Source organism: Pseudomonas sp. 2hn (assembly GCF_019646095.1).
Lineage (GTDB): Bacteria > Pseudomonadota > Gammaproteobacteria > Pseudomonadales > Pseudomonadaceae > Aquipseudomonas > Aquipseudomonas peradeniyensis.
In genome coordinates this window covers 5,102,501-5,192,500 of the sequence record NZ_CP081016.1, presented here as the reverse complement: position 1 = coordinate 5,192,500, position 90,000 = coordinate 5,102,501, and the positions used below count along the sequence as shown (strand labels likewise).

The window sequence follows — 90,000 nt, the reverse complement described above, 5'->3', positions numbered from 1 at the left end:
TCCGGGGATAACAGGCTGATACCGCCCAAGAGTTCATATCGACGGCGGTGTTTGGCACCTCGATGTCGGCTCATCACATCCTGGGGCTGAAGCCGGTCCCAAGGGTATGGCTGTTCGCCATTTAAAGTGGTACGCGAGCTGGGTTTAGAACGTCGTGAGACAGTTCGGTCCCTATCTGCCGTGGACGTTTGAGATTTGAGAGGGGCTGCTCCTAGTACGAGAGGACCGGAGTGGACGAACCTCTGGTGTTCCGGTTGTCACGCCAGTGGCATTGCCGGGTAGCTATGTTCGGAAGAGATAACCGCTGAAAGCATCTAAGCGGGAAACTTGCCTCAAGATGAGATCTCACTGGAGCCTTGAGCTCCCTGAAGGGCCGTCGAAGACTACGACGTTGATAGGTTGGGTGTGTAAGCGCTGTGAGGCGTTGAGCTAACCAATACTAATTGCCCGTGAGGCTTGACCATATAACACCCAAGCAATTTGCGCCGAGGCCAAATTGTGGTGGTGAAGACGAAAGAACCGAAAGTTCGCAGCTTCACAAATTCACATATCCGAATTCGCTGGAGTATCCATCTGGATGTTCTGGCAACAGAATTTCTTGACGACCATAGAGCATTGGAACCACCTGATCCCATCCCGAACTCAGCAGTGAAACGATGCATCGCCGATGGTAGTGTGGGGTTTCCCCATGTGAGAGTAGGTCATCGTCAAGATTCATTTCGCAAAACCCCTATCTGCGTGAGCAGGTAGGGGTTTTGTCTTTTCCGCGTCCGCCAAATCAACACCGCCCCCCTGTAGGAGCGGCCTCGTGCCGCGAAAGGGCCGCAACGCGGCCCCGGCGATATCAGCGTGATGCACAAATCCTGGGTCTGCTCCGCAGCCCATTCGCGGCACAAGGCCGCTCCTACAGGGATCGCGTCGGCGGCAAGCCTGGCATCTGCGTGAGCAGGTAGGGGTTTTGTCTTTTCCGCGTCCACCAAATCAACACCGCCCCCCTGTAGGAGCGGCCTCGTGCCGCGAAAGGGCCGCAAAGCGGCCCCGGCGATATCAGCGTGATGCACAAATCCTGGGTCTGCTACGCAGCCCTTTCGCGGCACAAGGCCGCTCCTACAGGGATCGCGTCGGCAGCAAGCCTGGCGGTACATCGCGGGGCAAGCCCGCTCCCACGGAGGTTCTCTACAGAGACCACGCACCAATACTGATTCTGTGGGGCTTTAGCCGCGAACACCGGTATGGCCGGTGCCAGGCACTGCGGCGCCTGTTTCGCGGCTAAAACCGCGCACAGGGGGGCGCTGGCGGCGCAATCATAGTTTCCTGCGCGACAGCGCAGCCAAAAGGGCTGGGCCATCTCCAACAGGATGCCCTTTTCTATCAACGCATTGCCGGAAAGGGAAAAACCAGGAGAGAACCCCAGCTCGCAGTCATGCGCAAGCTGACCGCCTGGAATCAATGAAGGAAAGTTGAAGCGTTACAGCGATGCGCACGTCCCGCCAGGGAAATGAGTCGTGAACACAACCGTTAGAGGATCTGCGTGGTGTCATCGGACACCACCTGCCGCTGCCCCGCCCAGAACTGGATCAGCTCGCGCAATTGCGACAGCTCCACCGGCTTGGCCATATGGCCGTCCATGCCGGCCAGGCGTGCGCGTTCCTTGTGTTCATTGAGGATGTGCGCGGTCAGCGCCACAACCGGCGTGCGCGGACGTCGGTTGGCGGTTTCCCAGGCGCGCAGCTGCTGGGTGGCGGAGAACCCATCGAGCACCGGCATCTCGCAGTCCATCAGCACCAGGTCATAGTGCCTGGTCTTCATCGCCTGCAGCGCTTCCTCGCCGTTGCTGGCAGTGTCCGGCTCGAGGTTGAGCTTGCCGAGCATGCCGCGGATGACCTTGGTCGAGATGCTGTTGTCCTCGGCCACCAGGATGCGGAAGTCGCCGGGCAGGTCCAGCGGCACCGGGGTGCCGACCGGCAGCGGCGGAGGGGTCTGATCGCGGCCGCGCAGGGCGAGTTCCTCGGCGAGGGTGGTCTTGAGCGTGTAGCCGGCCACCGGCTTGGCGAGGATGCGCTTGACCCCGGCGTTGCGGGCGATGATCTTGCTCGGCGCGTTGCTGATGCCGGTGAGCATGACCACCAGGATGTCGTGGTTCAGGCTCGGGTCTTCCTTGATCTTGGCTGCCAGTTGCATGCCGGTCATGCCGGGCATGTTCTGGTCCAGCAGCACCGCGTCGAAGTAGTCGCGCAGGTGCGCCTTGGTGCGCAGCAGCGCCAGCGCCTCCTTGCCCGACGGCACCGCGCTGACGTTCATGCCCCAGGCGCTGCATTGCTGCACCAGCACCTTGCGGCAGGTATCGTTGTCGTCCACCACCAGCACCCGCGCATCGCGCAACGGACCGTCGAGGTCGGTGGCCGGCTGCTCCAGGCGCTGGGGATCCAGCGGCAGGGTCAGCCATAGGGTGTTGCCCATGCTGGTGCTGGTCTTGATGCCGAATTCACCCTGCATCAGGCCGATCAGCTGTTTGGCGATCACCAGACCCAGATGGCCGCCGAGCTTGTTGCTGGAGAGAAAGTGCCGGCTGTGCAGTTCGGCCTGCAGCAGGGCGTCGCGCTCGGCGGGCGGCATCGGCTCGCCGCTGTCCTGCACGGCGATGCGCAGGCGCGGGCTGTCGCCACGCTGGTCGAGGGCCACCACCAGCAGGATCTCGCCCTGGGTGGTGTTCTTCAGAGCGTTGTCCAGCAGGCTCGACAGGGCTTGGCGCAGGCGCGTCGGGTCGCCACTGACGACCCTGGGCACCTGGGGCTGGGTGAAGCTGATCAGCTCGATGTTCTGCTGCTCGGCCTTGGCCCGGAAGATGTTCAGGCAGTCCTCGATCAGGGCGTTGAGGTCGAATTGCACATCGTCCAGTTCGATCTGCCGCGACTCGAGCTTGGAGATGTCGAGGATCTCGTTGATCAGGGTGAGCAGTTCGTTGCCGGCGCTGTGGATGGTCTGCACGTAGTCGCGCTGCTTGACCGACAGCGGCGTGCCCAGCAGCAGCTCGGTCATGCCCAGCACGCCGTTCATGGGGGTGCGGATCTCGTGGCTGATCTTGGCCAGGAACTCGGCCTTGGCGTTGATCTCGGCATCGCTGGCGGCCAGGGCGCGGCTGGCGCGGAAGCGTTCCTCGCTGATCCGGCGCAGGCGCTCGCTGACCGCGAGGTTGAGCAACAGGCCGCTGACCACGGTCAGCGCCATGAGGATGCACAGCAGCCAGGGCGTGGCGGTGCGGGTCAGGCCCAGCAGGGCCGGTAGCAGCACCAGGCCGCCGAGGTTGAACACCAGCATCGCCACGCTGAACAGCCGCGCCGGGCCGTAGCCCTTGTACCAGTGGTAGCTGCTGATCAGCAGCATGCTCACGCTGCCCAGGGCGAGCAGGGCGTAGGTCATCAGGTTCAGCGGCAGCGTGTCGACGAACAGCAGCACCAGGCCGCTGACCGCGGCCACCACCATTTCCATGTGCAGCAGGCGATTGAGCCGTGCCGAACTGCAGGGGGAGAAGAAATGCAGGGTGAAGTACAGTCCGGCCAGGCCCGCCAGTACCAGGGTAAGGTAGGCCGCCGGGGTCTGCGCGCTGTGCCACAGCTGCCCCCACGGGCCAGTGAGATTGAGCAGGATCAGCGCGCTGAGCAGCATCAGGCTGTGGTACAGCGCCAGGACTAGCGTGGTGCTGGAGCGTGAATAGGCGAAGCGGATCAGGTTGTGCAGGATCAGCATTACCAGCCCGCCGAACAGCAGACCGAACAGCAGCGACTGGCGCTGGTCGGCGGCGGCGTGGGCGGTGGACTCGACGCTGATGGCTGGGCGCAACTGGTGTTCGGAGACCAGCCGCAGGTAGATGTCCAGGGGCTGGCTGCTGTGCGGCAGCGGCAGCACATGGTCCCGGCCGCGCTGGGTCGGGCTCAGGCCATCGCCCTGGCGGCCATGGTGCAGCTGGCGCAGCAGCTTGCCGCCTTCGAGGGCGTAGAGGTCCAGGCGCGACAGATCGGGGGCGAAGATGCGGACCAGTTGCTCCTGGTCGTGCGGTTCCAGGCGGTAGTGCAGCCAGAGCGCCTGGTCGGGGAGGGCGGCATCCAGTTCGTCGAGGGCCAGGGGGCTGAACTGGTTGCGGTAACGCTCGGAGCGTACATCGGACAATTGCAGGTTGGCCTGTTCATCGAGCAGCGCCGACCAGCCTCCGGCCTGTTCGGCGTGTGCCGGGAGCAGGCAGAGCAGGGTCAGCAGGCTGACGATCAGGGCTATGGCAATCCGAAGCCGACGCACGACGAAATCCCTTCTTAGCTAATGTGCCGGATAACAACTATGCGCGGCGCGCCAAGGCGAAGGCAAGGCCCCGGCGGGGCCTTGACGACGAGCCGAAGGCCGCGCGCGGAGCGCCACGGCCGTTCGGTGCATTTTTACTGCTGGTGCTCACCGCGCTCGCGGGCAATGGCCCGGTAGCCGATGTCGGTGCGGTAGAAGCTGGCGTCCCACTTGACCTGCTCGGCCAGGCGGTAGGCCTGCTGCTGGGCGGCCTCGACGGTGTCGCCCATGGCGGTGGCGCAGAGCACTCGGCCCCCGGCGCTGACCACTTGGCCGTCCTTCAGCGCGGTACCGGCGTGGAACACCTTGCCTTCAAGCTTGGCGGCGGCATCCAGGCCGCTGATAGCGGCGCCCTTGGCGTAGTCGCCCGGATAGCCACCGGCGGCCAGCACCACGCCCAGGCTCGGTCGCGGGTCCCACTGGGCTTCGACCTTGTCCAGGGCCTTGGCGAAGGCGGCCTCGACCAGCAGTACCAGGCTCGACTCCAGGCGCAGCATGACTGGCTGGGTTTCCGGGTCGCCGAAGCGGCAGTTGAACTCGATGACCTTGGGGTTGCCCGCCTTGTCGATCATCAGGCCAGCGTAGAGGAAGCCGGTGTAGACGTTGCCTTCCTCGGCCATGCCGCGCACGGTCGGCCAGATCACCTGGTCCATCACGCGCTGGTGCACGTCGGCGGTGACTACCGGGGCAGGGGAGTAGGCGCCCATGCCGCCGGTGTTCGGGCCGGTGTCCTTGTCGCCGACGCGCTTGTGGTCCTGGCTGGTGGCCATGGGCAGCACGTTGTGGCCGTCGACCATGACGATGAAGCTGGCTTCCTCGCCGTCGAGGAACTCTTCGATTACCACCCGCGAACCGGCTTCGCCGAAGGCATTGCCGGCGAGCATGTCGCGCACGGCGTCTTCGGCTTCCTGCAGGGTCATGGCAACGATCACGCCCTTGCCGGCCGCCAGGCCGTCGGCCTTGATCACGATCGGCGCGCCTTTCTCACGCAGGTAGGCTAGGGCTGGCTCGATCTCGGTGAAGTTCTGGTAGTCGGCGGTCGGGATCTTGTGACGGGCCAGGAAGTCCTTGGTGAAGGCCTTGGAGCCTTCCAGCTGTGCCGCGCCCTTGGTCGGACCGAAGCAGTCCAGGTTGCGGCTGCGGAACAGGTCGACCACGCCGAGCACCAGCGGCGCTTCCGGGCCGACGATGGTCAGGTCGACGTTCTTCTCGGCGAAGTCGGCCAGTTGCTCCAGGGCGGTGACGTCGATGGCGACGTTCTCGCATTTGGCTTCGGTGGCGGTGCCGGCGTTGCCCGGGGCAACGAAGACTTTCTCGACGCGTGGGTCCTGGGCGACTTTCCAGGCCAGGGCGTGTTCACGACCGCCGCTGCCGATGATCAAAACTTTCATGTCAAAACCTCGAAATCTGTGTTGGCCCGTGGGAGCGGGCTTGCCCCGCGATTGCGTCAGGCCAGGCTGCGATGTTGCTCCTGCTGACGCCATCGCGGGGCAAGCCCGCTCCCACGGGACCGTGGATCAGTGGCGGAAGTGGCGCATACCGGTGAACACCATCGCGATGCCGGCTTCGTCGGCAGCGGCGATGACTTCGGCATCACGCATCGAACCACCCGGCTGGATCACGGCGCTGATACCCACTTTAGCCGCGTTGTCGATGCCATCACGGAACGGGAAGAACGCGTCCGAGGCCATCACCGCGCCCTGTACCTGCAGACCGGCGTGCTCGGCCTTGATGGCGGCGATGCGCGCGGAGTTGACGCGGCTCATCTGGCCGGCGCCGACGCCGATGGTCTGGCGGTTCTTGGCGTAGACAATGGCGTTGGACTTGACGAACTTGGCCACTTTCCAGGCGAACACCAGGTCGTGGATTTCCTGCTCGGTCGGCGCGCGTTTGGTGACGATCTTCAGGTCGTCGGCGCTGATCATGCCGATATCGCGGCTCTGCACCAGCAGGCCACCGTTGACGCGCTTGAAGTCCCAACCGGCGGCGCGCTCGGCTGGCCACTCGCCGCACTCCAGCAGACGCACGTTCTGCTTGGCAGCCACGACTTCGCGGGCGGCCTGGGAGATTTTCGGGGCGATGATCACTTCGACGAACTGACGCTCGACGATGGCTTTGGCGGTCTCGCCATCCAGCTCGCGGTTGAAGGCGATGATGCCGCCGAACGCCGATTCGGTATCGGTGGCGTAGGCCAGGTCGTAGGCCTTGCGGATGCCGCCTTCGTCTTCAGGCACCACGGCCACGCCGCATGGGTTGGCGTGCTTGACGATGACGCAGGCCGGCTTGACGAAGCTCTTCACGCACTCCAGCGCGGCGTCGGTGTCGGCCACGTTGTTGAACGACAGCTCCTTGCCTTGAAGCTGGATGGCGGTGGAGATGCTGGCCTCGCCCTTCTTCGCCTCGACGTAGAACGCCGCGCTCTGGTGCGGGTTCTCGCCGTAGCGCATTTCCTGGGCCTTGACGAACTGGCTGTTGAAGGTGCGCGGGAACTCGCTGCGGTCTTCGGTCGACAGGGTCTGCTTGGCCTGGTCGATGGTGCCCATGTAGTTGGCGATCATGCCGTCGTAGGCGGCGGTGTGCTCGAAGGCCTTGAGCATCAGGTCGAAGCGCTGGGCGTAGGTCAGGCCGCCGGCCTTGAGGCCCTCGACGATACCGGCGTAGTCGCTGGCGTTGACCACGATGGCGACGTCCTTGTGGTTCTTCGCCGCCGAACGGACCATGGTCGGGCCGCCGATGTCGATGTTCTCGATGGCGGTCGGCAGGTCGCAGCCCGGCTTGCTGATGGTGGCTTCGAACGGGTACAGGTTGACCGCGACCAAGTCGATCGGCTTGATGCCGTGCTCGTTCATGATGGCGTCGTCGGTGCCGCGACGGCCGAGGATGCCGCCGTGGATCTTCGGATGCAGGGTCTTGACCCGGCCGTCCATCATTTCGGCGAAGCCGGTGTAGTCGGCCACTTCCACCGCGTTCACGCCATTGTCCTTGAGCAGCTTGTAGGTGCCGCCGGTGGACAGGATCTCGACACCGAGCTGCTGCAGCTCACGGGCGAATTCGAGGATACCGGTCTTGTCGGAGACGCTGATCAGGGCGCGGCGGATCGGCAGGCGGGTAGTCTGGTCGGTCATTTCAGATTCCATAACGCGGTGGAGTCAGCAAAAAAGGCGCCTTTTTGCATGAGCGCCTTTTCTGGTTGGGGTTCTGGCCTTACAACAGATCGTACTGCTTGAGCTTCTTGCGCAGCGTGCCTCGGTTGAGTCCGAGCATCTCGCTGGCCTTGGTCTGGTTGCCCTTGACGTAGTTCATCACGCATTCGAGCAAGGGCGCCTCGACTTCCGAGAGCACCAGGTTGTACACGTCCGTGACGGTAGCGCCTTCCAGGTGGGCGAAGTAGTTGTGCAGCGCCTTCTCGACGCTGTCGCGCAGGGTCTGGCCCTCCTCGCTCGGCGTGTTCAGGTGCTGCTTGAGGTTGGCGTTGTCGCTCACGGGCGTTGTTCCACTCACTAATGTCTCGGTCATCATCGTCATGCGGCCACCCCTTGTTCGTCCTCTGTCCCAAGGCTCTGTCGACGTTCGGCGAAAAATGCCTGAACGTTGGCGCACTGCGCTTGTGTGTCTTCCAAAGCGTTGAACCGGCTGCGGAACTCCTTGCCGCCGGGTCGGGTCGCCAGGTACCAGCCCACGTGCTTGCGGGCGATACGCACGCCCATCACATCGCCGTAGAAGGCGTGCAGCGCAGCCAGGTGCTCCAGCAGAATGCGTTCCACTTCGTCCAGCGCCGGTGCGGGCAAATGCTCGCCCGTGCGCAGGAAATGCTCGATCTCGCGGAAAATCCACGGCCGCCCCTGGGCGGCACGGCCGATCAGCAGGCCGTCGGCACCGGTGGCGTGCAGCACCGCCCGGGCCTTTTCCGGCGAGGTGATGTCGCCGTTGGCGAAAACCGGGATCGACACCGCCTGCTTGATCGCGGCGATGGTGTCGTACTCGGCGTCACCGGTGTACAGGTCGGCGCGTGTGCGGCCATGTACCGCCAGCGCCTGGATGCCGGCCTGTTCGGCGATCTTCGCCACATTCAGGCCGTTCTTGTTCGCCCGGTCCCAGCCGGTGCGAATCTTCAGCGTCACCGGGACGTCCACGGCGCCGACGACGGCGTGGAGGATTTCGGTGACCAAGGCTTCATCTCTCAATAAAGCAGAGCCTGCGGCCTTGTTGCAGACTTTTTTCGCCGGGCAGCCCATGTTGATGTCGATGATCTGGGCGCCGGCCTCGACGTTGGCCCGGGCCGCCTCGGCCATCATCTGCGCGTCGCCGCCGGCGATCTGCACCGAGCGCGGCTCGGGATCGCCTTCATGGATGCGGCGCAGGCTCGACTTGCGGCTGTTCCACAGGCGCATGTCGCTGGAGACCATCTCCGAGACCACCATGCCCGCCCCCAGGCGTTTGCACAGGGTTCGGAAAGGCTGGTCCGTGACGCCGGCCATGGGGGCCAGGATCAGGTTGTTCTGCAGTGTGTAAGGGCCGATGCGTACCGCCGACATAGGTGTTCCCTGTTGTGGGGCCGAATCATTGGAGTTCGAAAAAGGGATGGCATGATACCCGCTCTCGATGACCGGATAAAGATGAATCTGGATAAAATCTGAACAGTTGCGGCGTTATGACCGATGCCGCGAGTCTCGGAAATTCAACCGTTCAGTTGAACCTGGGGCCGCTTTGCGGTCTGTTCGCGACACCGGCAAGCCCGTAGGGCGCGCTTGCCGCTGGTCGTTTATTCCGGCGAGCGGAAGCTCAGGCTGTAGTTCACTGCCTTCGGCCCCGGGTCGAGGATGTCCAGGGCGATGTGGATCGGTGTCTGGCTGGGCATCTCGCCGCGGCCGGCCAACTCGCCCGACAGGTACTCGCTGGGCTTGAAGCGCCGGCTGGCGATCAGCTGGCCGTTGAGGTCGGCGAAGCGCAGCTCCAGCAAGGGGAAGGGTTGGGCGAAGGGGGCGCGGTTGTAGATGATCGCGTCGACGATCAGCGCGCCCTTGAAGTCCGGATGGCTGCGTACCACCAGGTTGCTGCTCTTGATCCGCGAGATGTCCACGCGGGTCGGCACCTGGCAGCCGAACACCGGGCACAGTTGCTGGAACCAGGGGCGGTACTGGTCCTGGCGGGCCATTTCGTCGAAGTGGAACCAGACGTACTGGAACGCCAGCAGGGTGGCGGCCAGCAGGGTCAGGAAGCCCCATAGCAGGCGCTTGCCCCAGTTCGGCGCGGGCTTTTCCCAGTCCAGCTGCAACGGGTCGTCGACCACGTCGACCAGCGGCTCCTTGCGCGTGCGCTCGGGCTTGATCGCCAGGCTGGGCTCCAGGCGTTGCCCGGGCTGTTCGTCGGGTTCCTCGTCGCGGGCTGAAAGCGGTTCGCTGCGGACCTCGTCATCCAGCGCCGACAGGCCTTTTTCCGGAACTGGCTCGTCGTGGACGGACAACCGCTCCAGCGGCTCGTCGAGGTCGTCGGTCGCTGTCTGGTGGCGCACCGGCGGTTCGTCGTCCAGGTCGAGGTCGGCGCTGCCGAGGGTCGGCTCGGTGCGGTCGTCGGCCGCGGGCTCCAGGTCCAGCGGCTCCTGCTCGATCAGTACCGGCGCTTCCTCGCGCACCTGTACGGGCGTCAGGTCGTCATCAGTGGCCGTGCCGAACAGCTCGTCGCCGTGTCCATCACCGGCCTGCTCGTCGCGACGGGCCTGCAACACGCTCTGCGCCGCGCCGCGCCGGTCGCCCGGGCTACGCCGTTCGAGACGCGCCAGTTCCTGGTCGAGGTCGAGGGCGTCCAGTTCCTCGGCCGTGACGCTCCAGTTGTCTTCGTCCGGTGCCGGGGTTTCGGCCACCGGCTCGGCTGCCGGGGCCACCGGTGCGACCGGCTGCGCCACCGCGGGCGGTGCCTCGGCGCTGCTTTCACCAGTGGCAGCGCGGTTCTGCTCCAGCAACTGTTTCGCCGCGTTGAACACCTGCAGGCATTGGCCGCAGCGCACCACGCCGCGGGCCACGCTCAACTGGTGATGGGTGACGCGAAAGCTGGTCTGGCAATGCGGGCACTGGGTGACGAAACTGTCGGTCATGCGGCTGTCCGGGGAGCTGTGCAGGAAATGAGTCTAGGCGCGCTTAGCGGCGGCGACCACTGATACGTACCCAGCCGTCGCGCACGACGATCGGGTCCAGGTCGAAGTCGGCCGTATACGCGGCGGCCACTTCCTCGCCTTGTTCGGCAAGGATGCCCGACAGCGCCAGCAGGCCACCGGGGCGAACCAGGCCGGACAGCTGCGGCGCCAGCGAGACCAGCGGGCCGGCCAGGATATTGGCCACCAGCACGTCGGCCTGCATGGCCGGCATCTGTTCGGGCAGGTACAGGTCGAACTTGTCGTCGGCGATGCCGTTGCGCTGGGCGTTGTCACGGGAGGCCTCGATAGCCTGCACGTCGATGTCGGTGCCGACCGCGTGGCGGGCGCCGAGCAGCAGCGCGGCGATGGCGAGGATGCCCGAGCCGCAGCCGAAGTCCAGCACCTGGGTGCCTTGCAGCTGTTGGCCGTCGAGCCACTCCAGGCACAGCGCGGTGGTCGGGTGGGTGCCGGTGCCGAACGCCAGGCCCGGGTCGAGCAGCAGGTTGACCGCGTCCTTCTCCGGGGCTTCGTGCCAGCTCGGCACAATCCACAGGCGCTGGCCGAAGCGCATGGGCTGGAAGTTGTCCATCCAGCTGCGCTCCCAGTCCTGGTCCTCGATCACTTCGGCCTGGTGCTCGGGCAGCGCGGCACCGGTCAGCAATTGCAGGTGGGCGAACACCGCTTCAGGCTCGGCATCGGCCTCGAACAGCGCCAGCAGGTGCGTGTGCGACCACAGCGGGGTGGTGTTGAGGTCCGGTTCGAAGATCGGCTGGTCTTCGGCGTCCATGAAGGTCACCGAGACGGCGCCTACTTCGAGCAGGGCGTCTTCGTAGGTTTCGGCTTGTTCCGGGCTGATGGCCAGGCGTACTTGCAGCCAGGGCATGGCGGGCACCTTTGGTAAATCGACAGGGGCAGCCCGAGGCTGCGCGAAAAGGCCGCCAGTTTACTTGAGTGCGCAGGGTTTGTGCAGGACACAGTTGTGGCGCAGCGCTTGTCGACGCCATCGCAGGGCAGCCCCACTCCCTCCGAAGAGGGAGCGGGGGCTGCCCTGGCGGATCAGAGGCTGCGCGCGCGGGTGACCCGGTCGACCAGGTACACCAGGCCGTGATAGTCGATGCCGCTGTGGCTCGACAGGCCGATCTCGCAGGTACGGCTGGTGGAGATCCCTTCGCTGCAATACTGCACGGCGTCCTTCAGGGTGCGCAGCGAATGGGCGTTGAGCTCCGGGGTGGTGAAGCCCTTGTCGCCGGCGAAGCCGCAGCAATGGATGCCCTCGGGGATCACCACCTGCTTGCTGCAGCGCCGCGCCAGGTCGATCAGCGCCTGGCTCTCGCCCAGGTGCTGGGTGCTACACGTCACGTGCACCGCCACTGGCTCGTCCTGGGGGGTGAACTCCAGCCTGTCGACCAGGTGGGTGCGGATGAAGCGCACCGGGTCGTACAGGTCCAGCCGTGAATCGCCCAGGTCCTGCACCAGGCGCAGGGTGCAGGGGCTGGTGTCGCAGTAGATCGGGTCGAGGCCGCCGCGGCTGGCGTGCAGCAGGGCGGTGATCAGCTCCTGGCGCTTGTGCTCGGCCTGCTCGGGGTAGCCCTTGGAGGCGAACGGCTGGCCGCAGCACAGGCTGTCGGCGTTGTCCGGGAACACCACCTGGTAGCCGGCCTTTTCCAGCAGGGCGCGGGTCTTGTCCAGCAGCGAGTTCTGTTCGCGGTCGGCGTAGGCCGGGCCCATCACCCGCGACACGCAGGCGGCCAGGTAGACGACCCGTGGGCGGGCATCGTGGCTTGGCGCGGGGAAATCGATGGCGCGCAGCGGCTGCGGCATGGCGGGTGTCCATTGCGGCAGGCGGCCCTTGCTGGCCCTGCTGAGGCTGGCGCTGAGGCGGCTCATGCGTGGGGCGCCGAGCAGCCTGCGCGCGCCATTGGCGGCGGCCAGGGTGAAGCGGGCGCCGCGCAGGGTGGTGTGGAAGTGCTCGGCCAGCCAGTCGGCGGCCTTGCCGTGCTCGGCCGCCTGGCCGCGCAGTTTCTTCACCAGCTCGCCGGTATTGATGCCTACCGGGCAGCGCTGGGCACAGAGGCCCGTGGCGGCGCAGGTATCGATGCCATGGTACTGGTAGGTGCGCAGCAGTTCGCGGATGTCGACGCCGGCACGCTTCTTCGCCTGGATATCGCGCCACATGACGATGCGCTGGCGTGGGCTGAGGGTCAGCCCTTTCGACGGGCACACCGGCTCGCAGAACCCGCACTCGATGCACTTGTCGACGATTTCGTCGGCGGCCGGCAGCGGCTTGAGGTACTTCAGGTGGATATCCGGATCCTCGCTCAGCACCACATCGGGGTTGAGGATGCCGTTGGGGTCGAGCAGGCGCTTGAGCTGCCACATCAACTGATAGGCGTCCTTGCCCCACTCCAGCTCGACGAACGGCGCCATGTTGCGCCCGGTGCCGTGCTCGGCCTTGAGCGAGCCGCCGAACTCCACCGCCACCAGTTGTGCCACGTCATCCATGAACGCCTGGTAGCGCGCTACTTCCTCGGCACTGTTGAAGCCCTGGGTGAAGACGAAGTGCAGGTTGCCTTCCAGGGCGTGGCCGAAAATGATCGCCTCGTCGTAACGGTGCTTGTCGAACAGCTGGATCAGGCGGTTGACGCCTTCGGCCAGTTGCTCGATGGGGAAGGTGACGTCCTCGATGATCACCGTGGTGCCGGTCTGGCGCACGGCGCCGACGGCGGGGAAGGTGTCCTTGCGGATCTTCCACAGTTGGTTGTACACCGTCGGGTCTTCGCTGAAGGCGACCTTCTGCTCCAGCGGGAACTCGGCGATGGCCGCCATAACCTGGTCGAGCTGTTCGTGCAGCAGGCTCCGGCTGGCGGCGCGGGACTCGATCAGCAGGGCGCAGGCATTGCCGGACAGGCCTTTTACCCAGGCCGGCATACCGGGCATATCCTGCACCGAACGCAGGCTGCGGCGGTCGAGCAGCTCCACGGCGGACACCGGTTGCGGCTTGAGCAGGGTCACCGCCCGGCAGCAGCTTTCCACGCTCGGGAACACCAGCAGCGCGCTGGCCTTGTGCGGGTGGTCGGGCACGGTGTCGTAGGTGACGGCGCTGATGAAACCGAGGGTGCCTTCGGAACCGACCAGCAGGTGCTGCAGGATGTCGAGTGGCTGGTCGTAGTCCACCAGCGCGTTGAGCGACAGGCCCGTGGTGTTCTTCAGTCGGTACTTGTGGCGGATACGGTCGGCCAATGCGAGGTTGGCGCGGGTCTCGCGACCAAGGCGAGCCAGTTCGTCCAGCAGGCCGGCGTGGCTTTGCTCGAACGCGGCGACACTGGCCGGGTCCTCGCTGTCCAGGCGGGTGCCGTCGGCCAGCACCAGGCGCAGGCCGGCAAGGGTGTGGTAGGTGTTCTGCGCGGTGCCGCAGCACATGCCGCTGGCGTTGTTGGCGACGATACCGCCGATCTTGCAGGCATTGATCGAGGCCGGGTCCGGGCCGATCTTGCGCCCGTAGGGGGCGAGCCAGGCATTGGCCTGGGCGCCGATCACCCCGGGCTGCAGGCGGATCTGCGTGCCTTGGCCGCGAATCTCCCGGCCATTCCAGTTGTCGCCGAGCACGATCAGCACCGAGTCGCTGATGGCCTGGCCCGACAGGCTGGTACCGGCGGCGCGGAAGGTCACGGGTACCCGGTCACGCTGGGCCAGTTGCAGCAGCGCGACCACTTCGTCCTCGGATTCCACGCGCACCACCAGCTTGGGAATCAGCCGGTAGAAGCTGGCGTCGGTGCCGAAGGCCAGTGTCGAGGTCGGGTCGTCGAAGCGGCGTTCGGCGGGGATCAGGCGCTCGGCATCACGCAGGAACGCGGCGGGCAGGCTCATGCAGTCTCCTCGCGGGGCCGCGGCGTCTTGTGCGCGGCGTGCCCCGGGCAATCAGGCGTTGGCGGGCGCGTTCAGGCGCCCAGTTCGCGGACCAGCGAGTCGCGGGTGATCTCGCTGATGGACTTGGCGCCGGTCAGTACCATGGCCACGCGCATTTCTTTCTCGAACAGCTCCAGCAGGTTTTTCACGCCCGCTTCGCCATGGGTGGCCAGGGCATAAAGGAAGGCGCGGCCGATCAGCACGGTGTCGGCGCCCAGGGCGACCATGCGCACTACGTCCAGGCCGCTGCGGATACCTGAGTCGGCGAGGATCTTGATATCGCCCTTCACCGCGTCGGCGATCGCCGGCAGGGCGCGGGCGCTGGACAGCACGCCGTCGAGCTGGCGGCCGCCGTGGTTGGAGACGACGATGCCGTCGGCGCCGAACTTGACCGCGTCGCGGGCGTCGTCGGCGTCGAGGATGCCCTTGATGATCATCGGGCCGTCCCAGAATTCGCGGATCCATTCCAGGTCTTTCCAGGAGATGGACGGGTCGAAATTGTTGCCCAGCCAGCCGATGTAGTCGGCAAGGCCGGTCGGGTTGCCACGGTATTTCGAGATGTTGCCCAGGTCATGGGGGCGGCCGAGCAGGCCGACATCCAGCGCCCACTGCGGGTGGGTCATGGCCTGCCACACGCGACGCAGCGGAGCGTTCGGGCCGCTCATGCCGGAGTGGGCGTCGCGGTAGCGGGCGCCGGGCACGGGCATGTCGACGGTGAACACCAGGGTCTTCACGCCGGCCGCCTTGGCGCGTTCCAGGGCGTTGCGCATGAAACCACGGTCTTTCAGGACATACAGCTGGAACCACATCGGCCGGTCGATGGCCGGAGCCACTTCCTCGATCGGGCATACCGACACGGTCGACATCGTGAACGGAATGCCATGGGCCGCCGCCGCGCGCGCCGCCTGCACTTCGCCGCGGCGGGCGTACATGCCGGTGAGGCCGACCGGGGCCAGGGCCACGGGCATGCTCAGGGTTTCGTCGAACAGCCGGGTCTCAAGGCTCAGGTCCGACATGTTCTTCAGCACGCGCTGACGCAGGGCGATGCTGGCCAGGTCCGAGACGTTGTGGCGCAGGGTGTGCTCGGCGTAGGCACCGCCGTCGGCGTAGTGGAAGAGGAAGGGGGGCAGCTTGCGTTGGGCCGCGGCGCGATAGTCGGTGGAGGCGGAAATGATCATGGATTCTCGCAGCGTGGGTTGAAGGTGATGCCGGGCGCTCGCTGGCGCCCGGGCCCTTTCACTTTAGTGATGAACCAGCATGCCGGTCAGCCAATAGGCCTGGATCAGGGTGATCAGGCCGACGATGGTGGCGAAGAACAGGCTGTGCTTGACGGTGAAGCGGAACAGGTCGGATTCCTTGCCCACCAGGCCGGTGGCGGCGCAGGCCACGGCGATCGACTGCGGCGAGATCATCTTGCCAGTCACGCCGCCGCTGGTGTTGGCCGCCACCAGCAGGGTGTCGTTGACCCCGATCTGGTGCGCGGTGGTGGCCTGCAGCGAGCTGAACAGGGCGTTGGACGAGGTGTCGGAACCGGTCAGGAACACGCCCAGCCAGCCCAGGAACGGCGAGAAGAACGGGAATGCGGCGCCTGTGCCGGCCAGCACCAGGGCCATGGTCGAGGACATGCCCGAGTAGTTGGTGACGAAGGCGAAGGCCAGCACCATGCCGATCGACAGGATTGGCCAGCGCAGTTCCCAGAAGGTCTCCTTGAAAGTGGTCAGACCAGTTTTGAAGTTGATCTTCAATACCCACATCGAGATCAGCGCCGAGAGGAAGATCGCGGTACCGGTGGCGGAGATCGGGTCGAGCTTGAACACCGCCGGCATGGCGGTCGGCGCGGTGACGATCGGTGCGGTCTTGATCACCAGCTGGTCGAGGTGCGGGATGGCGAAGTTGAACACGAAGTTGTACATCGCGCCGCCCGGGGCAAAGGCTGCCTTGAACGGCTTCAGGGTCCAGATCGTGACCAGCACGGTCAGGATCAGGAACGGCGACCAGGCCTTGAAGATCTCGCCGAAGCTGTACGGCGAAGGCTGGCTGCCACCCGATTGCACCACGGCGGCGCCGACGCTGCCCTTGGCTTCGGCGAACGAGCGCTTGGGCTGCCAGACTTTCAGGAACAGGGTCAGGGCGATCAGGCTGGCCAGGGCCGAGGTGATGTCCGGCAGCTCCGGGCCGATGAAGTTGGAGGTGAAGTACTGGGTGACGGCGAAGCTCAGGCCGGCCACCAGGGCGGCGGGCCAGGTCTCTTTCACGCCGCGCACGCCGTCCATCATGAACACCAGCCAGAACGGCACGAACAGCGACAGCAGCGGCAGCTGGCGGCCGGTCATGGCGCCGATGTGGAAGGCGTCGATGCCGGTCACTTGCCCGGCGACGATGATCGGGATGCCCAGGGCGCCGAAGGCCACCGGCGCGGTGTTGGCGATCAGGCACAGGCCGGCGGCGTACAGCGGGTTGAAGCCCAGGCCCACCAGCAGCGCGGCGGTGATGGCCACCGGCGCGCCGAAGCCGGCCGCGCCTTCGAGGAAGGCACCGAAGCAGAACCCGATCAGCAGCACTTGCAGGCGCTGGTCGTCGGTGATCGACAGCACCGAGCTGCGGATCACCTCGAACTGGCCGCTCTTGACCGTGAGTTTGTAGAGGAACACCGCAGCGACGATGATCCAGGCAATCGGCCACAGGCCGTAGAGGAAGCCATAGCCCGCGGCGGCCAGGGCCATGTCGACCGGCATCTGGAAGGCGAAGATCGCCACCAGGATCGACAGCGCGAGGGTGATGCTGCCGGCGACATGGCCCTTGAGGCGGAACACGGCGAGGGCGAGGAAGAAGAACACGATGGGGATGACCGCCGCCAGCGCGGACAGGCCAAGGCTACCAAGCGGGGTATAGAGTTGTTGCCAGGTTTGCATATGGGGTGGCCCCTAATTGTTGTTGGTCAAGGCACTGGCATTGGATAATTGGTAAGACCAATTTACAATGGCTGGGCGCTAGGTTAAGAGCGCCGCGCAGGGTGTGTCAATTTGTCCTGTGGAAAACTTTGGTCGGATGCCGATGAGCGGGCATCTGAGCGGCAGGGAAAATCGCCGCCTGATGGGTGTCGGCGCAGGCTGGATAGGCGCAGAATAGGCGCCCCCGGATTCGCATCCCCGGGGTTCGTGGAGAGCAAGCAATGGTTTTTGATCAGGTCCGCCAGCGGCGCCTGTCCGACGACATCGTCGACCGGTTGGAAGGGATGATTCTCGAGGGTACGTTGACTTCGGGGCAGCGCCTGCCCGCCGAACGCGTCCTGGCCGAGCAGTTCGGCGTATCCCGTCCGTCGCTGCGCGAGGCGATCCAGAAGCTCGTGGCCAAGGGGCTGCTGGTCAGCCGCCAGGGTGGCGGCAACTATGTGGCCGAAGCCTTGGGCTCAACGTTCAGCGACCCGCTGTTGCAGTTGCTGGAGCGTAATCCGGAGGCCCAGCGCGATTTGCTGGAGTTTCGTCATACATTGGAGGCGTCGTGCGCCTACTACGCGGCCCAGCGCGCTACCGAACCTGATCGCGAGCGGCTGAAGACGGCATTCGACGCGCTGCAGGATTGCTACAACCGTGTCGGCGAGGTGGATCGGGCGCAGGAGGGGGCGGCCGATGCGCGCTTCCACCTGGCCATTGCCGAAGCCAGCCACAACGCCGTGCTGCTGCATACCATCCGCGGCTTGTTCGACCTGCTCAAGCGCAACGTGGTGACCAACATCGGCGGCATGTACCAGCAGCGCACGGAGACCCGCGACATGCTGATCAGCCAGCATCGCGAGCTGTACCTGGCGATTGTCGAGGGTCGGGCGGACGATGCGCGGGAGGTGTCGAGCCGGCACATCCTGTATGTGCAGGAGGTGCTGCAAGAGGCGCAGCAGGAGGCCCAGCGAGTGGCGCGGGCAGAGCGGCGCAGCGGGCGGTAGGCCAGTGTGGTGGCATTCGCGGGTAAACCCGCTCCCACAGGTATGGCGCCGAATCTGAATTCAGCGACATACCTGTGGGAGCGGGTTTACCCGCGAAGCAGGCGCCGCAATGCGAAAGGCGGCTTACTCTTCCTTGCCCTTGTTGCGCATCGTGCGCTGCAGCTCGCGGTTGGAGTCGCGCTCGCGCACGGTGTCGCGCTTGTCGAACTCCTTCTTGCCCTTGCCGAGCGCGATCTCGCACTTGATCAGGTGCTTGCTCCAGTACAGCGACATCGCCACGCAGGTATAGCCCTTCTGCGCCACGGCCGCTTCCAGGCGCTCCAGCTCACGCTTGTTCAGCAGCAGCTTGCGGGTGCGGATCGGGTCGGCGATGACGTGGGTGCTGGCGGTGGTCAGCGGGGTGATGTGGCTGCCGAACAGCCAGGCTTCGCCATCCTTGAGCAGCACGTAGCTGTCGGTCAGGTGCGCCTTGCCGGCCCGCAGGCTCTTTACTTCCCAACCGGACAGGACCAGCCCGGCCTCGAACTTGTGTTCGATGAAGTAATCGTGTCGCGCCTTCTTGTTCTGCGCGATGGTCCCGGTCGGATGTTTCTTTTGCTTAGCCATAGGGGCGGCATTATAGGGAGAGTCCGCGTCCTCGGCTACGGGGTTTAGGTGTGCTTGAGCCAGTTGTGTGAATCCCGGACAATACATGCCTCGTTCTGCCGTGCAGAACCGTATTCGAGGCGCTGCGACGCGCCGCCCAGATTGGAAGTGACGCCTGGATGACTACCCATATTCAACGCTCCGCCCTGCTGCCGTTCCCTGCCCAGGCGCTCTACGACCTGGTCAACGATGTGGCCAGCTACCCGGAGTTCCTGCCCTGGTGCTCGGCTTCCACCGTGCTCGAGGCCAGCGACACGCACATGCGCGCCAAGCTGGAAGTGGCCAAGGGCGGCATGAGCCAGCAGTTCACCACGCGCAATGTGCTGGTGCCGGGGCAGTCGATCGAAATGAACCTGGAAGATGGGCCGTTCACCCAGCTGCATGGCCTGTGGGTGTTCAAGCCGCTGGGCGAGAAGGCCTGCAAGATCAGCCTCGACCTGTCGTTCGACTACGCCGGCGCCCTGGTGCGGGCGACCCTGGGGCCGCTGTTCAACCAGGCGGCTAATACCATGGTCGATGCGTTTTGCCAGCGTGCCAAGCAGATCAATGGCTGAGTAGTGATGGCGTTGGCCTGATCCAAAGGCTATTCGGCAACGCAATAAAAAGCCCGGACTGGATCCGGGCTTTTTAGTGTCGGCGCAATTACTGCGGCGAGGTTTCCAGCGGGGCCGGCGTCGGGACCGGAGTGGTCTCGATGTTGTCGATTTCTTTCTGCAGCGTGTCTTCCAGCGAGCCTGGCTTGGCCGGCTTCTCGGGCTGGCTTGGCTGCTTGTCCGGGCTGACCGTGGTGTCGCCGCTGCCGCCGAGGATTTCCTGGTCGCGGCTGACACCCGGCATGAAGTCGCCGGAGAGGCTGACCAGTTGGTCGCTCTCGTTGAAGAAGATGCTCATGCGCTCCTGCTGGCGCTGGCCACCGCCGGGCTGCAGGCTGTACAGGTAGTCCCAGCGATTGGTGTGGAAGGTGTCCTGCAGCAGGGGGTTGCCCATGATAAACCTTACTTGCCGGCGGGTCATTCCCGGGCGCAATTGGTCTATCATGTCTTGCGTGACGACATTGCCCTGCTGGATGTCGATTTTGTAAACCCCGGGAAACGAGCAACCGGCGAGTGCGAGCAGTCCCACTAGGGTGAGGCTGGTTAGCAAGAGCTTGGTGTTTTGCATCGGTGGGCGACTTCCACTATCTTGGCTGGACAACGTAAACCCCGATCATACCCGTATTAAGAGAAGCTGCGAAGCAGCATCGGCGAGAAAGCTGACCATGGTTGAAAATAGCGAATTGCGCAAAGCGGGCCTCAAGGTAACCCTGCCTCGAGTCAAGATTCTTCAGATGCTCGACTCCGCCGAGCAGCGTCACATGAGTGCCGAGGATGTCTACAAGGCGCTGATGGAAGCTGGCGAGGATGTCGGTCTGGCGACCGTGTACCGCGTGCTGACCCAATTCGAAGCGGCGGGCCTGGTGGAGCGCCACAACTTTGATGGCGGCCACGCGGTGTTCGAGCTGGCGGATGGCAAGCACCACGATCACATGGTCAACGTGGACAGCGGTGAAGTCATTGAATTCTTCGATGCCGAAATCGAGAAGCGCCAGAAAGAGATCGTTGCCGAGCATGGTTTCGAGCTGGTGGACCACAATCTGGTTCTGTATGTGCGTAAAAAGAAGTAACGATTTAGATCGATATTGATGACAAAGGCGACCCTAGGGTCGCCTTTGTGCTTTCTGGGCCAGCGTACAAATCCCCTTGTAGGAGCGGCCTTGCCGAGGCGTCGGACCGGCCGGAAAGGGCTGCTAGCGGCCCCCTGCAATTTTGAGTCATGCAGAGATCCCGAGGCCGCTACGCGCCCTTTTCGCGGCGCAAGGCCGCTCCTACAGGTATCGCGCAGGCTCAGGCCTTGCTGCTCACCACCATCTTGCGCGCATGGGCCAGCGATTCCTTGGTCAGGTCGATCCCGCCCAGCATCCGCGCCACTTCCTCGACCCGTTCGCGCTTGCCCAGGCTGGCCACGGCGGTGTGCGTGGTGTCGCTGTTGCGCACCTTGTGCACGAACAGGTGGTGATGGCCCTGCGCTGCCACCTGGGGCAGGTGGGTCACGGTCAGGACCTGGCCGCGCTCGCCGAGGCGGCGAAGCAACTGGCCGACGATCTCTGCCGTCGGCCCGCCGATCCCCACGTCCACTTCGTCGAACACCAGGGTCGGAATGCGCGAGGTCTGCGCGGTGATCACCTGGATCGCCAGGCTGATACGCGACAGCTCACCGCCCGAGGCGACCTTGGCCAGGCCCTTGAGTGGCTGGCCGGGGTTGGCGCTGACCAGCAGTTCGACCTGCTCCAGGCCATGGGGCGAGAGGTCGCTGTTGTCGAAGGGCGTGAGCTCGATGCAGAACCGCCCGCCGGGCATGCCCAGGCGCTGGATCTCCTGCTCGACGGCGGTGGCCAGCTGCTTGGCGGCCTGCTGGCGCAGCGCGCTCAGCTCGCCAGCCTTCTCTTTATAGTGCTGGGCGTAGGCGGCCAGTTCCTCGCCGAGGCGCTCGATCGACTCGTCGCTGGCATTCAACCCTTCCAGTTCTTCCATCAGGCGCTGCTGCAGGTGCGGCAATTCGGTGGGGTGCACGCGGTGCTTGCGGGCGAGGGTATAGATAGTATCCAGGCGTTCTTCGAGGGCCTGTAGTCGCATCGGGTCGGCGTCGAAGTTGTCGAGGAAACGGTTGAGCTCGCCGACGGCTTCCTCCACCTGGATCTGCGCGCTGGCGATCAGGTTGACGGCCTCGCCCAGTGCCTTGGGGCCGTTGACGACCGCGGTGAGCCGGTTGAGGCTGACGGTCAGGGCGCTCAGCACGTTGCCCGAGTCGCTTTCGCTGCACTGGTCGATGACCTGGCGGCAGATGCCGAACAGCGCCTCGGCGTTGGTCAGGTTCTTGTGTTCCTGCTCCAGCTGTTCCAGCTCGTTTTCGCCGAGGCCGAGGTTCTCCAGTTCTTCCAGCTGGTAGCTGAGCAGCTGGTGGCGTGCCCGTTGCTCATCGCCGGAATTGCTCAGGCGCTCCAGTTCCTGGCGCGTCTGGTTCCAGCGCTTGGCGGCCAGCTGGACCTGGCGGGCCAGGTCGCTGGCGCCGGCGTACTCGTCCACCAGGCGGCGGTGGGTGTCGGTCTTCAGCAGCGACTGGTGCTCATGCTGGCTGTGGATGTCGATCAGCAGCTCGCCCAGGGCCTTGAGGTCGCCCAATGGGCAGGGGGTGCCGTTGATGTAGCCACGGCTGCGGCCCTCGGCGGTGATCACCCGGCGCAGGATGCACGGGCCGTCGCTTTCCAGGTCGCGCTCGGTGAGCCAGGCGTGCGCCTCGGGGATGTCGACCAGGTCGAAGGTGGCGAGAATGTCGGCCTTGTCGGTGCCCGGGCGCACCACGCCGCTGTCGGCGCGGTCGCCCAGGGCCAGGCCGAGGGCGTCGAGCATGATCGACTTGCCGGCCCCGGTCTCGCCGGTGATGACGGACATGCCACGGGCGATCTCGAGGTCGAGGTGTTCGACGATGGCGTAGTTGTGAATGGACAGGTGCACCAGCATGGGGCGGCTCCCGAAGGGTCGTGTCTGGATATTTATACAGTGCTTTTTGCGAGTCTGCCAATAGCCGGTCGACGAATGTGGAAAAGCACCTCCCCCCTTGAACCTGGTTTTTCCGACCCCATATAGCCGGCAAGACATGGCGAGCCTGGCTCGCACGACAGAAATCGTGGAGGAGAAACCCAATGGCTGACGAACAGCTGGATGAGAAGAACCTGAATTCCGAAGAAGCAGGCGCCGCGAATGCCGATGCCCGTGTCCTGGAGCTCGAGGAGCAGCTGGCCGCCGCCAAGGACCAGTCCCTGCGCGCCGCCGCCGACCTGCAGAACATCCGCCGCCGTGCCGAGCAGGATGTCGAGAAGGCCCACAAGTTCGCCCTGGAGAAGTTCGCTGGCGACCTGCTGCCGATCATCGACAGCCTGGAGCGTGGCCTGGAACTGTCCAGCGCTGATGACGAGACCATCAAGCCGATGCGCGAAGGTATCGAGCTGACCCTGAAGATGTTCCAGGACACCCTCAAGCGCTACAACCTGGAGACCATCGAGCCGCACGGCCAGCCATTCAACGCCGAGCACCACCAGGCGATGGCCATGCAGGAAAGCGCCGATGTCGAGCCGAACAGCGTGCTGAACGTGTTCCAGAAGGGCTACCTGCTCAACGGCCGCCTGCTACGCCCCGCCATGGTGGTGGTCAGCAAGGCGCCCAGCGCCCCGCAGCCTTCGATCAACGAAAAGGCTTGAAATCCTTCCGGGCACCCCCATCTAGGTGTCAAGCCTTCAAGTATTAGTGCAGTTGGCCAAAGCAGTCGCTGCTACCAAATTCAAGTTTCGGGAGAATCAACATGGGTAAAATCATCGGTATCGACCTGGGGACCACCAACTCCTGCGTCTCCGTGCTGGAAAACGGCACCGCCAAGGTCATCGAGAACGCCGAAGGCGCGCGTACCACGCCTTCGATCATCGCCTACGCCAACGACGGCGAGATCCTGGTTGGCCAGTCGGCCAAGCGCCAGGCGGTCACCAACCCGCACAACACCCTGTTCGCGGTGAAGCGCCTGATCGGCCGCCGTTTCGAAGAAGATGTCGTGCAGAAAGACATCAAACTGGTGCCTTACAAGATCGTCAAGGCCAACAACGGTGACGCCTGGGTCGAGGCCGCCGACAAGCAGATGGCTCCGCCGCAGATCAGCGCCGAAGTCCTGAAAAAAATGAAGAAGACCGCCGAAGACTACCTCGGCGAGCCGGTCACCGAAGCGGTCATCACCGTTCCGGCCTACTTCAACGACAGCCAGCGCCAGGCGACCAAGGACGCCGGCCGCATCGCTGGCCTGGACGTGAAGCGTATCATCAACGAGCCGACCGCCGCCGCGCTGGCTTACGGCATGGACAAGGGCAAGGGCGACCACACCGTCATCGTCTATGACCTGGGTGGTGGTACCTTCGACGTATCGGTCATCGAAATCGCCGAAGTCGACGGTGAGCACCAGTTCGAAGTACTGGCCACCAACGGCGACACCTTCCTGGGTGGCGAAGACTTCGACATGCGCCTGATCGACTACCTCGTCGACGAGTTCAAGAAAGAGTCCGGCATGGACCTGAAGAACGATCCCCTGGCCCTGCAGCGCCTGAAAGAAGCCGCTGAAAAAGCCAAGATCGAGCTGTCCTCCGCTCAGTCGACCGACGTCAACCTGCCGTACATCACTGCAGATGCGACCGGTCCGAAGCACCTGAACGTGAAGATCTCCCGCGCCAAGCTGGAGTCGCTGGTCGAAGACCTGGTCAACCGTACCATCGAGCCATGCCGCATCGCCCTAAAGGATGCCGGCATCGACGCCAGCAAGATCGACGACGTGATCCTGGTCGGTGGCCAGACCCGTATGCCGATGGTGCAGAAAGCCGTTGCCGACTTCTTCGGTAAAGAAGCACGCAAAGACGTCAACCCGGACGAAGCCGTTGCCATGGGTGCCGCCATCCAGGGCGCCGTTCTGGCTGGTGACGTGAAGGACGTGCTGCTGCTGGACGTCAGCCCGCTGACCCTGGGTATCGAAACCATGGGCGGCGTGATGACCGCGCTGATCGAGAAGAACACCACCATTCCGACCAAGAAGTCGCAGGTGTTCTCGACCGCCGACGACAACCAGGGCGCCGTGACCATCCACGTGCTGCAGGGCGAGCGCAAGCAAGCTTCGCAGAACAAGTCGCTGGGCAAGTTCGACCTGGCCGACATCCCGCCGGCTCCGCGCGGCGTGCCGCAGATCGAAGTGACCTTCGACATCGACGCCAACGGCATCCTGCACGTCGGCGCGAAGGACAAGGCTACCGGCAAGGCGCAGTCGATCGTGATCAAGGCCAACTCCGGCCTGTCCGACGAAGAAATCGAGAAAATGGTGCGTGACGCCGAGGCCAACGCCGAGGAAGACCGCAAGTTCGAAGAGCTGGCCGCCGCCCGTAACCAGGGTGACGCGCTGGTCCACTCGACCCGCAAGATGATCACTGAAGCCGGTGACAAGGTCACCGCTGAAGAGAAGACCGCCATCGAGGCTGCCGTGGTCGCCCTGGAAGCCGCCGTCAAAGGCGACGACAAGGCCGCCATCGACGCCAAGGTCGAGGAGCTGTCCAAGGTCTCGGCGCCAGTCGCTCAGAAGATGTACGCAGAGCAGCAGGCCGAGCAACCGCAGGGCGGCGCCCAGCAGGCCGAGCCGGAAGCCAAGCACGATGACGTGGTTGACGCCGAGTTCGAAGAAGTGAAAGACAACAACAAGCAGTAATTCCTGCATGTTGTCGGCCGGTTCATCGTCGTTTGCTGGTGAACTGGTAGGATGTCGCCGCGCGGGAGCTTGCTCCCGCGTTGGCGTGTCTGGAACACGAGAATTATTTACGGCATCTGTCACGGCGTATTCGCCTATGACGACAGGTGCTGGTGGCATGGCGCACGATGCGCCGAGGTATGCCGAACGCCCCCAAGAGTGCATATGACCTATGGCAAAGCGTGATTTTTATGAGGTCCTGGGTGTCGAGCGTGGCGCCAGTGAAGGTGATCTCAAGAAAGCCTACCGCCGTCTGGCGATGAAGTACCACCCGGACCGCAATCCGGGCGACAAGGAATCGGAAGACCTGTTCAAGGAGGCCAACGAGGCCTACGAAGTGCTGTCCGATGCCAGCAAGCGCGCGGCATACGACCAGTATGGCCACGCCGGCGTCGACCCGAGCATGGGTGGCGGCGGTGCCGGTTTCGGTGGCGCCAACTTCTCCGATATCTTCGGCGATGTCTTCAGCGACTTCTTCGGCGGCGGCCGCGGTGGCGGTCGTGGGGGTGTCCAGCGCGGCAGTGACCTGCGCTACACCCTCGAGCTCAACCTCGAAGAGGCGGTGCGCGGCACCACGGTCAACATTCGCGTGCCCACGCTGGTCAACTGCAAGCCGTGCGACGGCTCCGGCGCCAAGAAGGGTTCGACGCCGTCGACCTGCCCGACCTGCGGCGGCATCGGCCAGGTGCGCATGCAGCAGGGCTTCTTCGCCGTGCAGCAGACCTGCCCGCGCTGCCATGGCCAGGGCAAGATCATCACCGACCCTTGCGGTTCGTGCCACGGCGAAGGTCGTGTCGAGGAATACAAGACGCTGTCGGTCAAGGTGCCGGCCGGTGTCGATACCGGTGATCGCATTCGCTTGTCCGGCGAAGGCGAGGCGGGCGCCCATGGCGGCCCTGCCGGTGACCTCTATGTGGTCGTCAATGTGCGCGAGCACCCGATTTTCCAGCGCGACGGCAAGCACCTCTACTGCGAAGTGCCGATCAGCTACACCGATGCCGCCCTGGGTGGCGAGCTGGAAGTGCCGACCCTCGACGGTCGCGTGAAGCTGAAGATCCCCGAAGGTACCCAGACCGGCAAGCAGTTCCGTCTGCGCGGCAAGGGCGTGGCGCCGGTGCGCGGTGGCGCGGCGGGCGACCTGCTGTGCCGTGTGGCGGTGGAGACGCCGGTCAACCTCAGCCGCCGTCAGCGCGAGCTGCTCGAGGAGCTGCGTGATTCCCTCGAGGGCGACAGCTCCCATTCGCCCAAGGCCAGTGGCTGGTTCGAGGGCGTGAAGCGCTTCTTCGGCGATCTCTGAGAAGGAACAGGCTATGCGACGTATTGCAGTGATGGGCGCCGCCGGGCGCATGGGCAAGGTGCTGATCGAGGCCGTGCAGCAGCAGGCGCCGAAGGCCGGCCTGACCGCGGCCATCCATCGTCCGGACAGCTCCCTGGTCGGTGCCGACGCGGGTGAGCTGGCGGGGCTGGGGCGCATCGGCGTGACCATCTCTGACGACCTGGCCAAGGTCGTCGATGAGTTCGATGTGCTGATCGACTTCACCCATCCGTCGGTGACCCTGAAGAACCTGGCGTTCTGCCGCAAGGCGGGCAAGGCCATGGTTATCGGCACCACCGGCTTCAGTGCCGAGGAGAAGGCGTTGCTGGTCGAGGCGGGCAAGGAGATCCCGATCGTCTTCGCCGCCAACTTCAGCGTGGGCGTCAACCTCAGCCTCAAGCTGCTGGACATGGCGGCGCGGGTGCTGGGTGACGACGTGGATATCGAGATCATCGAGGCCCACCATCGGCACAAGGTCGATGCGCCGTCGGGTACCGCGCTGCGCATGGGTGAAGTGGTCGCCAATGCACTGGGGCGCGACCTGCGCGAGGTGGCGGTGTATGGCCGTGAAGGCCAGACCGGCGCCCGTGATCGCCAGACCATCGGTTTCGCCACCGTGCGTGCGGGTGACGTGGTCGGTGACCACACCGTGCTGTTCGCCGCTGAAGGCGAGCGTCTGGAGATCACCCACAAGGCCTCGAGCCGCATGACCTTCGCCAAGGGCGCGGTGCGTGCCGCGCTGTGGCTGGACGGGCGCGAGCCTGCGCTGTACGACATGCAGGATGTGCTCGAGCTGCATTGACACCGTCCTCTGTAGGAGCGGCCTTGTGCCGCGAAAGGGCCGCGCAGCGGCCCTAGGATCTCTGAACCATTCAGAATTGCCGGGGCCGCTGCGCGGCCCTTTCGCGGCACAAGGCCGCTCCTACACAGCAGGGGTCGCTGCAATGTCCCCTCTGTCGCAATCCTGCGTTTTGGAGACACATTCCCGGTAGACCCAAAACGCATTTTTCTGTAAGCTACAGCTTTAGTGTGTCCACTAAAAGCGCGCAGACTAATTCAGCATAAAAGCGGGGTGACGTGTCCATACGTCATTCCGCTTTTTTGCAACCTGCGATCGCCCTTTCAGGCTTGATTTACGGGAGGTCTTCTTGACTAAGCCAGCCATACTCGCCCTTGCCGATGGCAGCATTTTTCGCGGTGAAGCCATTGGAGCCGACGGTCAGACCGTTGGTGAGGTCGTGTTCAATACTGCAATGACCGGCTACCAGGAAATCCTCACAGACCCTTCCTACGCCCAGCAAATCGTTACCCTGACTTACCCGCACATCGGCAACACCGGCACCACCGCCGAAGACGCCGAATCGAATCGCGTCTGGTCCGCGGGCCTGGTGATTCGCGATCTGCCGCTGCTGGCCAGCAACTGGCGCAACACCCAGTCCCTGCCCGAATACCTGAAAGCCAACAACGTCGTCGCCATCGCTGGCATCGATACCCGTCGCCTGACCCGCATCCTGCGTGAGAAAGGCGCCCAGAACGGCTGCATCCTGGCCGGCGACAACATCAGCGAAGAGGCCGCCATCGCCGCTGCCCGCGCCTTCCCGGGCCTGAAGGGCATGGACCTGGCCAAGGTGGTCTCGACCAAGGAGCGCTACGAGTGGCGTTCCAGCGTCTGGGAGCTGAAGACCGACAGCCACCCGACCATCGATGCCGCCGACCTGCCGTACCATGTCGTCGCCTTCGACTACGGCGTCAAGCTGAACATCCTGCGCATGCTGGTCGCCCGTGGCTGCCGCGTCACCGTGGTGCCCGCCCAGACCCCGGCCAGCGAAGTCCTGGCGCTCAATCCTGATGGCGTGTTCCTGTCCAACGGCCCTGGCGATCCCGAGCCGTGCGACTACGCGATCCAGGCGATCAAAGAGATCCTCGACACCGAGATTCCGGTGTTCGGTATCTGCCTCGGCCACCAGCTGCTGGCCCTGGCCTCCGGCGCCAAGACCGTGAAGATGGGCCACGGCCACCACGGTGCCAACCACCCGGTCCAGGACCTGGACACCGGCGTGGTCATGATCACCAGCCAGAACCACGGTTTCGCCGTCGACGAAGCCACCCTGCCGGGCAACGTGCGCGCCATCCACAAGTCGCTGTTCGACGGTACCCTGCAGGGTATCGAGCGCACCGACAAGAGCGCGTTCAGCTTCCAGGGCCACCCTGAAGCGAGCCCAGGCCCGACCGATGTCGCGCCACTGTTCGATCGTTTCACCGATGCCATGGCCAAGCGCCGCTGAGCATCCTGCTTCAAGGCCCCGGGCCGGCTCGCGCCGCGCCCGGCAGCGCCTGACCCAGATTGTTCAAAGCGGCTTGCCGACTGACCCCGGATTTGAGTGACAACCATGCCAAAACGTACAGACATCAAAAGCATCCTGATTCTCGGCGCTGGCCCGATCGTGATCGGCCAGGCCTGTGAATTCGACTACTCCGGCGCCCAGGCCTGTAAAGCCCTGCGCGAGGAAGGTTTCCGCGTCATCCTGGTGAACTCCAACCCGGCCACCATCATGACCGACCCGGCCATGGCCGACGCCACCTACATCGAGCCGATCAAGTGGCAGTCGGTGGCCAAGATCATCGAGAAAGAGCGCCCGGACGCAGTGCTGCCGACCATGGGTGGCCAGACCGCACTGAACTGCGCCCTGGACCTGGAGCGCCACGGCGTTCTGGAAAAGTTCGGCGTGGAGATGATCGGTGCCAACGCCGACACCATCGACAAGGCCGAAGACCGTTCGCGCTTCGACAAGGCCATGAAAGACATCGGTCTGGAGTGCCCGCGTTCCGGTATCGCCCACAGCATGGAGGAGGCCAACGCAGTCCTCGAGAAGCTCGGCTTCCCATGCATCATCCGCCCATCGTTCACCATGGGCGGCACGGGCGGTGGTATCGCCTACAACCGTGAAGAGTTCGAAGAAATCTGCACCCGGGGTCTGGACCTGTCGCCGACCAAGGAACTGCTGATCGACGAATCGCTGATCGGCTGGAAGGAATACGAGATGGAGGTGGTCCGCGACAAGAAGGACAACTGCATCATCGTCTGCTCGATCGAGAACTTCGACCCGATGGGCGTGCACACCGGTGACTCGATCACCGTTGCTCCGGCACAGACCCTGACCGACAAGGAATACCAGATCATGCGCAACGCCTCGCTGGCGGTGTTGCGTGAAATCGGTGTCGAGACCGGCGGTTCCAACGTGCAGTTCGGTATCTGCCCGAACACCGGCCGCATGGTCGTGATCGAGATGAACCCGCGGGTTTCGCGTTCCTCGGCCCTGGCTTCCAAGGCCACCGGCTTCCCGATCGCCAAGATCGCTGCCAAGCTGGCCATCGGCTACACCCTCGACGAACTGCAGAACGACATCACCGGCGGCCGCACCCCGGCGTCCTTCGAGCCGTCGATCGACTACGTCGTTACCAAGCTGCCACGCTTCGCCTTCGAGAAATTCCCGAAAGCCGACGCCCGCCTGACCACCCAGATGAAATCCGTGGGTGAAGTCATGGCCATCGGCCGCACCTTCCAGGAATCCCTGCAGAAAGCCCTGCGCGGCCTGGAAGTCGGCGCCTGCGGCCTCGACCCGAAAGTCGACCTGGCCAGCCCGGAAGCCGCCAGCATCCTCAAGCGCGAACTGACCGTGCCGGGCGCCGAGCGCATCTGGTACGTCGCCGACGCCATGCGTTCGGGCATGACCATCGAGGAAATCTTTGCCCTGACCGGCATCGACCTGTGGTTCCTGGTGCAGATGGAAGACCTGATCAAGGAAGAAGAGAAGGTCAAGACCCTGGCCTTGTCGTCGATCGACAAGGACTACATGCTGCGCCTCAAGCGCAAGGGCTTCTCGGACCAGCGCCTGGCCAAGCTGCTCGGCATCACTGACAAGAACCTGCGCCGTCACCGCCACAAGCTGGAAGTGTTCCCGGTGTACAAGCGCGTCGACACCTGCGCCGCCGAGTTCGCCACCGACACCGCCTACCTGTACTCGACCTACGAGGAAGAGTGCGAGGCCAACCCGTCGACCCGCGACAAGATCATGATCCTGGGTGGCGGCCCGAACCGTATCGGCCAGGGCATCGAGTTCGACTACTGCTGCGTGCACGCCGCACTGGCGCTGCGTGAAGACGGTTACGAGACCATCATGGTCAACTGCAACCCGGAAACCGTCTCCACCGACTACGACACCTCCGACCGCCTGTACTTCGAGCCGCTGACCCTGGAAGACGTGCTGGAAGTCTGCCGCGTCGAGAAGCCGAAAGGCGTGATCGTCCACTACGGCGGCCAGACCCCGCTGAAACTGGCGCGTGCCCTGGAAGAAGCCGGCGTACCGATCATCGGTACCAGCCCGGACGCCATCGACCGCGCCGAAGACCGCGAGCGCTTCCAGCAGATGGTCCAGCGCCTGAACCTGCTGCAGCCGCCAAACGCCACCGTTCGCAGCGAAGACGAAGCCATCGCTGCCGCTGGCAAGATCGGCTACCCGCTGGTGGTTCGTCCGTCCTACGTGCTGGGCGGCCGCGCCATGGAGATCGTCTACGAGCTGGACGAGCTCAAGCGCTACCTGCGTGAAGCGGTACAGGTCTCCAACGACAGCCCGGTGCTGCTCGACCACTTCCTCAACTGCGCCATCGAGATGGACGTGGATGCGGTCTGCGACGGCACCGATGTGGTGATCGGCGCGATCATGCAGCACATCGAGCAGGCCGGTGTTCACTCCGGCGACTCGGCGTGCTCGCTGCCGCCTTACTCGCTGAGCCAGGAAGTGCAGGACGAAGTCCGCGTCCAGGTCAAGAAAATGGCCCTGGAGCTGGGCGTGGTCGGCCTGATGAACGTGCAGCTGGCCCTGCAGGGCGACAAGATCTACGTGATCGAGGTCAACCCGCGCGCCTCGCGTACCGTACCGTTCGTCTCCAAGTGCATCGGCACTTCCCTGGCGATGATCGCGGCTCGTGTCATGGCCGGCAAGACCCTGAAAGAGCTGGGCTTCACCCAGGAAATCATCCCGAACTTCTACAGCGTCAAGGAAGCCGTCTTCCCGTTCGCCAAGTTCCCGGGGGTTGACCCGATCCTCGGCCCTGAGATGAAATCGACCGGTGAAGTCATGGGCGTCGGCGACAGCTTCGGCGAAGCCTTCGCCAAGGCCCAGATGGGCGCCAGCGAAGTGCTGCCGACCGGCGGTACCGCGTTCATCAGCGTGCGCGACGACGACAAGCCGCAGGTGGCTGGCGTTGCCCGCGACCTGATCGCCCTGGGCTTCGAAGTGGTCGCCACCGCCGGCACCGCCAAGGTGATCGAAGCGGCCGGCCTGAAAGTGCGTCGCGTGAACAAGGTGACCGAGGGTCGTCCGCACGTGGTCGACATGATCAAGAACGACGAAGTGTCGCTGATCATCAACACCACCGAAGGCCGCCAGTCGATCGCCGACTCCTACTCGATTCGTCGCAATGCGTTGCAGCACAAGATCTACTGCACCACGACCATTGCGGCCGGTGAAGCCATCTGCGAGGCGCTGAAATTCGGTCCGGAAAAGACCGTTCGTCGCCTGCAGGATCTGCATGCAGGACTCAAAGCATGAGCATTACCAAGTACCCGATGACCGTCCAGGGCGCTCGCGCCCTGGAGGAAGAGCATCTGTTCCTGAGCAAGACCGAGCGCCCGCGCCTGAGCCAGGCGATCGGCGAGGCTCGCGAGCTGGGCGATCTCAAGGAAAACGCCGAATACCACGCCGCCCGCGAGGAGCAGGGCATGGTCGAGGCGCGCATCCGCGATATCGAAGGCCGTCTGCAGAACTCGGTGGTGATCGACGTCACCACCATCGCCCACACCGGCAAGGTAATCTTCGGCACCACCGTGGTGCTGGCGAACACCGAGACCGATGAAGAGGTGACCTACCAGATCGTCGGCGAAGACGAAGCCGACGTGAAGCAGGGCAAGCTCTCCAGCGGTGCGCCGATCGCCCGTGCCATCATCGGCAAGGAAGAAGGTGATACTGTCGTCGTCAAGACGCCAAGTGGCACGGTCGAGTACGAGATTGTCGAAGTCAAGCACATCTGACCGGCGCCTGCGGGCGCCATCCCTCGAGGGGATCCTCTGGCAACTGGCCCAGGTGTTCTGGGTCGGCGGCCTGTGGGTGTTCCATGTGGGGCTGGTGCCGGCGCTCAAGGTCAGCGGCCTGGCGCCACTGTTGGTGCACGACGTGGCTGCGCAGATCGACCGCTGGTTGATTGGCGTGGCCATGCTCGGGTTGTTGACCCAGTTGGCGGTGCTGGCGAGGGTGGATGGCCTGGCGGCCTGGTGGCGGCAGTTCCGCGGCCAGATGCTGCTGCTCGGCTTCGGCGCCTGCGTCAGCTACTACACGCTGCGCTACGGGATTTCGGTGGGCGAGCGGTGGCAGATGTTCTGCTTCCTGGTGCTGGGCTTCTCCGGCATTGTGCTGGTGGCCCAGCCGGTCCCGGTCAGGGCTCGGCGCTAGTCGAAGTGTGACGCGGCCTTTGTAGGAGCGGCCTTGTGCCGCGAAAGGGCTGCGAAGCGGCCCCAGGTATCAGCTTCGCTGCAGATATTACCGGGGCCGCTTTGCGGCCCTTTCGCGGCACAAGGCCGCTCCTACATGGGTATGCGCTGTCCTGGACGTTACTTGTAACGGTGAATGTTGGACAGCTGCTTGTTCGGTTGCGGGTTCTTGCGGTAGATCAGCGCTTTCTTGCCGATGGTCTGCACCAGTTCGGCGCGGCCGGCCTTGCACAGCGCGGCGATGGTCTCGGCGCGCTCCTCGCGATCTTCCGAGCGAATCTCGACCTTGATCAGCTCATGGTCGACCAGGGCGCGCTCCAGTTCGGCGATCACGCCTTCATTCAAACCGTTGCCAGCAACGATCAGGACCGGCTTCAGGTCATGACCAATGGACTTGTATTGCTTCTTCTGCTCGTTATTGAGCGGCATAATCTGACCCTTTTCGTCTGATTCTGTAAAATTGACGGGCATTTTACCCGAGGGCCTGTGGCTCCGCCCAGTCAAACACGACGCATATCATCGAGGTGCCCCGTGGTACAACGTTCCAAAAGCAGCGCAAACTGGCTGCGCGAACATTTCAACGATCCTTTCGTCAAGCAGGCGCAGAAGGATGGCTACCGCTCGCGCGCGAGCTACAAGCTGCTGGAGATCCAGGAGAAAGACCGCCTGATCCGTCCCGGCATGAGCGTGATCGACCTCGGTGCGGCTCCCGGTGGCTGGTCGCAGGTGACCAGTCGTCTGATTGGCGGCCAGGGCCGGCTGATCGCCTCGGACATCCTGGAAATGGACTCGATCCCCGATGTCACCTTCATCCAGGGCGACTTCACCCAGGACGAAGTGCTGCAGCAGATCCTGCAGGCGGTCGGCGATTCGCACGTCGACCTTGTGATTTCCGATATGGCCCCCAATATGAGTGGTACGCCTGCGGTGGACATGCCGCGCGCCATGTTCCTCTGCGAACTGGCCCTGGATCTGGCGACCCGCGTGCTCAAGCCCGGCGGAGATTTCCTGATCAAGATTTTCCAGGGCGAGGGCTTCGACATGTACCTCAAGGACGTGCGCAGCAAGTTCGACAAGGTGCAGATGCGCAAGCCGTCGTCCTCGCGAGACCGTTCCCGTGAACAGTACCTGTTGGGCAAGGGTTTCAAGGGCGCATGAAAGGCGTATTGCGGGGTTGCCGATAGTTATTTCCAATCGGCCGCCCCGTCTGGATCGTCCGAACTTCGTGTAGTCTAGCTTTCACAAAGGGTTACAGACGGTGCCTGCGGATGCGTGGGTAATGTAGTAAGTTAGGGCGATGAATATCATGCGAGGCACGGCTGCGTCGTGCGCCGGCCTCAGAGGGTAGCGAATTGAACGACATGGCAAAGAATCTGATCCTGTGGTTGATCATCGCCGCCGTCCTGGTGACGGTGATGAACAACTTCTCCAGCCCTAACGAGCCGCAGACCCTCAACTATTCCGACTTCATCCAGCAGGTCAAGGATGGCAAGGTCGAGCGCGTGACCGTCGACGGCTACATCATTACCGGCAAGCGCACCGATGGCGACAACTTCAAGACCGTGCGCCCGGCCATTACCGACAACGGCCTGATCGGCGACCTGGTGGACAACCACGTCACCGTCGAAGGCAAGCAGCCTGAGCAGCAGAGCATCTGGACCCAGTTGCTGGTCGCCAGCTTCCCGATCCTGGTGATCATCGCCGTGTTCATGTTCTTCATGCGCCAGATGCAGGGCGGTGCCGGTGGCAAGGGCGGGCCGATGAGCTTTGGCAAGAGCAAGGCGCGCCTGCTGTCCGAAGACCAGGTGAAAACCACTCTGGCCGACGTCGCAGGCTGCGACGAGGCCAAGGAAGAAGTGGGCGAACTGGTCGAGTTCCTGCGCGACCCGGGCAAGTTCCAGCGCCTGGGTGGCCGCATCCCTCGTGGCGTGCTGATGGTCGGCCCGCCCGGTACCGGTAAGACCCTGCTGGCCAAGGCCATTGCCGGTGAAGCCAAGGTGCCGTTCTTCACCATCTCCGGTTCCGATTTCGTCGAGATGTTCGTCGGCGTGGGTGCCAGCCGTGTTCGCGACATGTTCGAACAGGCCAAGAAGCACGCACCGTGCATCATCTTCATTGACGAGATCGACGCCGTCGGTCGCCACCGTGGCGCCGGCATGGGTGGCGGTCACGACGAGCGTGAGCAGACCCTGAACCAATTGCTGGTCGAGATGGACGGCTTCGAGATGAACGATGGCATCATCGTCATCGCCGCCACCAACCGTCCCGACGTGCTCGACCCGGCGCTGCTGCGTCCCGGCCGCTTCGACCGGCAGGTTGTGGTCGGCCTGCCGGATATCCGTGGTCGTGAACAGATCCTCAAGGTGCACATGCGCAAAGTGCCGGTCGGCGAGAACGTCAACGCGGCGGTCATCGCCCGTGGTACGCCGGGCTTCTCCGGTGCCGACCTGGCCAACCTGGTCAACGAGGCGTCGCTGTTCGCCGCCCGAGCCAGCAAGCGCCTGGTCGAGATGAAGGAATTCGAACTGGCCAAGGACAAGATCATGATGGGCGCCGAGCGCAAGACCATGGTCATGTCCGAAAAAGAGAAGCAGAACACCGCCTACCACGAGGCGGGCCACGCCATCGTCGGTCGCGTCGTTCCCGAGCACGACCCGGTCTACAAGGTCTCGATCATTCCCCGTGGCCGTGCCCTGGGCGTGACCATGTTCCTGCCGGAAGAGGACCGCTACAGCCTGTCCAAGCGCGCGCTGATCAGCCAGATCTGCTCGCTGTACGGTGGCCGTATCGCCGAAGAGATGACCCTGGGCTTCGACGGTGTCACCACCGGCGCCTCCAACGACATCATGCGCGCCAGCCAGATTGCCCGGAACATGGTCACCAAGTGGGGCCTGTCCGAGAAACTCGGCCCGCTGATGTACGCCGAAGAGGAGGGCGAGGTGTTCCTCGGTCGCAGCGCGGCGAGCCAGCACGCCAGCGTCTCGGGCGAGACTGCCAAGATGATCGACTCCGAGGTGCGCAGCATCATCGATCAGTGCTACGCCACGGCCAAGCAGATCCTTACCGACAACCGCGACAAGCTCGACGCGATGGCCGAGGCCTTGATGAAGTACGAAACCATCGATGCCGACCAGATCGACGACATCATGGCTGGCCGTACCCCGCGCGAGCCGCGTGACTGGGACAATGATTCCGGTACCTCCGGCAACCAGGCTTCCCAGGACGATCGTCCGGAATCGCCGATCGGCGGTCCAGCGGCTCAACACTAAGGGTATCTATGAGCTTGACGCAGTACCCGACCCGGTTGCCTTGCGGCAACCGGGTTCTTGATTTGTCCCGTACCCATGTCATGGGTATCCTCAACGTCACCCCAGACTCGTTCTCCGATGGTGGGCGCTTCAGCCAGCGCGATGCGGCCTTGCGCCATGCCGAGGAGATGGTAGCGGCCGGTGCGACCCTGATCGACGTAGGTGGCGAGTCCACCCGTCCGGGGGCGCGTGCGGTATCGCCCATCGAGGAATTGGAGCGCGTGGCGCCAATTGTCGAGGCGATCAGCAGTCGGCTCGATGTGATCATCTCGGTCGACACCTCGACGCCTTCGGTCATGCGCGAGACGGCCCGCCTTGGCGCAGGGTTGATCAACGATGTGCGCGCCCTGGAGCGCGATGGTGCGCTCGATGCGGCGGCCGATAGCGGCCTGCCGGTGTGCTTGATGCATATGCGTGGCGAGCCGGGCACCATGCAGGACAATCCGCAGTACGAGGATGTGACAGCCGATGTAACGCGCTATCTTGAACTGCGCATGGCCGCCTGCGCGGCGGCCGGCATCGGGGCTGAGCGCATCATCCTCGACCCTGGGTTCGGCTTTGCCAAGACCCTTGAGCATAACCTCAGCCTGTTCAAGCACATGGAAGCGCTCTATCGCCTGGGGCGGCCACTCTTGGTGGGTGTCTCGCGCAAGAGCATGATCGGCCTCGCGCTGGACCGTCCGGTCGGCGAGCGGCTCTACGGTAGTCTGGCCCTGGCCGCCCTGGCCATGACCAAGGGCGCAAGCATCCTGCGGGTACACGACGTCACCGAAACCGTCGATGTCGTGCGCATGATCGCTGCGGTCCAGAGCGCCGAATAAGAACATTGGAGTCACTATGAGCAGAAAATACTTTGGTACCGATGGTATCCGTGGCCGCGTAGGTCAATTCCCGATCACCCCGGACTTCATGCTGAAACTCGGCTGGGCCGCCGGCATGGCCTTCCGCAAGCAGGGCAACTGCCGCGTGTTGGTGGGCAAGGACACGCGGATCTCCGGCTACATGTTCGAATCCGCGCTCGAGGCGGGCCTGTCCGCAGCCGGCGCCGACGTGATGCTGCTCGGCCCTATGCCGACGCCGGCCATCGCCTACCTGACCCGCACCTTCCATGCTGAGGCCGGTATCGTCATCAGCGCCTCGCACAACCCCCATGACGACAATGGCATCAAGTTCTTCTCCGGTGCCGGCACCAAGCTGCCGGACGAAGTCGAGCTGATGATCGAGGAGCTGCTCGACCAGCCGATGAATGTCGTCGAGTCCAGCAAGCTGGGCAAGGTCTCGCGCATCAATGACGCGGCGGGCCGCTACATCGAGTTCTGCAAGAGCAGCGTGCCCAGCAGTACCAGCTTCGAAGGTCTGAAGGTCGTCGTGGACTGCGCCCATGGCGCCACCTACAAGGTCGCGCCGAGCGTGTTCCGTGAGTTGGGGGCTGACGTCACCGTGCTGCACGCCGCCCCGGATGGTCTGAACATCAACGAGAACTGCGGTTCGACCCATATCGAGTCGCTGCAGGCGGCAGTCCTGGTCGGGCATGCGGATCTCGGTATCGCCTTCGACGGCGACGGCGACCGCGTGCTGATGGTCGATCACACCGGCGCCATCGTCGACGGTGACGAACTGCTGTTCATCATCGGTCGCGACATGCAGGAGCGTGGCAAGCTGCAGGGCGGCGTGGTCGGTACCCTGATGAGCAACCTGGGCCTGGAACTGGCGTTCAAGGAACTGGATATCCCGTTCGTGCGGGCCAAGGTGGGCGACCGCTATGTCATGGCCGAACTGCTCGAACGCGAGTGGCTGCTGGGTGGCGAAAATTCCGGTCATGTCGTTTGTGGCAGTCACACCACCACCGGCGATGCGATCATCGCCGCGCTGCAGGTGCTGATGGCGCTGAAACGTCGCGGCGAAAACCTTGCCCAGGCCCGCCAGGCCGTGCGCAAGTGCCCTCAGGTGCTGATCAACGTACGCTTCGCGGCCGGCAAGAGCGACCCGCTGGAGAACCCCCTGGTCAAGGAAGCCAGCGCCAAGGCCACCGAGGCCATGGCTGGTCGTGGGCGGGTGCTGCTGCGCAAGTCCGGTACCGAGCCGCTGGTGCGGGTGATGGTCGAGGGCGACGACGAAAACCAGGTACGTGGCCATGCCGAGGCCCTGGCCAAGCTGGTCGAAGAAGTTTGTGCCTGAAAGAGGCTTGCCAGCGCAGATCGGGTTGGGTAAGATCTGCGCCCACTTTGACCGACGAGGTAAAGCATGCGTCGCCCCATGGTAGCTGGTAACTGGAAGATGCACGGTACCCGCGCCAGCGTCGCTGAGCTGACTCAGGGCTTGGGCGAAATGCTCATTCCCGACGGTATCGAAGTCGCGGTGTTCCCGCCGGCCCTGTTCATCAACGAAGTGGTTGATGGGCTAAAAGGCAAGGGGATCATCGTTGGAGCACAGAATTCTGCGGTACAGCCTGAACAAGGCGCGCTGACCGGCGAAGTTGCACCGAGTCAGTTGGCTGAAGTCGGTTGCAAGTATGTATTGATTGGGCATTCCGAGCGTCGCCAGATTATTGGTGAAAGTGACGAAGTGCTGAATCAGAAGTTTGCAGCCGCTCAGAAAAGTGGTTTGACGCCAGTGCTGTGTATAGGGGAAACTCTTGCAGAGCGCGAGGCAGGTGAGACGCTCGAAGTTGTAGGGCGTCAACTAAGCAGTGTTATCGACGTGTTCGGTATCAAGGCTTTCGCCAATGCGGTTATTGCCTATGAGCCTGTTTGGGCCATTGGTACTGGTTTGACGGCCTCGCCACAGCAAGCCCAGGATGTGCATGCAGCCATCCGCAAGCAGTTGGCGGCGAAGGACGCCGAAGTTGCAGAAAATGTGCAACTTCTCTACGGCGGCAGCGTGAAGGCGGCCAATGCGGCTGAACTGTTCGGCATGCCGGATATCGATGGGGGGCTCATTGGTGGAGCGTCCCTGAACGCAGACGAATTCGGTGCAATTTGTCGCGCCGCAGGAAACTGAACAAATGCTGGAAACAGTCGTAGTTGTTTTTCATCTGTTGGCAGCGTTGGCACTGGTTGTAATGGTGCTGCTGCAACAGGGTAAAGGTGCGGAAGCGGGTGCATCTTTCGGCGCAGGTGCTTCAAATACTGTGTTCGGAAGCCAAGGTTCCGCTACCTTTTTGAGTAAAGTTACTGCTATACTTGCTGCCACTTTCTTTTTGACTGCACTTGGGTTAGGATACTTCGCCAAGCAGCAGGCTCACCAGCTGACTCAAGCTGGTCTGCCAGATCCAGCAGTGCTGGAAGTCAAAGAGCCAAAGCCGGCAGTCAATGATGATGTACCGGTGCTCCAGCAGCAGAAGAGCGAAACCACCAACTCTGGTGACGTACCTCCTCCAGCCAAAGAGCAGCAGTAACGGGTTTCAAGAAGTAGTATTGCCGAGGTGGTGGAATTGGTAGACACGCAACCTTGAGGTGGTTGTGCCCATAGGGTGTAGGGGTTCGAGTCCCCTTCTCGGTACCAATTGAAGCATGAGAGCCCGCTTTAGCGGGCTTTCTTGCAGGTGGAGGTCGGATTGACCCAGCAAAGGGTTCAGTCTTATACTTTCGCCCCAGCTTTGTCGCGGGGTGGAGCAGCTTGGTAGCTCGTCGGGCTCATAACCCGAAGGTCGTTGGTTCAAATCCAGCCCCCGCAACCAGCTTCAGCAGAGCCCCTTTTCAGGGGCTTTTTGCTAGCCGAACAGTTTTCGGCGCCGTTGTCCAACGGCGCTTTCAGGGATGGGCGCTTCGCCCATTTTTTATTTGCACAGCATGCACGAGGGGGTTCAGGTGTCGAGCAAGCTAGAACAGTTGCAGGCCTTGTTGGCCCCGGTGGTCGAGGGCCTGGGCTACCAATGCTGGGGGATCGAATACGTCTCCCAAGGCAAGCATTCGGTACTGCGTATCTACATCGACAAGGAAGGCGGGATTCTGGTGGACGACTGCGAAGCCGTCAGCCGTCAGGCAAGCGCCATTCTCGATGTGGAAGATCCGATCAGCTCTGAATATACCCTCGAGGTGTCCTCTCCAGGCATGGACCGCCCGCTGTTCACCTTAGAACAGTTTGCTGCGCATGCCGGCGAGCAGGTGAAGATCAAGCTGCGTACGCCCTTCGAGGGCCGTCGTAACTTCCAGGGCCTCCTCCGCGGTGTGGAGGAGCAGGATGTGGTGGTGCAGGTAGACCAGCACGAGTTCCTGTTGCCGATCGACTCGATCGACAAGGCCAATATTATTCCCAGTTTTGACTGAGACGTGCCGGGCCCGGTGAAAGATCCGGGGCCAATGGCTTGCGCAAGGCGAGGCGTACGATGAGCAAAGAAGTACTGCTGGTTGTTGAATCGGTATCCAACGAAAAGGGTGTACCGCCCGGCGTCATTTTCGAAGCGCTGGAAGTGGCCCTGGCTACTGCAACCAAAAAGCGTTTTGAAGACGAAGTCGACCTGCGTGTGGAAATCAACCGCCACACCGGTAGCTACGAGACCTTCCGTCGCTGGACGGTCGTCGAAGAAGCGGATCTGGATGATCCGGCAATCGAGGTCTGGCCAGCAAAGATTCAGGAAAGTCATCCTGAAGCCAAAGTTGGCGACGTGATCGAAGAGAAGATCGAGTCGATCGAATTCGGCCGCATTGCTGCGCAAACCGCCAAGCAAGTCATCGTGCAGAAGGTTCGCGAAGCTGAGCGCGCCCAGGTGGTCGATGCTTACCGCGAGCGCGTGGGCGAAATCATCTCCGGTACCGTCAAGAAAGTTACCCGCGACAACGTCATCGTCGACCTGGGCAACAACGCCGAAGCGCTGCTGGCCCGCGAAGACATCATTCCCCGTGAGACCTTCCGTGTCGGCGTACGCCTGCGTGCGCTGCTCAAGGAAATCCGCACCGAGAACCGCGGTCCTCAGCTGATCCTGTCGCGCACCGCGCCGCAGATGCTGATCGAGCTGTTCCGCATCGAAGTGCCGGAAATCGCCGAAGGCCTCATCGAAGTCATGGCCGCCTCCCGTGATCCGGGGTCGCGCGCCAAGATCGCCGTCCGCTCCAAGGACAAGCGCATCGACCCGCAAGGCGCCTGCATCGGCATGCGTGGTTCGCGCGTCCAGGCCGTATCCGGCGAGCTGGGTGGCGAGCGTGTGGATATCGTCCTGTGGGACGAGAACCCGGCGCAGTTCGTCATCAACGCCATGTCGCCGGCAGAAGTTGCCGCGATCATCGTTGATGAAGATGCCCATGCAATGGACATCGCCGTGGCCGAGGACAACCTGGCGCAAGCCATCGGACGTGGCGGCCAGAACGTCCGCCTGGCCAGCCAGCTGACTGCCTGGACCCTGAACGTGATGACCGAGAAGGACATCCAGGCCAAGCAACAGGCTGAGACCGGCGACATCCTGCGCAACTTCATCGAGGAACTGGAAGTCGACGAGGAGCTGGCACAAGTGCTGGTCGACGAAGGCTTCACCAGCCTCGAAGAAATTGCCTACGTACCGTTGGAAGAAATGCTCAACATCGATGGCTTTGACGAGGATATCGTCAATGAGCTCCGCGCTCGAGCCAAGGACCGTTTGTTGACCAAGGCCATCGCTACCGAAGAAAAACTGGCAGACGCCCATCCGGCTGAAGACCTGCTCTCCCTCGAGGGCATGGACAAGGACCTGGCGGCGGAACTGGCGGTGCGCGGCGTGGTTAACCGCGAAGACCTGGCCGAGCAGTCGATTGACGACCTGCTCGACATCGACGGCATCGACGAAGAGCGTGCCGGCAAGTTGATCATGGCCGCCCGAGCCCACTGGTTCGAGTAATTAGGCGCGGCCTGAGGAGAGAAGTGCATGACGCAAGTCACGGTGAAAGAACTGGCCCAAGAGGTCGAGGCACCGGTAGAGCGCCTGCTGCAGCAGATGCGTGAGGCAGGTCTGCCGCACACCGACGCCGGTCAGGTAGTGACCGACAATGAGAAGCAGACCCTGCTGACTCATTTGAAGAGCAGCCACAAGAGCAAGGCGGAAGAGCCGCGCAAGATCACCTTGCAGCGCAAGACCACCAGCACTCTGCGTGTCGCCGGTAGCAAGAGCATCAGCGTAGAAGTACGCAAGAAGAAAGTATTCGTGCAGCGCAGCCCGGAAGAGATCCAGGCTGAGCAGAAGCGTGAGCAGGAAGAACGCCGCGCCGCTGAAAATGCCGCCCGCGAAAAGGTTGAAGCCGAAGTTCGCCAGCGCAACGAGGAGCAGGCACGCCGTCAGGCTGCCGAGGCCCCGGCCGCCGCGCCAGCGCCGAAGGCCGAGCCTGCCCCGGTTGCTGCCCCGGTAGTGGCCAACGCGCCGGTGTCCGAAGACGCCGCCGCCCGTGCCGCCGAGCGCAAGAAAGACGAGACCCGTCGCAACGAAAGCCGTACCCGTGATGACGATCGTCGCGGTGGTGGCCAGGCTGCGGCCGGTCGTGGCGAAGCGCCGCGCATGTCGGTCAAGGTCAAGGTCAAGGAGAAGGAAAAGGCTCCGACTCCGCGCGCTGCACCTCGCACCACCGACGAAGAAAGCGATGGCTTCCGTCGTGGCCGCGGTGGCAAGGGCAAGGGCAAGAAGCGCAATGCGCACGGCTTCCAGAGCCCGACCGGTCCGGTCATTCGTGACGTGACCATCGGCGAGACCATTACCGTCTCGGAACTGGCGCAACAGATGTCGGTCAAGGCCGCTGAAGTCGTCAAGTTCATGTTCAAGCTGGGCACCCCGGTCACCATCAACCAGGTGCTTGACCAGGAAACCGCTCAGCTGGTTGCCGAAGAGCTGGGCCACAAGGTCACCCTGGTCAGCGACACTGCCCTGGAAGACTCCCTGGCCGAATCGCTGAAGTTCGAAGGTGAGACCACCTCGCGTGCTCCGGTCGTGACCGTCATGGGCCACGTCGACCACGGCAAGACCTCGCTGCTCGACTACATCCGTCGTGCCAAGGTGGCCGCTGGCGAAGCCGGTGGTATTACCCAGCACATCGGTGCCTACCACGTCGAAACCGACCGTGGCATGGTCACCTTCCTCGACACCCCGGGCCACGCTGCGTTTACCCAGATGCGTGCCCGTGGTGCCAAGGCGACCGACATCGTCATCCTGGTGGTGGCGGCGGACGACGGCGTGATGCCGCAGACCCGCGAAGCCGTTCAGCACGCGAAAGCGGCTGGCGTTCCGCTGGTTGTCGCCGTGAACAAGATCGACAAGCCGGGTGCCGACCTCGATCGCATCCGTAACGAGCTGTCGGTCGAAGGCGTGACCTCCGAGGACTGGGGTGGTGACACGCCGTTCGTCAAGGTTTCGGCGAAGATGGGTACCGGCGTCGACGAACTGCTCGAAGCTGTCCTGCTGCAGGCCGAGATCCTCGAACTCAAGGCCACTCCGACCGCTCCTGGTCGTGGTGTCGTGGTCGAGTCGCGCCTGGACAAGGGCCGTGGCCCGGTGGCCACCATCCTGGTTCAGGACGGTACCCTGCGTCAGGGCGACATGGTCCTGGTCGGCTCCAACTATGGCCGCGTGCGCGCCATGCTCGACGAGAACGGCAAGCCTGTGAAGGAAGCCGGCCCGTCGATCCCGGTCGAGATCCTTGGCCTGGACGGTACGCCGGACGCTGGCGAAGAGATGTCGGTGGTTGCTGACGAGAAGAAAGCGCGTGAAGTTGCGCTGTTCCGTCAAGGCAAGTTCCGCGAGGTCAAGCTGGCCCGTGCTCACGCCGGCAAGCTGGAAAACATCTTCGAGACCATGGGTCAGGAAGAGAAGAAGACCCTCAACATCGTCCTCAAGACCGATGTGCGTGGTTCCCTCGAAGCGCTGCAGGGTTCGCTCGGCAGCCTGGGCAACGACGAAGTTCAGGTACGCGTCATTGGTGGCGGCGTCGGTGGTATCACCGAGAGCGACGCCAACCTGGCACTGGCCTCGAACGCGGTGCTGTTCGGCTTCAACGTGCGTGCCGATGCCGGTGCGCGCAAGATCGTCGAGCAGGAAGGTCTGGATATGCGTTACTACAACGTGATCTACGACATCATCGAAGACGTCAAGAAGGCCCTGACCGGCATGCTCGGCAGCGATGTTCGCGAGAACATCCTGGGTGTCGCCGAAGTCCGCGATGTGTTCCGCTCGCCGAAGTTCGGCGCCATCGCTGGCTGTATGGTCATCGAAGGTACCGTGTACCGCAACCGTCCGATCCGCGTACTGCGCGATGACGTGGTGATCTTCGAAGGCGAACTGGAATCGCTGCGTCGCTTCAAGGACGATGCCTCCGAAGTGCGTAACGGCATGGAGTGTGGTATTGGCGTCAAGAGCTACAACGACGTCAAGGTCGGCGACAAGATCGAAGTCTTCGAGAAAGTCCAGGTGGCTCGTACCCTGTAAGGGGCGAGCATGGCGCAGGCCCCGTCGCAAGGCGGCTGGCGGCGCCTCACAAGGTAGCGCCCGGTCAGGCTTCAGCCTGACCGGGCGTTTGCCGCTTTACGTTACAGGTAGCAAGAATGGCAAAAGAATACAGCCGTACCCAACGTATCGGTGATCAGATGCAGCGTGAGCTGGCAGAGCTGATCCGCCGTGAAGTCAAAGACCCGCGTGTCGGTCTGGTGACCATCACCGCCGTCGACGTCAGCCGTGACCTGGGCCATGCCAAGGTGTTCATCACCGTGATGGGCCAGGACGGGACCGACGCCGTGCCGCAGACCCTCAAGGCGCTGACCAGTGCCGCGAGCTTCCTGCGCCTGCATCTGGGCCGCGTCATGCAGCTGCGCAGCGTGCCGCAGTTGCACTTCCACTTCGATGAGAGCGTCAGCCGTGGTGTCCACCTGTCGGCACTGATCGAACGTGCGGTGGCCGAAGACCGCCTGCACAAGGATGCCGACGAGCTGGACGCCAAGGAGTAAGCGGTGGCCCAGGTCAAACGTATCCGCCGCAACGTCAGCGGCATCATCCTCCTCGACAAGCCGCTGGGATTCACCTCCAACGCGGCGCTGCAGAAGGTTCGCTGGTTGCTCAACGCGGAAAAGGCCGGCCACACCGGCAGCCTCGACCCGCTGGCTACCGGCGTGCTGCCGCTGTGCTTCGGCGAGGCGACCAAGTTCTCGCAGTACCTGCTCGATTCCGACAAGGGCTACGAGACGGTCATGCAGATGGGGCAGACCACCAGCACCGCGGACGCCGAAGGCGAAGTCCTGCAGACCCGCGAAGTGACCGTTGGTCGCGCCGACATCGAGGCCGTGATCCCGCGTTTCAAGGGTGAAATCCTCCAGGTGCCGCCGATGTACTCGGCCCTCAAGCGCGATGGTCAGCCACTGTACAAGCTGGCACGTGCAGGAGAGGTAGTGGAGCGCGAGGCGCGTTCTGTTACTATTGGCCGCTTGGAGTTGCTCGAGTGCGAAGGCACCCGTGCGCGCCTGTCGGTTGGATGCAGCAAAGGCACCTATATCCGCACCCTGGTGGAGGATATCGGTGAGGCGCTGGGCTGTGGTGCCTACGTCGCTGAACTGCGCCGTACCCAGGCGGGCCCCTTCGAGCTGGCACAGACCGTGACGCTCGAGGAACTCGAACAGGCCCACGCAGAGGGTGGCAATGAAGCGCTCGATCGCTTCCTCATGCCGTCCGACAGCGGGCTGCAGGACTGGCCGCTGGTGCAGTTGTCCGAGCACAGCGCGTTCTACTGGCTGCATGGCCAGGCGGTACGCGCGCCGGACGCGCCGCAGTTCGGCATGGTCCGGGTACAGGATCACAATGGCCGCTTCATCGGTATCGGTGAAGTGAGCGAAGACGGGCGCATCGCGCCGCGTCGACTGATTCGGTCGGAATGACCGGAACCACCGGCAGGGGCTTCGGCTGAAACCGGTGGATACGAGGGTGGCTGTTATTAGGCACGGTCACACCTCTTCTTATTAATACGGGGACTTGTCCCTGGCCTATTGGAGACCGTTCGCGGGATCCGTTTATCAGGAGAAGCCAAATGGCCCTCAGCGTCGAAGAAAAAGCTCAGATCGTTGCCGATTACCAGCAAGCCGCCGGCGATACCGGTAGCCCGGAAGTGCAGGTTGCTCTGCTGACCGCCAACATCAACAAGCTGCAAGGCCACTTCAAGGCCAACGAAAAAGACCACCACTCCCGTCGTGGTCTGATCCGTATGGTCAACCAGCGTCGTAAGCTGCTGGACTACCTGAAGGGCAAAGACACCACCCGTTACAGCGCCCTGATCGGTCGCCTGGGTCTGCGTCGCTAATAGCGGCCTGGCCAGTGGTGTTGCATGGCGTGTCGCATGCATCGGCAGGGTTGCCTGGCAACCCTGGCGTTGGACACGCCACGCGATCTGCGAGGTTGGCAGCCTGGTCCGTCGTGCGGTTCATCCGCCCGGCGCCAGGCTCCCAGCCTCGTGTTGTATCTGGACGGTCAATGGGGCCGATTCCCCGTTCTGCCCAAGAATTCGCAAGAACCAGTTCCCCCAAGAGCCACTGAAGAAGGTAGGAAACCGTGAACCCGGTAATCAAGAAATTCCAGTTCGGTCAATCGACCGTAACCCTCGAAACGGGCCGCATTGCCCGTCAGGCCACCGGCGCCGTGCTGGTCACCGTCGACAACGATGTCACCGTGCTGGTGACCGTGGTCGGTGCCAAGCAGGCTGATCCGGGCAAGGGCTTCTTCCCGCTGTCCGTGCACTACCAGGAAAAGACCTACGCCGCCGGCAAGATCCCTGGTGGTTTCTTCAAGCGTGAAGGCCGTCCTTCCGAGAAGGAAACCCTGACCTCGCGCCTGATCGACCGCCCGATCCGCCCGCTGTTCCCTGAAGGCTTCATGAATGAAGTCCAGGTCGTCTGCACCGTGGTTTCCACCAGCAAGAAGACCGATCCGGACATCGCCGCGATGATCGGTACCTCGGCCGCCCTGGCCATCTCCGGCATTCCGTTCGAAGGCCCGATCGGCGCCGCCCGCGTTGCCTTCCACGAAAGCACCGGCTACCTGCTGAACCCGACCTACGAGCAACTGGCTGCCTCGAGCCTGGACATGGTCGTTGCCGGTACCTCCGACGCCGTCCTGATGGTTGAATCGGAAGCCCAGGAGCTGACCGAAGACCAGATGCTGGGCGCCGTGCTGTTCGCCCACGATGAATTCCAGGCCGTGATCAAGGCGGTCAAAGAGCTGGCTGCCGAAGCTGCCAAGCCGACCTGGGACTGGAAACCTGCCGTTGCCAACACCGAGCTGTTCAACGCCATCCGCGCTGAATTCGGCGAAGCCGTTTCCCAGGGCTACACCATCACCGTCAAGGCCGACCGCTATGCCCGCCTGGGCGAGCTGCGCGACCAGGCGGTCGCCAAGTTCTCCGGTGAAGAAGGCCAGCCTTCGGCCGGCGAAGTCAAAGACATCTTCGGCGAAATCGAATACCGCACCGTTCGCGAAAACATCGTCAACGGCAAGCCGCGTATCGACGGTCGCGACACCAAGACCGTGCGTCCGCTGAACATCGAAGTCGGCGTCCTGCCGAAGACCCACGGTTCGGCGCTTTTCACCCGCGGCGAAACCCAGGCCCTGGTCGTCGCGACCCTGGGTACTGCCCGTGACGCCCAGCTGCTGGACACCCTCGAAGGCGAGAAGAAAGATCCCTTCATGCTGCACTACAACTTCCCGCCGTTCTCGGTGGGCGAGTGTGGCCGCATGGGCGGTGCCGGTCGTCGTGAAATCGGCCACGGCCGTCTGGCCCGTCGTTCGGTCCAGGCCATGCTGCCGGCCGCCGACGTGTTCCCGTACACCATCCGCGTGGTGTCGGAAATCACCGAGTCCAACGGTTCCAGCTCCATGGCTTCGGTCTGCGGCGCCTCGCTGGCCCTGATGGATGCCGGCGTGCCGATGAAAGCGCCGGTTGCCGGTATCGCCATGGGTCTGGTCAAGGAAGGTGACAAGTTCGCCGTCCTGACCGACATCCTGGGTGACGAAGACCACCTGGGCGACATGGACTTCAAGGTAGCCGGTACCGCCAAGGGCGTCACCGCGCTGCAGATGGACATCAAGATCAACGGCATCACCGAAGAGATCATGGAAATCGCCCTGGGCCAGGCCCTGGAAGCGCGCCTGAACATCCTCGGCCAGATGAACCAGATCATCGGCGAGTCGCGTACCGAGCTGTCGGCCAACGCCCCGACCATGATCGCGATGAAGATCGACACCGACAAGATCCGTGACGTCATCGGCAAGGGTGGCGCCACCATCCGCGCCATCTGCGAAGAGACCAAGGCTTCGATCGACATCGAAGACGACGGCTCGATCAAGATCTTCGGCGAGACCAAGGAAGCCGCGGACGCTGCCAAACAGCGCATCCTGGGCATCACCGCCGAGGCCGAGATCGGCAAGATCTACGTCGGCAAGGTCGAGCGCATCGTCGACTTCGGCGCCTTCGTCAACATCCTGCCGGGCAAGGACGGCCTGGTGCACATCTCCATGCTGAGCGATGCTCGCGTCGAGAAAGTCACCGACGTACTGAAGGAAGGCCAGGAAGTCGAAGTACTGGTACTGGACGTGGACAACCGCGGCCGTATCAAGCTGTCGATCAAGGACGTTGCCGCTGCCAAGGCATCGGGCGTCTAAGCCATCACAGGCTGAAAGGAAGGACCCTTCGGGGTCCTTTTTTTATGCCTGTGGTTTTGTCTTGCGGACTTGCATCTTGCATGCAGGATTTTGCCCGGGCTTGCAAAATGCACGACCAGCCATGTAGTGGTTAGTTATTAACTAATTGATTTATAAGATAAAAATTAAAATCAAAAAGCTGGCACACGCCCTGCAACATCACTCCTACCTGACGCCAGGATCCACGGCGCAGACCTTTCGAAAAACAGGAGTGACCCACATGAAGAAGTTCGCCATTGCTGCCGCTACTGCCACCGCTCTGACCCTGACCATGGCTAACGCGGCGTTCGCTGCCCAGTCCACCCAGGCCCCGATGACGCTGGCGGCCGGTGAGGTGACCAAAGCCAAGGAAGCTACTTCCGACACCTGGATCACCACCAAGGTGAAGGCTGACCTGATGACCGAGAAAGGCGTGCCAGGCAGTGACATCAAGGTCGAAACCAACAAAGGTGTAGTGTCCCTGTCCTCGGATGTGGCCATTACCGACGCGCAGAAGGACATGGCGGTCGCCATCGCCAAGAAGATCAAGGGTGTTCAGGCCGTCTCGGCTGATGGCCTGAAGTCCGAATAAGGAATGTCCCGTCGGCCAAAAGGACTTGGCCACCCCTTCAAGCACAAGCCCCGGCATTTGCCGGGGCTTGTGCTTGCGCTTCCCTGTAGGAGATCGCCCAGCGCGTCGGGCTGCGCTGTCGCGCAGGGAACTGTCCCCCTGTAGGAGCGGCCTTGCGTCGCGAAAGGGCTGCGTAGCGGCCCCAGGTTCTCAGTATTGATGCAAAGATCGCCGGGGCCGCTCTGCGGCCCTTTCGCGACGCAAGGGCGCTCCTACACGGGGCGCTATAGCGCTGGATTACGTGCGATGACATCACTCTCGTAGCACACCTGCTCCACGATCAACGGTTCCACCAGCGGCCTGCTGTCCCGGAAATGCGCGGTCTGGGTATGGGCCTCATATGCAGCGTCATCCTGGTAGATCTCGTACAGGTAGATCACATCTGGATTCTCCCGATCCTGGGCCACATCGAACACCAGGCAGCCCGGCTCGGTAGCCACTGAAGCGGCGGCATTGGCCTGGATCGCCGCCAGGAATGCCTCGGCGGTACCGGATTTCACACGTGTCTTGATAAACAGGCAGTACACAGAAAGCTCCTTTTGTTTTAAATTCTATTTTGAATTGTATACAAAAAAAGGAGTCGCGCTCATGTCCGAACTACCTGCCCGTCCAGGTCGCCTGAATGGTCTGCGTCATATCGCCTTGCTGGTCCCCAACCTGGAGGAGTGCGAGCGCTTCTACGTGGATGTGCTGGGCATGGAAGTGCTGAACCGCGCCAATGAAGACCTGGTCTACCTCACCTGCGGCAACGACAACCTGTCGCTGGGGCGTGGTGCAGGGGCGGCCAATGGTTTGCAGACCCTGGATCACTACGGCTTCATCGTCGACAGCGTGGAAGAGCTGGAAGCCTGGTACCAGTACTTCAAGGCCCACGGCGTGACGCTGCTGGATCGCCCCTTCAATCATGGCGATGGAGCGCGCAGCTTCCATCTGCTGGACCCTGCGGGGAACAAGGTGCAGCCGCTGTATCACCCGGCGGTGTCGGGGCAGCGGCTGGTCTGATGGCATCGATTGCCGGTCCTGCCTTCATCGCCGGGTTGGCGGCGATGAAGGCGACTCGGTCGTGAAGGGCTACTCGGCATCCAGGTGCATCGGCGTCACCACCCGCCCATCGCTTTCAGCCTGGCCAAGATTGGTGTCGATGAAGTACACCCGGTCATCTTCCAGCTGGCCCTTGTCCACCAGGTAGTCCTTGATGCTGCTGGCGCGTTCCTGGCCGAGGGTGCGCAGCAGCGCGGTGCTTTCCGCCCAGGACTTGATCACCGCCTCGCGCAGCTTGGTGGTGCGCTCGTCACGGCCCAACTTCTCCCATTCGGCCGGCGGCTGCTGCTTCAGGCGGTTGCGGTAGATACCTTCGAGCATCGCCGGCTTGTCGCTGTCATCTACCACCAGCAACGAGGCGTTGGCCGGCACCTTGTCGCCGCGGCGCTGGAGGATCTTGTACCAGGTGGCCTGGTACTCGCGCTCCAGGCGCTGCTGGGCGATCAGCGGTCCGTCGCTGCTCTGGGCGGCGGTACCCTCGATCTCCAGGCGCAGCTCGGGACGTTCCTTGAGAGCCGAGGCGAGCTTGTCCAGGGACGTCTGCACGTCAGGGGTCAGGTCGCTGGAGCCTGCCGCGAACGAGACGTTGCCCAGGTCTTCCGCGCCGCCGCCCGAAACCAGCCCGCCGAGCAGCTTGAACGGCGCCTGGGCCGCGCGCAACACCAGGTTGCGCAGGGTCTGCCAGACGATCGGCATCACGCTGAACTGCGGGTTGTTTAGGTCGCCCGACACCGGCAGTTCGATGGAGATCCTGCCTTCGGTGTCCTTGAGCAGTGCGACCGCCAGGCGGATCGGCAGGTCCACGGCGTCCGGGCTGTCGACTTTCTCGCCCAGTTGCAATTGTTCGATCACCACCTTGTTCTCGGCCTTGAGCTGGCCGTTGGTGATCAGGTAGTGCAGGTCGAGGTTCAGCCGACCCTTGCGGATGCGCATGCCCGCGAACTTGCCGGAGTAGGGGGTGAGGGTGGTCAGCTCGACACGCTTGAAGCTGGTGGCGATGTCCAGGCTGGCCAGCGGGTTGAACGGGTTGAGCGCGCCTTTGATGGTGACCGGCGCGTAGCGGTCCACCTTGCCCTTGATATCCACCTTGGCCGGCGACGGCTTGCGGTTGTCGATGGTGCCGATCTGGCCATTGAGCTGCTGCACGGCGGTGGCGAAGTTCGGCGTAAGGGTCAGGTCGGCGAAGTTGGCCGAACCATCGTTGATACTGATCTGGCCGATACGAATGCCCAGTTCCTTGCCACTGTCGGACGCCGCCGGTTTGCTCGGCGCCGCAGCAGGCTTGTCCGCGGGTTGCGGGATCAGCAGGTCGTCGACGTTGGTGGTGCGGTCTTCGTTGATGATGAAGCGCGCATAAGGTTGCAGCAGGGTGACCTTGTCGATCGACAGGGCATCGCCGTGCACGTAGGACAGGCCATCGACGTTGACCTGCTGCCATTTGACGAAGTCGCGGTTCTTGATGGTGTCCAAGGTGTGCAGCTGGTTGGCCTGGGCCTTGCCGGTGATGCTGAAGGCCAGTGGCTCGGTGCTCTTGAGGTCGACCTTGAGGTCGCTGGAGAGCATGCCGCTGCGCAGTTCCAGGCGGATGAACGGGCTGATGTAGGCCTGGGCGACGCGCAGGTCGATGTCGCGGGTGGCGACGTCGAGTTTCGCCGTGACCGGTGCCAGGTTGACCTGGCCCGCGGCCTGCAGCTTGCCTTGCTTGCCCACGCCGGTGTCGAGTTTGAGGGTGAAGGGCGACTGGTTGAGGCTGTCGAAGTTCTGCAGGTCGAGGTTGAGCGGGCCGACATCCAGGGCCACGGGCTCCTTCTGGCTACGGTCGGCCAGGTGAACCAGGTAATTGCGTGCCTGCACGTCCTTGAGCAGGACCTGCCAGGGCTTGCTCGGTTCCTTGGCGGCCTGTTGTTCCGGGGTCGGTTCGGCGGCTGCGGGCTCGGCCTTTTCCTTCGGCGTGGCCTTGGCCGGCTGGCTGGCGAACAGCTTCTGCCAGTCGAGCTGGCCGTCCTTCTCCAGGGCCGCCCAGGTCTCCAGCTTCTCACTGCGGATCTTGCCGACGGTGACCAGCTGTTTGGCCAGGTCGATGGAGGTCTCGCTGACTTCCAGGCTGGCCAGGCGGGCCAGCGGGCGCCCGTCCGGGGCCTTGATGGCGAAGGGCGCGACCCGAACCGAGGTGTTGTCGAGCAGCAGCTCGGTTTCCTTGGCGAGGTTGAGTTTGTAGTGGGTGTCGAGGCTGACCATGCCGTCTTCCAGCACCAGCGGCACGGCGTCGCGCACATAAGGCCAGAACAGCTTCATCTTGCCGTCGGTGACCTTGAGGGTGCCTTCGGAGGCGATCGGCGCCAGGCTCAGGGTGCCGCTCCAGTCGATGCGCCCACCGGCCGGACCGTTGGCCACCAGGGTCATGTCGGCGTTGTCGTCGGGCAGGGTGCTGAGGTTCTTCAGCTCCAGGTTCATCGAGTCGTAGAGGAACTCGATCGGTTCGCTCGGGCGCAGGTCCTGGAAGTGCAGGTAGCCCTCGCTGAGCTTGATGCTGGCGATGCGCAGCGGGAATGGGTCACTGGGCGGCTCTTCCGGCTTGGGCTCGCTGGGCGGGAGCTTGAACAGCTGCGCCAGGTTGAGGCTGCCGTCCTTGGCGAACAGCAGCTCGGTACGCGGCTTGTCCAGCTCCACGGCGTCCAGGCGCAGGGCCTTGGTCCACAGGCTGTCGAGGGCGAGGTTGGCGTACAGGCGTTCGAAGCCGACCTGCTCCTTGCCGGGTTCGCCGATCTGCAGGCCCCAGAGGGTCAGCTCGAGGCTGAACGGGTTGAGCTCGATGCGCTGCAGGTGCGCCGGCACCGTGGCGTATTGCGCCAGCTGCTGGTTGGCGATGCGCAGGGCGACACCGGGGAGAATGAAAAAGCCGAGCAGGCCGTACAGGGCCACGAGGGCCAGCAGTGCGCCGAGAGCGCGGGTCAATCCTTTGGGCATGTGTCGCTTCGTCTGTATCAGGCTGGAGTGCTTGGAGTATGGCACGTTAAATCGGTTCCGATGAACGGGGCAAAATACCTCATTCGATGCCCATGCGCCGCCGTGCGCGGTGCGCCGAACCGTTTCGCATGGCCCAGCGCAGCACCGGGGCGGTGTTGTTCAGGCCCAGGCGGATCATGCGCCGCTCGACCGCGCCCAGTTGCAGGCCGAGCATTTCGCTGGCCCATTCGGGCAGCAGGTCGATGCCGGCCTTGAGCATCAGCTTGCCCACCGGCTCGGCCATCCGGCTAGGCGCCGGGGCCTTGAGCAGGATGTCCACCACCTCCAGGCTGCGCGCGTCGCACTGCAGTTGCGGGCGCATGCGGTGCAGGTAGTCGTCGACCTCGGCGCAGGAACGTGGCACGTCGCGTGCGCCGAGACGCTCGGCGATCAGCGCAATCTCGTCGTAGTAGGCGTCCTGCTCGGCGCGTGGCAGACGGGGATTGCGATAACGCAGGTGGGCGGCGAGGAAACTGCTGACTTCGACCACATGCACCCAGGTCAGCAGGTCGGGGTCGCTGGCCGCATAGGGACGGCCATCGGGCGCGGTGCCGGTGACCTTGAGGTGGATGGTGCGGACCTTGTCGATCAGCCACTCGGCGTCACGGGTCGAGCCGAAGGTGGTGCCGGAGATGAACTGGCTGGTACGGCGCAGGCGTCCGAGCAGATCCTGGCGGAAGTTCGAATGGTCCCAGACCCCGGCCAGTGCCAGCGGGTGCAGCAGTTGCAGCATCAATGCGCTGATACCGCCCACCAGCATGCTGGGGAAGTCGCCATGCACCTGCCAGCTGATGCTCTGTGGGCCGAACAGGCCGGGGTCACCCTTGGGCGATTCCAGGTCGAGCTGGCCGAGGGCCAGCCCGGTAAGGCTCATGACCTGGGTTTCGATGCGACGACGTAGGACTTCCATGGCGACCTGTGCTGGCCGCCATGGCGGCCGTCTATGAATTGAGGCGTTTATCGTTCAGCCGGTCATCAGCCGGGCCTGAGGTGGGGAGCGTCTCGAACGCGCCACCCTGGACATGATAAACCGTGGGCTCCTCGGAAAAATACGGCGACAGGTGGGCCATGAAGACCTGGTGGTCTTCACTGGCCTCGAAGCCAGGCGTGTGATCCTCGAGGGATTGCCACTGCACGATCAGGTTGAATTGATGGGGTGCTTCGATCCCTTGCGCGAGCAGGTGGCTGATGTGCCCATCGGCCCGGCTGAGCAGAGGGGCGACTTCGGCGAAGGCGTGCCTGAAGCTGTCGAGATGTGCCGGTTGGATGGGAAGTATGGCGATTTCGTAGATCATGGCGGTTCTCGTTGGATGATGGGGGCGTCAAACGCTGGCTGGGGCGGCTGCAGGCACGACCGCAATGGCGATCTTTCCTTGCAGGCCATTGTTGGGGCTTTGCAGCCGGGCATGGGCGAGCGCAACGTCGGCCAGGGGATAGACGGCGCCCACATGTGGCCGCAGTTGTCCGCGCTCGACCAGTGCGCTCAGCTCATCGAGCTTGCCGCGCTGCTGCCGGGTGAAGACGAAGTGATAGCTCGCGTTCTTGCCCCAGGCCTGGATGAGGTTCTGCGGTTGCGCGATATCCACGATCGACACCACGCGTCCCAACTGGGCCAGGGCGTCCGGGCTGCGAGACAGGGCATCGCCGCCGATGGTGTCAAACACCACATCGACGCCCTGGCCTGCAGTTTCCTTGAGGATGACGTCGACATAGTCCTGGCGCTCGTAGTCGATGACCACATCGGCGCCCATGCGCCGCACGAATTCGGCATTCGCTTCGCGCACCGTGGTGAAGACCCTGGCGCCCATGGCCTTGGCCAGCTGGATCGCCACATGACCGACGCCGCCGGCACCGCCATGCACCAGGATGCGCTCGCCCACCCTGAGCGCCGCGCGGACCACCAGCGCCTCCCAGGCCGTGCCGCCGACCAGGCTCAGGCTTGCCGCCTCGAGATGGCTCAGCGACGGCGGCTTCCGGCCGACGATGCCTTCGGCGGCGACGTGGTATTCGGCATAGCTGCCAGCGCCCTCGAAGATCTGCGGGGTGTACCACACCTCGTCACCGGGGCTGAACGCCGTCACCCCAGGCCCGACGGCTTCGACGACGCCGGAGACGTCGTGCCCGGTAATGGCCGGCAGCGGCACCAGGTCGGGATAGTCGCCGCGGCGCACCTGGTAGTCCAGCGGGTTGACGGAGGTGGCATGCACTCGGACCAGTACCTGCCCGGCCTCGGGCACCGGTTTGGCGATGTCGCGATAGACGAACGCATCCGGGCCGCCGAAGTCATCCAGTATCAACGCTTTCATGGTGTTTCCTCGCTTCGATAAAAAGGGATATCGGGAAATATCGATGCGTTAAATGAAATCAAGCTGTCTTTCAGTTTCTGGGCGCCTGGCAGGCACCTCGGTGATGACTCCTTGGCATCCGTAAAACGGGATATCGGGAAATACCGATATGCAAGAATAAAAGCAAACCCTACAGTTCGCTCCCGATCAGCTCGGCGAGCGCGCTGATGGCCGCTTCGTTGCGCTTGTAGTAGGTCCACTGGCCAATGCGGCGGACCTCGACCAGGCCTGCGCGCTGCAGGGTGGCCAGATAGTCGGACACCGTCGACTGCGACAGCCCCACGCCTTCCTGGATACTGCTCACACAGACACCCACGGTGTGAACGTCACCTTCGTCCTGTGGAGGAAAGTGTTTCACCGGGTCTTTCAGGCCTTTGAGGATCTCGAGGCGTGTGCGGTTCGAGAGTGCCTTGAATACGTCGAGCAGTTCCATGACGCGATAATATCGGCATTTACCGATATGTCAATTCACCGCAGAACGGCCGGCAAAGGCCGTCCTGCGAAGAGGCCTATTGGTTCAGGCGTTTGTCGATCAGGCCCTGGACCACGCTCGGGTCGGCGAGGGTCGAGGTGTCGCCCAGGTTGTCCAGTTCGTTGCAGGCGATCTTGCGCAGGATGCGCCGCATGATCTTGCCCGAGCGGGTCTTGGGCAGGGCAGGAGCCCACTGGATCAGTTCAGGCTTGGCGAAGCTGCCGATCTCCTTGCTGACCAGGGCCAGCAGTTCGGCTTTGAGCGCGTCGTCCGGCACGACGCCGTTCATGGGGGTGACGAAGGCATATACCCCTTGGCCCTTGAGGTCGTGGGGGTAGCCGACCACGGCGGCCTCGGCGACGCTGTCGTGCAGCACCAGGGCGCTCTCCACCTCGGCGGTGCCGATACGGTGGCCGGAGACATTGATCACATCGTCGATGCGCCCGGTGATCCAGTAGTCGCCATCGGCGTCGCGGCGGGCGCCGTCGCCGGTGAAGTAGTAGCCGGGCATCGGCTTGAAGTAGGTGTCGACCATGCGTTGGTGGTCGCCGTAGACGCTACGGATCTGCCCGGGCCAGCTGGCCTTGATCGCCAGCAGTCCGGCGCCGGGGCCTTCGATCAGCTTGCCTTTGTCGTCCAGCAGTACCGGTTGCACGCCGAACATCGGCTGGGTGGCGCAGCCCGGCTTGAGCCGTGGCGTGCCGGGGAGGGGGGTGAGCATGATGCCGCCGGTCTCGGTCTGCCACCAGGTGTCGACGATGGGGCAGCGCTTCTGCCCGACGGCCTCGAAGTACCATTCCCAGGCTTCCGGGTTGATCGGTTCGCCGACGCTGCCGAGCAGGCGCAGGCTCTGGCGCGAGGTACTTTGCAAGGGGCCGGGGCCTTCGCGCATCAGCGCGCGCAGGGCGGTGGGCGCGGTGTAGAAGATGTTCACCCGATGCTTGTCGACCACCTGCCAGAAGCGCGAGGTGTCGGGGTAGTTGGGCACGCCCTCGAACATCAGCGAGATCGCGCCGTTGGCCAGCGGGCCGTAGACGATATAACTGTGGCCGGTGACCCAGCCGACGTCGGCGGTGCACCAGAACACCTCGCCGTCACGGTAGTCGAACACGGTCTTGAAGGTCATGGTTGCCTGCAGCAGGTAGCCGGCGGTGGTGTGCAGCACGCCCTTGGGTTTGCCGGTACTGCCCGAGGTGTAGAGGATGAACAGCGGATCCTCGGCGTTCATCGGTTCAACCGGGCACTCGTCAGCGGCCTTTTCCGTCACCTCGTGGTACCAGAGGTCGCGATCGTCGCTCCAGGCCACCTCAGCGCCGGTACGCTTGATCACGAATACGCTGCTCACCGCCGGGCAGCTGGCGAGGGCCTTGTCGACGTTCTGCTTGAGCGGAACGCGCTTGCCGCCACGTACGCCTTCGTCGGCGGTGATCACGGTACGGCAGTCGGCGTCGAGGATGCGGTCGCGCAGGGCGTCGGGAGAGAAGCCGCCGAACACCACCGAGTGGATGGCGCCGATGCGCGTGCAGGCGAGCATGGCGTAGGCGGCCTCGGGGATCATCGGCATGTAGATGCATACCCGGTCGCCTTTCTTCACGCCACGGGCTTTCAGGGCGTTGGCCAGACGGCAGACCTGGCGGTGCAGTTCGCGGTAGCTGATGGCCTTGCTGTCCGCGGGGTCGTCGCCTTCCCAGAGCAGTGCGGTCTGCTCGCCACGCTGGGCCAGGTGGCGATCGATGCAGTTATGGCTGACGTTGAGCTGGGCGCCGTCGAACCAGCGGGCGCTGCCGGTGTTCAGATCGCATTGCTGCACGCTCGACCAGGGCTTGATCCAGTCCAGGCGCCTGGCCTGTTCGGCCCAGAAGGTGTCGGGATCATCCACCGACTGGCGGTAGAGGCGGCGGTAGTCGTCGTCGCTGAGGGGGGCGGACTGGCTTACGGCCAGGGCCTGGGGATAGTCGCGGATATCGAACATGGCGGGTGGTCCTGCTCTTGTTAGGGGCGAGGGACTGCAACGGCTATTCGATGGACAGTGTAGCTGGATGAGATGTTCAGCCTGTGTCGGCCTCTTCGCGGGTTAACCCGCTCCCACAGGGTTTTCACTGAACCTGTGGGAGCGGGTTTACCCGCGAAGAGGCCGGTGCAGGAAGTGGATCAGCCGCGATGACGGCCGCGGAAGTAGTTGATCAGGCCCTGGGTGGAGCCATCCTCGGCGCTGTCTTCCAGGCTGCCGACCAGGCGCTGGTAGACACCCTTGCCCAGTTCCTTGCCCAGCTCCACGCCCCACTGGTCGAAGGCGTTGATGCCCCAGACCACGCTCTGCACGAACACCTTGTGCTCATACATCGCCACCAGCGCGCCAAGACGGCGCGGGCTGATGCGCTCGACTACGAGGGTGTTGCTCGGACGGTTGCCCGGGATCACCTTGTGCGGCGCCAGCTTGGCGATATCGGCCTCGTTCAGGCCCTTGGCGCGCAGCTCGGTCTCGGCTTCCTCGCGGGTCTTGCCGAGCATCAGCGCCTGGCTCTGCGACAGGCAGTTGGCGTACAGCCACTGATGGTGGTCCGCCACCGGGTTGAAGCTCACCACCGGGACGATGAAGTCGGCCGGGATCAGCTGGGTGCCCTGGTGCAGCAACTGGTGGTAGGCGTGCTGGCCGTTGCAGCCGACGCCACCCCAGATCACCGGGCCGGTGTCGGTCTTCACCGGGGTGCCGTCCTGCAGCACGCTCTTGCCGTTGGATTCCATGTCCAGCTGCTGCAGGTGCTTGGTGATGTTGCGCAGGTAGTGGTCGTACGGCAGGATCGCATGGGCCTGGGCGCCCCAGAAGTTGCCGTACCACACGCCCAGCAGGGCCAGCAGCACCGGCATGTTCTTCTCGAACGGCGCGGTCTGGAAGTGCTGGTCCATGGTGTAGGCGCCGGACAGCAGTTCCTTGAAGTTGGCGGTGCCGATGGCCAGGGCGATCGGCAGGCCGATGGCCGACCACAGCGAGTAGCGCCCGCCGACCCAGTCCCACATCGGGAAGATGTTCTCTTCGCGGATGCCGAAGGCCACGGCCGCGGCCTTGTTGCTCGACACGGCGATGAAGTGGCGGTACAGCTCGGCTTCCGAACCGCCCTGGGCCAGGTACCAGGTGCGCGCGGCCTGGGCGTTCTTCAGGGTTTCCAGGGTGTTGAACGACTTCGACGAGACGATGAACAGGGTGGTCTCGGCGCGCAGGTTGGCCGACAGCTCGTGGAACTCGCTGCCGTCGATGTTCGCCAGGTAGTGGCAGCGCACGCCGCGCTGGGCGTAGGGCAGCAGCGCCTCGGAGACCAGCTCGGGGCCGAGGAACGAGCCGCCGATGCCGATATTGACCACGTCGGTGATCGGTTTTTCGCTGTAGCCGCGCCACAGGCCGTCGTGGATGCGGCCGACCAGCTCGGTGATCTGGTTCAGCACCTTGTGCACTTCCGGCATCACGTTGACGCCGTTCACGCTGAGCTTGTCGCCGACCGGGCGGCGCAGGGCGGTGTGCAGCACCGGGCGGCCTTCGGAGGCGTTGATGATCTCGCCGCTGAACATCGACTTGATGGCCGCTTCCAGGTCGACGTCCTTGGCCAGGTTCACCAGCAGGTCACGGGTCTGCTCGGTGATCAGGTTCTTCGAGTAGTCGAGGAACAGGCCGCAGCTGCTCAAGGAGAACTGCTCGAAGCGCTTGCCGTCGGCGGCGAAGGCTTCGCGCATGCTGAAGCCCTGCATGGCGTCGCGGTGTTGCTGAAGCGCCTGCCAGGCGGGCAGCGCCGTCACATCGTGGGGGGTACGGTAATACGCCATTGCGGGTGGTTTCCTTGGTGCATGGTCAGGCTTGGACAGCGGCATTCGTTGCCGGTTGCAAGCTGGACATTATAGGCATTGGCGCCAAGGCGGGAATGGGGGGAGGCGAACGGTGTGGATTAAAATTGTCACCGGCCTGATACCTGGCGTGCGTGGGGCGGCAGTTCGCCGCGCCCACGCAGGGATCTCAGGCGGTCTGCTCTTCCAGGTGCAGGTAGATGTTGTCGATCAGCCGGGTGTTGCCCAGGTACGCCGCCGCGATCACCACCAGGTCACGGTCGTCGATCATCGCCGGACGCAGGGTCAGGGCATGGCGCACTTCCAGGTAGTCCTTGCGCAGGCCTGCCGCTTCCAGTTGCGCCTGGCCTTCGGCGATCAGCGCCGCGAAGTCGCGTTGGCCACGGCGCAGGGCGTCGGCGATGCCGCTCAGGGTGCGGTACAGCACCGGGGCGGTGGCACGTTGCTCCGGCGTCAGGTAGCCATTGCGCGACGACAGCGCCAGGCCGTCCTCGGCGCGCACGGTCGGCTCGCCGATGATCTGGATCGGCATGTTCAGGTCGCGCACCATGGCGCGGATCACCGCCAGTTGCTGGAAGTCCTTTTCGCCGAACACGGCAAGGTCTGGCTGGACCATGTTGAACAGCTTGCTGACCACCGTCGCCACGCCTTCGAAGTGCCCGGGGCGGCTGGCGCCGCACAGGCCTTCTGACAGCTGCGGCACGCTCACCCGGGTCTGCACCGCCATGCCGTCGGGGTACATCTCCTCGACGGTGGGGGCGAAAAGCAGGTGACAGCCTGCCTGGAGCAGTGTTTCCTGGTCGGCGACTAGGGTGCGGGGGTACTTGTCCAGGTCTTCGCCAGCGCCGAACTGCAGCGGGTTGACGAAGATGCTGGCGACCACGAAGTCGGCGCGCTGGGCGGCCTTGGTCACCAGCGCGGCATGGCCGCTGTGCAGGTTGCCCATGGTCGGCACGAAGGCGATGCGCTTGCCCTCGCCACGGGCGCGGGCCACGGCGGCACGCAGTTCACGGACGGTCTTGACGGTATTCATGCGCTGAACCCATGCTCGCTGCCAGGGAAGCTGACGTCCTTGACCGCACGGACATAGGCGGCCAGGGCACTCTGGATGTCCGGCTGGCCGGCCATGAAGTTCTTCACGAACTTCGGCACGCGGCCGCTGAGCGACAGCCCGAGCATGTCATGCAGGACCAGTACCTGGCCATCGGTGGCGCTGCCGGCGCCGATGCCGATCACCGGAATGCTCACCGCCTGGGTAATCTCCGCCGCCAGCTCGCTGGGCACGCATTCGAGCAGCAGCATGGCCGCGCCGGCCTGCTCCAGGGCGATGGCGTCGGCGCGCATCTGGCGGGCCTGGGCTTCCTGGCGGCCCTGGACCTTGTAGCCGCCCAGCACGTTGACTGTCTGCGGGGTCAGGCCCATGTGCGCGCACACCGGCACGCCGCGCTCGGCCAGCAGGCGGATGGTCTCGCCGAGCCAGGCGGCGCCTTCGATCTTGAGCATGTGGGCGCCGGCGCGCATCAGTTCGGCGGCGTTGGCGAAGGCCTGCTCGGGGGTGGCGTGGGCCATGAACGGCAGGTCGGCGAGGATCAGCGCGCCATCATTGCCGCGTTTGACGCAGGCGGTGTGGTAGGCCATGTCGCGGTTGGTGACGGGCAGGGTGCTGTCATGGCCCTGCAGGACCATCCCCAGGGAGTCGCCCACCAGCAGGACTTCCACGCCGGCCTGGCTGGCGGCCTTGGCGAAGGTCGCGTCGTAGCAGGTCAGCATGGTGATTTTCTCACCCTTGGCCTTCAGGCCGTGCAGGGTGGTCAGGGTTACTTCAGGCATGTAGGGGAATCCTCGTTCAGGCGCTGTGAACAACAACTGCGTACAACGCGTGTATTCATCTTCCGGAGCGGCACATCATCGTCTGTGATGTTCGGGCACAGGTCCGTCCGAGCCTAAATGGGTGATTGCGGCAGAGTGGCGCCGCGGGACGCCTATAGTCGTGAGCGAGGTGGGGGAAGTCAACCAGCCGTGTTACCGCATTGTTACGGCACCGGTGTTACTGGCGTTACCGCCGTCGGAAACGCCCGAATTACAGGCGTTCCAGGCCGACGAACGGACAATCTTCGAGCAGCTGCGCCAGGGCGCGGCCATCGGCGAGGCGGAATTCGGCGGGCACCAGCTCGGCGAGCGGGTAGAGCACGAAGGGGCGGGCGTGCATGTGGTAGTGCGGCACCTGCAAGCGCGGCACGTCGATGACCTGGTCACCGAACAGCAGCACGTCGAGGTCGAGGGTGCGTGGGCCCCAGCGCTCCTGACGCACGCGGCCCTGGTCGTTCTCGATGGCTTGCAGCGCGTCGAGCAGGTCCAGCGGAGCCAAGGCCGTGTCGATGGCCGCCACGGCATTGGTGTAGCGCGGCTGGCCGGGCAGCAGCGAGTCGCTGGTGTAGAGCGCCGAGGCCGCCGCCAGGCGGGTGTCGGCGATCAGGTCCAGCGCCTGCAGGGCGCTGCGCAGCTGCTCGGCGGGCTCATCCAGGTTGCTGCCCAGGCCGATGAACGCACGGGTGTTCATGCTCAGTCCCAGGCCTGCTCGTCATCGCGCTTGCGTTTGCCGCCGCTGCGCTTGCGCTTGCGTGGGCCGGCAGTACCGCCGGCGCCGTCGTCGCGGCTGCCGAGCTCGCGGATCATGTCGCGGCGCTGACTGTCGTTGGCGTCCTGGTAGTCGGTCCACCACTCGCCCAGGCCGTCGGTTTCCTCGCCGGCGCTTTCACGCAGCAGCAGGAAGTCGTAGCCGGCGCGGAAGCGCGGGTTGTCCAGCAGCATGTCGGCACGCTTGCCGCTGCGCCGTGGCAGGCGCTCCTGCATGTCCCAGATCTCGCGGATCGGCAGGGTGAAGCGCTTGGGGATGGCAATGCGGGCGCACTGTTCGGCGATCAGGTCGTGGGCCGCGCCGTTCATGGCCGGGATCGGCGGCACGCCTTGGCTCTGCAGGTACAGCGCACGGCCCGGCAGGGCCGGCCAGAGCAGGGCGGCGAAGAGGAACGCCGGGGTCACTGGCTTGCCCTGCTTGACGCGCAGGTCGGTGTTGCTCAAGGCCTGGCTGATCAGGGTGTGGGTGTAGGTCGGGCGCTCTTCCAGGGCCTGGCTGCTGGCCGGGAACAGTGGCTCGAACAGTTGCAGGTCGACCAGCATCTCGAAGGTGATCGCGCCCTGGCCGTTGAGGAACAGCTTGAGGCTCTCCTCGAACAGGCGCGCCGGCGGGATGTCACGCAGCATGGGCGCTAGCTCGCGGATCGGCTGCACGGTGTGTTTCTCGATGCCGAAGTCCAGCTTGGCGGCGAAGCGCACGGCGCGCAGCATGCGTACCGGGTCTTCCTGGTAGCGGTGCGTCGGGTCGCCGATCAGGCGCAGCAGGCGGTTACGGATGTCGTGGACACCGTTGGCGTAGTCGAGGATGCGCTCGCTGACCGGGTCGTAGTACAGGGCGTTGATGGTAAAGTCGCGGCGTTGCGCGTCTTCTTCCAGGGTGCCGTACACGTTGTCGCGCAGGATGCGGCCACTGGCATTGTGCGACGAGCGGTGGCTATCGGACTGGTCTTCATCCGAGTGCGGGGCACGGAAGGTGGCGACCTCGATGATGTCACGGCCGAAATGCACGTGCACCAGCTTGAAACGCCGGCCGATGATGCGGGCGTTGCGGAACTCCGCGCGGACCTGCTCGGGGGTGGCGCTGGTGGCGACGTCGAAGTCCTTGGGCGTGATGCCCAGCAGCAGGTCACGCACGCAGCCACCGACCAGGTAGGCCTGGTAACCGGCTGCCTGCAGGCGCTCGACGATGCCCACGGCATGGCGGCTGAACTGGCTGCGCTGCAGCGAGTGCTGGCTCTTGTTGATCACTTCAGGCGTGGTGCGCCTGTGGTGCTGGCCACGAACGGGCGGGCGGAACGACTGGAACAGCTTCTTCAGCATGGGATGCACTGTTTGAAGGAATGATCGGCCAAGGATAGGAGAATGGCCGCATGATGGGCGGGGATTCTAGCATTTACTGGGGGAATGGTGTAGGCGGTGTGGCAAGGGCGATGCGAAAGGGAGAAACGACATGGGGAGCCGAAGCTCCCCATCAAAGTCGTTGCGTGCTCTTATTGTTTTTTTGCCGGGCTTCTTGTTTTTGTTGAATGCCCTGTCCACAAATCTCGAAGCTTGTGGACGACCCCCAAACCGGGGGTAAAGAGCAAACGGATTGCTTTGGTCGCCGAGTTGATGCTGATCTGTCGATCCAATCAGTTCAGGTGCTGCTTTTGAGTGCAGTTTTTGTTGTTCTCTGCCTGATCGTGGGGCAAGCCCCAAACACAACGCCTCTCCAAAAGAATCAGTTAGCTGCGCCTCCGCCGTCTTGTTCTTATTGTGCGTGAGCCGTTTCGTCTTGTTCTTATTCTGAGTTGCAGTGCTTGTTATTGTTCTTGTACCAGACATATAGCAGGTGCCGTGCCAACTTTTGAAAACCCAATGAAATCGGGGGTTTCAGCGGTTCAGGCAGGTTTTGGGGCGGGGCAAATGTAGAAATTTCGTTACCTTACGCCTCGGGGGATGTTACGGCTGACAGGGTGGGTAACAGATTTTTGCGGGAACTGATGTGTTACCGCGCAAACGCATCGCGGGGAAAGCCCGCTCCCACGCCACCCTTGCCTGGTGCGTGGGAGCGGGCTTTCCCCGCGAGCTGTCGGCGTTGAATCAATTGTCGCTGGTGGCGTTGCTCTTGCGTCGCGGGATACCCAGGCGCTGGCGGCGTTCCCACAGGCATTTGCGGCTGACGCCCAGCTTGCGCGCCAGCTCGGTCTCGGTCATGTGGTCCTGGTGCTCGAGGACGAAATGCTGGAAGTAGTCCTCCAGCGACAGGTCCTCGGTCGGCTCGTGGCTGGCGCTGTTGGCGCCGGCCAGGGTCGGCAGGTTGTCCAGCACGTCGTCGTCTTCCAGGTCGCTCAGCTCGATGTCGATACCCAGCAGGTCGGCGGAAATCTCCGCGCTCTCGCTGAGAATCACCGCGCGCTCCACGGCGTTCTCCAGTTCGCGCACGTTGCCCGGCCAGCTGTAGTGACGGATGGCCTGCTCGGCTTCGTGGGAGAAGTGCAGGTCGTCGCGGCCGATGCGCGCGCTCTGGCGGGCGAGGAAGGCATTGGCGATCTCGTTGACGTCGCTGCCGCGCTCGCGCAGGGCCGGCAGCTTCAGGGCGATCACGTGCAGGCGGTAGTACAGGTCTTCGCGGAACTGCCCGGCCTTGGCCAGGTTCTTCAGGTCGCGGTGGGTCGCGGCGATCAGGCGCACGTCGACCTTCTGCGACTGCACCGAACCGACCCGGCGGATCTCGCCTTCCTGCAGCACGCGCAGCAGGCGGGCCTGGGCTTCCAGGGGCAGTTCGCCGATCTCGTCGAGGAACAGGGTGCCGCCGTCGGCGGCCTCGACCAGGCCCGCGCGCCCGGCGCTGGCACCGGTGAACGCGCCCTTCTCGTGGCCGAACAGCTCCGATTCGATCAGGGTCTCGGGGATCGCCGCGCAGTTCACCGAGATCATCGGTGCCTTGGCCCGGCGCGAGAGGTTGTGCAGGGCGCGGGCGACCAGCTCCTTGCCGGTGCCCGACTCGCCCTGGATCAGTACATTGGAGTCGGTCGGGGCGACCTTGCGAATCTTGACGTACATGTCCTGCATGGGCGGGCAGGAACCGATGATGCCGATCTCGCCGTTGGCGGCCGCGCTACCTGCCTTGTCGCTGGCGGCCTTGCCGTTGCCGGCGCGTGGCTCGGCGGCTGGTGCGGCCGCTGGTGCGTTCTGCCGGTCGCGCAGGATACGGGCCACGGCCTGGAGCATCTCGTCATGGTCGAAGGGCTTGGCGATGTAGTCCACCGCGCCCATCTTCATCGAGTCCACCGCCGAGCGCAGGCTGGCGTAGCTGGTCATGATCAGCACCGGGGTGCCCTGGCCAAGCTTGATCAGCTCGGTGCCCGGGGCGCCCGGCAGGCGCAGGTCGCTGACGATCAGGTCGAAGGTGGCAATGCTGAAGCGTTCCTGGGCTTCCTGCACCGAGCCGGCTTCGCTGACCTGGTACTGGTTCCGTTCGAGCAGGCGACGCAGGGCCGAACGGATGATGGTTTCGTCTTCGACGATCAGAATGTGCGGCATTGATTCAATTCTCTCGACGGTCTCGAATTTCAGGGGACGTCGCTACGACATGCCGGGGCAGGGTCACGCGGATCCGGGTACCACGTTGGCGCTCGATGTCGGCCGGGCTGTCGATGGTGATTTGCCCATAATGCTCTTCCACGATGGAATAGACCAGAGCGAGCCCCAGTCCGGTGCCTTCGCCCGGGTCCTTGGTGGTGAAGAAGGGTTCGAAGAGGCGGTCCATGATGCTTTTCGGGATGCCGCTGCCTTCGTCCTCGACGATCAGGTCGACGGTGTGTTCGTTCACTTCGCTGCGCACGCGCACGGCGCTGCCGGGCGGGGAGGCGTCGCGGGCGTTGGAAAGCAGGTTGATCAGCACCTGGGCCAGGCGCTGCGGGTCGCCCTCGACCCAGTGCTCCGGGTCGCAGAGGTTGAAGAACTGTACTTCGAAATTGCGCCGGTTCAAGGCCAGCAGACCAATGGCGTCCTGCGCGACTTCGGCCAGGCACACCGGCTCCTCGCTGTTCTGCTGGCTGCCGCCGGCATGGGCGAAGCTCATCAGCGACTGGACGATGCGCGAAACGCGCTTGGTCTGTTCGAGGATCTGGCTGGACAGCTCGATGATCTCGCCGTCGCCCTCGCGCTCCTCACGCAGGTTCTGCGCCAGGCAAGCGATGCCGGTGATCGGGTTGCCGATCTCGTGGGCCACCCCCGCCGCCAGGCGACCGATGCTGGCCAGGCGTTCGGAGTGCACCAGCTTGTCTTCCAGCGCCTGGGTCTCGGTGAGGTCCTCGACCAGCAGCACCAGGCCGCTGTTGCCCGGGGCCAGTGGCTCGTCGATGGCCGCCTTGTGCAGGTTGAGCCAGCGCGGTTGGCCATCGAGGGCCAGTCGCTGCTTGTGCAGGTGTTCGTCGGGCACGTTGATGAAGCCTTGCAGCAGGCCGCGCCAGGGCTCGCCGATGGTCACCAGGCGCGAACCGACCACGTGCTTGGCGGCGATCCCGGTGAGCTCCTCCATGGCCTTGTTCCACATCAGGATCTCCTGGTCCTTGGCCAGCGAGCACACGCCCATGGGCAGTTCCTGCAGGGTCTGGCGGTGGTAGCGGCGCAAGGCGTCGAGCTCGGCGGCAAGGCCGGTCAGACGCGAGTGGTAGTCCTCGAGGCGGCTTTCGATGAAGTGGATGTCCTCGGTGACGTAGTTCTCGTTGCCGGATTTATAGGGCAGGAAGGTCTCGACCATGTCCTGGGCCACGCTCGGACCCATCAGGCCGGAGAGGTTGGCCTCGATGCGGTCGCGCAGGCGGCGCAGGGCGTAGGGGCGGCGCTCGTCGAAGGGCAGGTAGAGGTCGCGCAGGGCCTGTTCCACCTCTTTCTGCGCGGCCTTGGCGCCCAGCGGCTTGGCCAGCTGGGTGGCGAACTCCTGGGGCGAGGCGGCGTGCAGCTCGCGGCGCTGCGGGCGACGCACGTTGTCCACCGCGCAGGCCTCGGCGGCGCTGACTTCTTCGCTGCTGGCGTTGGTGAACAGCGAGATCAGGGTGAACAGCAGGACGTTGGCCGCCAGCGAGGCGATGGCCGCCATGTGCCAGCTGGTGTCGTCCAGCACGTAGATCATGTCCAGCAGCGGGATATAGAAGCCCTGCAGGTTGCCCAGCAGCGGCAGCAGCATGGTCACCATCCACACCAGCATGCCGGCCAGCAGTCCGGCGATGAAGCCGCGGCGGTTGGCGGTCGGCCAGTACAGCACCGAAAGCACGCCGGGCAGGAACTGCAGGGTGGCGACGAAGGCGACGATGCCCAGGTTGGCCAGGCTCTGGTGGGTGTTCTGGGTCAGGTAGAAGATGAAGCCGGCGGTGATGATGGCGACGATCAGCGCCCGGCGGGTCCATTTCAGCCAGCGGTAGATGTTGCCTTCGGCCGGCGGCTGGTACAGCGGCAGCACCAGGTGGTTCAGGGCCATGCCCGACAGCGCCAGGGTGGTGACGATGATCAGCCCGCTGGCGGCCGACAGCCCGCCGACATAGGCCAGCAGCGCCAGCGCTTCGTTGTTGGCGGCGATGCCCAGGCCCAGGGTGAAGTACTCGGGGTTGGTGCTGGCGCCCAGGCGCAGGCCGGCCCACAGCACCAGCGGCACGGCCAGGCTCATCAGCAGCAGGAACAGCGGCAGGCCCCAGCTGGCGCTGACCAGCGAGCGCGGGCTCAAGTTCTCGGTGAAGGCCATGTGGTACATGTGCGGCATGACGATCGCCGAGGCGAAGAACACCAGCAGCAGGGTACGCCATGGCCCTTCCTGCAGCGGCGTGTGCAGGGCGGCGAGGGCGGTCTGGTTCTGCAGCAGCCAGACTTCCAGGCCATGTGGTCCGCCGAACACGCCGTACAGCGCATAGAGGCCGACGCCGCCCAGGGCCAGCAGCTTGATCACCGATTCGAAGGCGATGGCGAATACCAGGCCTTCGTGCTTCTCGCGGGTGGCGATATGGCGCGAGCCGAAGAAGATGGTGAACAGCACGATCAGCACGCAGAAGGCGAATGCCACCCGTGCCTTGACCGGTTCGCCGGTGAGGATGCTGATCGAGTCGGCCACCGCCTGGATCTGCAGGGCCAGCAGCGGCAGCACGCCGATCAGCATGAAGATGGTGGTCAGCGCGCCGGCCCAGGTGCTGCGAAAACGAAACGCCAGCAGGTCGGCCAGCGACGACAGCTGGTAGGTGCGGGTGATCTTGAGGATCGGGTAGAGCAGCACCGGCGCCAGCAGGAAGGCCCCCGACACCCCCAGGTAACAGGCGAGGAAGCCGTAGCCGTACTGGTAGGCCAGGCCGACCGAGCCATAGAAGGCCCAGGCGCTGGCGTAGACGCCCAGCGACAGGGTGTAGGTCAGGGGGTGGCGGATGACCGCGCGCGGGATCAGCCCGCGTTCGCTGATCCAGGCCACGCCGAACAGCACCAGCAGGTAGGCGGCGCTGATCAGGATCATCTGGGTCAGGCTAAAGCTCATCGGCATCTCGTTGGCTCTGCAGGATGAAGGTGACGACGATCAGGATCAGCCAGAGCAGGTAGGGGCGGTACCAGGCACCGGTCGGTTCGATCCACCAGTCCATGATGGCCGGGGAGAACAGGTAGATCCCCACGACCAGAAGCAGGACCAAACGATAGATGTACATGCTGGCCTCGATGGGTTGGGCGCTGCGGGCTTGGACTTATTATTGGCGCAAATGGCTGGGGCGATGCTAGCGGGAATCGGTAGGGTTCGCCAAGGGGTTGAATTTGTTGGGCTTTTGATTTTGATATTGCATGTTCTGGCCCTATCGCGGGGCAAGCCCGCTCCCACGATGCCAATGTGGTCTGCGTGGGAGCGGGCTTGCCCCGCGATAGGGCTGGTACTGCCTCAGCGCAATTCAGCCTCGGGCACCGTCATCTGCCGCGTAATGTGCTCCGGCCGCCACTGCTGCCGGGCCACCGCCAGCACCTCGGCCGGGCTGGCCCCCGCCAGTGCCGGATCGGCCTGCTGCCCCAATGCCCGCAGGGCTCGCAGCAGCAACGGCGTCGCCTGGTCCGCCTCCAGCGGTGGTGAGCGGTACGACTTGCCCAGCTTGTGCCCGTCCGGCTGCACGATCAATGGAATGTGCAGGTAACGTGGCTGCGAGAACCCCAGCAACTCTTGCAGGTACAGCTGGCGCGGCGTGTTGTCCAGCAGGTCGGCGCCGCGCACGATATCGGTGACACCCTGCCAGGCATCGTCCAGCACCACCGCCAGTTGATAGGCATACAGCCCGTCGCGACGCTGGATGACGAAGTCGCCTACCTCGCGGCCCAGGTGTTGCTCGAAGGTGCCCTGGACCCGGTCGCTGAATCGGTAGATCAGCTCCGGCACCCGCAGACGGATCGCCGCGCCTTCGCGAGCGTGCCCGGCGTTGCGGCAAAAGCCCGGGTAGATGCCGTTGTGCCCTTCCAGCTGCTTGCGCGAGCAGGTGCAGGCATAGGCCAGGCCCATGTTGAACAGGCGGTCGACCACCGCGGCATAGGCATCGTGACGCTGGCTCTGGAACACCACCTCGCCGTCCCACTCCAACCCGTAGCGTTCCAGTGTCTGCAGGATCGCGTCACGGGCGCCGGGCATCTCCCGGGGCGGGTCGGTGTCTTCCATACGCAGCAGCCAGCGGCCGTTCACGGCGCGGGCGTCGAGCCAGGAGGCGAGGGCGGCGACCAGCGAGCCGAAGTGCAGGAAGCCGCTGGGGGTGGGGGCGAAGCGGCCGATGTAGCGGGAGTCGTTCATGGATTGCACAGCTATATAAATGAAGACGGGGCGTACCCGTCGTAGAAAGCGGGCTAGCCTGCTTCCACAACCGATACGCCCCGTCTGCGAGGGTCAGGGATCAGCCTTTACCGACAGTCTTTTCCTTCTTCTCCGCAATTTCCTTGCAGTCGAAGCACAGGTCGGCGGTCGGACGGGCCTCGAGGCGGCGCAGGCCGATCTCGATGCCGCAGGAGTCGCACCAGCCGTACTCGTCGGCCTTGATCTTGTCGAGGGTCTTGTCGATCTTCTTGATCAGCTTGCGTTCGCGATCGCGGTTGCGCAGCTCCAGGGCGAATTCTTCTTCCTGGCTGGCACGGTCCGCCGGGTCGGGGAAGTTGGCTGCTTCGTCCTTCATGTGGTCCACGGTGCGATCCACACTGACCATCAGCTCGCCTTTCCAGGCATTGAGGAGCTTGGTGAAGTGCTTCTTCATGGGCTCGCCCATGTACTCCTCACCCTTGGTCTCTACGTAGGGTTCGACACCGTACATGGTCTGGACTTTTTGCTTTTCTACGGTGGACATGAATAGACCGCCTCTCACTCATCTGATCCAATGCGCAGGCTGCTTCCATCTCCGGCGCCCGCCGGCCCTGCGACTGCGAGCCGCCGAACTTACCAGATAGATCCAGGGTGCGCTACCCCGCCCTATGCCTGCTTTTGACAGCGGCTTGACCGGCGCGTTCGTTGGCGTGCACAGGTAGAATCACCAGTTTAGACCCAATTGAGAGAAGGCCCATGGCTCAGCCACACAGTGCGCGCAGTCGCGCCATCGAACCCTTCCACGTCATGGCCCTGCTGGCCCGTGCCAACGAGCTGCAAGCCGCAGGCCACGACGTGATCCACCTCGAGATCGGCGAGCCGGACTTCACCACCGCCGCGCCGATCGTCGCCGCCGGTCAGGCCGCCCTGGCCGCCGGGCACACCCGCTACACGGCGGCCCGTGGGCTGCCGCAGCTGCGCGAGGCGATCGCCGGGTTCTATGGCCAGCGCTACGGTGTGGACCTCGATCCGGAGCGCGTGCTCATCACTCCGGGCGGCTCCGGCGCGCTGCTGCTGGCCAGCAGCCTGCTGGTCGATCCGGGCAAGCACTGGCTGCTGGCCGACCCGGGTTATCCGTGCAACCGGCATTTCCTGCGCCTGGTCGAAGGCGGCGCGCAACTGGTGCCGGTGGGGCCGGACGTCAATTACCAATTGACCGCCGATCTGGTCGATCGCCATTGGGACAAGGACACCGTCGGCGCCCTGGTCGCCTCGCCAGCCAACCCGACCGGCACGGTGCTCGACCGCGACGAGCTGGCCAGCCTTTCCAGGGCCACCCGCGAGCGTCATGGACATCTGGTGGTGGACGAGATCTACCACGGCCTCACCTACGGCATGGACGCGCCGAGCGTGCTGGAAGTGGACGATGAGGCCTTCGTCCTGAACAGTTTTTCCAAATATTTCGGCATGACCGGCTGGCGCCTGGGCTGGCTGGTGGCCCCGCCGTCGGCGGTGGGCGACCTGGAAAAGCTGGCGCAGAACCTCTACATCAGTGCTCCGAGCATGGCCCAGCATGCCGCGCTGGCTTGCTTCGAGCCGCAAACCCTGGCGATCCTCGAGGAGCGCCGCGCCGAGTTCGCTCGCCGCCGCGACTACCTGCTGCCGGCGTTGCGCGGGCTGGGCTTCGGCATCGCCGTGGAACCGCAGGGGGCCTTCTATCTGTATGCCGATATCAGCGCGTTCGGCGGCGATGCCTTCGCGTTCTGCCGGCATTTCCTGGAAACCGAGCACCTGGCGTTCACCCCGGGGCTGGACTTCGGCCGGCATCAGGCCGGTCATCATGTGCGTTTCGCCTACACCCAGAGCCTGCCGCGCCTGGAAGAGGCGGTACAGCGCATCGCCCGTGGCCTGCAGAGCTGGCAGGGCTGACCGATGCAGTTTCCGCCCCTGGAACAGGCGCGCCTGCTGCGCCGCTACAAACGCTTCCTGGCCGACATCGAGCTGGCCAGTGGCGAGCAGATCACCATCCACTGCCCCAACACCGGTTCCATGCTCAATTGCATGCGCGAGGGCGGGCAGGTGTGGTTCAGCCGCTCCAACGACCCCAAGCGCAAGTTGCCCGGTACCTGGGAGATCAGCCAAACGCCCCAGGGCCGTCTGGCCTGCGTCAACACCGGGCGCGCCAACGCCTTGGTGGAGGAGGCCTTGCGCGCCGGCGTGGTCAGCGAGCTGGCCGGCTTCACCACGCTCAAGCGTGAGGTGGCCTATGGCGAGGAGCGCAGCCGGATCGACTTCTACCTGGAGTATGCCGATGGCACCAAGGCCTATGTCGAGGTCAAGAGCGTGACCTTGGGTTACCCCGACACGCCGGTGGCGGCCTTCCCCGACGCCGTCACCCAGCGCGGCGCCAAGCACCTGCGCGAGCTGGCCGCCCTGGCGCGCCAGGGCATCCGTGCGGTGCAGCTGTATTGCGTGAACCTGACCGGTATCGAGGCCGTGCGCCCTGCCGAGGAGATCGACGCCGCCTATGCCCAGGCCCTGCGCGCCGCCGTGGCGCAAGGGGTCGAGGTACTGGCCTACGGCACCCGCCTGGATGCGCAGCAACTGGTCATCGATCGCCGGCTGCCGGTGCTGCTCAATCCGTGAGCCAGATGCCCTGGCTGTCTTCCCGGCAGTCCAGGGCTTCCAGCCACTCGCCCGCGCAGGGGCCGGTGATGCATTCGCCGCTTTCTATCAGGAACTGGGCCCCGTGATGGGCGCACTGGATCAGGCTGGCGCTGTCGTCGAGAAAGCTGTCCGCTGCCCAGTTCAGCGGGATGCCCCGGTGCGGGCAGCGGTTGCGGTAGAGGTGGACCTTGCCCTGGCGGCGCACGCCGAACAGCGGCACGCCGGCTACGCTGAAGGCGCGGCTGTGGCCCTCGGCGAGGTCGTTGGAGGAGCAGAGAAAATGCATTGCAGCGGAGCTTCCGGTTAAGCCGTGTGACAAAGGGATGGCTTGACGCTTCAATGCGAATAATTATCAAATTGCCCGCATTCGCCGCGCCAGGCTGTCTATGGTGCGCACTTGTGCCGCCCGCCACAAGGTGTGCTGCCCGCCCTCTGCAAAGGAATCCGATGATGCGCCGTCCCGCTGCCTTGATTGCCCTGTGCGCCGGTCTTGCCCTGTCCGCCCAAACCATGGCCGCCGAGCTTCCGCAGCGCTGGGTCAGCGCCGGTGGCGCCCTGAGCGAGTGGATCAGCGCCCTGGGCGGCGAGCAGCGGCTGGTCGGTGTCGACACCACCAGCCAGCACCCCGAGTCGCTCAAGGCGCTGCCCAGCATCGGCTACCAGCGCCAGTTGTCGGCCGAGGGCATCCTCAGCCTGCGCCCCGATGTGCTGGTGGGTACCGAGGAAATGGGGCCGCCGCCGGTGCTGGCGCAGATCCGCAAGGCCGGGGTGCGGGTCGAGCTGTTTTCCAGCAAGGCCGAGGTCGGCGCGGTGGACGAGAACCTCAAGCACCTGGGGGCGTTGCTCGGTGACGAGCAGAAGGCCGAGGCGCTGGCCGCCGACTATCGCCGGCAACTGGAGGCGCTGCACAAGCAGGTCGAACAGGCTAAGGCCGGGCACCAGGCGCCCGGCGTCCTGCTGTTGGTCGGCCATGCCGGCGCCAAGCCGATGATCGCGGGGCAGGGTACTGCCGGGGACTGGGTGCTGCGCCAGGCAGGAGGACGCAACCTCGCCGATCACCAGGGCTACAAGAACTTCTCTGTGGAGGCCCTCGCCGCGCTGAATCCGGACGTGGTGGTGGTCTCCGACCGGGCCCTCAGCGGCGAGCAGGCCCTGCAGGCACTGATCAAGGAAAACCCGGCCCTGGCGACTTCGCGCGCGGTGCGCGACAAGCGCCTGCTATCGTTCGACCCGACGCTGCTGGTCGGTGGCCTGGGCCCGCGCCTGCCCGCCACCCTGCATGAGCTGGCCGCCAGTTTTTATCCTGCCGCCAAGGCCAGCTTCAACCCATGAGGCAGCGGGTTCGACCACGTACGCTGTTCATTACCCTGGCGTTGCTATGCCTGCTCGCGGTCTGGCTGTCGCTGGCGCTGGGCCCGGTCAGCCTGCCGTTGCTCGACACCCTGCGCGCCGGCCTGCGCCTGATTGGTTTGCCGGTATCCGGCGAGGGCCTGGAGCAGGCCGAGATGATCCTCGGCCAGATCCGCCTGCCGCGCACCCTGCTGGGGCTGGCGGTCGGTGCCGTGCTGGCGTTGTCCGGCGTGGCGATGCAGGGGCTGTTTCGCAACCCGCTGGCCGACCCGGGGCTGGTCGGCGTTGCCAGCGGCGCCGCCCTGGGCGCGGCGGTGGCGATCGTCGGCGGTAGTTGGCTGGGGGGCATTCCCGACTGGTTCGCGCCTTACCTGCTGTCGCTCTGCGCCTTCGTCGGCGGCCTGGGCGTCACGGCAATGGTCTACCGCCTGGGGCGGCGTGACGGCCAGACCAACGTGGCCACCATGCTCCTGGCCGGTATCGCCATGACCGCGCTGGGCGGCTCGGCGGTGGGGCTGTTCACCTACCTGGCCGACGACGCCACCCTGCGCACCCTGACGTTCTGGAACCTGGGCAGCCTCAACGGTGCCAGCTACGAGCGGCTCTGGCCCTTGCTGCTGGTGGCGGCGGCCGTGGCCCTCTGGCTGCCACGCCGGGCACAGGCGCTCAACGCGTTGCTGCTGGGCGAGTCGGAAGCCCGTCACCTGGGCATCGAGGTCGAGGGGCTCAAGCGCGAACTGGTGTTCTGCACGGCGCTGGGCGTTGGGGCGGCGGTTGCCGCCGCCGGCCTGATCGGCTTCATCGGCCTGGTGGTACCGCACCTGGTGCGGCTGGTGGCCGGGCCGGATCACCGGGTGCTGTTGCCAGCGTCGCTGCTGGCGGGCGGCACTCTGCTGCTGTTCGCCGACCTGATCGCGCGCCTGGCCCTGGCCCCGGCGGAATTGCCGATCGGCATTGTCACCGCGTTCATCGGGGCGCCATTCTTCCTGTTCCTGTTGGTGAAGGTGCGCAGCTGATGCTCGACGTCCAAGGGCTCTCCCTCAAGCGCGGTGGCAGCCTGGTGCTGCACGACATCAACCTGACGCTGCGGCCCGGGCAGGTTCTTGGCGTGCTCGGGCCGAACGGCGCCGGCAAGAGCAGCCTGCTCGGTACCCTGTGTGGCGAACTTGTGCCCAGCGCCGGGCAGGTCCGCCTCGATGGTCGCGGTCTGGAGGGCTGGTCGGGCCAGGAACGGGCACGGCGACTGGCGGTGTTGCCGCAGGTGTCCAGCCTGGGCTTTGCGTTCAGTGTCGAGGAGGTGGTCGGCTTAGGTCGACTTCCCCATGCCAGCGGCCGTCAGCGTGACCGGGAGATCGTCGAGGCGGCGCTGGCGGCGGCGGATGCGGGGCATCTGGTCGAGCGCAGCTACCTGGCGCTGTCCGGCGGCGAACGCCAGCGCGTGCACCTGGCGCGGGTACTGGCCCAGCTGTGGCCCGGCGAGCCGGGTACCACGCTGCTGCTCGACGAGCCCACCTCTGCGCTCGACCCGCTGCACCAGCACACCACGCTGCAAGCTGTGCGCAGCTTCGCCGACCGTGGCGCGGCGGTGCTGGTCATCCTGCATGACCTGAACCTGGCGGCACGCTACTGTGACCATATCCTGCTGCTGGAGCAGGGCCGCTGCCATGCCCTGGACACGCCGCAACAGGTGCTGACGCCGGCGGCGCTGCGGGCAGTGTTCGGTATCGATGTCCTGGTCCAGCCGCACCCGGAGCGCGGCCATCCGCTGATCATCACTCGCTAAGAGGCTTTCGCCATGCGCCATCCCCTGCTGTCCGGCCTGTCCATCTGCCTGGTGCTGGCGCTGGGCGGTTGCCAGGCGAGCCTGCCACCCGTGCCGGCCTGGCAGGGCACCGAGGGCCGTGACAACGCCCAGTTGGGGCGGATCATCGAATTGTCCAGCGGTCAGGCCTTGAGCCCTGGGCAGCTGGTCCAGCGCCTGGCCGATGCGCCACGGGTGCTGGTGGGTGAAAAGCACGACAACCCCGACCACCATCGCCTGCAGCTCTGGTTGCTGCGCGCCCTGGAGAGCCGCCGGCCGCAGGGCAGCCTGCTGCTGGAGATGCTCGAGCCGCAGCAGCAGGCCCTGGTCGATGCGCAGAAGGGCAAGGCCTCGCCGGCAGCCGACCTGCCCAAGGCCCTCGACTGGCAACCCGGCTGGGACTGGGCGCTGTATGGGTCGATCGTCCGCGAGGCCCTGGGCCAACCCTACCCGCTGCTGGCCGCGAACCTGTCACCGGAGGAGGTCCGCCAGGCCTATCGCCAGCCAGTGACACCGCCGGGCGAGCGCTCCAATGCGCCGGCCGTGGTGCAGGCGCTGCTGGCCCAGGTGCGCGCTGGCCACTGCAACCTGCTGCCGGAAAGCCAGCTGCCGGCCATGTTGGCGGTGCAGCAGCAGCGCGACCGACGCATTGCCGAGCGGCTGCTGGCAGCGCCGCAACCGGCACTGTTGCTTACCGGCAGCTACCATGCGCGCAAGGACCTGGGCGTGCCCCTGCATCTGACCGACCTCGACGCCAAGGCCGAGGGCAAGGTGCTGTTGCTGACGGAAGTGGGAGAGACGGTCGAGCCGGGCATGGCCGACTTCGTCTGGTACACCCCGGCGACGCCGGAGCAGGACTACTGCGCCCAACTGCGCAAGGCGCACTGAATCGCGGGCAAAAAAGACCCGGCAAAGTGCCGGGTCAATAACCGTGATTAGCCTGATGAGGAGATAATCTGAGCGTCCGAACCAGGGAGCATTCAGGTTACCCAACCGGTCTCGCGACCAGTTGTGATAATCATAACGATTCTCATTTCGGCGTCAATGCCTTTTGCGAATTATTTTTCGTTTTTCTGTGCCGGGCATTTCGCGTCGAGCTGTTGATTCAGCGCCTGCTTGCGTTCGGCCGGCAGGTCGTTCCAGTGCATGTCCAGCAGGGCCCCCTCGATGGCGTACAACAACACCTTCGAAGCCCGGAATCCTCGCGTTCTCACGGCTTGATAGGCACCCACCGCGCCGAGCCGGCGCAGGTCCGAAGCACTGTGGATACCGACGGCGTGCAGCCATTGCGCAGAGGTCTTGCCAAGGTTTTTCAGATGCTGCAATTCATCGTTCATCGAGCCTCCTTGCGATGGCTGAACGGGTCGTGGGGATAAATCGCGAGCAGGTCAATGAGGAGTGTAGCGGGGGTTGTGAATAACGCGGCCTTTTGCCATCGGGGCCGACGGGATGCAGTACTTTCGCTGGATGGGACCCTACTGGGAGCGGGTTGCGTGGGAGCGGGCTTGTCCCGCGATGGCGATCGCTGGGGCAGACGCTATCGCGGGGCAAGCCCGCTCCCACAAAGTTCCCATCCACAGCCTGGCGCAGGCCAGCCACTTAGCCTTGGCGAGCGCTGCGATAACGCATCCGCGTCCCGAACTTCACCGACATCAGGATCTCGTCGGCGCTGAGCTCGGCCGGGAAGTAGGTCCCGGAGATCTGCGCATGGGCGAGGCTGGCGCCCTCCAGGCCGTTTTCGCGCAGGTCGAGCCCTCGCAGGTCGGCGGCGCGAAAGTAGGCGTCGGTGAAGTCGATGCCGCGCACGTCCAGGTCGCGCAGGTCGAGGCCGCGGAAATCACCGCCGCGAAAGTCGATAGTCGAATCGCTGGGCTTCTCGCGGTTGAACGCCGCGATCTTCTCGTCGCGGATCATCGAGTACAGGACGTTGTCCAGCTGACGGGGCTGATTCATGGCGGCGCCTCCTCCGTGGGGTGTGATGATATTGTAATGACATCACTGGAGGGGCGCCGGACTTCAGGCGTGAACTGTCGACTGCTTCACGCCTTGTGGCTCAAAGGCCGGGCAGGTGCTGGCGGATCTGCTCGATCAGCTGGTCCATGCTGGCGCTTTCCTGGGTGTTCACGCGCTTGCTGTGCTTCTGCTCCTCGGCATCCAGCGGGTCGCGGCTGGCCTGCTGCGCCTGGATCACTTCCAGGGTGGCGTCCGAAGGGTCGATGGCTTCGGCCTGGCGCTGGGCCAGCCAGCTGGCGATCACCGCGTCGGGGGCCTGGCAGTCGAGAATCAGGAACGGCACGCCGGTCTCGCTGGCGACGTCCGCCGCCGCCTTGCGCTGCTCGTGCTTGAGGTAGGTGGCATCGAGCACTACCGGGAAACCGGCATGCAGGATGATCGCCGCCAGCTCATGCAGGCGCTGGTAGGTGGCGATGCTGGCTTCCTTGTCGTAAATGCCAGCCTCGAGCTGACCGGCGTCGGCTGCCGACTGCTTGCCGAACAGGCGCTTGCGCTCCACGTCCGAACGCACGCGTACGGCGCCCAGGGCCTCGACCAGGCGCATCGCCACATGGCTCTTGCCCACGGCCGAGACACCCTGAGTGACGGCCAGCAGGCGCGAAGGGATGGCGCTGTAGCTTTCGGCCAGGTTGGCGTAGTTGCGGTAGGTGCGCAGGGTGGTGGCGCGCTGCACGCCGTCGGCGTCGGGCGACAGGCTGAACAGCGCGACCTTGGCCCGCACCAGGGCGCGGTAGGCCTTGTAGAAGTTCAGCAGCTCCAGGCCTTCGTAGTCGCCGGTCAGCTCCAGGTACTGGCTGATGAAGCGCCGCGACAGGCACTTCAGGCCGCGGTCCTCGAGGTCCATGGCCAGGAAGCCGACGTCGGCGTAGACGTCGGTCAGGCGGAACGGCTCGTTGAACTCGATGCAGTCGAAGATCACCACCTTGCCGTCGATCAGGGTGGCGTTGCCCAGGTGGATGTCGCCGTGGCATTCACGGATGAAACCATTGGCCTTGCGCGCCTCGAGCAGGCCGTGCAGGCGCTTGAAGCTGTCCTGGGCCCAGGCCTGCAGGTTGTCCAGTTGCTGCAGGTCGGCCTTGTCGGTCAGGAACGGGCGGATCTGCTCGAAGTTCTGCTCCACCGGCGCCATGACCGCGTCCGGGGTGCCCAGCGGATGGTCGACCGGCACGTTCGGCGCCTGCAGGTGGAACTCGGCGATCTGCCGGGCCATCTGGTCGATGTGACCGGCGTTCAGCTCGCCGTTGGCCTGCAGGGTGCTGAGCATCTGGTCCTGGGGGAACTGGCGCATCTTCAGCGCGTACTCGATCGCCGGGCCTTCGCCGCCGATCTGCGGGGCCTCGACGCTGCCGGTGATCGGCAGCACTTCCAGATACAGGCCTTCGGTCAGGCGCTGGTTCAGCCGCAGCTCTTCGTTACAAAAATGCCCGCGCTGGTCGAGGCCGGTGAAGTCGAGGAAGCCGAAGTTCATCGGCTTCTTGATCTTGTAGGCGTACTCGCCGGTGAGCAGCACCCAGGAGATGTGCGTCTCGATGAGCTGGAAGCCCGCGACAGGGTGCGGATAGAGGGCGGGGTTCTGCAGCGCGCTGATCAGGGCTTGGCTCACGGATCATCCTTCAGGGGTCAGGGAATTCGAATCGGACATTATGGTCAATGGTGCCGTCCCTGCAAACCGCCGTAGGCGTCTGCCCCCCTTTTCCAAAGTGCGTATAATCCGCCGCCATGACACGTACCCGAAATTCCCGCACCTCTAAAAAACGCCCGACCGGCCGCGCCCGCGCCTGGCTGGGCTGGGCACTCAAGCTCAGCCTGGTCGGCCTGGTGGTGATCGCCGGCTTCGCGGTCTACCTCGATGCGACGGTCCAGGAGAAGTTCTCCGGCAAGCGCTGGACCATCCCGGCCAAGGTGTATGCCCGGCCGCTGGAGCTGTTCGTCGGCCAGAAACTGAGCCGCAACGACTTCCTCACCGAACTCGACGCTCTCGGTTACCGCCGTGAAAGCGCGGCCAACGGCCCTGGCGCGGCGTCGGTCAACGGCAATACCGTCGATCTCAATACCCGTGGCTTCCAGTTCTATGAGGGCATGGAACCGGCGCAGTTCGTGCGCGTGCGCTTCTCCGGCGACTATGTCGCGGGCCTCAGTGGCGCCAATGGCGGCAAGCTCGACGTGGTGCGCCTCGAGCCGCTGATGATCGGCGGCATCTACCCGAAGAACCTCGAAGACCGCATCCTGGTCAAGATCGACCAGGTGCCGCCGTACCTGGTGGAAACCCTGATCGCCACCGAAGACCGCGACTTCTACAGCCACTTCGGCGTATCGCCCAAGTCCATCGCCCGGGCGGTGTGGGTCAACACCTCCTCGGGCGCCATGCGCCAGGGTGGCAGTACCCTGACCCAACAGTTGGTGAAGAACTTCTTCCTCACCAACGAGCGTAGCCTCAGTCGCAAGCTGACCGAAGCGATGATGTCGGTGCTCCTGGAAGTGCACTATGACAAGCGCGAGATCCTCGAGGCCTACCTGAACGAAGTGTTCATCGGCCAGGATGGCCAGCGCGCGGTGCACGGCTTCGGCCTGGCCAGCCAGTTCTTCTTCAGCCAGCCGCTGCAGGAACTCAAGCTGCACCAGATCGCCCTGCTGGTCGGCATGGTCAAGGGCCCGTCCTACTACAACCCACGCCGCCACCCCGAGCGCGCCCTGCAACGGCGCAACCTGGTGCTCGACCTGCTCGCCGAGCAGGGCGTGGCCACCCAGGAAGTAGTCGACGCGGCGAAGAAGATGCCGCTGGGCGTGACCAAGCGCGGCAGCCTGGCCGACAGCTCGTTCCCGGCCTTCCTCGACCTGGTCAAGCGTCAGCTGCGCCAGGACTACCGCGACGAAGACCTGACCGAAGAAGGCCTGCGCATCTTCACCAGTTTCGACCCGATCCTGCAGATGAAGGCCGAGACCGCCATGAGCGAGACCTTCAAGCGCCTGGCCGGGCGCAAGGGCGCCGACGAAGTGGAATCGGCGATGGTCGTCACCAACCCCGAGACCGGTGAAGTGCAGGCGCTGATCGGCAGCCGCCAGTCGGGCTTCGCCGGCTTCAACCGCGCCATCGACGCCGTGCGGCCGATCGGCTCGCTGGTCAAGCCGGCGGTCTACCTGACCGCGCTGGAGCAACCGAGCAAGTTCACCCTGACCAGCTGGGTGCAGGACGAGCCGTTCTCGGTCAAGGGTGCCGACGGCCAGGTGTGGCGCCCGCAGAACTACGATCGCCGCCCCCATGGCACCATCTACCTGTACCAGGGCCTGGCCAACTCCTACAACCTGTCGACCGCCAAGCTAGGCCTGGAAGTCGGCGTGCCCAACGTGATCAAGACCATCGGTCGGCTCGGCGTACAGGTCGACTGGCCGGCATTCCCGTCGATGCTGCTGGGCGCCGGCGGCATGTCGCCGATGCAGGTGGCGACCATGTACCAGACCATCGCCAACGGCGGCTTCAACACGCCGATGCGCGGTATCCGCAGCGTGCTCACCGCCGAAGGCGAGCCGCTCAAGCGCTATCCGTTCCAGATCCAGCAGACCTTCGACCCGGGTTCGATCTACCTGGTGCAGAACGCCATGCAGCGGGTGATGCGCGAAGGCACCGGCCGCTCGGTGTACAGCGTGCTGCCGAGCTCGCTGACCCTGGCGGGCAAGACCGGTACCAGCAACGACTCGCGCGATAGCTGGTTCTCCGGTTTCAGCCAGGACTTGCTGGCGGTGGTCTGGCTGGGCCGCGACGACAACGGCAAGACGCCGTTCACCGGTGCCACCGGCGCGCTGCAGGTGTGGACCAGCTTCATGAAGAAGGCCGACCCGCTGCCGCTGGACATGCCGCAGCCGGACAACGTGGTGCAGGCCTGGATCGATCCGTACAGCGGCCAGGGTTCCGACGGCAGCTGTCCGGGAGCGGTGCAGATGCCGTATATTCGTGGCAGTGAACCGCCCGCTGGCGCCACCTGTGGTGGCGAGCAGAACCCGGCCGAAGAGGTGATGGACTGGGTCAAGGGCTGGATGAATTGAGCGCGAGCTTCTGAAGAGGGTGTGAAGTGAACAAGTGGTGGATTCCTGCCGTGGCGGCAGTGACCGTGCTGCACGGCTGTGCCAGCGTCCCGCGTGGCAACATTCCGGTGGTCGATTCGAGCACCCGGGTCTCCAACAGCGAGCGCGTCTCGGCCAACCGCACGTCGGCCTATCCGACCAGTGGTGGCAGCAGCCAGGCCCGGTCGTTGCCGGAAGACTCCGGCGTCACCGTGATGATCCCGCAGGGGACCGGCGGCGCGCCGATCCAGTCGTTCCCGGCAGGTACCGGCCCGGCGCCGATCAGCACTGGGCCGATCACCCCGGGTCCGGTCAGCAGCGGCCCGATCAGCACCAACCCCAACCCGATCGCCGACGAGCCGTTCGACATCGCCTCGATGAGCAACCCGGCGCCGGTCACCAGCGCGCCCACCGGGATTCCGCGGGGCAATGTCTCCGGCGGCGGCCTGTCCGCCGACGAACAGCTCGACGGCCCGGTGCTGGCGCTGCTGACCACCGCCCAGCAGCAGCAGGGCAGTGGCGACTTCAACGGCGCCGCGTCGAGCCTGGAGCGTGCCCAGCGCATCGCCCCGCGTGAGCCGCAGGTGCTGTTCCGCCTGGCCCAGGTGCGCCTGTCGCAGGGCGACGCCGCGCAGTCCGAGCAGCTCGCGCGCCGCGCCCTGACCTACGCCAACGGTCGTCCCGACCTGCAGGCCCAGCTGTGGAACACCATCGCCCAGGCCCGCGAGAAGCAGGGTGACAGCGCCGGCGCGGCCCTGGCGCGGCAGAAGGCACGGGTCAACCTGTGATGGAACAGCGCATCCTCGATATCGCCGACCATCTGCTGCTGATCGAGCGCGAACTCAAGGTCCAGGGCTGGTGGAGCGATGTCGCGCCCAGCGCCGAGGCGCTGGCCAGCGTGGTGCCGTTCGCCGTCGACAGCATGGCCTTCGAGCAGTGGCTGCAGTGGATCTTCCTGCCGCGGATGAAACTGATCCTCGAGCACGGACACCCGCTGCCCAATGCCTCGGGCATCCTGGTCATGGCCGAGACGGTGTTTGTCGACCGTCCGGAACAAAGCCGCGCGCTACGGCGCTTGTTGGCAGAATTCGACCAATTGATCAGCCCCTCCGCCTGATTTCTTCTCTTTTTCCTTCAAGGGCCGCAGATTGTGGCCCTTTTTTATGAAAATCTTCTTAAATCTGCTGCTGTGAGCCTTTTTAGTGGCTGCAGTGATTCATCTTGCCGAAAAATTGGCAATAATTTCTCTTGACTTGTGCGCGCCGAATCACAAGAATCCAGATTCCGCTGTAGAGGGACTGCCAGAAGCAGACCCGCTAAGCAGATCATGAGGCGCACACCCGCGCCGACTTGTAACACCCCGCAACGCGTTACCTCGCGCTGGGTGGGAAGGCCCGCAACACACCAGGGCACTCCCAATACTTGCTCAGTCAGTGCTGACGTTCGCTCATGCTCTGCTTGGCAGTAAACCTATTAAGACCCGCTCAGTGAGGGCGGTATTCTGGCGTTTTAGAGGTGAACAACGTGGAGCTTTTATCTGGCGCTGAGATGGTCGTCCGCTTCTTGCGTGACGAAGGCGTTAAGCACATCTACGGGTACCCTGGTGGTGCTCTCCTTCATGTTTACGATGCCCTGTTCAAGGAACCGGAAGTCCAGCACATCCTGGTCCGTCACGAACAGGCTGCCACCCATATGGCGGACGGTTACGCCCGTGCCACCGGCAAGGCCGGCGTGGTACTGGTGACTTCCGGTCCAGGCGCGACCAATGCCATTACCGGCATTGCCACCGCCTACATGGATTCCATTCCGATGGTCATCCTGTCTGGCCAGGTGCCCAGCACCATGGTCGGCACCGACGCATTCCAGGAAACCGACATGATCGGTATCTCCCGGCCGATCGTGAAGCACAGCTTCATGATCAAGCACGCCTCGGAAATCCCCGAAGTCCTGAAAAAAGCCTTCTATCTTGCGCAGTCCGGCCGTCCCGGCCCGGTAGTGGTCGACATTCCAAAAGATATGACCAACCCGGCCGAGAAGTTCGAGTACATCTACCCGAAAAAGGTCAAGTTGCGTTCGTATAGCCCGGCTGTTCGTGGTCACTCCGGGCAGATCCGCAAGGCGGCCGAGATGCTCCTGGCGGCCAAGCGCCCGATCGTCTACTCCGGCGGTGGCGTGATCCTCGGCGGCGGCTCCGAAGCCCTTACCGAAATCGCCAAGACGCTGAACCTGCCGGTCACCAACACCCTGATGGGCCTCGGTGGCTTCCCGGGCACCGATCGCCAGTTCCTCGGCATGCTCGGCATGCACGGCAGCTACACCGCCAACATGGCCATGCACCACGCCGACGTGATCTTCGCCGTCGGTGCGCGTTTCGACGACCGCGTGGTCAACGGCCCGGCCAAGTTCTGCCCGAACGCCAAGATCATCCACATCGACATCGACCCGGCGTCGATCTCCAAGATGATCAAGGCCGACGTGCCGATCGTCGGCCCGGTCGAGAGCGTGTTGAGCGAGATGCTCACCATCCTCAAGGAAATCGGCGAGCAGCCCGACAAGGCGGCGCTGGATGCCTGGTGGAAGCAGATCGACGAATGGCGCGGCGACGGTGCGCTGTTCCCCTACGACAAGGGCGACGGCAACATCATCAAGCCGCAACAGGTGATCGAGACCTTGTGCGAAGTGACCCAGGGCGATGCCTTCGTCACCTCCGACGTCGGCCAGCATCAGATGTTCGCGGCGCAGTACTACCGCTTCAACAAACCCAACCGCTGGATCAACTCCGGTGGCCTGGGCACCATGGGCTTCGGTTTCCCGGCGGCCATGGGCGTCAAGCTCAACTTCCCCGACCAGGACGTGGCCTGCGTTACCGGTGAAGGCAGCATCCAGATGAACATCCAGGAGCTGTCCACCTGCATGCAGTACGGCCTGCCGGTGAAGATCGTCAACCTGAACAACGGTGTGCTGGGCATGGTCCGCCAATGGCAGGACATGTCCTACAACGGTCGCCACTCGCACTCCTACGTCGAGTCGCTGCCGGACTTCGTCAAGCTGGCCGAGGCCTATGGCCATGTGGGCATCCGCATCACCAGCCTGAAAGACCTCAAGCCGAAACTGGAAGAGGCTTTCGCGATGAAGGACCGCCTGGTGTTCATCGACATCGCGGTCGACCGGACCGAGCACGTCTATCCGATGCAGATCAAGGACGGCTCGATGCGTGACATGTGGCTGAGCAAGACGGAGCGTACCTGATATGCGGCACATCATCTCCCTGCTGCTGGAAAACGAACCCGGTGCCTTGTCTCGCGTGGTCGGCCTGTTCTCCCAGCGCAACTACAACATTGAAAGCCTGACCGTGGCACCGACCGAAGACCCGACCCTGTCGCGTCTGACGCTGACCACCGTTGGCCATGACGAAGTGATCGAGCAGATCACCAAGAACCTGAACAAGCTGGTCGAAGTGGTCAAGCTTGTCGACCTCTCGGAAAGCGCCCACATCGAGCGCGAACTGATGCTGGTCAAGGTCAAGGCCACCGGTGCCCAGCGCGCCGAAATCAAGCGCACCACGGATATCTTCCGTGGCCAGATCGTCGACGTGACCGCCAGCGTGTACACCGTGCAGCTGAGCGGCACCAGCGACAAGCTGGACAGCTTCATCCAGGCCATCGGCACCGCATCGATTCTCGAAACCGTGCGCAGTGGCGTCACCGGCATTGCCCGTGGCGACAAAGTGCTCAGCATCTAACTTCAAAAACTAGCGATGGCTCCGCTGGGGCCGAGATATAACAGGGGTATTTCATGAAAGTTTTCTACGATAAAGACTGCGACCTTTCCATCATCCAGGGCAAGAAAGTCGCCATCATCGGCTACGGTTCGCAAGGTCACGCCCAGGCGTGCAACCTGAAGGACTCCGGTGTGGACGTTACCGTCGGTCTGCGTAAAGGTTCGGCTACCGTTGCCAAGGCAGAAGCCCATGGCCTGAAAGTGGCTGACGTGGCTACCGCCGTCGCCGCTGCCGACCTGGTCATGATCCTCACCCCGGACGAATTCCAGGGCCAGCTGTACAAGAACGAGATCGAGCCGAACATCAAGAAAGGCGCTACCCTGGCCTTCTCCCACGGCTTCTCGATCCACTACAACCAGGTCGTTCCGCGTGCCGACCTCGACGTGATCATGATCGCGCCGAAGGCCCCGGGCCACACCGTGCGCTCCGAGTTCGTCAAGGGCGGCGGCATCCCTGACCTGATCGCCATCTACCAGGACGCCTCGGGCAACGCCAAGAACGTCGCCCTGTCCTACGCCGCTGGCGTCGGTGGCGGCCGTACCGGCATCATCGAAACCACCTTCAAGGACGAGACCGAAACCGACCTGTTCGGTGAGCAGGCCGTTCTGTGCGGCGGTACCGTCGAGCTGGTCAAGGCCGGTTTCGAAACCCTGGTCGAAGCGGGCTACGCCCCGGAAATGGCCTACTTCGAGTGCCTGCACGAGCTGAAGCTGATCGTCGACCTCATGTACGAAGGCGGTATCGCCAACATGAACTACTCGATCTCCAACAACGCCGAGTACGGTGAGTACGTCACCGGCCCTGAAGTCATCAACGAAGAATCCCGCAAGGCCATGCGCAATGCCCTCAAGCGCATCCAGGACGGCGAGTACGCGAAGATGTTCATCAGCGAAGGCGCCACCAACTATCCTTCGATGACCGCCAAGCGCCGCAACAACGCCGCCCACGGCATCGAAATCATCGGCGAGCAACTGCGTTCGATGATGCCGTGGATCTCGGCCAACAAGATCGTCGACAAGACCAAGAACTGAGTCTTGCGTCGATAAATGAAAAACGCGGCTTCGGCCGCGTTTTTTCGTTTGCGCGGTCAGCTTCTGGTATAAAGCGACCAGTGGCTCGCTGTTAGAACGGTTTTGCCGAGCCCATGTCGAACATATTCCACCCTGTTGCAAGGTACTTTTCATGAGCGAACGTCCCGAAGAGCCGAACAAGCCCTCCGACGCCGAAAGCCTGCTACCTATCGATGAACATGTCGAAGAAGGCCACGATGCCGAAGGGCGCAAGGTGCGTCACCGCGGTATCTATCTGCTGCCCAACCTGTTCACCACCGCGAACCTGTTCGCCGGCTTCTATTCCATCATCAGCTCGATGAGCGCGCAGAGCGCCCTGAGCGCGGGTGATCCGCGGGAGGCGAGCAAGTATTTCGCCTTCGCCGCCATCGCGATCTTCGTCGCCATGGTCCTCGACGGCCTCGACGGCCGCGTGGCTCGCATGACCAATACGCAAAGTGCCTTCGGTGCCGAGTACGACTCGCTGTCGGACATGGTCGCCTTCGGCGTGGCGCCGGCGTTGCTGGCGTTCGGCTGGGCCCTGGGCGACATGGGCAAGGTGGGCTGGATGGTCGCCTTCATCTATGTGGCTGGCGCCGCGCTGCGCCTGGCACGCTTCAACACCCAGGTCGGCACCGCCGACAAGCGTTACTTCATCGGCCTGGCCAGCCCGGCGGCGGCCGGCGTGGTGGCCGGTACCGTCTGGGCGTTCAGCGACTACGGCATCCAGGGCTCCAAGCTGTCGTTCCTGGTGGCGCTGCTGGTGGCGGCTGCGGGCATGCTGATGGTCAGCAACATCAAGTACAACAGCTTCAAGGAGCTCGACCTCAAGGGCCGCGTGCCCTTTGTCGCGATCCTGGCCGTGGTGCTGGTGTTCGCCGTGGTGTTCAGCGATCCGCCGCGCATCCTGCTGCTGATCTTCCTCGCCTACGCCGCGTCGGGGCCGATCCAGTTCCTGTTGCGGGCGCGCCGTCGTAAATCCTGACAAGGATTTAATCGCGGAATAACCTGCCGGCTCCATAGTCTTACGTGTACATCAGTGACCCGTACTGTGGAGCCGCCATGCTCATCAAGCTTCCCCGATCCAGCGACTGCAAGTCGTCCGAGATCACCCCCGAAGGTTTCTACCTCTCCCGTCGCAAGTTGCTGGGCGCCAGCCTTGCAGGTGCAGCCCTGGGCGCCTTGCCCCGGTTGGGCACCGCGGCGGAGGTTTCCCGCTATGCCGATGTCGAGGCGGGCAGCGCGCCAGGCTGGTTCACCGACAAGCTCGGCGCCACGCGCTGGCAGGCAGTCACCGTCAGTGGCGAGGCGATCACGCCGTTCAAGGACGCCACTCACTACAACAACTTCTACGAGTTCGGGCCCGACAAGGGCGATCCGGCGGCCAATGCCGGCAGCCTGAAGACCGAGCCCTGGAGCCTGGTGGTCGATGGCGAGGTGGCCAAGCCCGGGCGCTATGCGCTGGAGGACTTCATCAAGCCTTACCAGCTCGAGGAGCGGATCTACCGCTTGCGCTGCGTGGAGGCCTGGTCGATGGTGATTCCCTGGCTGGGCTTTCCTTTGGCGGAGGTGCTCAAGCAGGTCGAGCCAACTTCGAAGGCGCGCTATATCCGTTTCGAAACCCTGGAAGACCCCAAGAGCATGCCCGGCCAGCGGTCCGGTTTCGCCCTGATCGACTGGCCCTATGTCGAGGGTCTGCGCCTGGATGAGGCGATGAACCCGCTGGCGATTCTGGCGGTGGGCATGTATGGCCGCGAGCTGCCCAACCAGAACGGCGCGCCATTGCGTCTGGTGGTGCCGTGGAAGTACGGATTCAAGAGTATCAAGTCGATCGTGCGCATCAGCCTGGTGGCGGATCAGCCGCAGACCACCTGGCAGGGGCTGGCGCCGAACGAGTACGGCTTCTATGCCAACGTCAACCCGACGGTCGACCACCCGCGCTGGACCCAGGCCCGGGAGCGTCGCCTGCCCAGCGGGCTGTTCAGTCCCAATGTGCGCGATACGCTGATGTTCAACGGCTATGCCGATGAAGTGGCGTCGCTCTATACCGGCCTCGACCTGCGGAAGAATTACTGATGCGTTATCCCTGGCTGCGCCTGGCGATCTTCGTGACTGGTTGCCTGTTCCCCGTATGGTGGCTGTACGAGGCGGCCATGGGGCTGCTTGGTCCTGATCCGGGCAAGATCATGGTGGACCGTCTCGGGCAGGGGGCGCTGATCTTTCTCTTGATTACCCTGAGCATGACGCCGCTGCAGCGGCTGACGGGGTGGTCGGGGTGGATCGTGGTGCGGCGCCAGCTGGGGCTGTGGTGCTTTGCTTATATAGTGCTGCACATGACGGCGTACATGGTGTTCATCCTGGGGCTGGATTGGGGGCAGTTCGGCGTCGAGCTGCGCAAGCGGCCCTACATCATTGTCGGTGCCTTGGGTTTTCTTGGGCTGCTGGCACTG

General features: G+C 64.2%; 76 protein-coding genes, 2 tRNA genes and 2 rRNA genes (2 of these 80 only partly in view). 45 read left to right on the top strand and 35 right to left on the bottom strand.

What is annotated here, in order from left to right; all coding sequences use genetic code 11:
• Nucleotides 1–464, top strand: a 23S ribosomal RNA gene (locus K2O50_RS23450); it begins 2,429 nt to the left of the window's first position.
• Between the two features lie 133 nt (nt 465–597).
• Nucleotides 598–713, top strand: a 5S ribosomal RNA gene (gene rrf, locus K2O50_RS23445).
• Between the two features lie 805 nt (nt 714–1,518).
• Here rrf and K2O50_RS23440 read toward each other — a convergent pair.
• From K2O50_RS23440 to K2O50_RS23395, 10 genes are all read right to left on the bottom strand, one after another.
• The gene (locus tag K2O50_RS23440; RefSeq protein WP_050707009.1) at nt 1,519–4,293 is read right to left on the bottom strand and encodes a hybrid sensor histidine kinase/response regulator; all 2,775 of its coding nucleotides are present in this window, start codon (nt 4,291–4,293) and stop codon (nt 1,519–1,521) included.
• 134 nt (nt 4,294–4,427) lie between these two features.
• Nucleotides 4,428–5,723: a phosphoribosylamine--glycine ligase gene (gene purD / locus K2O50_RS23435; protein WP_050707008.1), complete on the bottom strand. Its 1,296-nt coding sequence runs from the start codon at nt 5,721–5,723 to the stop codon at nt 4,428–4,430.
• A gap of 126 nt (nt 5,724–5,849) precedes the next feature.
• Nucleotides 5,850–7,457 carry a bifunctional phosphoribosylaminoimidazolecarboxamide formyltransferase/IMP cyclohydrolase gene (purH, locus tag K2O50_RS23430; protein ID WP_050707007.1) on the bottom strand — a complete coding sequence of 536 codons (1,608 nt, stop codon included), beginning with the start codon at nt 7,455–7,457 and terminating at the stop codon, nt 5,850–5,852.
• 79 nt (nt 7,458–7,536) lie between these two features.
• Entirely contained in the window at nt 7,537–7,857 is a 321-nt protein-coding gene (gene fis, locus K2O50_RS23425) for a DNA-binding transcriptional regulator Fis (RefSeq protein ID WP_011535876.1), read from the bottom strand.
• A complete protein-coding gene (dusB, locus tag K2O50_RS23420) occupies nt 7,854–8,867 on the bottom strand; it encodes a tRNA dihydrouridine synthase DusB (protein ID WP_050707006.1) in 1,014 nt (337 codons plus the stop codon). The genes fis and dusB overlap by 4 nt, the downstream gene beginning before the upstream one ends.
• 227 nt (nt 8,868–9,094) lie before the next feature.
• The gene (locus K2O50_RS23415; RefSeq protein WP_050707005.1) at nt 9,095–10,423 is read right to left on the bottom strand and encodes a DUF3426 domain-containing protein; all 1,329 of its coding nucleotides are present in this window, start codon (nt 10,421–10,423) and stop codon (nt 9,095–9,097) included.
• A gap of 43 nt (nt 10,424–10,466) precedes the next feature.
• On the bottom strand, nt 10,467–11,345 hold the full coding sequence (gene prmA / locus K2O50_RS23410) for a 50S ribosomal protein L11 methyltransferase (protein WP_050707004.1): 879 nt from the start codon (nt 11,343–11,345) through the stop codon (nt 10,467–10,469).
• A gap of 173 nt (nt 11,346–11,518) precedes the next feature.
• A complete protein-coding gene (locus K2O50_RS23405; protein ID WP_050707003.1) occupies nt 11,519–14,329 on the bottom strand; it encodes an FAD-binding and (Fe-S)-binding domain-containing protein in 2,811 nt (936 codons plus the stop codon).
• A 71-nt stretch (nt 14,330–14,400) separates the two neighbouring features.
• The gene (lldD, locus tag K2O50_RS23400; protein WP_050707002.1) at nt 14,401–15,546 is read right to left on the bottom strand and encodes an FMN-dependent L-lactate dehydrogenase LldD; all 1,146 of its coding nucleotides are present in this window, start codon (nt 15,544–15,546) and stop codon (nt 14,401–14,403) included.
• Nucleotides 15,547–15,609: 63 nt separating this feature from the next.
• Nucleotides 15,610–17,280 carry a lactate permease LctP family transporter gene (locus K2O50_RS23395; protein ID WP_028691272.1) on the bottom strand — a complete coding sequence of 557 codons (1,671 nt, stop codon included), beginning with the start codon at nt 17,278–17,280 and terminating at the stop codon, nt 15,610–15,612.
• 260 nt (nt 17,281–17,540) lie between these two features.
• Between K2O50_RS23395 and K2O50_RS23390 the strand changes: the two genes are divergently transcribed.
• Complete coding sequence (locus K2O50_RS23390) at nt 17,541–18,308, top strand: FCD domain-containing protein (RefSeq protein WP_050707001.1); 768 nt, start codon at nt 17,541–17,543, stop codon at nt 18,306–18,308.
• Between the two features lie 123 nt (nt 18,309–18,431).
• On the opposite strand, the gene smpB is transcribed toward K2O50_RS23390, so the two are convergent.
• The gene (smpB, locus tag K2O50_RS23385) at nt 18,432–18,914 is read right to left on the bottom strand and encodes an SsrA-binding protein SmpB (RefSeq protein WP_011532120.1); all 483 of its coding nucleotides are present in this window, start codon (nt 18,912–18,914) and stop codon (nt 18,432–18,434) included.
• A gap of 158 nt (nt 18,915–19,072) precedes the next feature.
• Here smpB and K2O50_RS23380 point away from each other — a divergent pair, with 158 nt between their 5' ends.
• Nucleotides 19,073–19,507, top strand: coding sequence for a type II toxin-antitoxin system RatA family toxin (locus K2O50_RS23380; RefSeq protein ID WP_050707000.1), 435 nt, complete (start codon nt 19,073–19,075; stop codon nt 19,505–19,507).
• An 88-nt stretch (nt 19,508–19,595) separates the two neighbouring features.
• Here K2O50_RS23380 and bamE read toward each other — a convergent pair whose 3' ends face one another.
• On the bottom strand, nt 19,596–20,114 hold the full coding sequence (bamE, locus tag K2O50_RS23375; protein WP_050706999.1) for an outer membrane protein assembly factor BamE: 519 nt from the start codon (nt 20,112–20,114) through the stop codon (nt 19,596–19,598).
• A 97-nt stretch (nt 20,115–20,211) separates the two neighbouring features.
• Here bamE and fur point away from each other — a divergent pair, with 97 nt between their 5' ends.
• Nucleotides 20,212–20,616: a ferric iron uptake transcriptional regulator gene (gene fur, locus K2O50_RS23370; RefSeq protein WP_028691268.1), complete on the top strand. Its 405-nt coding sequence runs from the start codon at nt 20,212–20,214 to the stop codon at nt 20,614–20,616.
• A 220-nt stretch (nt 20,617–20,836) separates the two neighbouring features.
• On the opposite strand, the gene recN is transcribed toward fur, so the two are convergent.
• Nucleotides 20,837–22,510 carry a DNA repair protein RecN gene (recN, locus tag K2O50_RS23365; RefSeq protein ID WP_050706998.1) on the bottom strand — a complete coding sequence of 558 codons (1,674 nt, stop codon included), beginning with the start codon at nt 22,508–22,510 and terminating at the stop codon, nt 20,837–20,839.
• 182 nt (nt 22,511–22,692) lie between these two features.
• On the opposite strand from recN, the gene grpE reads away from it, so the two are divergent.
• The 8 genes from grpE to K2O50_RS23325 all read left to right on the top strand — a co-directional run bounded on the left by grpE (nt 22,693) and on the right by K2O50_RS23325 (nt 33,137).
• Entirely contained in the window at nt 22,693–23,247 is a 555-nt protein-coding gene (gene grpE / locus K2O50_RS23360) for a nucleotide exchange factor GrpE (RefSeq protein WP_050706997.1), read from the top strand.
• Between the two features lie 101 nt (nt 23,248–23,348).
• On the top strand, nt 23,349–25,274 hold the full coding sequence (gene dnaK / locus K2O50_RS23355; RefSeq protein WP_050706996.1) for a molecular chaperone DnaK: 1,926 nt from the start codon (nt 23,349–23,351) through the stop codon (nt 25,272–25,274).
• Nucleotides 25,275–25,485: 211 nt separating this feature from the next.
• Complete coding sequence (gene dnaJ, locus K2O50_RS23350; RefSeq protein WP_050706995.1) at nt 25,486–26,610, top strand: molecular chaperone DnaJ; 1,125 nt, start codon at nt 25,486–25,488, stop codon at nt 26,608–26,610.
• Nucleotides 26,611–26,623: 13 nt separating this feature from the next.
• Entirely contained in the window at nt 26,624–27,430 is an 807-nt protein-coding gene (gene dapB, locus K2O50_RS23345) for a 4-hydroxy-tetrahydrodipicolinate reductase (RefSeq protein ID WP_050706994.1), read from the top strand.
• 346 nt (nt 27,431–27,776) lie between these two features.
• Nucleotides 27,777–28,913 carry a glutamine-hydrolyzing carbamoyl-phosphate synthase small subunit gene (gene carA / locus K2O50_RS23340; RefSeq protein ID WP_050706993.1) on the top strand — a complete coding sequence of 379 codons (1,137 nt, stop codon included), beginning with the start codon at nt 27,777–27,779 and terminating at the stop codon, nt 28,911–28,913.
• Nucleotides 28,914–29,018: 105 nt separating this feature from the next.
• Complete coding sequence (carB, locus tag K2O50_RS23335) at nt 29,019–32,240, top strand: carbamoyl-phosphate synthase large subunit (RefSeq protein ID WP_050706992.1); 3,222 nt, start codon at nt 29,019–29,021, stop codon at nt 32,238–32,240.
• Nucleotides 32,237–32,719, top strand: a complete 483-nt coding sequence (gene greA / locus K2O50_RS23330) for a transcription elongation factor GreA (protein ID WP_011532131.1) — start codon at nt 32,237–32,239, stop codon at nt 32,717–32,719. Before carB ends, greA begins: the two co-directional genes overlap by 4 nt.
• Nucleotides 32,697–33,137, top strand: coding sequence for a hypothetical protein (locus K2O50_RS23325; protein ID WP_011532132.1), 441 nt, complete (start codon nt 32,697–32,699; stop codon nt 33,135–33,137). Before greA ends, K2O50_RS23325 begins: the two co-directional genes overlap by 23 nt.
• A 158-nt stretch (nt 33,138–33,295) precedes the next feature.
• On the opposite strand, the gene yhbY is transcribed toward K2O50_RS23325, so the two are convergent.
• On the bottom strand, nt 33,296–33,604 hold the full coding sequence (gene yhbY, locus K2O50_RS23320) for a ribosome assembly RNA-binding protein YhbY (protein ID WP_050706991.1): 309 nt from the start codon (nt 33,602–33,604) through the stop codon (nt 33,296–33,298).
• A gap of 102 nt (nt 33,605–33,706) precedes the next feature.
• Between yhbY and rlmE the strand changes: the two genes are divergently transcribed.
• From rlmE to K2O50_RS23240, 16 genes are all read left to right on the top strand, one after another.
• Entirely contained in the window at nt 33,707–34,333 is a 627-nt protein-coding gene (gene rlmE / locus K2O50_RS23315) for a 23S rRNA (uridine(2552)-2'-O)-methyltransferase RlmE (protein WP_011532133.1), read from the top strand.
• Between the two features lie 203 nt (nt 34,334–34,536).
• A complete protein-coding gene (gene ftsH, locus K2O50_RS23310) occupies nt 34,537–36,444 on the top strand; it encodes an ATP-dependent zinc metalloprotease FtsH (RefSeq protein WP_028691259.1) in 1,908 nt (635 codons plus the stop codon).
• An 8-nt stretch (nt 36,445–36,452) separates the two neighbouring features.
• Nucleotides 36,453–37,304: a dihydropteroate synthase gene (gene folP, locus K2O50_RS23305; protein WP_050706990.1), complete on the top strand. Its 852-nt coding sequence runs from the start codon at nt 36,453–36,455 to the stop codon at nt 37,302–37,304.
• Between the two features lie 16 nt (nt 37,305–37,320).
• Entirely contained in the window at nt 37,321–38,661 is a 1,341-nt protein-coding gene (gene glmM, locus K2O50_RS23300; RefSeq protein ID WP_050706989.1) for a phosphoglucosamine mutase, read from the top strand.
• Between the two features lie 66 nt (nt 38,662–38,727).
• On the top strand, nt 38,728–39,483 hold the full coding sequence (gene tpiA / locus K2O50_RS23295; protein ID WP_050706988.1) for a triose-phosphate isomerase: 756 nt from the start codon (nt 38,728–38,730) through the stop codon (nt 39,481–39,483).
• 4 nt (nt 39,484–39,487) lie between these two features.
• Nucleotides 39,488–39,880, top strand: a complete 393-nt coding sequence (secG, locus tag K2O50_RS23290; RefSeq protein ID WP_028691255.1) for a preprotein translocase subunit SecG — start codon at nt 39,488–39,490, stop codon at nt 39,878–39,880.
• 21 nt (nt 39,881–39,901) lie between these two features.
• A tRNA-Leu gene (locus K2O50_RS23285) sits at nt 39,902–39,987 on the top strand.
• A gap of 98 nt (nt 39,988–40,085) precedes the next feature.
• Nucleotides 40,086–40,162, top strand: a tRNA-Met gene (locus K2O50_RS23280).
• 130 nt (nt 40,163–40,292) lie between these two features.
• Nucleotides 40,293–40,751 (top strand): ribosome maturation factor RimP, encoded by a 459-nt coding sequence (rimP, locus tag K2O50_RS23275; protein ID WP_050707011.1) that lies wholly within the window; start codon nt 40,293–40,295, stop codon nt 40,749–40,751.
• A gap of 59 nt (nt 40,752–40,810) precedes the next feature.
• Nucleotides 40,811–42,292: a transcription termination factor NusA gene (gene nusA, locus K2O50_RS23270; RefSeq protein ID WP_050706987.1), complete on the top strand. Its 1,482-nt coding sequence runs from the start codon at nt 40,811–40,813 to the stop codon at nt 42,290–42,292.
• A gap of 27 nt (nt 42,293–42,319) precedes the next feature.
• A complete protein-coding gene (gene infB / locus K2O50_RS23265; RefSeq protein ID WP_050706986.1) occupies nt 42,320–44,860 on the top strand; it encodes a translation initiation factor IF-2 in 2,541 nt (846 codons plus the stop codon).
• 116 nt (nt 44,861–44,976) lie between these two features.
• Entirely contained in the window at nt 44,977–45,375 is a 399-nt protein-coding gene (gene rbfA / locus K2O50_RS23260) for a 30S ribosome-binding factor RbfA (protein WP_050706985.1), read from the top strand.
• A gap of 3 nt (nt 45,376–45,378) precedes the next feature.
• Entirely contained in the window at nt 45,379–46,296 is a 918-nt protein-coding gene (gene truB / locus K2O50_RS23255; RefSeq protein WP_050706984.1) for a tRNA pseudouridine(55) synthase TruB, read from the top strand.
• Between the two features lie 149 nt (nt 46,297–46,445).
• Nucleotides 46,446–46,715 carry a 30S ribosomal protein S15 gene (gene rpsO, locus K2O50_RS23250; RefSeq protein ID WP_029613930.1) on the top strand — a complete coding sequence of 90 codons (270 nt, stop codon included), beginning with the start codon at nt 46,446–46,448 and terminating at the stop codon, nt 46,713–46,715.
• A 248-nt stretch (nt 46,716–46,963) separates the two neighbouring features.
• Nucleotides 46,964–49,069 (top strand): polyribonucleotide nucleotidyltransferase, encoded by a 2,106-nt coding sequence (pnp, locus tag K2O50_RS23245; RefSeq protein WP_050706983.1) that lies wholly within the window; start codon nt 46,964–46,966, stop codon nt 49,067–49,069.
• Nucleotides 49,070–49,328: 259 nt separating this feature from the next.
• Nucleotides 49,329–49,679 (top strand): BON domain-containing protein, encoded by a 351-nt coding sequence (locus tag K2O50_RS23240; RefSeq protein WP_050706982.1) that lies wholly within the window; start codon nt 49,329–49,331, stop codon nt 49,677–49,679.
• 263 nt (nt 49,680–49,942) lie between these two features.
• Here K2O50_RS23240 and K2O50_RS23235 read toward each other — a convergent pair whose 3' ends face one another.
• Nucleotides 49,943–50,245, bottom strand: coding sequence for a putative quinol monooxygenase (locus tag K2O50_RS23235; protein ID WP_050706981.1), 303 nt, complete (start codon nt 50,243–50,245; stop codon nt 49,943–49,945).
• 61 nt (nt 50,246–50,306) lie between these two features.
• On the opposite strand from K2O50_RS23235, the gene K2O50_RS23230 reads away from it, so the two are divergent.
• Nucleotides 50,307–50,720, top strand: a complete 414-nt coding sequence (locus K2O50_RS23230; RefSeq protein WP_010955354.1) for a VOC family protein — start codon at nt 50,307–50,309, stop codon at nt 50,718–50,720.
• Nucleotides 50,721–50,789: 69 nt separating this feature from the next.
• Here K2O50_RS23230 and K2O50_RS23225 read toward each other — a convergent pair whose 3' ends face one another.
• From K2O50_RS23225 to dksA, 16 genes are all read right to left on the bottom strand, one after another.
• A complete protein-coding gene (locus tag K2O50_RS23225; RefSeq protein WP_050706980.1) occupies nt 50,790–53,726 on the bottom strand; it encodes a DUF748 domain-containing protein in 2,937 nt (978 codons plus the stop codon).
• 79 nt (nt 53,727–53,805) lie between these two features.
• Entirely contained in the window at nt 53,806–54,675 is an 870-nt protein-coding gene (locus K2O50_RS23220; RefSeq protein ID WP_050706979.1) for an oxygenase MpaB family protein, read from the bottom strand.
• Between the two features lie 31 nt (nt 54,676–54,706).
• Entirely contained in the window at nt 54,707–55,060 is a 354-nt protein-coding gene (locus K2O50_RS23215; protein WP_050706978.1) for an antibiotic biosynthesis monooxygenase, read from the bottom strand.
• Nucleotides 55,061–55,087: 27 nt separating this feature from the next.
• Entirely contained in the window at nt 55,088–56,071 is a 984-nt protein-coding gene (locus K2O50_RS23210) for a zinc-dependent alcohol dehydrogenase family protein (protein WP_050706977.1), read from the bottom strand.
• Nucleotides 56,072–56,240: 169 nt separating this feature from the next.
• Nucleotides 56,241–56,543, bottom strand: a complete 303-nt coding sequence (locus tag K2O50_RS23205; RefSeq protein ID WP_050706976.1) for a helix-turn-helix transcriptional regulator — start codon at nt 56,541–56,543, stop codon at nt 56,241–56,243.
• A 76-nt stretch (nt 56,544–56,619) separates the two neighbouring features.
• On the bottom strand, nt 56,620–58,554 hold the full coding sequence (acs, locus tag K2O50_RS23200) for an acetate--CoA ligase (RefSeq protein ID WP_050706975.1): 1,935 nt from the start codon (nt 58,552–58,554) through the stop codon (nt 56,620–56,622).
• 179 nt (nt 58,555–58,733) lie between these two features.
• Nucleotides 58,734–60,398, bottom strand: coding sequence for a glucose-6-phosphate isomerase (gene pgi / locus K2O50_RS23195; RefSeq protein ID WP_050706974.1), 1,665 nt, complete (start codon nt 60,396–60,398; stop codon nt 58,734–58,736).
• A gap of 187 nt (nt 60,399–60,585) precedes the next feature.
• On the bottom strand, nt 60,586–61,449 hold the full coding sequence (gene panC, locus K2O50_RS23190; protein ID WP_050706973.1) for a pantoate--beta-alanine ligase: 864 nt from the start codon (nt 61,447–61,449) through the stop codon (nt 60,586–60,588).
• Nucleotides 61,446–62,246: a 3-methyl-2-oxobutanoate hydroxymethyltransferase gene (panB, locus tag K2O50_RS23185; RefSeq protein ID WP_050706972.1), complete on the bottom strand. Its 801-nt coding sequence runs from the start codon at nt 62,244–62,246 to the stop codon at nt 61,446–61,448. The genes panC and panB overlap by 4 nt, the downstream gene beginning before the upstream one ends.
• 250 nt (nt 62,247–62,496) lie before the next feature.
• Nucleotides 62,497–62,976 (bottom strand): 2-amino-4-hydroxy-6-hydroxymethyldihydropteridine diphosphokinase, encoded by a 480-nt coding sequence (gene folK, locus K2O50_RS23180; protein WP_050706971.1) that lies wholly within the window; start codon nt 62,974–62,976, stop codon nt 62,497–62,499.
• Between the two features lie 2 nt (nt 62,977–62,978).
• Nucleotides 62,979–64,373 carry a polynucleotide adenylyltransferase PcnB gene (locus K2O50_RS23175; protein ID WP_050706970.1) on the bottom strand — a complete coding sequence of 465 codons (1,395 nt, stop codon included), beginning with the start codon at nt 64,371–64,373 and terminating at the stop codon, nt 62,979–62,981.
• A gap of 762 nt (nt 64,374–65,135) precedes the next feature.
• Nucleotides 65,136–66,578 (bottom strand): sigma-54 dependent transcriptional regulator, encoded by a 1,443-nt coding sequence (locus K2O50_RS23170; RefSeq protein ID WP_050706969.1) that lies wholly within the window; start codon nt 66,576–66,578, stop codon nt 65,136–65,138.
• Between the two features lie 4 nt (nt 66,579–66,582).
• Nucleotides 66,583–69,558 carry a sensor histidine kinase gene (locus K2O50_RS23165; RefSeq protein ID WP_052896099.1) on the bottom strand — a complete coding sequence of 992 codons (2,976 nt, stop codon included), beginning with the start codon at nt 69,556–69,558 and terminating at the stop codon, nt 66,583–66,585.
• Nucleotides 69,542–69,718, bottom strand: a complete 177-nt coding sequence (locus K2O50_RS23160) for a hypothetical protein (protein WP_003250005.1) — start codon at nt 69,716–69,718, stop codon at nt 69,542–69,544. Before K2O50_RS23160 ends, K2O50_RS23165 begins: the two co-directional genes overlap by 17 nt.
• A gap of 224 nt (nt 69,719–69,942) precedes the next feature.
• On the bottom strand, nt 69,943–70,830 hold the full coding sequence (gene gluQRS / locus K2O50_RS23155; protein ID WP_050706967.1) for a tRNA glutamyl-Q(34) synthetase GluQRS: 888 nt from the start codon (nt 70,828–70,830) through the stop codon (nt 69,943–69,945).
• A gap of 100 nt (nt 70,831–70,930) precedes the next feature.
• Nucleotides 70,931–71,374, bottom strand: coding sequence for an RNA polymerase-binding protein DksA (gene dksA, locus K2O50_RS23150; RefSeq protein WP_050706966.1), 444 nt, complete (start codon nt 71,372–71,374; stop codon nt 70,931–70,933).
• A 212-nt stretch (nt 71,375–71,586) separates the two neighbouring features.
• On the opposite strand from dksA, the gene K2O50_RS23145 reads away from it, so the two are divergent.
• Both K2O50_RS23145 and sfsA read left to right on the top strand, forming a co-directional pair.
• Entirely contained in the window at nt 71,587–72,759 is a 1,173-nt protein-coding gene (locus tag K2O50_RS23145) for a pyridoxal phosphate-dependent aminotransferase (protein ID WP_050706965.1), read from the top strand.
• Nucleotides 72,760–72,762: 3 nt separating this feature from the next.
• Nucleotides 72,763–73,476, top strand: coding sequence for a DNA/RNA nuclease SfsA (gene sfsA / locus K2O50_RS23140; RefSeq protein WP_050706964.1), 714 nt, complete (start codon nt 72,763–72,765; stop codon nt 73,474–73,476).
• On the opposite strand, the gene K2O50_RS23135 is transcribed toward sfsA, so the two are convergent.
• Nucleotides 73,466–73,783 carry a Rieske 2Fe-2S domain-containing protein gene (locus tag K2O50_RS23135; RefSeq protein WP_050706963.1) on the bottom strand — a complete coding sequence of 106 codons (318 nt, stop codon included), beginning with the start codon at nt 73,781–73,783 and terminating at the stop codon, nt 73,466–73,468. The two genes, sfsA and K2O50_RS23135, sit on opposite strands and share 11 nt — an antisense overlap.
• A gap of 161 nt (nt 73,784–73,944) precedes the next feature.
• On the opposite strand from K2O50_RS23135, the gene K2O50_RS23130 reads away from it, so the two are divergent.
• The 4 genes from K2O50_RS23130 to K2O50_RS23115 are packed head-to-tail and all read left to right on the top strand — an operon-like array spanning nt 73,945 to nt 77,536.
• Entirely contained in the window at nt 73,945–74,829 is an 885-nt protein-coding gene (locus K2O50_RS23130) for a hemin ABC transporter substrate-binding protein (protein WP_050706962.1), read from the top strand.
• A 50-nt stretch (nt 74,830–74,879) separates the two neighbouring features.
• Nucleotides 74,880–75,863 (top strand): iron ABC transporter permease, encoded by a 984-nt coding sequence (locus K2O50_RS23125; RefSeq protein ID WP_177330860.1) that lies wholly within the window; start codon nt 74,880–74,882, stop codon nt 75,861–75,863.
• A gap of 44 nt (nt 75,864–75,907) precedes the next feature.
• Entirely contained in the window at nt 75,908–76,630 is a 723-nt protein-coding gene (locus tag K2O50_RS23120) for a heme ABC transporter ATP-binding protein (protein ID WP_409077835.1), read from the top strand.
• A gap of 12 nt (nt 76,631–76,642) precedes the next feature.
• Nucleotides 76,643–77,536: a ChaN family lipoprotein gene (locus K2O50_RS23115; protein WP_050706959.1), complete on the top strand. Its 894-nt coding sequence runs from the start codon at nt 76,643–76,645 to the stop codon at nt 77,534–77,536.
• A gap of 170 nt (nt 77,537–77,706) precedes the next feature.
• On the opposite strand, the gene K2O50_RS23110 is transcribed toward K2O50_RS23115, so the two are convergent.
• From K2O50_RS23110 to K2O50_RS23100, 3 genes are all read right to left on the bottom strand, one after another.
• Nucleotides 77,707–77,985: a TfoX/Sxy family protein gene (locus K2O50_RS23110; RefSeq protein ID WP_028691223.1), complete on the bottom strand. Its 279-nt coding sequence runs from the start codon at nt 77,983–77,985 to the stop codon at nt 77,707–77,709.
• A gap of 262 nt (nt 77,986–78,247) precedes the next feature.
• A complete protein-coding gene (locus K2O50_RS23105) occupies nt 78,248–78,601 on the bottom strand; it encodes a pentapeptide repeat-containing protein (protein WP_050706958.1) in 354 nt (117 codons plus the stop codon).
• Between the two features lie 100 nt (nt 78,602–78,701).
• Entirely contained in the window at nt 78,702–80,264 is a 1,563-nt protein-coding gene (locus tag K2O50_RS23100) for a bifunctional aminoglycoside phosphotransferase/ATP-binding protein (RefSeq protein ID WP_050706957.1), read from the bottom strand.
• Nucleotides 80,265–80,380: 116 nt separating this feature from the next.
• Here K2O50_RS23100 and mrcB point away from each other — a divergent pair, with 116 nt between their 5' ends.
• From mrcB to msrQ, 9 genes are all read left to right on the top strand, one after another.
• The gene (gene mrcB / locus K2O50_RS23095) at nt 80,381–82,702 is read left to right on the top strand and encodes a penicillin-binding protein 1B (RefSeq protein WP_050706956.1); all 2,322 of its coding nucleotides are present in this window, start codon (nt 80,381–80,383) and stop codon (nt 82,700–82,702) included.
• Between the two features lie 26 nt (nt 82,703–82,728).
• Entirely contained in the window at nt 82,729–83,508 is a 780-nt protein-coding gene (locus tag K2O50_RS23090) for a M48 family metallopeptidase (protein ID WP_050706955.1), read from the top strand.
• The gene (locus K2O50_RS23085) at nt 83,505–83,837 is read left to right on the top strand and encodes a YqcC family protein (RefSeq protein WP_050706954.1); all 333 of its coding nucleotides are present in this window, start codon (nt 83,505–83,507) and stop codon (nt 83,835–83,837) included. Before K2O50_RS23090 ends, K2O50_RS23085 begins: the two co-directional genes overlap by 4 nt.
• A 407-nt stretch (nt 83,838–84,244) precedes the next feature.
• Entirely contained in the window at nt 84,245–85,969 is a 1,725-nt protein-coding gene (locus K2O50_RS23080; RefSeq protein WP_050707010.1) for an acetolactate synthase 3 large subunit, read from the top strand.
• 1 nt (nt 85,970) lies between these two features.
• Nucleotides 85,971–86,462: an acetolactate synthase small subunit gene (ilvN, locus tag K2O50_RS23075; RefSeq protein WP_003250040.1), complete on the top strand. Its 492-nt coding sequence runs from the start codon at nt 85,971–85,973 to the stop codon at nt 86,460–86,462.
• Between the two features lie 53 nt (nt 86,463–86,515).
• On the top strand, nt 86,516–87,532 hold the full coding sequence (gene ilvC, locus K2O50_RS23070; RefSeq protein ID WP_027917653.1) for a ketol-acid reductoisomerase: 1,017 nt from the start codon (nt 86,516–86,518) through the stop codon (nt 87,530–87,532).
• 151 nt (nt 87,533–87,683) lie between these two features.
• On the top strand, nt 87,684–88,535 hold the full coding sequence (gene pssA, locus K2O50_RS23065) for a CDP-diacylglycerol--serine O-phosphatidyltransferase (RefSeq protein ID WP_050706953.1): 852 nt from the start codon (nt 87,684–87,686) through the stop codon (nt 88,533–88,535).
• 77 nt (nt 88,536–88,612) lie between these two features.
• Nucleotides 88,613–89,626, top strand: a complete 1,014-nt coding sequence (gene msrP, locus K2O50_RS23060; RefSeq protein WP_050706952.1) for a protein-methionine-sulfoxide reductase catalytic subunit MsrP — start codon at nt 88,613–88,615, stop codon at nt 89,624–89,626.
• Nucleotides 89,626–90,000, top strand: partial view of a protein-methionine-sulfoxide reductase heme-binding subunit MsrQ gene (msrQ, locus tag K2O50_RS23055; protein ID WP_050706951.1) — the 5' portion only. Its footprint extends 234 nt past the window's final position; only the first 375 of its 609 coding nucleotides appear in the window; it begins with the start codon at nt 89,626–89,628; its stop codon lies beyond the right edge, outside the window. The genes msrP and msrQ overlap by 1 nt, the downstream gene beginning before the upstream one ends.

Coding starts and splice junctions, on each gene's coding strand:
- purD (WP_050707008.1), bottom strand. CDS start 5,723: ATGAAAGTTTTGATCATCGGCAGCGGCGGTCGTGAACACGCCCTGGCC.
- purH (WP_050707007.1), bottom strand. CDS start 7,457: ATGACCGACCAGACTACCCGCCTGCCGATCCGCCGCGCCCTGATCAGC.
- fis (WP_011535876.1), bottom strand. CDS start 7,857: ATGACGATGATGACCGAGACATTAGTGAGTGGAACAACGCCCGTGAGC.
- dusB (WP_050707006.1), bottom strand. CDS start 8,867: ATGTCGGCGGTACGCATCGGCCCTTACACACTGCAGAACAACCTGATC.
- K2O50_RS23415 (WP_050707005.1), bottom strand. CDS start 10,423: ATGACCGACAGTTTCGTCACCCAGTGCCCGCATTGCCAGACCAGCTTT.
- prmA (WP_050707004.1), bottom strand. CDS start 11,345: ATGCCCTGGCTGCAAGTACGCCTGGCCATCAGCCCGGAACAAGCCGAA.
- K2O50_RS23405 (WP_050707003.1), bottom strand. CDS start 14,329: ATGAGCCTGCCCGCCGCGTTCCTGCGTGATGCCGAGCGCCTGATCCCC.
- lldD (WP_050707002.1), bottom strand. CDS start 15,546: ATGATCATTTCCGCCTCCACCGACTATCGCGCCGCGGCCCAACGCAAG.
- K2O50_RS23395 (WP_028691272.1), bottom strand. CDS start 17,280: ATGCAAACCTGGCAACAACTCTATACCCCGCTTGGTAGCCTTGGCCTG.
- K2O50_RS23390 (WP_050707001.1), top strand. CDS start 17,541: ATGGTTTTTGATCAGGTCCGCCAGCGGCGCCTGTCCGACGACATCGTC.
- smpB (WP_011532120.1), bottom strand. CDS start 18,914: ATGGCTAAGCAAAAGAAACATCCGACCGGGACCATCGCGCAGAACAAG.
- K2O50_RS23380 (WP_050707000.1), top strand. CDS start 19,073: ATGACTACCCATATTCAACGCTCCGCCCTGCTGCCGTTCCCTGCCCAG.
- bamE (WP_050706999.1), bottom strand. CDS start 20,114: ATGCAAAACACCAAGCTCTTGCTAACCAGCCTCACCCTAGTGGGACTG.
- fur (WP_028691268.1), top strand. CDS start 20,212: ATGGTTGAAAATAGCGAATTGCGCAAAGCGGGCCTCAAGGTAACCCTG.
- recN (WP_050706998.1), bottom strand. CDS start 22,510: ATGCTGGTGCACCTGTCCATTCACAACTACGCCATCGTCGAACACCTC.
- grpE (WP_050706997.1), top strand. CDS start 22,693: ATGGCTGACGAACAGCTGGATGAGAAGAACCTGAATTCCGAAGAAGCA.
- dnaK (WP_050706996.1), top strand. CDS start 23,349: ATGGGTAAAATCATCGGTATCGACCTGGGGACCACCAACTCCTGCGTC.
- dnaJ (WP_050706995.1), top strand. CDS start 25,486: ATGGCAAAGCGTGATTTTTATGAGGTCCTGGGTGTCGAGCGTGGCGCC.
- dapB (WP_050706994.1), top strand. CDS start 26,624: ATGCGACGTATTGCAGTGATGGGCGCCGCCGGGCGCATGGGCAAGGTG.
- carB (WP_050706992.1), top strand. CDS start 29,019: ATGCCAAAACGTACAGACATCAAAAGCATCCTGATTCTCGGCGCTGGC.
- greA (WP_011532131.1), top strand. CDS start 32,237: ATGAGCATTACCAAGTACCCGATGACCGTCCAGGGCGCTCGCGCCCTG.
- yhbY (WP_050706991.1), bottom strand. CDS start 33,604: ATGCCGCTCAATAACGAGCAGAAGAAGCAATACAAGTCCATTGGTCAT.
- ftsH (WP_028691259.1), top strand. CDS start 34,537: ATGGCAAAGAATCTGATCCTGTGGTTGATCATCGCCGCCGTCCTGGTG.
- folP (WP_050706990.1), top strand. CDS start 36,453: ATGAGCTTGACGCAGTACCCGACCCGGTTGCCTTGCGGCAACCGGGTT.
- glmM (WP_050706989.1), top strand. CDS start 37,321: ATGAGCAGAAAATACTTTGGTACCGATGGTATCCGTGGCCGCGTAGGT.
- tpiA (WP_050706988.1), top strand. CDS start 38,728: ATGCGTCGCCCCATGGTAGCTGGTAACTGGAAGATGCACGGTACCCGC.
- secG (WP_028691255.1), top strand. CDS start 39,488: ATGCTGGAAACAGTCGTAGTTGTTTTTCATCTGTTGGCAGCGTTGGCA.
- nusA (WP_050706987.1), top strand. CDS start 40,811: ATGAGCAAAGAAGTACTGCTGGTTGTTGAATCGGTATCCAACGAAAAG.
- infB (WP_050706986.1), top strand. CDS start 42,320: ATGACGCAAGTCACGGTGAAAGAACTGGCCCAAGAGGTCGAGGCACCG.
- rbfA (WP_050706985.1), top strand. CDS start 44,977: ATGGCAAAAGAATACAGCCGTACCCAACGTATCGGTGATCAGATGCAG.
- rpsO (WP_029613930.1), top strand. CDS start 46,446: ATGGCCCTCAGCGTCGAAGAAAAAGCTCAGATCGTTGCCGATTACCAG.
- K2O50_RS23240 (WP_050706982.1), top strand. CDS start 49,329: ATGAAGAAGTTCGCCATTGCTGCCGCTACTGCCACCGCTCTGACCCTG.
- K2O50_RS23230 (WP_010955354.1), top strand. CDS start 50,307: ATGTCCGAACTACCTGCCCGTCCAGGTCGCCTGAATGGTCTGCGTCAT.
- K2O50_RS23225 (WP_050706980.1), bottom strand. CDS start 53,726: ATGCCCAAAGGATTGACCCGCGCTCTCGGCGCACTGCTGGCCCTCGTG.
- K2O50_RS23220 (WP_050706979.1), bottom strand. CDS start 54,675: ATGGAAGTCCTACGTCGTCGCATCGAAACCCAGGTCATGAGCCTTACC.
- K2O50_RS23215 (WP_050706978.1), bottom strand. CDS start 55,060: ATGATCTACGAAATCGCCATACTTCCCATCCAACCGGCACATCTCGAC.
- K2O50_RS23210 (WP_050706977.1), bottom strand. CDS start 56,071: ATGAAAGCGTTGATACTGGATGACTTCGGCGGCCCGGATGCGTTCGTC.
- K2O50_RS23205 (WP_050706976.1), bottom strand. CDS start 56,543: ATGGAACTGCTCGACGTATTCAAGGCACTCTCGAACCGCACACGCCTC.
- acs (WP_050706975.1), bottom strand. CDS start 58,554: ATGTTCGATATCCGCGACTATCCCCAGGCCCTGGCCGTAAGCCAGTCC.
- pgi (WP_050706974.1), bottom strand. CDS start 60,398: ATGGCGTATTACCGTACCCCCCACGATGTGACGGCGCTGCCCGCCTGG.
- panC (WP_050706973.1), bottom strand. CDS start 61,449: ATGAATACCGTCAAGACCGTCCGTGAACTGCGTGCCGCCGTGGCCCGC.
- panB (WP_050706972.1), bottom strand. CDS start 62,246: ATGCCTGAAGTAACCCTGACCACCCTGCACGGCCTGAAGGCCAAGGGT.
- folK (WP_050706971.1), bottom strand. CDS start 62,976: ATGAACACCCGTGCGTTCATCGGCCTGGGCAGCAACCTGGATGAGCCC.
- K2O50_RS23175 (WP_050706970.1), bottom strand. CDS start 64,373: ATGCTGAAGAAGCTGTTCCAGTCGTTCCGCCCGCCCGTTCGTGGCCAG.
- K2O50_RS23170 (WP_050706969.1), bottom strand. CDS start 66,578: ATGCCGCACATTCTGATCGTCGAAGACGAAACCATCATCCGTTCGGCC.
- K2O50_RS23165 (WP_052896099.1), bottom strand. CDS start 69,558: ATGCCGATGAGCTTTAGCCTGACCCAGATGATCCTGATCAGCGCCGCC.
- K2O50_RS23160 (WP_003250005.1), bottom strand. CDS start 69,718: ATGTACATCTATCGTTTGGTCCTGCTTCTGGTCGTGGGGATCTACCTG.
- gluQRS (WP_050706967.1), bottom strand. CDS start 70,830: ATGAACGACTCCCGCTACATCGGCCGCTTCGCCCCCACCCCCAGCGGC.
- dksA (WP_050706966.1), bottom strand. CDS start 71,374: ATGTCCACCGTAGAAAAGCAAAAAGTCCAGACCATGTACGGTGTCGAA.
- K2O50_RS23145 (WP_050706965.1), top strand. CDS start 71,587: ATGGCTCAGCCACACAGTGCGCGCAGTCGCGCCATCGAACCCTTCCAC.
- sfsA (WP_050706964.1), top strand. CDS start 72,763: ATGCAGTTTCCGCCCCTGGAACAGGCGCGCCTGCTGCGCCGCTACAAA.
- K2O50_RS23135 (WP_050706963.1), bottom strand. CDS start 73,783: ATGCATTTTCTCTGCTCCTCCAACGACCTCGCCGAGGGCCACAGCCGC.
- K2O50_RS23130 (WP_050706962.1), top strand. CDS start 73,945: ATGATGCGCCGTCCCGCTGCCTTGATTGCCCTGTGCGCCGGTCTTGCC.
- K2O50_RS23115 (WP_050706959.1), top strand. CDS start 76,643: ATGCGCCATCCCCTGCTGTCCGGCCTGTCCATCTGCCTGGTGCTGGCG.
- K2O50_RS23110 (WP_028691223.1), bottom strand. CDS start 77,985: ATGAACGATGAATTGCAGCATCTGAAAAACCTTGGCAAGACCTCTGCG.
- K2O50_RS23105 (WP_050706958.1), bottom strand. CDS start 78,601: ATGAATCAGCCCCGTCAGCTGGACAACGTCCTGTACTCGATGATCCGC.
- mrcB (WP_050706956.1), top strand. CDS start 80,381: ATGACACGTACCCGAAATTCCCGCACCTCTAAAAAACGCCCGACCGGC.
- ilvN (WP_003250040.1), top strand. CDS start 85,971: ATGCGGCACATCATCTCCCTGCTGCTGGAAAACGAACCCGGTGCCTTG.
- ilvC (WP_027917653.1), top strand. CDS start 86,516: ATGAAAGTTTTCTACGATAAAGACTGCGACCTTTCCATCATCCAGGGC.
- pssA (WP_050706953.1), top strand. CDS start 87,684: ATGAGCGAACGTCCCGAAGAGCCGAACAAGCCCTCCGACGCCGAAAGC.
- msrP (WP_050706952.1), top strand. CDS start 88,613: ATGCTCATCAAGCTTCCCCGATCCAGCGACTGCAAGTCGTCCGAGATC.